The sequence below is a fragment of the Duganella sp. genome, from assembly GCF_039595735.1.
Taxonomy (GTDB): Bacteria; Pseudomonadota; Gammaproteobacteria; order Burkholderiales; family Burkholderiaceae_D; genus Rugamonas.
The window spans coordinates 54,878-165,096 of sequence record NZ_JBCNLB010000010.1; the positions used below are offsets into that span (position 1 = coordinate 54,878).

The 110,219-nt window shown below is 64.2% G+C and carries 116 protein-coding genes (2 of these 116 running past the window's edge); 68 read left to right on the forward strand and 48 right to left on the reverse strand.

What is annotated here, in order from left to right:
* From ABDW57_RS17455 to ABDW57_RS17485, 7 genes are all read left to right on the forward strand, one after another.
* Positions 1-77, forward strand: partial view of a hypothetical protein gene (locus ABDW57_RS17455; protein WP_343731443.1) — the end only. It extends 136 nt beyond the left edge of the window; the window shows 77 of its 213 coding nt (coding positions 137-213); its start codon lies off the left edge, out of view; the stop codon is at positions 75-77.
* Between the two features lie 216 nt (positions 78-293).
* The gene (locus ABDW57_RS17460; protein WP_343731444.1) at positions 294-971 is read left to right on the forward strand and encodes a glutamine amidotransferase; all 678 of its coding nucleotides are present in this window, start codon (positions 294-296) and stop codon (positions 969-971) included.
* Positions 968-1,633: an MOSC domain-containing protein gene (locus tag ABDW57_RS17465; protein WP_343731562.1), complete on the forward strand. Its 666-nt coding sequence runs from the start codon at positions 968-970 to the stop codon at positions 1,631-1,633. Before ABDW57_RS17460 ends, ABDW57_RS17465 begins: the two co-directional genes overlap by 4 nt.
* Positions 1,634-1,807: 174 nt before the next feature.
* Complete coding sequence (paoA, locus tag ABDW57_RS17470; RefSeq protein ID WP_343731445.1) at positions 1,808-2,431, forward strand: aldehyde dehydrogenase iron-sulfur subunit PaoA; 624 nt, start codon at positions 1,808-1,810, stop codon at positions 2,429-2,431.
* Positions 2,428-3,384, forward strand: a complete 957-nt coding sequence (locus tag ABDW57_RS17475) for a xanthine dehydrogenase family protein subunit M (RefSeq protein WP_343731446.1) — start codon at positions 2,428-2,430, stop codon at positions 3,382-3,384. Before paoA ends, ABDW57_RS17475 begins: the two co-directional genes overlap by 4 nt.
* A 1-nt stretch (position 3,385) precedes the next feature.
* On the forward strand, positions 3,386-5,569 hold the full coding sequence (gene paoC, locus ABDW57_RS17480) for an aldehyde oxidoreductase molybdenum-binding subunit PaoC (protein ID WP_343731447.1): 2,184 nt from the start codon (positions 3,386-3,388) through the stop codon (positions 5,567-5,569).
* A gap of 42 nt (positions 5,570-5,611) precedes the next feature.
* The gene (locus ABDW57_RS17485) at positions 5,612-5,827 is read left to right on the forward strand and encodes a hypothetical protein (protein ID WP_343731448.1); all 216 of its coding nucleotides are present in this window, start codon (positions 5,612-5,614) and stop codon (positions 5,825-5,827) included.
* 5 nt (positions 5,828-5,832) lie between these two features.
* Here ABDW57_RS17485 and ABDW57_RS17490 read toward each other — a convergent pair whose 3' ends face one another.
* Positions 5,833-7,026: a serine hydrolase domain-containing protein gene (locus tag ABDW57_RS17490; protein WP_343731449.1), complete on the reverse strand. Its 1,194-nt coding sequence runs from the start codon at positions 7,024-7,026 to the stop codon at positions 5,833-5,835.
* Positions 7,027-7,029: 3 nt separating this feature from the next.
* Entirely contained in the window at positions 7,030-8,169 is a 1,140-nt protein-coding gene (locus ABDW57_RS17495) for an aminotransferase class I/II-fold pyridoxal phosphate-dependent enzyme (RefSeq protein ID WP_343731450.1), read from the reverse strand.
* Between the two features lie 52 nt (positions 8,170-8,221).
* Here ABDW57_RS17495 and ABDW57_RS17500 point away from each other — a divergent pair, with 52 nt between their 5' ends.
* From ABDW57_RS17500 to ABDW57_RS17520, 5 genes are all read left to right on the forward strand, one after another.
* Entirely contained in the window at positions 8,222-11,596 is a 3,375-nt protein-coding gene (locus tag ABDW57_RS17500) for a DUF748 domain-containing protein (RefSeq protein ID WP_343731451.1), read from the forward strand.
* Between the two features lies 1 nt (position 11,597).
* Positions 11,598-12,452 (forward strand): EamA family transporter, encoded by an 855-nt coding sequence (locus tag ABDW57_RS17505; RefSeq protein WP_343731452.1) that lies wholly within the window; start codon positions 11,598-11,600, stop codon positions 12,450-12,452.
* Positions 12,453-12,578: 126 nt separating this feature from the next.
* Positions 12,579-12,896 carry a hypothetical protein gene (locus ABDW57_RS17510; RefSeq protein ID WP_343731453.1) on the forward strand — a complete coding sequence of 106 codons (318 nt, stop codon included), beginning with the start codon at positions 12,579-12,581 and terminating at the stop codon, positions 12,894-12,896.
* Positions 12,897-12,994: 98 nt separating this feature from the next.
* Positions 12,995-14,194 (forward strand): alanine transaminase, encoded by a 1,200-nt coding sequence (gene alaC / locus ABDW57_RS17515; RefSeq protein WP_343731454.1) that lies wholly within the window; start codon positions 12,995-12,997, stop codon positions 14,192-14,194.
* A gap of 88 nt (positions 14,195-14,282) precedes the next feature.
* Entirely contained in the window at positions 14,283-14,810 is a 528-nt protein-coding gene (locus ABDW57_RS17520; RefSeq protein ID WP_343731455.1) for a hypothetical protein, read from the forward strand.
* Here ABDW57_RS17520 and ABDW57_RS17525 read toward each other — a convergent pair whose 3' ends face one another.
* Positions 14,811-15,827 carry a zinc-binding alcohol dehydrogenase family protein gene (locus tag ABDW57_RS17525; RefSeq protein WP_343731456.1) on the reverse strand — a complete coding sequence of 339 codons (1,017 nt, stop codon included), beginning with the start codon at positions 15,825-15,827 and terminating at the stop codon, positions 14,811-14,813.
* Between the two features lie 99 nt (positions 15,828-15,926).
* On the opposite strand from ABDW57_RS17525, the gene ABDW57_RS17530 reads away from it, so the two are divergent.
* A complete protein-coding gene (locus tag ABDW57_RS17530; protein ID WP_343731457.1) occupies positions 15,927-16,826 on the forward strand; it encodes a LysR family transcriptional regulator in 900 nt (299 codons plus the stop codon).
* Between the two features lie 86 nt (positions 16,827-16,912).
* Complete coding sequence (locus ABDW57_RS17535) at positions 16,913-17,995, forward strand: AI-2E family transporter (RefSeq protein ID WP_343731458.1); 1,083 nt, start codon at positions 16,913-16,915, stop codon at positions 17,993-17,995.
* Positions 17,996-18,067: 72 nt separating this feature from the next.
* On the opposite strand, the gene ABDW57_RS17540 is transcribed toward ABDW57_RS17535, so the two are convergent.
* Complete coding sequence (locus ABDW57_RS17540; RefSeq protein WP_090192292.1) at positions 18,068-18,298, reverse strand: hypothetical protein; 231 nt, start codon at positions 18,296-18,298, stop codon at positions 18,068-18,070.
* Positions 18,299-18,474: 176 nt separating this feature from the next.
* Between ABDW57_RS17540 and ABDW57_RS17545 the strand changes: the two genes are divergently transcribed.
* From ABDW57_RS17545 to ABDW57_RS17555, 3 genes are read left to right on the forward strand one after another with little or no spacing between them, the layout of a single operon-like run.
* A complete protein-coding gene (locus ABDW57_RS17545; RefSeq protein WP_343731459.1) occupies positions 18,475-19,152 on the forward strand; it encodes a phosphatase PAP2 family protein in 678 nt (225 codons plus the stop codon).
* A 5-nt stretch (positions 19,153-19,157) separates the two neighbouring features.
* Positions 19,158-20,048: a diacylglycerol kinase family protein gene (locus ABDW57_RS17550; RefSeq protein WP_343731460.1), complete on the forward strand. Its 891-nt coding sequence runs from the start codon at positions 19,158-19,160 to the stop codon at positions 20,046-20,048.
* Between the two features lie 9 nt (positions 20,049-20,057).
* A complete protein-coding gene (locus tag ABDW57_RS17555) occupies positions 20,058-20,876 on the forward strand; it encodes a metallophosphoesterase family protein (RefSeq protein WP_343731461.1) in 819 nt (272 codons plus the stop codon).
* 8 nt (positions 20,877-20,884) lie between these two features.
* Here the strand turns inward: ABDW57_RS17555 and cls are convergent, their stop codons facing one another.
* Positions 20,885-22,276 carry a cardiolipin synthase gene (gene cls / locus ABDW57_RS17560; protein ID WP_343731462.1) on the reverse strand — a complete coding sequence of 464 codons (1,392 nt, stop codon included), beginning with the start codon at positions 22,274-22,276 and terminating at the stop codon, positions 20,885-20,887.
* Positions 22,273-24,276 (reverse strand): site-specific recombinase, encoded by a 2,004-nt coding sequence (locus ABDW57_RS17565; protein WP_343731463.1) that lies wholly within the window; start codon positions 24,274-24,276, stop codon positions 22,273-22,275. Before ABDW57_RS17565 ends, cls begins: the two co-directional genes overlap by 4 nt.
* Before the next feature lie 130 nt (positions 24,277-24,406).
* Between ABDW57_RS17565 and ABDW57_RS17570 the strand changes: the two genes are divergently transcribed.
* Complete coding sequence (locus ABDW57_RS17570) at positions 24,407-25,228, forward strand: porin (RefSeq protein WP_343731464.1); 822 nt, start codon at positions 24,407-24,409, stop codon at positions 25,226-25,228.
* On the opposite strand, the gene ABDW57_RS17575 is transcribed toward ABDW57_RS17570, so the two are convergent.
* From ABDW57_RS17575 to ABDW57_RS17585, 3 genes are all read right to left on the reverse strand, one after another.
* Positions 25,229-25,762 (reverse strand): DUF3617 domain-containing protein, encoded by a 534-nt coding sequence (locus ABDW57_RS17575; protein WP_343731465.1) that lies wholly within the window; start codon positions 25,760-25,762, stop codon positions 25,229-25,231.
* A gap of 84 nt (positions 25,763-25,846) precedes the next feature.
* Positions 25,847-25,993 (reverse strand): lmo0937 family membrane protein, encoded by a 147-nt coding sequence (locus tag ABDW57_RS17580; RefSeq protein WP_343731466.1) that lies wholly within the window; start codon positions 25,991-25,993, stop codon positions 25,847-25,849.
* Between the two features lie 79 nt (positions 25,994-26,072).
* Entirely contained in the window at positions 26,073-26,675 is a 603-nt protein-coding gene (locus ABDW57_RS17585) for a glycine zipper 2TM domain-containing protein (RefSeq protein ID WP_343731467.1), read from the reverse strand.
* 108 nt (positions 26,676-26,783) lie between these two features.
* Here ABDW57_RS17585 and ABDW57_RS17590 point away from each other — a divergent pair, with 108 nt between their 5' ends.
* Positions 26,784-27,503: a Crp/Fnr family transcriptional regulator gene (locus tag ABDW57_RS17590; protein ID WP_343731468.1), complete on the forward strand. Its 720-nt coding sequence runs from the start codon at positions 26,784-26,786 to the stop codon at positions 27,501-27,503.
* Between the two features lie 103 nt (positions 27,504-27,606).
* Here the strand turns inward: ABDW57_RS17590 and ABDW57_RS17595 are convergent, their stop codons facing one another.
* Together ABDW57_RS17595 and ABDW57_RS17600 are read right to left on the reverse strand one after the other, a co-directional pair.
* Positions 27,607-27,831, reverse strand: coding sequence for a glycine zipper 2TM domain-containing protein (locus tag ABDW57_RS17595; protein ID WP_343731469.1), 225 nt, complete (start codon positions 27,829-27,831; stop codon positions 27,607-27,609).
* 105 nt (positions 27,832-27,936) lie between these two features.
* Complete coding sequence (locus ABDW57_RS17600; RefSeq protein WP_343731470.1) at positions 27,937-29,916, reverse strand: AsmA family protein; 1,980 nt, start codon at positions 29,914-29,916, stop codon at positions 27,937-27,939.
* A gap of 139 nt (positions 29,917-30,055) precedes the next feature.
* Between ABDW57_RS17600 and ABDW57_RS17605 the strand changes: the two genes are divergently transcribed.
* The 6 genes from ABDW57_RS17605 to ABDW57_RS17630 are packed head-to-tail and all read left to right on the forward strand — an operon-like array spanning position 30,056 to position 33,063.
* Complete coding sequence (locus ABDW57_RS17605) at positions 30,056-30,436, forward strand: DUF4398 domain-containing protein (RefSeq protein WP_343731563.1); 381 nt, start codon at positions 30,056-30,058, stop codon at positions 30,434-30,436.
* A 17-nt stretch (positions 30,437-30,453) separates the two neighbouring features.
* Positions 30,454-31,368 (forward strand): OmpA family protein, encoded by a 915-nt coding sequence (locus ABDW57_RS17610; protein WP_343731471.1) that lies wholly within the window; start codon positions 30,454-30,456, stop codon positions 31,366-31,368.
* Positions 31,369-31,395: 27 nt separating this feature from the next.
* Positions 31,396-31,941 carry a ferritin-like domain-containing protein gene (locus ABDW57_RS17615; protein ID WP_343731472.1) on the forward strand — a complete coding sequence of 182 codons (546 nt, stop codon included), beginning with the start codon at positions 31,396-31,398 and terminating at the stop codon, positions 31,939-31,941.
* A 51-nt stretch (positions 31,942-31,992) separates the two neighbouring features.
* Entirely contained in the window at positions 31,993-32,295 is a 303-nt protein-coding gene (locus ABDW57_RS17620; protein ID WP_343731473.1) for a DUF883 family protein, read from the forward strand.
* A 6-nt stretch (positions 32,296-32,301) separates the two neighbouring features.
* On the forward strand, positions 32,302-32,685 hold the full coding sequence (locus ABDW57_RS17625) for a phage holin family protein (RefSeq protein ID WP_343731474.1): 384 nt from the start codon (positions 32,302-32,304) through the stop codon (positions 32,683-32,685).
* A gap of 9 nt (positions 32,686-32,694) precedes the next feature.
* Positions 32,695-33,063, forward strand: coding sequence for a hypothetical protein (locus ABDW57_RS17630; RefSeq protein ID WP_343731475.1), 369 nt, complete (start codon positions 32,695-32,697; stop codon positions 33,061-33,063).
* A 32-nt stretch (positions 33,064-33,095) separates the two neighbouring features.
* Here ABDW57_RS17630 and ABDW57_RS17635 read toward each other — a convergent pair whose 3' ends face one another.
* From ABDW57_RS17635 to ABDW57_RS17645, 3 genes are read right to left on the reverse strand one after another with little or no spacing between them, the layout of a single operon-like run.
* Positions 33,096-33,440 (reverse strand): hypothetical protein, encoded by a 345-nt coding sequence (locus ABDW57_RS17635; protein WP_343731476.1) that lies wholly within the window; start codon positions 33,438-33,440, stop codon positions 33,096-33,098.
* Positions 33,441-33,456: 16 nt separating this feature from the next.
* A complete protein-coding gene (locus ABDW57_RS17640) occupies positions 33,457-33,609 on the reverse strand; it encodes a DUF3309 domain-containing protein (protein ID WP_090192273.1) in 153 nt (50 codons plus the stop codon).
* A 24-nt stretch (positions 33,610-33,633) separates the two neighbouring features.
* Entirely contained in the window at positions 33,634-34,077 is a 444-nt protein-coding gene (locus ABDW57_RS17645) for a glycine zipper 2TM domain-containing protein (RefSeq protein ID WP_343731477.1), read from the reverse strand.
* A 214-nt stretch (positions 34,078-34,291) separates the two neighbouring features.
* Between ABDW57_RS17645 and ABDW57_RS17650 the strand changes: the two genes are divergently transcribed.
* Both ABDW57_RS17650 and ABDW57_RS17655 read left to right on the forward strand, forming a co-directional pair.
* The gene (locus ABDW57_RS17650; RefSeq protein ID WP_343731478.1) at positions 34,292-34,606 is read left to right on the forward strand and encodes a BON domain-containing protein; all 315 of its coding nucleotides are present in this window, start codon (positions 34,292-34,294) and stop codon (positions 34,604-34,606) included.
* A 69-nt stretch (positions 34,607-34,675) separates the two neighbouring features.
* Entirely contained in the window at positions 34,676-35,800 is a 1,125-nt protein-coding gene (locus tag ABDW57_RS17655; protein WP_343731479.1) for an AI-2E family transporter, read from the forward strand.
* Here the strand turns inward: ABDW57_RS17655 and ABDW57_RS17660 are convergent.
* A complete protein-coding gene (locus ABDW57_RS17660; protein WP_343731480.1) occupies positions 35,786-36,619 on the reverse strand; it encodes a YihY/virulence factor BrkB family protein in 834 nt (277 codons plus the stop codon). The genes ABDW57_RS17655 and ABDW57_RS17660 overlap by 15 nt on opposite strands.
* Before the next feature lie 15 nt (positions 36,620-36,634).
* The gene (locus ABDW57_RS17665; protein WP_343731481.1) at positions 36,635-37,675 is read right to left on the reverse strand and encodes an OmpA family protein; all 1,041 of its coding nucleotides are present in this window, start codon (positions 37,673-37,675) and stop codon (positions 36,635-36,637) included.
* Between the two features lie 290 nt (positions 37,676-37,965).
* On the opposite strand from ABDW57_RS17665, the gene ABDW57_RS17670 reads away from it, so the two are divergent.
* From ABDW57_RS17670 to ABDW57_RS17680, 3 genes are all read left to right on the forward strand, one after another.
* Positions 37,966-38,592 (forward strand): winged helix-turn-helix domain-containing protein, encoded by a 627-nt coding sequence (locus ABDW57_RS17670; protein ID WP_343731482.1) that lies wholly within the window; start codon positions 37,966-37,968, stop codon positions 38,590-38,592.
* A gap of 92 nt (positions 38,593-38,684) precedes the next feature.
* The gene (locus ABDW57_RS17675; protein ID WP_343731483.1) at positions 38,685-39,551 is read left to right on the forward strand and encodes a M90 family metallopeptidase; all 867 of its coding nucleotides are present in this window, start codon (positions 38,685-38,687) and stop codon (positions 39,549-39,551) included.
* Positions 39,552-39,624: 73 nt separating this feature from the next.
* Entirely contained in the window at positions 39,625-40,962 is a 1,338-nt protein-coding gene (locus ABDW57_RS17680; protein ID WP_343731484.1) for an ATP-binding protein, read from the forward strand.
* Here ABDW57_RS17680 and ABDW57_RS17685 read toward each other — a convergent pair.
* Genes ABDW57_RS17685 through ABDW57_RS17710 form a run of 6 tightly spaced genes read right to left on the reverse strand, consistent with a single transcriptional unit; the run spans position 40,959 to position 47,018 of the window.
* Entirely contained in the window at positions 40,959-41,438 is a 480-nt protein-coding gene (locus ABDW57_RS17685; protein WP_343731485.1) for a response regulator, read from the reverse strand. The genes ABDW57_RS17680 and ABDW57_RS17685 overlap by 4 nt on opposite strands.
* Positions 41,435-42,772 (reverse strand): HD domain-containing phosphohydrolase, encoded by a 1,338-nt coding sequence (locus ABDW57_RS17690; RefSeq protein ID WP_343731486.1) that lies wholly within the window; start codon positions 42,770-42,772, stop codon positions 41,435-41,437. Before ABDW57_RS17690 ends, ABDW57_RS17685 begins: the two co-directional genes overlap by 4 nt.
* Positions 42,769-44,214, reverse strand: coding sequence for an ATP-binding protein (locus ABDW57_RS17695; protein WP_343731487.1), 1,446 nt, complete (start codon positions 44,212-44,214; stop codon positions 42,769-42,771). Before ABDW57_RS17695 ends, ABDW57_RS17690 begins: the two co-directional genes overlap by 4 nt.
* Entirely contained in the window at positions 44,211-45,056 is an 846-nt protein-coding gene (locus ABDW57_RS17700; RefSeq protein ID WP_343731488.1) for an HDOD domain-containing protein, read from the reverse strand. Before ABDW57_RS17700 ends, ABDW57_RS17695 begins: the two co-directional genes overlap by 4 nt.
* Entirely contained in the window at positions 45,053-45,382 is a 330-nt protein-coding gene (locus tag ABDW57_RS17705; protein ID WP_343731489.1) for a hypothetical protein, read from the reverse strand. The genes ABDW57_RS17700 and ABDW57_RS17705 overlap by 4 nt, the downstream gene beginning before the upstream one ends.
* The gene (locus ABDW57_RS17710; RefSeq protein WP_343731490.1) at positions 45,375-47,018 is read right to left on the reverse strand and encodes an EAL domain-containing protein; all 1,644 of its coding nucleotides are present in this window, start codon (positions 47,016-47,018) and stop codon (positions 45,375-45,377) included. Before ABDW57_RS17710 ends, ABDW57_RS17705 begins: the two co-directional genes overlap by 8 nt.
* Before the next feature lie 175 nt (positions 47,019-47,193).
* On the opposite strand from ABDW57_RS17710, the gene ABDW57_RS17715 reads away from it, so the two are divergent.
* Both ABDW57_RS17715 and ABDW57_RS17720 read left to right on the forward strand, forming a co-directional pair.
* A complete protein-coding gene (locus ABDW57_RS17715; protein ID WP_343731491.1) occupies positions 47,194-47,745 on the forward strand; it encodes a glycine zipper domain-containing protein in 552 nt (183 codons plus the stop codon).
* Between the two features lie 127 nt (positions 47,746-47,872).
* The gene (locus tag ABDW57_RS17720) at positions 47,873-48,232 is read left to right on the forward strand and encodes a hypothetical protein (protein WP_343731492.1); all 360 of its coding nucleotides are present in this window, start codon (positions 47,873-47,875) and stop codon (positions 48,230-48,232) included.
* Between the two features lie 9 nt (positions 48,233-48,241).
* Here ABDW57_RS17720 and ABDW57_RS17725 read toward each other — a convergent pair whose 3' ends face one another.
* The 6 genes from ABDW57_RS17725 to ABDW57_RS17750 form a co-directional block, all read right to left on the reverse strand.
* Positions 48,242-48,616, reverse strand: a complete 375-nt coding sequence (locus tag ABDW57_RS17725) for a TraR/DksA family transcriptional regulator (protein ID WP_343731493.1) — start codon at positions 48,614-48,616, stop codon at positions 48,242-48,244.
* Between the two features lie 46 nt (positions 48,617-48,662).
* Positions 48,663-49,088: a hypothetical protein gene (locus ABDW57_RS17730; protein WP_343731494.1), complete on the reverse strand. Its 426-nt coding sequence runs from the start codon at positions 49,086-49,088 to the stop codon at positions 48,663-48,665.
* Positions 49,089-49,097: 9 nt separating this feature from the next.
* Positions 49,098-49,868, reverse strand: a complete 771-nt coding sequence (locus tag ABDW57_RS17735) for a hypothetical protein (protein ID WP_343731495.1) — start codon at positions 49,866-49,868, stop codon at positions 49,098-49,100.
* A 68-nt stretch (positions 49,869-49,936) separates the two neighbouring features.
* Entirely contained in the window at positions 49,937-50,716 is a 780-nt protein-coding gene (otnI, locus tag ABDW57_RS17740; RefSeq protein WP_343731496.1) for a 2-oxo-tetronate isomerase, read from the reverse strand.
* Positions 50,717-50,848: 132 nt separating this feature from the next.
* Positions 50,849-52,210 (reverse strand): DEAD/DEAH box helicase, encoded by a 1,362-nt coding sequence (locus ABDW57_RS17745; protein ID WP_343731497.1) that lies wholly within the window; start codon positions 52,208-52,210, stop codon positions 50,849-50,851.
* A 155-nt stretch (positions 52,211-52,365) separates the two neighbouring features.
* Positions 52,366-53,148, reverse strand: coding sequence for an inositol monophosphatase family protein (locus tag ABDW57_RS17750; RefSeq protein WP_343731564.1), 783 nt, complete (start codon positions 53,146-53,148; stop codon positions 52,366-52,368).
* Between the two features lie 162 nt (positions 53,149-53,310).
* Here ABDW57_RS17750 and ABDW57_RS17755 point away from each other — a divergent pair, with 162 nt between their 5' ends.
* From ABDW57_RS17755 to ABDW57_RS17815, 13 genes are all read left to right on the forward strand, one after another.
* A complete protein-coding gene (locus ABDW57_RS17755) occupies positions 53,311-54,108 on the forward strand; it encodes an RNA methyltransferase (protein ID WP_343731498.1) in 798 nt (265 codons plus the stop codon).
* Complete coding sequence (locus tag ABDW57_RS17760; protein ID WP_343731499.1) at positions 54,105-54,536, forward strand: thioesterase family protein; 432 nt, start codon at positions 54,105-54,107, stop codon at positions 54,534-54,536. The genes ABDW57_RS17755 and ABDW57_RS17760 overlap by 4 nt, the downstream gene beginning before the upstream one ends.
* A 90-nt stretch (positions 54,537-54,626) precedes the next feature.
* Positions 54,627-55,151: a hypothetical protein gene (locus ABDW57_RS17765; protein WP_343731500.1), complete on the forward strand. Its 525-nt coding sequence runs from the start codon at positions 54,627-54,629 to the stop codon at positions 55,149-55,151.
* The gene (locus tag ABDW57_RS17770) at positions 55,148-56,767 is read left to right on the forward strand and encodes a GMC family oxidoreductase (RefSeq protein WP_343731501.1); all 1,620 of its coding nucleotides are present in this window, start codon (positions 55,148-55,150) and stop codon (positions 56,765-56,767) included. Before ABDW57_RS17765 ends, ABDW57_RS17770 begins: the two co-directional genes overlap by 4 nt.
* 28 nt (positions 56,768-56,795) lie before the next feature.
* A complete protein-coding gene (locus tag ABDW57_RS17775) occupies positions 56,796-57,740 on the forward strand; it encodes an alpha/beta fold hydrolase (protein ID WP_343731502.1) in 945 nt (314 codons plus the stop codon).
* A 60-nt stretch (positions 57,741-57,800) separates the two neighbouring features.
* A complete protein-coding gene (locus ABDW57_RS17780) occupies positions 57,801-59,285 on the forward strand; it encodes a PAS domain S-box protein (RefSeq protein WP_343731503.1) in 1,485 nt (494 codons plus the stop codon).
* Between the two features lie 16 nt (positions 59,286-59,301).
* Positions 59,302-62,949, forward strand: coding sequence for an EAL domain-containing protein (locus tag ABDW57_RS17785; RefSeq protein ID WP_343731504.1), 3,648 nt, complete (start codon positions 59,302-59,304; stop codon positions 62,947-62,949).
* Between the two features lie 139 nt (positions 62,950-63,088).
* Positions 63,089-63,283, forward strand: coding sequence for a hypothetical protein (locus ABDW57_RS17790; RefSeq protein ID WP_343731505.1), 195 nt, complete (start codon positions 63,089-63,091; stop codon positions 63,281-63,283).
* Positions 63,284-63,333: 50 nt separating this feature from the next.
* A complete protein-coding gene (locus ABDW57_RS17795) occupies positions 63,334-63,675 on the forward strand; it encodes a phasin family protein (RefSeq protein ID WP_343731506.1) in 342 nt (113 codons plus the stop codon).
* A 102-nt stretch (positions 63,676-63,777) separates the two neighbouring features.
* A complete protein-coding gene (locus ABDW57_RS17800) occupies positions 63,778-64,443 on the forward strand; it encodes a TetR/AcrR family transcriptional regulator (protein WP_008446927.1) in 666 nt (221 codons plus the stop codon).
* A gap of 12 nt (positions 64,444-64,455) precedes the next feature.
* Complete coding sequence (locus tag ABDW57_RS17805) at positions 64,456-65,244, forward strand: hypothetical protein (RefSeq protein ID WP_343731507.1); 789 nt, start codon at positions 64,456-64,458, stop codon at positions 65,242-65,244.
* Positions 65,237-65,773: a TIGR00730 family Rossman fold protein gene (locus ABDW57_RS17810; RefSeq protein WP_343731508.1), complete on the forward strand. Its 537-nt coding sequence runs from the start codon at positions 65,237-65,239 to the stop codon at positions 65,771-65,773. The genes ABDW57_RS17805 and ABDW57_RS17810 overlap by 8 nt, the downstream gene beginning before the upstream one ends.
* Before the next feature lie 133 nt (positions 65,774-65,906).
* Complete coding sequence (locus ABDW57_RS17815; RefSeq protein WP_343731509.1) at positions 65,907-66,551, forward strand: FxDxF family PEP-CTERM protein; 645 nt, start codon at positions 65,907-65,909, stop codon at positions 66,549-66,551.
* 1 nt (position 66,552) lies between these two features.
* Here the strand turns inward: ABDW57_RS17815 and ABDW57_RS17820 are convergent, their stop codons facing one another.
* A complete protein-coding gene (locus ABDW57_RS17820; protein ID WP_343731510.1) occupies positions 66,553-67,062 on the reverse strand; it encodes a M48 family metallopeptidase in 510 nt (169 codons plus the stop codon).
* Positions 67,063-67,164: 102 nt separating this feature from the next.
* Between ABDW57_RS17820 and modA the strand changes: the two genes are divergently transcribed.
* The 4 genes from modA to ABDW57_RS17840 are packed head-to-tail and all read left to right on the forward strand — an operon-like array spanning position 67,165 to position 70,063.
* On the forward strand, positions 67,165-67,908 hold the full coding sequence (gene modA / locus ABDW57_RS17825; protein ID WP_343731511.1) for a molybdate ABC transporter substrate-binding protein: 744 nt from the start codon (positions 67,165-67,167) through the stop codon (positions 67,906-67,908).
* Positions 67,909-68,589 carry a molybdate ABC transporter permease subunit gene (gene modB / locus ABDW57_RS17830; protein WP_343731512.1) on the forward strand — a complete coding sequence of 227 codons (681 nt, stop codon included), beginning with the start codon at positions 67,909-67,911 and terminating at the stop codon, positions 68,587-68,589.
* Between the two features lie 2 nt (positions 68,590-68,591).
* Positions 68,592-69,269, forward strand: coding sequence for an ATP-binding cassette domain-containing protein (locus tag ABDW57_RS17835; RefSeq protein ID WP_343731513.1), 678 nt, complete (start codon positions 68,592-68,594; stop codon positions 69,267-69,269).
* A gap of 2 nt (positions 69,270-69,271) precedes the next feature.
* Positions 69,272-70,063, forward strand: a complete 792-nt coding sequence (locus ABDW57_RS17840; protein WP_343731565.1) for a TOBE domain-containing protein — start codon at positions 69,272-69,274, stop codon at positions 70,061-70,063.
* Here ABDW57_RS17840 and ABDW57_RS17845 read toward each other — a convergent pair.
* The 4 genes from ABDW57_RS17845 to ABDW57_RS17860 form a co-directional block, all read right to left on the reverse strand.
* Positions 70,060-70,887 carry an oxidoreductase gene (locus tag ABDW57_RS17845; RefSeq protein WP_343731514.1) on the reverse strand — a complete coding sequence of 276 codons (828 nt, stop codon included), beginning with the start codon at positions 70,885-70,887 and terminating at the stop codon, positions 70,060-70,062. The genes ABDW57_RS17840 and ABDW57_RS17845 overlap by 4 nt on opposite strands.
* A gap of 118 nt (positions 70,888-71,005) precedes the next feature.
* The gene (locus ABDW57_RS17850) at positions 71,006-71,335 is read right to left on the reverse strand and encodes a KGG domain-containing protein (RefSeq protein ID WP_343731515.1); all 330 of its coding nucleotides are present in this window, start codon (positions 71,333-71,335) and stop codon (positions 71,006-71,008) included.
* 87 nt (positions 71,336-71,422) lie between these two features.
* Positions 71,423-71,680, reverse strand: coding sequence for a phasin family protein (locus tag ABDW57_RS17855; protein WP_343731516.1), 258 nt, complete (start codon positions 71,678-71,680; stop codon positions 71,423-71,425).
* A gap of 65 nt (positions 71,681-71,745) precedes the next feature.
* A complete protein-coding gene (locus ABDW57_RS17860) occupies positions 71,746-72,765 on the reverse strand; it encodes an NADP-dependent oxidoreductase (protein ID WP_343731517.1) in 1,020 nt (339 codons plus the stop codon).
* A 120-nt stretch (positions 72,766-72,885) separates the two neighbouring features.
* On the opposite strand from ABDW57_RS17860, the gene purU reads away from it, so the two are divergent.
* The 3 genes from purU to ABDW57_RS17875 are packed head-to-tail and all read left to right on the forward strand — an operon-like array spanning position 72,886 to position 74,797.
* Entirely contained in the window at positions 72,886-73,755 is an 870-nt protein-coding gene (gene purU / locus ABDW57_RS17865; RefSeq protein WP_343731518.1) for a formyltetrahydrofolate deformylase, read from the forward strand.
* Positions 73,756-73,767: 12 nt separating this feature from the next.
* Positions 73,768-74,310, forward strand: a complete 543-nt coding sequence (locus tag ABDW57_RS17870; protein ID WP_343731519.1) for a YaeQ family protein — start codon at positions 73,768-73,770, stop codon at positions 74,308-74,310.
* A 19-nt stretch (positions 74,311-74,329) separates the two neighbouring features.
* Positions 74,330-74,797: a YcnI family protein gene (locus ABDW57_RS17875; protein ID WP_343731520.1), complete on the forward strand. Its 468-nt coding sequence runs from the start codon at positions 74,330-74,332 to the stop codon at positions 74,795-74,797.
* On the opposite strand, the gene ABDW57_RS17880 is transcribed toward ABDW57_RS17875, so the two are convergent.
* Positions 74,798-76,060 (reverse strand): amidohydrolase family protein, encoded by a 1,263-nt coding sequence (locus tag ABDW57_RS17880; RefSeq protein ID WP_343731521.1) that lies wholly within the window; start codon positions 76,058-76,060, stop codon positions 74,798-74,800.
* Positions 76,061-76,159: 99 nt separating this feature from the next.
* Here ABDW57_RS17880 and ABDW57_RS17885 point away from each other — a divergent pair, with 99 nt between their 5' ends.
* On the forward strand, positions 76,160-77,146 hold the full coding sequence (locus ABDW57_RS17885) for an Rpn family recombination-promoting nuclease/putative transposase (RefSeq protein ID WP_343731522.1): 987 nt from the start codon (positions 76,160-76,162) through the stop codon (positions 77,144-77,146).
* 6 nt (positions 77,147-77,152) lie between these two features.
* Here ABDW57_RS17885 and ABDW57_RS17890 read toward each other — a convergent pair whose 3' ends face one another.
* Together ABDW57_RS17890 and ABDW57_RS17895 are read right to left on the reverse strand one after the other, a co-directional pair.
* Positions 77,153-78,598, reverse strand: coding sequence for an NAD-dependent succinate-semialdehyde dehydrogenase (locus ABDW57_RS17890; RefSeq protein ID WP_343731523.1), 1,446 nt, complete (start codon positions 78,596-78,598; stop codon positions 77,153-77,155).
* 66 nt (positions 78,599-78,664) lie between these two features.
* On the reverse strand, positions 78,665-79,441 hold the full coding sequence (locus tag ABDW57_RS17895) for a head GIN domain-containing protein (protein WP_343731524.1): 777 nt from the start codon (positions 79,439-79,441) through the stop codon (positions 78,665-78,667).
* A 138-nt stretch (positions 79,442-79,579) separates the two neighbouring features.
* Between ABDW57_RS17895 and ABDW57_RS17900 the strand changes: the two genes are divergently transcribed.
* Both ABDW57_RS17900 and ABDW57_RS17905 read left to right on the forward strand, forming a co-directional pair.
* A complete protein-coding gene (locus tag ABDW57_RS17900; protein WP_343731525.1) occupies positions 79,580-80,224 on the forward strand; it encodes an SAM-dependent methyltransferase in 645 nt (214 codons plus the stop codon).
* A gap of 65 nt (positions 80,225-80,289) precedes the next feature.
* Positions 80,290-81,408: an ATPase, T2SS/T4P/T4SS family gene (locus ABDW57_RS17905; protein ID WP_343731526.1), complete on the forward strand. Its 1,119-nt coding sequence runs from the start codon at positions 80,290-80,292 to the stop codon at positions 81,406-81,408.
* 4 nt (positions 81,409-81,412) lie between these two features.
* Here the strand turns inward: ABDW57_RS17905 and ABDW57_RS17910 are convergent, their stop codons facing one another.
* The 4 genes from ABDW57_RS17910 to ABDW57_RS17925 all read right to left on the reverse strand — a co-directional run bounded on the left by ABDW57_RS17910 (position 81,413) and on the right by ABDW57_RS17925 (position 84,585).
* On the reverse strand, positions 81,413-82,687 hold the full coding sequence (locus ABDW57_RS17910; protein ID WP_343731527.1) for a cytochrome c: 1,275 nt from the start codon (positions 82,685-82,687) through the stop codon (positions 81,413-81,415).
* Positions 82,684-83,400 carry a cytochrome c4 gene (locus ABDW57_RS17915; RefSeq protein WP_343731528.1) on the reverse strand — a complete coding sequence of 239 codons (717 nt, stop codon included), beginning with the start codon at positions 83,398-83,400 and terminating at the stop codon, positions 82,684-82,686. Before ABDW57_RS17915 ends, ABDW57_RS17910 begins: the two co-directional genes overlap by 4 nt.
* Positions 83,401-83,438: 38 nt before the next feature.
* Complete coding sequence (locus ABDW57_RS17920) at positions 83,439-84,023, reverse strand: 3'-5' exonuclease (protein ID WP_343731566.1); 585 nt, start codon at positions 84,021-84,023, stop codon at positions 83,439-83,441.
* 82 nt (positions 84,024-84,105) lie between these two features.
* Positions 84,106-84,585, reverse strand: coding sequence for a ProQ/FinO family protein (locus tag ABDW57_RS17925; protein WP_343731529.1), 480 nt, complete (start codon positions 84,583-84,585; stop codon positions 84,106-84,108).
* A gap of 138 nt (positions 84,586-84,723) precedes the next feature.
* On the opposite strand from ABDW57_RS17925, the gene ABDW57_RS17930 reads away from it, so the two are divergent.
* The gene (locus tag ABDW57_RS17930) at positions 84,724-85,020 is read left to right on the forward strand and encodes a hypothetical protein (RefSeq protein ID WP_343731567.1); all 297 of its coding nucleotides are present in this window, start codon (positions 84,724-84,726) and stop codon (positions 85,018-85,020) included.
* Complete coding sequence (gene rpoD, locus ABDW57_RS17935; protein WP_343731530.1) at positions 84,917-87,373, forward strand: RNA polymerase sigma factor RpoD; 2,457 nt, start codon at positions 84,917-84,919, stop codon at positions 87,371-87,373. The genes ABDW57_RS17930 and rpoD overlap by 104 nt, the downstream gene beginning before the upstream one ends.
* Positions 87,374-87,406: 33 nt before the next feature.
* Here the strand turns inward: rpoD and ABDW57_RS17940 are convergent, their stop codons facing one another.
* The gene (locus tag ABDW57_RS17940) at positions 87,407-88,102 is read right to left on the reverse strand and encodes a DUF899 family protein (RefSeq protein ID WP_343731531.1); all 696 of its coding nucleotides are present in this window, start codon (positions 88,100-88,102) and stop codon (positions 87,407-87,409) included.
* Between the two features lie 91 nt (positions 88,103-88,193).
* On the opposite strand from ABDW57_RS17940, the gene ABDW57_RS17945 reads away from it, so the two are divergent.
* Positions 88,194-88,565, forward strand: coding sequence for a GFA family protein (locus ABDW57_RS17945; protein ID WP_343731532.1), 372 nt, complete (start codon positions 88,194-88,196; stop codon positions 88,563-88,565).
* Here ABDW57_RS17945 and ABDW57_RS17950 read toward each other — a convergent pair.
* Both ABDW57_RS17950 and ppc read right to left on the reverse strand, forming a co-directional pair.
* Positions 88,558-89,565 carry a PAS domain-containing protein gene (locus ABDW57_RS17950; protein ID WP_343731533.1) on the reverse strand — a complete coding sequence of 336 codons (1,008 nt, stop codon included), beginning with the start codon at positions 89,563-89,565 and terminating at the stop codon, positions 88,558-88,560. The genes ABDW57_RS17945 and ABDW57_RS17950 overlap by 8 nt on opposite strands.
* 69 nt (positions 89,566-89,634) lie before the next feature.
* Positions 89,635-92,445, reverse strand: a complete 2,811-nt coding sequence (ppc, locus tag ABDW57_RS17955) for a phosphoenolpyruvate carboxylase (RefSeq protein ID WP_343731534.1) — start codon at positions 92,443-92,445, stop codon at positions 89,635-89,637.
* Between the two features lie 162 nt (positions 92,446-92,607).
* On the opposite strand from ppc, the gene hemC reads away from it, so the two are divergent.
* Genes hemC through ABDW57_RS17975 form a run of 4 tightly spaced genes read left to right on the forward strand, consistent with a single transcriptional unit; the run spans position 92,608 to position 96,842 of the window.
* Entirely contained in the window at positions 92,608-93,702 is a 1,095-nt protein-coding gene (gene hemC / locus ABDW57_RS17960; RefSeq protein ID WP_343731535.1) for a hydroxymethylbilane synthase, read from the forward strand.
* 7 nt (positions 93,703-93,709) lie between these two features.
* Positions 93,710-94,489, forward strand: coding sequence for a uroporphyrinogen-III synthase (locus ABDW57_RS17965; RefSeq protein WP_343731536.1), 780 nt, complete (start codon positions 93,710-93,712; stop codon positions 94,487-94,489).
* Positions 94,486-95,643: a uroporphyrinogen-III C-methyltransferase gene (locus ABDW57_RS17970; RefSeq protein WP_343731537.1), complete on the forward strand. Its 1,158-nt coding sequence runs from the start codon at positions 94,486-94,488 to the stop codon at positions 95,641-95,643. The genes ABDW57_RS17965 and ABDW57_RS17970 overlap by 4 nt, the downstream gene beginning before the upstream one ends.
* Before the next feature lie 2 nt (positions 95,644-95,645).
* Positions 95,646-96,842 (forward strand): heme biosynthesis protein HemY, encoded by a 1,197-nt coding sequence (locus tag ABDW57_RS17975; RefSeq protein ID WP_343731538.1) that lies wholly within the window; start codon positions 95,646-95,648, stop codon positions 96,840-96,842.
* Between the two features lie 139 nt (positions 96,843-96,981).
* Here the strand turns inward: ABDW57_RS17975 and ABDW57_RS17980 are convergent, their stop codons facing one another.
* Both ABDW57_RS17980 and ABDW57_RS17985 read right to left on the reverse strand, forming a co-directional pair.
* Positions 96,982-97,350 carry a hypothetical protein gene (locus ABDW57_RS17980; protein ID WP_343731539.1) on the reverse strand — a complete coding sequence of 123 codons (369 nt, stop codon included), beginning with the start codon at positions 97,348-97,350 and terminating at the stop codon, positions 96,982-96,984.
* Between the two features lie 96 nt (positions 97,351-97,446).
* Positions 97,447-98,508 (reverse strand): MBL fold metallo-hydrolase, encoded by a 1,062-nt coding sequence (locus ABDW57_RS17985; RefSeq protein WP_343731540.1) that lies wholly within the window; start codon positions 98,506-98,508, stop codon positions 97,447-97,449.
* A 124-nt stretch (positions 98,509-98,632) separates the two neighbouring features.
* Between ABDW57_RS17985 and ppa the strand changes: the two genes are divergently transcribed.
* Positions 98,633-99,172, forward strand: a complete 540-nt coding sequence (gene ppa, locus ABDW57_RS17990) for an inorganic diphosphatase (RefSeq protein ID WP_343731541.1) — start codon at positions 98,633-98,635, stop codon at positions 99,170-99,172.
* A gap of 125 nt (positions 99,173-99,297) precedes the next feature.
* Here ppa and ABDW57_RS17995 read toward each other — a convergent pair whose 3' ends face one another.
* Together ABDW57_RS17995 and ABDW57_RS18000 are read right to left on the reverse strand one after the other, a co-directional pair.
* Complete coding sequence (locus ABDW57_RS17995; protein ID WP_343731542.1) at positions 99,298-99,876, reverse strand: Crp/Fnr family transcriptional regulator; 579 nt, start codon at positions 99,874-99,876, stop codon at positions 99,298-99,300.
* 123 nt (positions 99,877-99,999) lie between these two features.
* Entirely contained in the window at positions 100,000-101,124 is a 1,125-nt protein-coding gene (locus tag ABDW57_RS18000; RefSeq protein ID WP_343731543.1) for a GNAT family N-acetyltransferase, read from the reverse strand.
* 92 nt (positions 101,125-101,216) lie between these two features.
* On the opposite strand from ABDW57_RS18000, the gene ABDW57_RS18005 reads away from it, so the two are divergent.
* The 5 genes from ABDW57_RS18005 (at position 101,217) to ABDW57_RS18025 (ending at position 109,178) form a co-directional block, all read left to right on the forward strand.
* On the forward strand, positions 101,217-103,271 hold the full coding sequence (locus tag ABDW57_RS18005; RefSeq protein ID WP_343731544.1) for an NAD(+) synthase: 2,055 nt from the start codon (positions 101,217-101,219) through the stop codon (positions 103,269-103,271).
* A 69-nt stretch (positions 103,272-103,340) separates the two neighbouring features.
* Positions 103,341-103,679: a P-II family nitrogen regulator gene (locus tag ABDW57_RS18010; RefSeq protein ID WP_008447011.1), complete on the forward strand. Its 339-nt coding sequence runs from the start codon at positions 103,341-103,343 to the stop codon at positions 103,677-103,679.
* A 159-nt stretch (positions 103,680-103,838) separates the two neighbouring features.
* Entirely contained in the window at positions 103,839-105,254 is a 1,416-nt protein-coding gene (locus ABDW57_RS18015; RefSeq protein WP_343731545.1) for an aryl-sulfate sulfotransferase, read from the forward strand.
* 79 nt (positions 105,255-105,333) lie between these two features.
* Entirely contained in the window at positions 105,334-107,748 is a 2,415-nt protein-coding gene (locus ABDW57_RS18020; protein WP_343731546.1) for a TonB-dependent receptor, read from the forward strand.
* A gap of 14 nt (positions 107,749-107,762) precedes the next feature.
* Positions 107,763-109,178, forward strand: a complete 1,416-nt coding sequence (locus ABDW57_RS18025; protein ID WP_343731547.1) for a sulfatase-like hydrolase/transferase — start codon at positions 107,763-107,765, stop codon at positions 109,176-109,178.
* A 51-nt stretch (positions 109,179-109,229) separates the two neighbouring features.
* On the opposite strand, the gene ABDW57_RS18030 is transcribed toward ABDW57_RS18025, so the two are convergent.
* A protein-coding gene (locus ABDW57_RS18030; RefSeq protein WP_343731548.1) for a PLP-dependent aminotransferase family protein crosses the window boundary here: on the reverse strand, positions 109,230-110,219 show its 3' portion. Its footprint extends 405 nt past the window's final position; the window shows 990 of its 1,395 coding nt (coding positions 406-1,395); its start codon lies beyond the right edge, outside the window; its stop codon occupies positions 109,230-109,232.

Sequence of the window (110,219 nt, forward strand, 5' to 3'; positions counted from 1 at the left end):
ATGCCATTGTCGCTTTCCCGAAGACCTATGCCGAAACCATCATCGCCGCGCTTCAGGCGGAATCGAACAAGTCGTAATTAGAGCGAGGGAGCCAGGGGCGCCGGCGGATCACGGCTGGCAATTTGGCATTGATGCAGTGTTTTTCGATTGGCGCGTCCATCGTTGGATGGCCGGCTCGCCCCCTCGCGGCTGTCAATCATATTTCGTAAAGGAGTGCCATGACATGCGCTCAGCAACGGCGCCGAATTTGAGGTATGATGTAATTAATTAGGACTCCTATTTTATGGTGATTTATGAACTGTATCGCGCTTTATCATGTTGGGTTTGAGGATCTGGGGACGTTTGCCGCGCCGCTGGAGGCGCGCGGATATCGGATCAGTTATCAGCATGCCGGTATGCCGCTGACCGAGGCGCAATGGCGTGAGACGGACCTGATTGTCGTGCTGGGCGGGCCCATCGGCGTGAATGATATCGGCCTGTATCCGTGGCTGGCCGATGAAATTGCCGGCATCAGGCTGCGCCTGCAGTTGAAGAAGCCCACGCTGGGCATCTGTCTCGGTGCGCAGTTGATGGCGGTGGCGCTGGGCGGCGAAGTCGGCAGTCGGGCGGCCGGCAAGGAGATCGGCTGGGCGCCGGTGGATGTGTGCCAGCACGCCGGGCCGCTGTCGCATCTGCGTGGTGTGCCGGTGTTGCACTGGCATGGCGACAATATCCGTCTGCCGGAAGGCGTGCCGTCGATTGCGTGGACCACGGGGACCCCGTGCCAGGCTTTCCTGGTGGGCGATCATGCGCTGGGCATTCAGTTCCATGCCGAGTTTGATCCGGCCGCGCTGGAGCAGTGGCTGACGGGACATGCGGTGGAATTGCAGCATGCCGGTGTGGATCTGCACCAGCTGCGCGAGGATACGCAGCGTTACGGCGCCGGGCTGGCGCGCGCTGGCCGCGCGATGATCGATGCGTGGTTGAAATGAGCGTGATCGAGACGCTGTTCGCCGGCAAGGCACAGCCGCTGTTGCGCGATGGGCATGCGGCGGTGTCGAGCGGCATCGTCAAGATGCCGCAGCAGGGCAAGGTGTGGCTGTCGTTCAATGGCTTGCTGGGCGACGAGCAAGGCGACCGCGTCTATCACGGCGGACCGGAAAAGGCCTTGCACCATTATGCTGCCGAGAATTACGCGCACTGGCAGCCGCTCACGCCAGGTACGTTTGGCGAGAATATTTCCACCTTCGGCATGACGGAGCAGAACGTCCACATCGGGGATATTTATCAGGTGGGATCGGCGGTGGTGCAAGTGTCGCAGGGACGCCAGCCGTGCTGGCGATTGAACCGCCGCTTGCAGCGCGAGGATGCCGCGCTGAAGATGCAAACCTCGGGCGCCACCGGCTGGTACTACCGCGTGTTGTGCGAAGGCTGGATCGCGCCCGGCAATCAGTTTGAACTGATCCAGCGGCCGCAGCCAGACTGGCCAATGCGGCGCCTGATTACAGCGCTATTCTCGACACGTCTTTTGCGGGATGAGTGGCAGCAAGCCGCGCAGATTGGTCAATTATCATCCAGCTGGCGCACCACCTTTGCCCGCCGCCTGCAATCGGGCCAGATAGAAGACTGGACGCGCCGCTTGCGCGAGAGTTGAGCGGCGCTGCCTCCTTGCGCGACAAATTCAGGAGTAAAACCGAGGTCACCGTCACGGATATGGCAGTCAATGCGGCCATGCTGCCAACAGAACAGCTTTGGTCAATCGTGTTTAACCTAAAGCCGCATCGCATTTACTATTGGTCCAAACCCAACGGTTGGAGGATGCGACGAGATGAATGATCTTTGCGACGTTAGTCTTTCCCGGCGTAATTTGCTGATTGCAGGCGCGCTGTCCGCGACGTCCACGGCCGTGCCGCTGACGGCCGAGGCGCAGCCTGCCACGCCGCCGCCCAGCTCGGCCAAATTCTCGCTGCAGGTCAATGGCAAGCAACAGACGCTGGAAGTGGATACGCGCACTACCTTGCTGGATGCCCTGCGTGAACATTTGCATCTCACCGGCACCAAGAAGGGCTGCGATCACGGCCAGTGCGGCGCCTGCACAGTAATCGTGAACGGCCGTCGCATCAATTCCTGCCTGTCGCTTGCGGTCATGCACGATGGCGACAAGGTCACCACCATTGAAGGCCTCGGCACGCCGGACAAGCTGCATCCGATGCAAGCCGCCTTCATCAAGCACGACGGCTATCAGTGCGGTTACTGTACCCCCGGTCAGATCTGTTCCGCGGTGGCCGTGCTGGATGAAATCAAGCAAGGCATTCCCAGCCACGTCACTGCCGATCTCAACGCCAAACCGCTGCTCAATGCAGCCGAGCTGCGCGAGCGCATGAGCGGCAATATCTGCCGCTGCGGCGCCTATTCCAACATCATCGACGCCATGACCGAGGTGGGAGCATGAGGGCCTTCACCTATCAGCGCGCGCAATCGCCGGCCGAGGCGGCCGCTGCCGCCGCCCGCACCCCCGGCGCCCGTTTCATCGCCGGCGGCACCAATCTGCTGGACCTGATGAAGCTGGAGATTGAAAGCCCCCAGCATCTGATCGACGTCAACGGTCTCGCGCTCGACAAGATCGAGGCCACGCCCGGCGGCGGTCTGCGCATCGGCGCACTGGTGCGCAATACCGATCTGGCTGCCGACGCGCGCGTGCGCAGGGACTACACCGTGCTGTCGCGGGCCTTGCTGGCCGGCGCCTCGGCGCAGCTGCGCAACAAGGCCACCACCGCCGGCAATCTGCTGCAACGCACGCGCTGCCCGTACTTCTACGATACCAACCAGCCCTGCAACAAGCGCGAGCCCGGCAGCGGCTGTTCTGCGATCGGCGGCTACAGCCGCAATCACGCGATTCTGGGCGCCAGCGATGCCTGCATCGCCACCCACCCCAGCGATATGGCGGTGGCCATGGCCTTGCTCGACGCCACCGTGGAAACCGTCAGGCCGGACGGCGCCACGCGCACCATTCCGATTGCCGACTTCCACCGGTTGCCCGGCACTACGCCGCACATCGAGCATGCGTTGACGCCGGGTGAGTTGATCACCGGCGTAACGTTGCCCAAGCCCGCCGGCGGCGTGCACATCTATCGCAAGGTGCGTGACCGCGCCTCATATGCGTTTGCGCTGATTTCGGTGGCCGCGATCGTGCTGCCGGACGGCACTGGCCGCGTGGCTCTGGGCGGCGTGGCGCACAAACCGTGGCGCCGGCCTGCGGCGGACGCCAGCATGCGGCAAGGCGCGCAAGCGGTGGCCGAACGTCTGCTGGATGGCGCCAAGCCAAGCGCGGAAAGCGCGTACAAGGTGCCGCTGGTGCAGCGCACGCTGGCGGCCGCGCTGGCCGATGCAAAGAAAGGCGGCTGACATGAAATTCCTCACTCCCGCTACCACCAATCCCATCGATCAGCTGAAGATCATCGGCCACCCCACGGACCGCATCGACGGCCCCTATAAAACCACCGGCACCGCACCGTACGCGTATGAGCGCGAAGCGGCGTATGGCTATGTGGTCGGGGCCGGCATCGCCAAGGGCCGCATCACGTCCATCGATGTGAGCGAGGCGCGGCGCGCGCCGGGCGTGCTGGCGGTCGTCACCGCCGATAGCGCGGGCAAGCTGGGCAAGGGCAAGTTCAACACCGCCAGGCTGCTGGGCGGGCCGGAGATCCAGCATTATCACCAGGCGATTGCGCTGGTGGTGGCGGAGACCTTCGAGCAGGCCCGGGCAGCGGCCCAGTTGGTCAAGGTCAGGTACAGCAAGCAGCCGGGCGCCTACGATCTGGCCAAGGCCAGGGATGGCGCCAAACAGCACGAGGACAAGGAAAACCAGGACAAGAAGGTGGGCGACTTCAACACGGCATTCAACGCCGCGCCGGTGCGGCTGGACGCCACCTACACCACGCCCGATCAGTCGCACGCGATGATGGAGCCGCATGCCTCGGTGGCGTCATGGCAGGGTGACAAGCTGACGCTGTGGACTGCCAACCAGATGATCAACTGGGGCAAAGGCGACATGGCCAGGACGCTGGGCATCCCGGAAGACAACGTACGGCTGATTTCGCCGTACATCGGCGGCGGTTTCGGCGGCAAGCTGTTCCTGCGCGCGGAGTCGGTGCTGGCCGCGCTGGGCGCCAAGGCGGCGGGCCGGCCGGTGAAGGTGGCCCTGCAGCGGCCGCTGATGATGAACAACACCACGCACCGTCCCGCCACCATCCAGCGCATCCGTATCGGCGCCACGCGCGAGGGCAAGATCAGCGCCATCGCGCATGAAAGCTGGTCGGGCGATCTGCCGGACGGCAAGCCCGAAACCGCCGTGCAACAAACGCAGCTGCTGTATGCCGGCCCCAACCGGCTGACCAAAATGCGCCTGGCCGTGCTCGATCTGCCGGAGGGCAACGCCATGCGCGCACCCGGCGAGGCGCCCGGCATGATGGCGCTGGAAATCGCCATCGATGAAATGGCGGAAAAGCTGAAAATGGACCCGATCACCTTCCGCATCATCAACGACACCACGGTCGATCCGGCCAAGCGCGATCGCAAGTTTTCGACGCGCCGTTTTGTCGATTGCCTGCGCCTGGGCGCGCAGCGTTTCGGCTGGGACAAGCGCAATCCGCAGCCGGGCAAGATGCGCGATGGCCGCTGGCTGGTCGGCATCGGCATGGCTTCGGCGTTTCGCAACAATCTGGTGCAGAAATCGGCCGCGCGCGTGCGCCTGGCCAGCAACGGCACGGTGACGGTGGAAACCGACATGACCGATATCGGCACCGGCAGCTACACCATCATCGCGCAGACGGCGGCCGAGATGATGGGCGTGCCGCTGAAGCAGGTGGTGGTCAAGCTGGGCGATTCGGACTTTCCTGTTTCCGCCGGCTCGGGCGGACAGTGGGGCGGCAACAGCTCGACGGCGGGCGTGTATGCGGCCTGCGTCAAGCTGCGCGAGCTGGCGGCGCAAAAGCTGGGTCTGGATCCGACATTGGCCGAGTTCGTGCACGGCGAGGTGCGGGCCGACGGCCGCTCGTTCCCGCTGATCCAGGCCGCTGCCAACGGCGAGCTGGTGGGCGAGGACGCCATGGAATATGGCGACCTCGACAAGAAGTTCCAGCAATCGACCTTTGGCGCCCATTTTGTCGAGGTGGGGGTGGATGCGGCCACCGGCGAAACGCGGGTGCGGCGCATGCTGGCCGTGTGCGCGGCCGGGCGTATCCTGAATCCCAAGTCGGCGCGCAGCCAGGTGATAGGCGCCATGACCATGGGCGTGGGGGCGGCGCTGATGGAGCATCTGGTGATCGACCATCGGGCCGGGTTCTTCGTCAACCACGACCTGGCCGGTTATGAAGTGCCGGTGCATGCCGACATTCCACACCAGGAAGTGATTTTCCTGGATGAAACCGATCCAGTGTCTTCACCGATGAAAGCCAAGGGCGTGGGCGAGCTGGGCATTTGTGGCGTGGGCGCGGCGGTAGCCAACGCCATCTACAACGCCACCGGCGTGCGGGTGCGCGACTATCCGGTCACGCTCGATAAGCTGATCGCGAAAATGCCGGAGATATGAGTTAGTGCTATCCTAGGAACACGCTTTGAACAAGGAGGATATATGCCTGCCTCTCACGATACCTACACGCGCAGCCAGGGTTTGAAAAAAACCTACGATGTGGAATACACGGCGCTGCGCTACAAGATCTCTCTCGGCAATAAAGTGCTCAAGGAAATCCAGCTTGGGCTGCAATCGGCACCGGTCTACGATCCGGAAATCGCCTGGCGGCACGCGGTGGCCGATATCGAAAACTTGCGCGGCATGACCGAGCAGTAGCCGGCTCAGCGGCCGCATCCGGCGCTGAGCACCGGATGGGTGCGTGCCTGCGCCGTCATCAGCTCGGGCCTGTCGTAGGGGATGTAATTCATCCAGAACCATGGCAGGCAGGTCTTGCCGTAGACATACTCCACGGCGGGCAGGAACATGGCTTGCGCATTCGAGCTGTTGCTGAGCAGGACGATGCCGTTGCGCTGGCGCGTGAAGCCCAGCGCGAAGTTGTTGGTGCCGTCGTCATTGCCTTCCTTGAAGAACGCCGGCCCCAGCGGCGATTGGTAGAGCGGCCAGCCCAGGCCGATCGACAGGTCGATGCTGCGCCACAGATCCGTGTCGCCCGGCCAGTGCGAGGGGAATTGCTGCAGCGAGACGATGGCCATCTGCGGCGACAGCATTTCGCGGTAGGCCGCGGGCGATAAGCCTTCGCCGCGCAGCACACCGGCCATGAAGGCGGCGTAATCGCTGATGGTGGTGTCCATCGAACCGGCCGCGCGCGCATCGCTGCGGCGCTTGTGGGGAATGACGGCGCCGTCCTTGGCGTAATGCGTGGTTTCGCGGCCGTCCCACTCCTTGCGCCAGACCATGCTGCTGTCGCGCATGCCAAAGCGGTCGAACACGCGCTGCTGCATCAGCGTTTGCAAGGGCAGGCCGGTGCGCTCCTCAACCACCACCTGCAGGATGTTCAGACCTTCGCCGGAATACACATAGCGGGTGCCGGGCGGGTATTTGAAGTCGAGCTTGTTGTTTTCGTTGATGAAGCGCCAGTTGAGCAGGCCGCTGGTGTGGGACAGCAGCATGCGCGGCGTCAGTTGTTGCCAGCGCGGATCGTCTTTCAGATCGGCATACTTGGGATAGTCTGGCAGCGGCTTGTTCAGCAGTGCGGGCAGGGGCGTATCCAGCGCGAGCACGCCTTCGTCCACCAGTTGCATCACCATGTAGGCGAAGGCTGCCTTGGTCAGCGAGGCGCCGTACATGATGGTGTCGGTGCGCAAGGGCTGCCGCTTTTCCAGGTTGGCGTAGCCGTAGGCGCGGCTTTGCGTGACCTGGCCGTTCTCGATGATGGCCACGGCAAAACCGGGAACGTGGGCCGCGGCCATCAGACGCTGCATTTCCGTATCCAGCCGGGCCGGCGGCGGCCAGGCGCATCCTCCAAGCATCACGGCGGCGATCAGTGCGGCGCGGCGGAGCAGGGAGGCGGGCATCGCTCAGTTCCTTCTGGTTTGCGCCGCGAACCACGGCTTCATGCGGCGGATGGCTTCTTCGATCTCCGCCGTCGAGACGGCAAAGCTGAAGCGGATGAAATGCTTGCCGTCGACCGGATCGAAGTCGATGCCGGGCGCGCTGGCGATGCCGGTGTCTTGCAGCAGGCGCTTGCAGAAGCCCAGACTGTCGTCGGTCAGATGGGCAATGCTGGCGTAGATGTAGAACGCGCCATCGGGCGGCGCCACCGTGGTCAGGCCCAGTTCCGGCAGTGCGGCCAGCAGCAGGCGGCGGTTCTCGCGGTACGCATTCAGGTGGCCGTCCAGTTCCTCCAGCGCGTCAAAGGCGGCCAGGCCGGCATGCTGGCTCAGCGATGGTGCGGTCAGGAACAGATTGCCGCAATAGGCTTGCGCACGCTCGACATGATCCGGCGGCGCCAGCAGCCAGCCGAGACGCCATCCTGCCATGCTGAAATACTTGGAGAAGCTGCTGACCACCTGCGCCTGCGGTTCATAGGCGAGGATGGTTTGGGCCGGCGCCACGTAGCTCAGGCCGTGGTAGATCTCGTCCGAAATGATGCGGATGCCGCGCTCGCGGCACACGGTCACGATGGCTTGCAATTCATCAGCCTTGATCAGGGTGCCGGTTGGATTGGCCGGGCTGGCGATGATCACGCCCTGCGGCGCTGGTTCCACCGCGGCCAGGGCGGCGGCGGTCAGCTGGAAGCCGACGTCGGCGCCGCAGGCGATTTCCACCGGCGTCATGTGCAGCGCCTTCAGCGTATTGCGGTAAGCGACGTAGCCGGGCCGCGCCATGGCGATGCGGTCGCCCGGTGCGAACATTGAGCTCAATGCCAGCACCAGCGCCGGCGAAGCGCCGCAGGTCAGCACGAACTGGTCGGCCGACACCTGCACGCCATAGCGCTCCGCGTAGAACTGCGCCAGCCGCTGCTTCAACGGCGCGCTTTCCCAATAACCCATGCTTTCCGCGTCCAGCACGGCATGCGCCTTGGCGATGGCGGTTTTCGGCGCGCCGGTGGCGGGCTGGCCAAATTCCATGTGGATGATCGATCGGCCCTGGGCTTTCAGGGCATGCGCCAGCTTGCTGATGGCAATGGCGTGGAAGGGTTCAAGTTGCGCATTCATCCTTCGATTATACTGTTGCCTGTAACATAAAAAAAGCAAAGGTTGGCTGGGTATGACGATACGATGGAAGCGGTGGGCGATCGGCGCGGCAAGCGCGGTCGGGGTGTATGCGGTGGCGGGCTTCTGGCTGGTGCCGAGTGTCATCAAGAGCCAGCTTCCGAAGTACGCCGCGACTGAGCTGGAGCGCAAGGCCAGCATCGGCGGACTCACGTTCAATCCGTTCACGCTGCGGCTGGAGGCGCAGGATGTGCGCCTGACCGAGGCCAACGACGCGCCGCTGTTGGCGGTAGGTGGGCTGGCGGTGGAGATGCAGTGGCGTTCGCTGTTCCGCCGCGCGTACAGCTTTGCCGACATTCGCATCACCGAGCCGTCGGTGCAGCTGGCGATTGCCAAGGATGGCAAGTTCAATATCGCGGAATTTCTGGCCACGCTCGATAAGCATAAGAAGGACGAACCGGACAGCGGCATGCCGCGCCTGGTGATCGAGCACTTTGCACTGGATGGCGGCAAGGTGGCGATGCAGGATCAGCATGCCGGCTATAACGAGACCTTCGCCCCGATCACGTTTGCGCTGAATAATCTGAGCACGCTGCCGGATGAGAACGGCGATTACACCCTGAGCGCGGATGCCGGCCTCGGCGGCAAGTTGCGCTGGAAGGGCGTGGCGGCGGTCAATCCGATCAGCGGCAGCGGTTTGCTGACCCTGGAGAATGTCGCGTTGCCGGGCATGGCGGCGTATCTGAAGTCGTTCTCGCGGATTGTGGTGGGCGATGGCAAGTTGTCGGCGCAACTGCCGTACAAGTTCGCTTACAACGATGGGCGGCTGGATGCGAGCCTGGCTGGCGCCGGCCTGAGCTTGACCGATTTGTCGCTCAAGCGCGGGATTGATGCGCCGTTTGTGAAGTTCAGGCAGTTGGCGGTCACGGATGTAGGCGTGGATTTGCTGAAGCGTTCGGTTCAGGTGGGCGGCTTGCAACTGAACGGCGGCGCCTTGGCAGTGCGGCGCGATGCACGCGGCGAGCTGGACGTGGCCGGTCTGATGCTGCCGACGCCGCCTGCCGCCGCGGCCAAACCGGCGCCGGCGCCGGCCGCGAAGGAGGATGGCTGGAAAGTGCAGTTCAAGCAGATCGGCCTGGCGTCGGTGGCGCTGAGTTATGTCGATGAGACGGTTAGCCCGGTGCTCAAGGTCAGCGCCGACAAGGCGCAGTTGAAGCTGGGCTTGCTGCTCGATGGCTCGAAGCTGACCCTGGATGGCGGCGCGTTCTCGATGGAAAATGTGTCGATGAACAGCGGATCGCTGGTGCCGCTCAGGTTGTCGCGCATAGGCTTTGATGAGGCGTCGCTCGATCTGGCGGCGCGCAAAGCCAGCGTCGGGCGCTTGTATGCGGACGGCGGCCAGCTGGATCTGTCGCGCGATGCCAAGGGACAGTTCCTGTTCCTGTCGGCCTTGCCCGGGGCGGGCAGCGGCAAGCCAGCCGCGCCGGCCGCTCCGGCGCCGCGCGAAGCGGCCTGGGTTGCGGAGGTGAAGTCGGTCGAGCTGAACAAGTTCGGCGCGCGCTATGACGACGCCAGCACCGGCATCAAGGTCAACCTGCAAGACGTCAACCTGAAAGTTCGCGACGCCGGCACCGATCTGCAAAAGCCACTGGCTTTCGATGGCAGCGTTGCGCTGCGTGAAGGCGGTCAACTGGTCGCCAAGGGCAAAGTCGTGCCATCCACCGGCGCTGTCGATACGGATCTGAAACTGAGCAAGCTGGCGCTGGCGCCAGTGCAGCCGCTGCTGGCCAAATACGTCAAGCTGAAAATTGCCGATGGCGCCATCAACGCGCAGGGCCGCCTGCGCACCGGTGCCGGCGGCAGCAAGGCCGATCCCGTCTTGCGCTATGACGGTTCGTTTGAGGTGGCCGAACTGTCGCTCAACGAAGAGGACAATGACCGCTTCGCCCACTGGAAATCGGTGCGTGCCGATACCCTGGCGCTCAGCCTCAAGCCAGACCTGCTGGACGTGGCCGAGCTGCGCGTGGTGGAACCCAATGCGATCCTGATCATCGAGAACGACCGCAGCTTCAATGCGCAACGCCTGCTGGTGCAGCAGCAGGCGCCGGCGGCTGCACCAGCGGCAGCGCCGGCCGCGGCCAGCGAACCGTTCCCGATCCGCATGCGCCGCGTGCGCGTGCAAAACGCCAAGCTGGATTTCACCGACCTGAGCCTGCGCCCGCAATTCGCCGCCAAGATTTATGAGCTGAATGGCGTCATCACCGGCCTGTCGTCCAGGCGCGATGCGCGCAGTCAGATCGAACTGGATGGCCGCGTGGACGACTACGGCATGGCGCGCGTGCGCGGCCAGCTGAATCCTTTCATCCCGGCCGACAACACCGATCTCAGCGTGATCTTCAAGAACGTCGATATGGTATCGGCATCGCCATACAGCATGAAGTTTGCCGGCTACAAGATCGCGGAAGGCAAGATCTCGCTGGACCTGCAATACAAGGTGCGCAACAACCAGCTGGAGGGCAACAACCAGGTGGTGCTGGACAACCTGACGCTGGGTGAACGCATCGACAGTCCGGACGCGCTCAAGCTGCCGCTGGAACTGGCGCTGGCCATCCTCAAGGACAGCAATGGCCGCATTGATCTGGGCATTCCGGTCTCGGGCAATATGAACGACCCCAGCTTCAGCTATGGCGCGGTGGTGTGGAAAGCGCTGGGCAACATCATGAGCAAGATTGTGACCTCGCCGTTCCGCGCGCTGGGCAAGCTGTTTGGCGTCAGCGGCGACAAGCTGGAAGCGGTGGACTTCGACGCCGGCAGCGATGTGGTGCTGCCGCCGGAACGCGAGAAGCTGCAGCAGGTGGCCAAGATCCTGGCCAGGAAGCCGGAATTGAAGCTGTCCGTGCCAGGCATCTACAACGAGGCCAGCGACAGCGCCGCCTTGCGCGCCCAGGCGCTGCGCCGCGCGGTGCTGGCGCGTGCCGGCATCAAGCTGGGTGCGGACGAGCAACCGGGGCCGCTGGACATCGGCCAGCGCAAGGTGCGCACCGCGCTGCGCGACCTGTATGCGGAACGTTTTGGTGCCGCCGAACTGGACAAGCAGAAGAAGGCCGCAGAGGGCGCCGGCGGCGCCGAGGCCGCCGAATCGAAGAAGAAACTGCCGGTGCTGCAGCGCCTCGGCAAGATGGTGCAGGGTGAGCCGCAAGTGGCGGATGCGAGCGAGTTCTATGACAAGCTGCAGGAGCGCCTTGAACAAAACCAGCCGCTGGCCAAGGATGCCTTGCCGCAGCTGGGCACGCGCCGCGCGGCCGCCATCATGGCGGTGCTGAAAGAGGCCGGCGTCAGTCCCGCAGCCGCCACGGCCGCGGCGCCCGCCAGCACCACTGGCGACGCCGGCAAGCAGGTGGCGCTGAAGCTGGAACTGTCGGCGAAATAGCATGGGCCAGGAACAGCTGCCGGCCGCCGGCAATCCCTGGCTGGCCGGCCTGGCGCTGCTGTGCAGCCAGCTGTCGCTCAATGTGGGCGCGGCGATCGCCAAGCATCTGTTTCCCAAGGTCGGCGTCGAGGGCGTGACGGCTTACCGCGTCGGCATCTCGGCGCTGGTGATGCTGCTGATGTTCCGTCCCTGGCGCACGCCGCTGACGTGGAAGCAGGCCGCCAACGTGGCCATCTACGGCTCCGTGATCGGCTTGATGAATCTGCTGATTTACCGCGCCTTCAGCCGCATCCCGATGGGCATTGCGGTGGCGATCGAGGTGGCGGGGCCGCTGACGGTGGCGGTGCTGGCCTCGCACCGGCCGCGTGATTTCGTGGCGGTGTGCCTGGCGGTGGTGGGCTTGTATTTCCTGCTGCCGATTCACGGCCATGTGGATCAGCTTGACCCGGCGGGCGTGGCGTATGCAGCCGGCGCGGCGGTGTGCTGGGCCTTGTACATCGTGTACGGAAAACGGGTGTCGGCCATGTCGGGCGGGCGGTCGGTGGCGTGGGGCATGCTGGCGGCGTCGCTGTTTATTGTGCCGATCGGCGTGCGGCATAGCGGGGAGGCCTTGCTGACGCCGGCTTACCTGATGGTCGGCGCGGCGATTGCGATCATGTCGAGCGCGTTGCCGTACACGCTGGAGATGCTGTCGATGCGCACCTTGTCAGCGCGCACCTTCAGCATGTTCAGCAGCGCCGCGCCGGCGCTCAGCGCACTGGCTGGCATGGTGGTGCTGGGCGAGCATCTGACGCTGACGCAGTGGGCGGCGATCACGGCCATCGTGCTGGCCTCCGCGCTCACCTCCTTGCGCTAGATCAAATCTGCTCAGCTTGCCTGAACCGGCTGTGGCGGCCTACGATGAATCTACGATGGATATCGATGCCTTGTTGATTTTGTAAGCAGATCGTGGCAGCATAGCCTCTTCATTAGAGGAGAAGCCATGCAAGTCGATCGCGCCCAACAACCCATTGCCGCCGCCGCTGTGACGCTGGTGTTGTGGATACTGGCCGTCGCGTCCTTCCTGCCGCCGCTGTTCAAGTACACCAGCCAGTCCGTACTGCTGATTATCGCCGCCGGCATCGCCATTTTCGTGTGCCTGGTGCTGCACCTGATCTTCATCGGCATCGCCGCCAAGCGCCTGGGCCGCTCGCCGGTACTGTGGGTGATCATGACCCTGTGCACCATGCCGCTGTTGTCCATCATCGGCCTGATCCTGTTCGAGTGGTTCAGCGAACACGACAAACCGGCCGCGGTGTAAAGCACTTGCCAGACATGGACGGGATCGTCTAGTATCGATCCCGATGCAATCTGCATCGACGTCGCTCGGACGGATCCGGGCGCTTACGTGGACAATTCATGACTGACACTTCAACGCCGCGCAGCTTTGCGCGCATCGATCGCTTACCCCCTTACGTTTTCAATGTCACCGCCGAGCTCAAGCTGGCGGCACGCCGTCGCGGCGAGGATATCATCGACATGTCGATGGGCAATCCGGATGGCGCGACGCCGCCGCACATCGTCAGCAAGCTGGTCGACACCGTGCAGCGGCCTGACACGCACGGCTACTCGGCCTCCAAAGGCATTCCGCGCCTGCGCCGCGCCATCGCCAAGTGGTACAAGACGCGCTACGAGGTCGACTTCGATCCGGACTCGGAAGCCATCGTCACCATCGGCTCCAAGGAAGGCCTGGCGCACCTGATGCTGGCGACGCTGGATCAGGGCGACACCGTGCTGGTGCCGAACCCCAGCTACCCGATCCACATCTGGGGCGCGGTGATCGCCGGCGCCAATATCCGCTCGGTGCGCATGACGCCCGGCGTCGATTTCTTCGACGAACTGGAACGCGCGGTGCGCGAAAGCTATCCGAAACCGAAGATGATGATCCTCGGCTTCCCTTCGAATCCGACCGCGCAATGCGTGGAGCTGGAGTTCTTCGAGCGCGTGGTGGCGCTGGCCAGACAGCACAACATCCTGGTGGTGCACGACCTGGCCTACGCCGACATTGTGTTCGACGGCTGGAAAGCGCCGTCCATCATGCAGGTGCCAGGCGCGCGCGAAGTGGCGGTGGAATTCTTCACCCTGTCCAAGAGCTACAACATGGCGGGCTGGCGGGTCGGCTTCATGGTCGGCAACAAGGAACTGGTGGCGGCGCTGGCGCGCATCAAGAGTTACCACGATTACGGCAGCTTCACGCCGGTGCAGGTGGCGGCGATCGCGGCGCTGGAGGGCGATCAGCGCTGCGTGAGCGAGATCTGCGCGCAGTACCAGAGCCGGCGCGACGTGCTGCACAAAGGCTTGTGCGAGGCGGGCTGGCCGGTCGACAAGCCGAAGGCCTCGATGTACATCTGGGCGCGCATCCCGGCAGCGTACCGCCATCTCGGTTCGCTGGAGTTTTCCAAGCTGCTGCTGGCCGAGGCCAAGGTTTGCGTTTCCCCCGGCATTGGCTTCGGAGAGTACGGTGACGAGTACGTGCGCTTCGCGCTGATCGAGAACGAAGCCCGTATCCGCCAGGGCCTGCGCGGCATCAAAGCCATGCTGCGCAAGACTTCCGCGTAAAATCCGCACGAAGTTTAAGCCGCATCAAACCGTGTGTTTGATGCGGCGGCTACCGTAGCTCTCTGGATCTATCCACGGAGCTGACATCATGTCCCACTTCTCTACCGGAGCCAGCGCGCGGCGTCTGGTTGCCGCTGTCCAAAAACTCGAACGTAACCTGACCACGGCCGGACTGCCGCGTTTCATGGCGCGCCTGCCGGTGTGGTGGCTGTGCTGGCACTACTGCCGCCTGCTGGATCAGAAAATCATTACGATGCGCCGCATCGCCGGCAAGTTTGAGCGGTGGGGGCCGGCCATCCGTGAGGCGTCGCCGGTGGCGCATGAAAAACTGGAGATGCTGGATCTGGATCACAGCATGCGCACCGATATCGAGTTCACCAAGAGTTCCATGATGGACCTGCGCGATTACTGCGCCGATATCGGCCGCATGTTTGATGATCTGGGCTACCAGTCGGCTGGCCTGAAGCGCCGGCAGGCGGCGCTGATCCAGGTGCTGGAGGATTCCTGCGCCGCGGCCGGCCGCATGCAGGATGCCCTGACGCGCCATGACGACGCGGTGCTGGCGCGGCTGCGGGCGGAAGCGGATGCCGCCGCCGCCGCAGCGGCCAGAGCCTAGTTAAAAGCCTTCCAGGACGATCTTGCCCTTGGCCGTGTTGCTCTCGATCAGGGCGTGCGCGCGCTTGAGGTTGGCGGCATTGATCTTGCCGTAGCGCTCGGCCAGCGTGGTTTTCACCGCGCCGGACTCCACCAGCCTGGCCACATCGTTCAGCAACTGGTGCTGCTTCTGGATGTCGGCGGTCTGAAACATCGAGCGGGTGTACATGAACTCCCAGTGCAGCGACACGCTCTTGCGTTTCAGCGTGCGCACGTCAATGGCGGCCGGGTCGTCGATCAGCGCGACCTTGCCTTGCGGCGCCACCAGCTCGCTGATGGCAGCCCAGTGGTGGTCGGTCTGGTTCAGCGCGGCGACGTAAGTCACCGGCGGCAGGCCGAGGCGGGTGATCTCTTCGTTCAGCGGCTTGCTGTGGTCAATCACATGGTGCGCGCCCAGTTGCTTGATCCACTCGCCGGTTTCCGGACGCGAGGCGGTGCCGATGATGGTCAGGCCGGTTAGTTGACGCGCCAGCTGCACCAGGATGGAACCCACGCCGCCGGCCGCGCCGATCACCAGCAGCGACTTGCCGTGGGTGGCGCCGGCGTCGCGGCTCACCTCCAGTCGGTCAAACAACAATTCCCAGGCGGTGATGGTGGTCAGCGGCAGCGCGGCGGCCTGTGCGAAGTCGATATTCTTAGGCTTGTGGCCGACGATGCGTTCGTCCACCAGATGCAGCTCGCTGTTGGTGCCGGCGCGGGTCAGGTCGCCGGCATACCAGACTTCGTCGCCCGGTTTGAACAGGGTGACGTCCGGACCGACCGCTTTCACCACGCCGGCGGCGTCCCAGCCGATCACCTTGGCCTGGCCTTCGGCCGGAGCGACATTGCGGCGGATCTTGGTGTCCACCGGATTGACCGAAATGGCGCGCACTTCGACCAGCAGGTCACGGCCGGTGGCTTGCGGGGTGGGCAGTTCGAGGTCGATCAGCGCGTCGGCATGGTCGATCGGGAGGGACTGGCGATAAGCGATGGCTTTCATTCAAATTCTCCGAAAAAGTGAGGATGGGCGTATCATCATTTATTTCGTGGCGCTGAAAAAGTGGCGGTGCGCCGAAACACTTTCAAAAAATTGAAGAAAATGCTGCGTCTGGATGATTTGACCGTCTTTGTCCGTACCGCCGACCGGGGCAGCCTGTCGGCCGCGGCGCGCGAACTGGAGATTTCGCCGGCGCTGGCCAGTGCCGCCGTCAAGCGGCTGGAAGGGGAATTGAAGCTGCGCCTGTTCGTCCGCACCACCCGTTCGCTGCGCCTGACGGAGGAGGGCGTAACCTATCTGCGCCACGCGCGCGAGGCACTGCGGCTGCTGCAGGAAGGGCATGACGCCTTGAAGCAGGGGCAGGAAGCGCTGGGCGGCACGCTGAAGATCTCCATGCCGTCCGACCTCGGGCGCAATATGGTGGTGGGCTGGCTGGACGAATTCCAGGCCCTGTATCCCAAGGTCAGTTTCCAGCTTACCATCAGCGACCGCGTGTCGGATATGTACCGGCAGCCGGTCGACATCGCCATCCGCTACGGTGTGCAGGAAGACTCCAGCCTGATTGCCTTTCCGCTGGCGCCGGAAAACCGCCGCGTGCTGGTGGCGTCGCCGGAGTACATCAAGCAGCACGGCAAGCTGAGCGCACTGGAAGACCTGTCGCGTCACAACTGTCTGCGTTTCATGCTGGACGACGTGATCCACGACCGCTGGAGTTTTTACCGCGATGCCGAGGCCGAGCCGGAAATCATCCACGTCAACGGCAACCGCAGTGTGGACGATGCCGACGTGGTGCGGCGCTGGGCGGTGGCAGGCCTGGGTATCGCCTACAAATCGCGGCTGGACCTGAGCGCAGACATCCGCGCCGGGCGGCTGCAAGTGCTGTTGCCCGACGTGCTGGGTGAACGCACCGCGCTCAATATGCTGTGCATGCACCGCTCGCAGGTCACGCCGACCGTGCTGCAACTGCGTGATTTCCTGCGCGCCCAGTGTGAAAAAGCTTAAGGACGCCTGAAATCCCTCTTTGGTGTGGTGGCGCTGCCACGAAATGCGCTTACCATAGCGGCAATAAGAACCTTCGGGAGAGAGCAATGACCGAAACCCAGCGCGACTTGTTGAGCGCCGGCTTTTCGCTGACGCTGATTGCACTGGCCGCCTTCGTCACGCACCGTTTCTTCCTGCCGCTGATCTGGGCCGGGATTTTGTGCGTGGCCACCTGGCCGTTGTATGTGCGCATGCGCCAGCGCTTTGGCCGGCATGACCTCATCGCCGCGGCGGTGTTGACCTTGCTGATGGCGGCGGTGTTTATCGTGCCGGTGCTGCTGGGCGTGACGCAGGCTGCGCAGCAGGCGCCGGAACTGGCCAATTACGTGGTGACCGCCAATACCGACGGCATACCCGTGCCCGTTTTCATTCACCATCTGCCGGTGATTGGCGAGGCCATCACCGACTGGTGGCAAGCCACGCTGAGCCAGCCCCATGGCCTGGCGCACCTGATGTCCGAACGCCAGATCAACGGCTTCCATTCAGCCAGCGACATGCTCAAGGTGGCCGGCGTTGGCTTCATGCACCGGCTGGTGGATTTCGGCCTGGCCTTCCTGTGCCTGTTCTTCTTCTACAAGGATGGCGAAGTGCTGAACCGCCAGATCAGCGCCCTCGGCAGCCACTGGCTTAGCCCCCAGCGCTGGCAGCACTATGCGGAAAAGATTCCAACCGCGATACGCGCCACCGTCAACGGGCTGGTGCTGGTCGGCCTGGCGGAAGGCGTGTTGATCGGCATCGGCTACGCGCTGGCCGGCTTGTCTTCGCCGGCGCTGTGGGCTGCCGCAACCGGCATTCTGGCCATCATTCCTTTCGGGGCGCCGCTGGCGTTCCTGAGCGCGGCCGGCGTGCTGGCCTTCAACGGCGCGCTGCCCGCGGCGATTGCGGTGGTGGTGTGGGGCAGCATCGTGCTATTCGTTGCGGATCACTTTGTACGGCCAGGCATCATTGGCAATGCCACGCGGCTGCCATTCCTGGCCGTACTGTTCGGCATACTTGGCGGCGTTGAAACGCTGGGCCTGGTGGGACTGTTTATCGGTCCGGTGGTGATGGTTCTGTTTGTAACGCTGTGGCATGAGGCGCATCCGGCGAACACGCAGGATGTCGGCTCGCCAGTTGCCAAACCCAGGTGAGGAGCGCTAGCGAGGCAGCGGCGTTGGCCGGCCTGTCATGCGACTGGGTAGGGCAACTGGCACCGGCAACCATTAGTGAGCCTTCGATTTCGACAGGATCAGCAGCCAGCGGCGGAACAGCAGCACTTCAAGGTGGCCTGCCTGTACGCCGGTGTCGCATTCCATGATCGGGTTCACTGCGTAGAAACGCTTGCGGAAGTCACGGCACACCATCATTTCGCGTTTGCCCATGCGAACCATGAAAGAGGTAGGCAGGTATTCCAGACCGAAGCGGGAACCATAGCTGCTGTTCAGAGTGCTCATGTGAATTCCTTTTTGTTGGTGATGTGTTTAACGAGGAGTTCAGAATAGCACAACTACTGTATGAATAAACAGGTACTGTGCAAATAAACAGTAAATTCGTTGTTTCGTGGTTTTTACGCCAACTTCATCGGCTGACCAAGCGGGAGGACCAAATTTCTAACAAATTGCTTAGTTTCGTGGAGGCAAGACTGTCTCCGGGCGGCGAATTCGGCCTGCACCTGACGGTCGGTATGGCATTGCTGCTGGCGTCGGGCTATGTGTTTCATGAACTGGCCGAGGCGGTGATGGGGCAGCAAGCCATTACCGTCCTCGACCAGCAGGTGGCGCACTGGTTCAACGCCCATGCGTTTGAGCCGCTGACCGGCTTCATGATCGGGATTTCGCTGGCGCACTCGGTGGCCGGCATGACGCTGCTGTTTGGCGTGTTTGCCTGGCATTTGTGGCGGGCGCAGGCGCGCTACTGGCTGCTGGCGCTGGCGTTCGCGGTGCCGGGCGGGATGCTGCTGAATGTCGCCCTCAAACATGTGTTCCAGCGCGCGCGGCCGGTATTCGAGGAACCGCTGGTGACGCTGGCCACCTACAGCTTCCCCAGCGGCCACACCACGGCGGCCACCTGCTTCTATGGCTTGCTGGTCAGCTATCTGGTGCTTGCCCGTCCGGCATGGAATGTGCGCTTGGGAACGGTGGCGTTCTGCCTGGCGATGATATTGTTGGTGGCATTGAGCCGCGTCTATCTGGGCGCGCATTATGTCAGCGATGTGCTGGCCGCCATGGCGGGAAGCGTGGCGTGGCTGGCCGTCTGCATCACCGCCATTTCCACGCTGCGGCGCCGGCGTGAAGCAAAAACAAGCTAAACCGTATGGATAATATCGTCGTCATTGTGAATGCGGGTGCGGGTCTGGGCTACTGCGGAGGCTGGACTGCCGCGCTGGCCGAAAAGTTCCGCGCGCAGGGTGTGGAGGCGGATATCACGCTGGCGAAAAGCGGCGCGGAAATGATCGCGCGGGCCAGGCGCGCGCTGGAAGAAGGCGCTGCGGTGGTGGTGGCCGGCGGCGGCGACGGCACCATCAATGCCGTGGCCTCGGTGCTGGCCGGCACGCAGACGCGGCTGGGCGTGCTGCCGCTCGGCACACTGAATCACTTCGCCAAGGATTTGAAGATTCCGCTGGATCTGGATGAGGCAGTGGCCAATGCCGTGCATGGCGTCGCCAGCAAAGTGGATGTGGGCGAAGTCAACGGCCGCATTTTCCTCAACAACTCCAGCCTCGGCATCTATCCCGACATCGTGCGCGACCGCGAGCAGCAGCAACGCCATCTGGGCCGCGGCAAATGGCCGGCGTTTGGCTGGGCGCTGTTTGCCGCGTTGCGGCGCTTTCCTTTCCTCAGCGTGCGGCTCAAGATCAATGGCGAGGAGCATCTGCGGCGCACGCCCTTTGTCTTCATCGGTAATAACGAATACCTGCAAGGCTTGACGCTGGGCGCGCGCGAGCGGCTGGACAGCGGCAAGCTGTGCCTGTACGTGGCGCAGAAGCCGACCCGGCTGGGCCTGCTGCGCTACGCCTTGCACGCGTTGTTTGGCAAGCTGCAGGAGGCGCGCGATTTTGACGTCCTGTCGTCGCAGGAGCTGACGATCGAGACCCGCCACCAGCGCCTGCGCGTGGCCACCGATGGCGAGGTTACGCTGATGAGCCCGCCATTGTGCTATCGTTCCAGGGCATCGGCGCTGCACGTGATCGTGCCGGCCGCCTAGGAGGGGAGCATGCGCACCATCGTCCATTTATCCGATCTGCATTTTGGCCGCGTCGATCAGGACTTGCTGCGGCCCTTGCAGGCACTGGTGACCAGGCTGGCGCCGGACGTGGTGGTGGTGTCGGGCGATCTGACTCAGCGCGCCAAAACCGAAGAATTCAAGGCCGCGCGTGCGTGGCTGGATACCTTGCCGGGACCGCAGATCGTGGTGCCCGGCAATCACGACATCCCGCTGTACAACGTCGCCAGCCGCTTTCTGACGCCGCTGCGCAAATACACACGTTATGTCACGCTGGATCTGGCGCCGGAGTATGTGGACGAGGAGATCGCGGTCCTCGGCATCAACACCGCGCGTTCGCTGACCTTCAAAGACGGCCGCGTCAACAAGGAACAGTTGGCGCAGATGCGCCAGCGCATGCAGGCGGTGGGGCCGGATCACACACGCATCATCGTCACCCATCATCCGTTTGATTTGCCGGATAACTTCGACAACGATGATCTGGTCGACCGCGCGCCCATGGCAATGCAGGCGTTTGCCGAGTGTGGCGTGGATCTGCTGCTGGCCGGCCATCTGCATTCCAGCCACGCGGGCAACAGCGCGCATCGCTACAAGATCAGCGGCTACGCGGCGCTGGTGGTGCAGGCCGGCACCGCCACCTCCACCCGCGGGCGCGGCGAGTCCAACTCCTTCAACGTGCTGCGCATCGATCCGGATGATGTGCAGGTTGATCGCTACAGCTGGATTGAAGGCACGGCCAGCTTTGAGCCGGTCCACACCGAATGCTTCCGCCGCAGCGGCGATGTGTGGTCGCTGGCGGCGGAGGCGTGATCCGCCGGTCAGAGCCAGTAATTCATAAAGCGCGCCGCCCATTCCTTCATGCGGTTGACCAGCGGCCGGTCGCGCCATTGTTCCAGCGTGATGACGTTGGAATCCTTGATGTCTTCCTGGAACGCCTTCTCCATCTCCATCCCGAACGCCTCGCCCATGACGATGACGTTGATTTCGCTGTTGTGCAGGAAGCTGCGGGTGTCGATATTGGTCGAGCCGACGGTCGACCAGGCGCCATCGATGACGGCGGTCTTGGCGTGCAGCACGGCCAGCTTGAGCTGGTAGATCTTCACGCCGGCCGACAGCAGATCGTCATAGAAGGCATGGCCGGCATAGAACACCAGCCCGCTGTCGGATACGCCGGGCAGTACGATCTTGACGTCCACGCCGCGCCTGGCTGCCGCAATCAGCGCATCCACGGTCTGGCGGTCCGGCACGAAGTATGCTGAAGTGATGTGGATGGACTTCCGGGCTTCCTGAATCGCCAGCGCGTAGGCCTTGTAGATTTCAAACTTGCCGCCCGGCTCGCTGCCCAGCACGCGCACCACCTTGTCGCCGGCAATCACCGGCTTGGGGAAGTAGTCGGCGTCGGGCAAATCATCCTTGTCCTGCGACGCCCACTGGCGCACGAACAGCCACTGGAAAGCCTGCACCGCCGGTCCTTCCACCTTGATATGGGTATCGCGCCAGCCCACCTGCGACTTGTCGGTCGGCTTGGAAGCCGAGCGGAACAGCGAGCTCTTGGCATAGGTGGCGCTGATATTGATGCCGCCGGTGAACGCCACCTTGCCATCGACGATCAGCACCTTGCGGTGGTCGCGGTTGTTGATCTTCCAGCCTTCGCCGCTGACCTTGGCCGGATTCACCGGATTGAATTCGATCAAATGGATGCCGGCCTTGCGCATGCGCGCGAAAAACTCGGCCGGCACGCCAATGGTGCCGACGCTGTCGTACAAAATATTCACCGTCACGCCTTGCTGCTGCTTCTCGATCAGCGCATCGGCAAACTTCAGGCCCAGCTCGTCCTGATCGAAGATATAGGTTTCCAGGTTGATGTGGTTGCGGGCGGCGGCAATCGCCTTCAGCATTTCCGACATGGTCTGCGGGCCGTCGAACAGCAGCGTGCACTTGTTGCCGGCGATGAGGGGCACGCCGGTGGCGGCTTCTTCCAGCGCCGCCTGCTGCTGCAAGTCCAGCGTGCCCCTGGACCAGCGCTTTGCCAGCAGCGCCTTGGTGCGCGCATCGCTCAATTCGCCGTTCGGTCCCTTGACGGTGGGCGCGGCCGGCGGATCGATTTTTTCGTTGAGCCCGGTCACATTCGGCAAGGAGGCACAGGCGCCCAGCAAACCCCAGCACATCAAGACGACAGGGAGCCAGAAGCGCATGTGCAGCGGTTTCATTTTTCGACCTTTTCGATGAGTTGATGATCTTCTTTCGGGCCAAAGAAGAAGGTGATCGGCCCTTGCCGGAACTGGCGGCCCAGCGCCTTCAGCAGCAGCCAGCCATGCTTGAAGTGCACATTGCGCGAACGCAGCGCCACCCACAGGGCGAGGCCAAAGCTGACCAGCAGATTCACTGTCCCAATGGAAAGGAAACCTGCCACGGAAGTCACAACCAGTTCCCAGCTGACATTGTGATCGAGTCCAACAATTGCTGTCGCAAAGTTGGCCGACGAGAACGTCACGTGCCGGATGTCCAGCGGAATGCCCAGCACGAAGCCGATAAACGGCATCACGCCCAGCAGGATGCCGAAGAAGAAGTTCCCCATCAGGCCGCCCAGATTGTTTTCCAGGTAGACGCCCAGGCGGTCCAGCCGTTCCTGGCCCAGCAGCCAGCGCAGACCGCGCAGCTGCGCGATGCGTTGCGCCCAGCGCGTGTACAGCGCCTTGTTGTCGTAGTAGCCCGAGATCAGGCCGGCCACGAACAGGCAGACCCCGGCAATCGCCGCATAGATCAGCGTCGGCGCGTGGATCGGGTCAATGTCGTGCAGCAGGTGCATGGCTTTTTCCGGCGACACCAGATGGTGGCCGGTCAGCAGCGGCCACGCCATGGCAATCGCATACGCGGTCGGGATGGCCACCGCCAGATTGCCCAGCACCGCCATGTTTTGCGTGCGGATCACCTTGGCGCACAGTTCGGCCATGCTGTCGATGTCGATGTTGCGGCCGTCGCGCGAATGCAGGCCGGCGGCGATGCGCGAGGCGGTCATGGCCGGCTGCTTGGTGGCCACCGTAAAGTGCAGCAGGTGGATGAACATGAAGCCCAGCGAGTAGTTCATGCTGAACAGGAAGGCTTCCACCAGTGGTGCCGCGCGCAGGTAGGACACCAGGATCTTGAACAGCGCCATGAAGCCGATCACCAGCCCGGCGCCGGCCGAGGACACGAACATGCTGCGCAGTTCCTTGCGGCTGTCGGCCACGTAGTGCTCGCCGGTGTGGCTGGCGTTTTCGGTGACGTTGCGCGCCAGCAGGTCGACATTGTCGCGCAGCAGGTCGCGCACCATGTACTTGTTGTTGTGCGCCTCCACCAGCTCCAGGCCCAGCGCCACGGCGGCGCCGCGGCGGTCGCTGTCTTGCTCGCGGTCGACCAGGAACAGCAGCTTGCGCATGCGGGCCAGGCTTTGCGTCAGCGACACCAGCAGGTAGGTCAGGGCGATGCTGGTGCCCTGGCTCAGCGCTTTCTTGCGGATTTTGGCGATCACGCTGTCGCACTGATCCAGCATCACCAGCAGATGACGGCTGTCTTCCAGCGCGATGTCTTCGCCGGCCAGCTTGCGCTGGTAAGTGTCGAGATAGGCGTTGACCTCGAAGTTCTGCACCATGAACGGCGACTCGTAGGTTTCCATCTCGGTGTGGAAATTGGTCAGACGCGGCTCCAGGCCGATGGCGCACACGCGGTAGGACAGGGTGCGGATGGCGTCCAGCAGGCCGGGCAGCATCAGGTTGGCCTCGCGCGGCGCATCGGCGCGCTGCTCGGCATTGCAGATCACGTCAAACAGGGCCAGCCAGTCCTCGGCCGGCACCGCGCCCATCCAGATGTAATCGGTGCGCTTGTAGATGATCTGGTCCAGCGCTTCGCTCAGGTAGTCGTTGCCCAGGGCGGGCGGCAGGATGCGGTAGGCAATCCGCGTGCGCAGCTCGGAGAAGAAGCCGTCGTTCGACAGCACGCCGATTTCGGTGTACAGGCTGGGATGGCGGCGCGCGGCAATCAGCGTGCGCGCGTAGCTGCGCAGCGCCACCGCGTGGGCCGGATTGCCTTTCAACAGCTGGCACAAGGTGCGGACGTTGGCGGTGGCGCGCGCGCCATCACTGGCGCGTTGGGGGCGGAGGGTGTCGAACAGCGCGACCATCAGGCCGATATCGCTGCTTTCCGCATCGATTTTTTCCAGGATTTCTAGCATGCGGCCAGTATAGCCAGCACCACCTGCCTTGTATGTACGCTGGCGAACATAGATTTCTGCGATGCAATCTCGCACGAGCGTGATCATGCGCACAGAATGAGCAGTGGCGGCGGCCTACACTGAAGCCATCATGAAAACCGCACTCGTCACCCTTGCCCTGATTGCACCCCTGGCTGCGATAGCGCAGACCGAGGTGTACCGTGCACTCGATCCCAAGGCGCAGGACAGCCAGCCGCTGGATCGCCAGACGCTGGACATGCTCGACAGCCCGTTCGGCATGGTGACCACCGGGCGGCAATACAACCTGGTGGACGACAGCCAGGTCGGTTTCAACAAGCGCTACGACAGCTCCCTCAAGTTCAAGTCGCCGCGCTCGCGCAGCGGCTTCGTGGGGGCGATGACGTACAGCGTGGGCGAGGCGCCGTTCAACAACTGGGTCAACCGCGCCTACAGCGCCACGCTCGGTTATGAAAAGGGCCGCGTCAGTCTCAGCATCACCCACCAACGCAAGGAAAACATGCTGGACGCCACCGGCACCACGCCGCCGGTCGATCAGTCGGCGCGCAACTCGCTGGTGGCGGCCAATGTCGACTTCGGCCGCTTTGTCGGTTACGCCGCCTACGGCCACAGCCGGGGTGACGCCGGCATGCAGTGGGATGAGAGCAATCCGTATGGCGCTGTGGCGCTGCGCTATCCGTCCACCAACAGCCGCGACGTGCTGTTCGGCGTGGCGGTGCCGATGGGCGCCACCACTTTCCTGGCTTCCTACATCAAGAAAGATGACCGCGGCCTGGCTGACCGTGACGCCAACCAGTTCGCGCTGGGCGCCAGCTATGCCTTCTCGCGCCGCACCAATGTCTACGCCTCGTTTGCCACCATCCAGCATCGCGCCGGCCCCATGGGCGGCGGCAGTGATCGCGCCCTCAACGTCGGCTTCAAGCACGCTTTCTGATTACTTCGGCCTGGCCGGGCAGCTGTCGCTCAGCCAGCGTCCGGTCGATTCCACCGTGGCGTTTTGCGGGCCGGCGCCGCTGTGGTTGGTGACGTTCATGGTCATGGTGTAGGCCTTGTCGCCGTTGAAGCGGATCTGGCCGCTGCCGCTGGAGGCCGGGTCGGTGCAGGTGAAGGAGACGTTGATGCCGCCCGCCACCGGTTCCTGGGTCGAGCTGCACTTGCCTTGCTGATTGAGCGGCAGTTCCTTGCGCGCCGCCATTTCGGGCGTGACGCAGGCGGTCAGCGTGAGGCCGCCGTCGCCGGCCGCCTTGGGCATGGAAATGCCGTTCTGCGCCATCATCGCTTCCATCTGCGCGCGCTGGGCCGGCGGCAGTGCCGCCAGTTGCGCCAGCGCCGCGGTCACGGCCTGGTCGGTCTGGGCATTGCCGGTCTTGACCTTGTTATTCAATTCCCACAAGCCCGGCTTGACGGACTGCTGGGCCGAAGCATGCGTGGCCGCCAGCACGGCCAGTGTCAGCAAAAGACGTTTCATAAGTCCAGTTCTCCCGAAAACAATCAGCATAAACGAAAACGGCGCCGGGAAATCCAGGCGCCGTTTTTCCGGAGGCGGGGAAGGCTACACGCCGCGTCCGCTAATCAGGCGCAGCAGCACCATGATGATGGCGACCACCAGCAGGATGTGGATGAAGCCGCCGATGGTGTACGAAGTTACCAGGCCCAGCAGCCACAGGACGAGCAGCACTACAGCGATGGTGTAAAGCATGATTTATCTCCTCGGGTTGTGTTGGAATCATTATCTATGCTTGCCGGCGTGAATTCTGTACGCTGCCGTACCTTGGCCCTCAGTCCAGCGGACGCAGCTGGCCTTTCACCACGCGCACCGGGTCACCCGAGCGCCACGATGGCTGCGACGACTGGTGGAAGGTGCGCTTGTTGCCGTTATCCATGCGCACCACGATATCCCAGGTGTGGGTGGTTTTCATATTGCCTTCGATCTGGTTGCCGGCCACCGCGCCGCCGACCGCGCCCGCCACCGTGGCCAGCTGGCGGCCATGGCCGCTGCCGACCTGGTTGCCGAGCAGGCCGCCCAGCACCGCGCCGCCGACCGCGCCGACGCCGCTGCCTTGCGGACGGTGCTCGATCGCGCGCACCGATTCCACCACGCCGCAGTTGGCGCACGGCGCCTGGCGGCCCTCCTGTTCAGCTTGCTGGCCCGGGCCTTGCTGGGCCAGCGCCTGGGCTGGCGGCGGGGCGGTATCGGCCAAGGCGGTTTTCGGCGCCTGTTCCGGCGCTGGTGGCATGCCGCTGACTTTTTCCGGCACGCTGGCATTCGAGGTCGGCAGCCAGCCCAGGATGGCGGCGCTGCCGACGCCGCAGAACAGCACCACCGCCACGGCGGCAATCACCATGACCGGGTGGGTGGCGGGTTTGTTTGGGGTGTCCATGTGGGTGTCCTTTGTTATTTATCGAAACGGATATTTTCCTGCAGGACATGCAAGTCTTCCGTGCGTCACCGTACATACAGAGCAAATAATTGCCTTTACGCTGTTTCCATGCATACCACGACTTCCACCTCCACCGACGCCGACCGCGTGCAGCCGCGGCTGGCCAATAACCGTCTGCTGGCCAGCCTGCCGGACGACGACCAGTTGCAGCTGGCGGAACGGTGCGAGACGGTGCGGGTGGAAAATGGGCAGCTGTTATCCGAGCCCGGCAAGGAGATGCGCTATGTGTATTTCCCGATCGATTGCCTGATCTCGCTGCTGGGCGTGGCCGAGGGCCGCATGACCTTGGAGGTCGGTTCGCTGGGACGCGAGGGCATGCTGGGCGCCTCGGTGGTGCTGGGCCATGAACAGGCACAGGTGCGGGCAGTGGTGCAGCGTTCCGGCCGCGTGTACCGCATGGCGGCCGGCGATTTCGTCACCGAGTTCCACCGCATGGAGTCGCTGCAGCGTCTGCTGCACCGGTATACCGACACCATGCTGGCGCAGGCCATCCAGATTGCCGTGTGCAGCCGCTTCCACGTGCTGGAAGCGCGGTTGGCGCGTTCGCTGCTGATCACGCGCGACCGCCTGCAGTCGGACAAATTCCATTTGACCCACGAGTTCCTGGCCCATGCGCTGGGCGTGCGCCGCGTCGGCGTCACCAAGGCAGCCAGCGCGCTGCAGCAGCAGAAGCTGATCACCTACAGCCGCGGCAATATCGAGATCCTGGACGCTGCCGGCCTGGAATCCGTTTCCTGCCATTGCTACGATTTGTTCAAGGAGAAGTAAAAAAAAAGTCATTCCGGCGCAGGCCGGAATCCATACAACGCCGGCACGCTGGCGCGGCATGGATTCCGGCTTGCGCCGGAATGAGGTGGCAAGGGTGGGGGAATTAACGCGGTGGCTTTTGCACCTGGTTGCCGATCACGCCGCCCACGGCTGCGCCGCCGACCGTGCCGACTGCGCTGCCGCCGGTCAGGACCGAACCGGCCACGGCGCCCACGCCGGCGCCAATCGCGGTGTTCTTATCCTGGCCCGACATGTTGGCGCATGCGCTCAGACCCAGGGTGGCCGCCAGCACGGCGGCAGTTGCTGCGAGTCGCTTGATGTTGTTCATGATATTCTCCTCTGGCAGGCAAGGCGCGGTATGCGCCTTCACCGATGCCTCCAGCTTAGCCAAAGCGCACTTGCGCTTCCGTTCGGCACCACACACTGGCGCCAATCAGGGCGGCGGCGGGGCGCTGGCCTTGCCGCCGCCCTGCGCCATCAGGGCCTGGCAGCCGCTGGTCTCGCCGGGACCGGTGCTGACCAGCGGCACGATGGCCGCCACCGGCGCCACCACCGCCAGCGCCAGGGCACCGCCGGCGCGCAGGGCCAGCGTGCCCTTGTCGACGCTGATGTCGGGTTGCTTGAAGGTGCCGCGCACATAAATCGGCGCGCGCAGCGAGATCACGCGCATGCTCTTGGCGTCCGGGCGCAGGGTCAGGTCCAGCTTCTCGTTGCCGAGGTTGACGGTGCCGCCGATGTCGATGCGGGCGTCGGAAGTATCCACCACAAACAGGCGCGACTTCATCAGGCCATTGGTGACGGCAAAATCGGTCACCATGCAGTTGAGCCTGACCTGCTTGTCACCCACCAGCTTGGTCAGCACCACGCTGCCGATGTTCAGGCCCATGGCCTCCAGCAGCAGCTTGCTGACGCTGCCTTCGTTGACCACGCCCTTGAGTTCGCCATTGGACGAGCCCAGCAGGCTGGCCACGGAATTGCCGGTGGCCGACAGCGACACGTCGGCGTTGACCTCGCCCACGGTGGCCTGCATGCCCTCGATCGACGGGAACAGCTGCTTGAGCTGCAGGTGGCGGGCGCCGGCCTTCAGCTCGGCGCGGATGGCGTGCGGATTGATCTTGCCGCTGCCGTCCAGCATCACGGTGGAGTTGAAGTTGCCGCCGGCAATGTCGAAGTTGAGCGGCGTCAGCGCCAGCACACCATCTTTCATGTGGATTTGCGTGTCCAGGTTGTGGATCGGCAGGTCCTGGTTGCGCGTGATGCGCGCGGCCTTGAAGTTGACGTCGGCATCGATGGCAGTCCAGCGTTCGGTGCGGAAGGTTTCCACCGGCAGCACCTTGTTGCCGGGCTGGACTGTCTCGGCGCCGCGCGCTTCCTTGCTGGCGCTGGAGTCGGCGCCGATCAGCGGCCCCAGGTCGGACACCTGCAGCAGTCTCGATTGCACATTGCCGCTCAGCAGCGGGCGCGGCTGGCCGGTCTTGAATTCCAGCTTGCCGCCGATATCGCTCTGGCCGACCTTGCCGGTGAACTGATCATAAGTCCAGTGGCTGCTGTCGGCGCCCAGCTTGCCGCTCAGGTGGCCCTCGGTGGCAAACGGCGGCGTTTCCGGCAGCAGCACGCCGGTCAGGCCGTACAGGCGCGCCATGCTGGGGCCGGACAGCTTGAGGCGCACGTCCAGCGCCGCCAGCGCGGCCGGCTTGGTCAGCGCGCCTTCAAAGCTGATGCTGGTACCGCCGACGTTGAGGCTGGCCGCCAGCGGATAGGGCGCGGTCTGCTGCTGCAGCGACAGCACGGCGCCGGCCTTGCCGCTGCCGCTCACCTCCTGCTGATTCCACTTGCCGCGCAATTGCCAGGCCACGCCGTAGCGCGGGTCGGCTATGGTGTCGATCTGCGCGCTGGCGTCAACGTGGGTCATGGCGTCGATGTAGCGCACCGTGCCTTTGGAGAACACCACGCGCTGCACCTCCAGCGTCCAGGCCGAGGGCTGGTCATCGCGCTTGAAGGTCCAGTTGTTGCTGCCGTCGGCCTCGCGCTGCAGCAGCAGGGCCGGGTTGTCGAAACGCAGTTCGGGGATGGTGATGCGCTGGCGCAGCAGCGGCAGCAGTTCGATGGCAAACGCGAACTGGTCGACGCTGACCATCTCGGCCGGCGCATGCATGCCGCGCGGATGACCGACATGCACGTCTTGCGCCACCAGGTGCGGCAGCGGCAGCCAGCGGCCTTGCTGGCGCCACGCCAGCGCCACCGCGCCGCGGATGGCAAACGGACGGTCGATGGCCGCGCTGATCTTGTCGTTGAGCCACGGCCGCGCCCGGTTCCAGTCGTAATTGGCCAGCGCCACGGCGGCAACAACCGGCACGGCCAGCGCGGCGGCGCTGACGGCAAGGGCAAGACGGGCACGGCGGGGCAGGGACATGAGGCGCGCAATGGTATGTGAACAGTTGCATCATTCTACACATTCCGTTTTTGTGCGTCACCGTACTGATGCCGGATGAGCGGCGGCTTATAAATACGGTCATCCCAGACATTTTTTGAGGAGAACAATAATGATGACCATGAATACTCAATGGCAGATGTTGTGCGGCATGGCCGTGCTGTTTACCCTGGGCGGCTGCGCCAGCGACAAAGCCCCGGCCACCGCCGATGTGGCGGTCTCGCGCGCCGCCGTGGCGTCCGCCACCAGCGCCGGCGCCGCCGACCTGGCGCCAGCTGAAATGCAGTCGGCCCGTGAAAAACTGATGCGCGCCAACCAGGCGCTGGCCGCGCGTGATTACAAGACCGCGCAGGATCTGGCCACCCAGGCCTCGGCCGACGCCCAACTGGCACAAAGCAAGGCCAACTCGGCCAAGGCGACCACCGCCGCCGATGAGCTGCAACAAAACATCCGCCTGCTGCGCGAAGAGCTGCAGCGCGCCAACGCCACCAGCCAACAATAAGATCGACGGAGCCCATCATGAAAAAACTCATCCTGCTGCCAACCGCGTTTGCCGTGTCGGTGATGTTCGCTGCCTGCAGCACCACGCCCACCACCACCAGCCAGCTGGACCAGGCGCGCAGCGACTTCATCGCCGCCCAGGGCAACCCTTCGGTGGCGGCCAACGCGCCGCTGGAATTCAAGGCCGCTGCCGATGCACTGGACCGCGCCAATGCCGCCGCCGCCAAGAAGGAAAGCCTGAACGAGATCGACAAGCTGGCCTATATCGCCAAGCAGAAGATCGCCACCGCGCAGGAGGTGGCCAAAGCCAAGCAGGCTGAGGCCGATGTGGCCAACGCCGCCCGCCAGCGCGACGAGATCCGCCTGCAGGCGCGCACCGCCGAGGCCAACCAGGCCCGCGTGAGCGCTGAACGCGCCAAGTCGCAGGCCGAACAGGCCAAGGCCGATGCCGACGCCGCCCGCGCGCAAGCGGAAGCGGCCGCCAATTCGGCGCGCGATGAAGCGGCCAAGAACGCCGCCCTGCAACAGCAGCTGGCCGACCTGCAAGCCAAGCAGACCGAGCGCGGCATTGTGATCACCCTGAGCGACGTGCTGTTCAATGTCGACCGCGCCGAACTGAGCGCCGAGGGCATGCGCACCGCGCAAAAGGTGGCTGACGTGCTGATGCAGGAACCCCAAAGCGTGGTGCTGGTCGAAGGCTTTACCGACAGTACCGGCACCGCTTCGCACAACCTGGAACTGTCGCAGCGCCGCGCGGAATCGGTGCGCAGCGCCCTGATCGGCCTGGGTGTGCCACCCGGCAAGATCGGCACGCGCGGCTACGGTGAAGCGTATCCGGTGGCCAGCAATGCCGACGCCGGCAGCCGCCAGTTGAACCGCCGGGTGGAGATCGTGCTGTCGCAAAACGGCGCGCCGATCGCCAACCGCCGCTAATTTTCATCAACAAGGAAGGAATACCCCATGGCTGAATCTACCCCCACCGGCATTGATGTCGAAGCCATCCGCGCCGCCGCCCGCAACCTGGAAGACGGGCCGGTGACGGCCGGCTACCAGGGCGACCGGCGCGCCGTGCTGCAAATGCTGAACGAAGCGCTGGCCACCGAGCTGGTCTGCATCATGCGCTACAAGCGGCACTATTACACCGTGTCCGGGCGCGAGAACGCCGGCATCAAGGCCGAGTTCCTGGAGCATGCGCAGGAAGAACAGGAACACGCCGACTGGCTGGCCGAGCGCATCGTCCAGCTGAACGGCGATCCCGATTTCAATCCGGCAACATTGCTCGCACGCAGCCATGCCGAGTATGATGCGTCAGAAGACGTACAATCGATGGTGCGCGCCAACCTGATTGCCGAGCGCGTGGCCATTGAGTCGTACCGGCAAATGATCGCCAAAATTGGCGACACCGATCCGACCACGCGCCAACTTTTGATCAAGATCATGGCGGTGGAAGAAGAACACGCCGACGATATGCGTGATCTGCTTGACGAACACGGAAAGGCAGCTTGACGCCATTTGCTGTACAGTTTTCACATCAACAACCACAACAGGAGCTTCATCATGCTGGAACAAAACATCAGTACCGTGAATAACGACGTGAAAACTCTGGTTAAAGATGCCCAGGCATTGTTCACCGCCGCCACCGCCCTGACCGGTGAAAAGGCGGAAGAGCTGCGCGGCCGCGGTATGCGCGCGCTGGACACCGCCCTGGCCAAGGCCCACGAAGCCCAGGTCAGCGCGGTGGCAGCCACCAAGGAAGCCGCCAAGCACGCCGACGAATACGTCAAGGAAAACCCTTGGCGTTCGATCGCACTGGCAGCCGGCGTCGGCCTGCTGGTCGGCGTCATCATCGGCCGCAAGTAAGCCGCCGTGACGCACGAGGAAGGTAATCGCCCGCCGGGCCTGATCGCGTCGCTGGGCCTGGTGGCCCGGAACGCGATCGGCCTGCTGCTCAACCGGCTGGAACTGGCCGCGCTGGAGCTGGCGGGGGTACGCGACCACCTGCTCAAGCTGGTGCTGGTGTTTGCGCTGGCCGTGCTGCTGGGCGGCTTTGCGCTGGTATATGCCACGGTCACCGTGGTCTACCTGGCGTGGGCCGCGATCGGCTGGCTGATCCTGCCCATCATCACCGCGGTGTTCCTGCTGGTGGCGATCGGCCTGATCCTGTATGCGCGCGCCATGCTGAAGAGCGGGCAGTTGTCGCTGCCGGCCACCATGGCCGAGCTCAAGTCCGACCGCGACATGTTGGTGTAAGGAGAGGCCATGAGCAAGCAGGAAGACGCGGCCGCGCTGGCGGCCGAAAAGCAAAGACTGATACGCGAAGGCGAGCTGTACCGCATCAAGGTGGTGCATTCCAAGGCGCTGGTGGTACAGGCCCTGCATCCGGACGCCTTGCTGCACGGCGCGGTCGACCACGCGGTCGGCCTGGCGCAGGCACGCCTGGGCGGCTTGCTGCAGCCGGGCGGCCTGAGCGGCTTGAACTTCAAATCGCTGATGCCGTATGCGCTGACAGTCGGTTCGTTCATCGCGCGCAAGCGCCTGATCAAGCCGGCATTGGCGCTGGCTGTGGTGGCCGGGGCCGGGGTAGCCTGGCTATTACGGCGCAAGAGCGCGCCGCTGCAGGGCGAGTAAAAAGAAGGCCGCTGACAAAGCGGCCTTGTTGTTTATTGGGCTGGTGCAGTGGTCTGCGGGCTCTGCGCCAGCAGTTGCGGCAGATTGGCCATGTCGTGCTGGTAGGTGGCCTGGGCGTCCTTCAGGCAGGCGCTGCGCTCGTTGGCCGGGCCCTTGTGGCAGGCCTGCCGGGCTTCCGCCAGGGCGGCGCCGATTTCCTTGCGCAGCGTGCGTGCGCGCGCGGCCGGGGTGCTGTCGGGCTGCGACCAGCGGGCCGGCTCGCCCTTGGCGATTTCCTGCTGTTGTTGCTGGACGTTTTGCGGCGGCGTGGTGTCCTGCGCGTGCGCGGCCAGGGTCGCGCACGCCATCATCACGCCAGTGACGATGTGACGAAGCATGATGTTCTCCTTGTTGTTATAGCCTGCCAGTGAGCAGCATAATCAGCAGTATGACGACGATCAGACCGGTGATGCCGCTTGGCGCATAGCCCCAGTTGCGGCTGTGCGGCCAGGTCGGCAGCGCCCCGATCAGGGCCAGAACCAAGATGATCAGAATTATGGTGCCCATGGCTTTCTCCTTTGTTGGTAGTTGTTAGTAGCGGTACAGACGGCCGTCAATCAGGCGCACGCGGTTGCCCACGCGCAGGTCGTAAATGCTGTCTTGCTGGACGATGCGGTAGTCGCCGTTGTCCATGCGTACACTGATCTGGTATTCCTGCTTGCCGGCGTTGCGGTTGTTCTCGACATTGTTGCCGACCACGGCGCCGCCCACCGCGCCGGCCACGGTGGCTGCGGTGCGGCCGCCGCCGGAGCCGACCTGGTTGCCCAGCAGGCCGCCGATCAGGCCGCCAGTGATGGCGCCGGCGCCGGAGCTGCCGCGCGCCTGCATCACCTGGATGGAATCGATGGTGCCGTAAGTGGAAGAGTCATTGCTGATATAGCCGATCTGTTGCGGCTGCTGGCTGGTGCTGGCGCAGCCGCTCAAGACGGCCACGCCGGCGAAGAGGGCGGCGGCAAGCGTAGTTGAGCGTTTCATATTGTCCTCCTGGAAAAGTGTGATGCCAGCATAGACAGTCCGTGCGGCAGGGTCTGTGCGATTACGCACGATGTGGCGCGTGGCGATTTTTGTTCGCTACCGAACAGAGAAGCGCGGAGAAGCAGCGTTTAATGGCGACATCGGTAGCGCAGAGACGCAAGACGTCCCGCTGGCTGACAAACTCATTGTTTCCATTACTCCAAGGAGAATCGCCATGAAAATCGCACATAAAATCGCTACTGCCCTGTTCACGGTGTCGCTGCTGGGCGCCATGACCGGCTGCGCATCGACCTCGACCAAGGAAGGCACCGGCGAATATGTCGACGATTCCGTCATCACCACCAAGGTCAAAGCCAGCATCTTCAATGAGCCTAGCCTGAAGTCGACCGAAATCAACGTCGAGACCTTCAAGGGCACGGTGCAACTGAGCGGCTTCGTGGCCCAGCCTGAAGACATCGCCAAGGCCGGTGAAATTGCCCGCGGCGTGAAAGGCGTGACTGCCGTCAAGAACGACATCCACGTCAAGTAATCAAGTAATCGATCTTCCCCGCAGCCCCGCCGGCGCACCTGGACGCGCCGGCAATTCTTGTGAGCCATCATGAACCAGCCCGCAGAGGATCTGGACGCTCCTCGTATTCCCTTGCATGTCCACGCGCGCGGTCTGGCGCTGGGCGTGATTGCCACGGTAGCCTTCCTGTACGCGCTGCAGTGGTCACGCAATTTCCTGGTGCCGCTGGTGCTGGGCATCCTCATCACTTACACCCTGAGTCCGCTGGTGTGCTGGCTGGAACGCCTGCGCATCCCGCGCCTGGTCGGCGCCACGCTGGTGACGGCCGCCATTCTGGGCGGTTCGGTGCTGGTGATCGATAAAGTGCAGGGTGAATTCCAATCGATTGTCGACGAATTGCCGACCGCCGGCCACAAGCTGTCGCGCCTGCTGTCGGAACGCCTGCACAGCGGCGGCCCCAGCGCCCTGCAGCGCATCCAGGACGTGGCGGCCGAGCTGCAGCAGGCCACTGCCGGCGCCCAGGAACGGCGTGCCGCGCGCCGCACGGCGCCGCCGCCGTCGGAAGCGTTCCCGGTGATGAACTGGATCTGGGCCGGCTCGATGGGCGTGGTGGGCTTTCTCAGCCAGGCCACCATGGTGATCTTCCTGGTGTTTTTCCTGCTGCTGTCGGGCGATACCTTCAAGCGCAAGCTGGTCAAGCTGACCGGGCCGTCGCTGACCAAGAAGCGCATCACCGTGCACATACTGGAAGACATCAACAGCTCAATCCAGAAATACATGCTGATGCTGCTGGTCACCAATGCCGCGCTGGCGCTGCTGATGTGGATTGCGCTGCGCTGGGTCGGGCTGGAGAATGCCGGCGCCTGGGCCATCGTGGCCGGCCTGCTGCACCTGATGCCGTACTTCGGCCCGCTGCTGATCATGGTGGCCACCGGCGTGGTGGCCTTCCTGCAATTCGAGTCCCTGCAAATGAGCTTGCTGGTGATGGGCGCCTCGCTGGCGATCGCCACCCTGATCGGCACCGTGGTGGCGACCTGGATGACCGGCCGCTTTGCCCGCATGAACGCGGCGGCGGTGTTTGTCAGCCTGCTGTTCTGGGGCTGGCTGTGGGGCGTGTGGGGCTTGCTGCTGGGCGTGCCCCTGATCGTGATCGTCAAGGTGGTGGCCGAGCGGGTCGAAGGAATGGAAGTGGTGGCCGAGTTACTTGGCGAGTGAGCCCAGCTGCAAGGCATACTGGCGCGCGAACTCAGCGCCGAGGAAGAAGATCTGCGCCGAGTAATACACCCACAGCAGCAGGGCGATCAGCGAGCCGGCCGCGCCAAAACTGCTGGCCACGCCGCTGTTGCCGATGTAGGCGCCAATCGCATATTTCCCCAGCGTGAACAGGGCGGCGGTGCCGAGCGCGCCGATGGTGACGTCATGCCAGGACAGCTTCACGCGCGGCAGCATTTTAAAGATCACGCCAAACAGGGCGGCAATCACGAAAAAGCTGATCACGGCGTTGATCACGGTCAGCACCAGGCTGGCCTCGCCCCAGATGCTGCCCCAGTATTTTTCCAACACCGTCAGCGCCGCGCTGACCACCAGCGAGACCATCAGCAGGAAAGCCAGCACCAGGATCATGCCGAACGACAGCAGACGGGTGCGCAGCACGTCCCAGAAAGTGCCGTGGGTGAGGGGCGGGACTTGCCAGATGGCGTCGAGACTATCCTTGAGTTCGGCAAACACGGTGGTGGCGCCAAACAGCAGAAGGCCGCCGGCGATCCATGTCGCCAGGCGGCCTTCTTCCTTGTTGCGTGCGCCGGCCAGCACCAGCTGGATGGCTTCCGCGCCCTGCGGACCGACCAGGCTGCGCAGCTGGGCGAACAATTCGCCCTGCGCCGCCTGCGGCCCGTAGAACCAGCCGGCAATCGCCAGCACCAATACCAGGATCGGCGCCAGCGAGAACAGGGTATAAAACGCCAGCGCCGCCCCCATGCTGCCGCCGCGGTGCTCGAACCATTCAGAGACCGTGCATTTCAGCACCGGGAACATGGCTGGCGTCCTTGCTTACTGCACCCGGCGTTCGATGGTGATCTGCTCCACCTCGACGCGGCGGTTCGGCTCCAGGCACTTGATCAGGTCGGCGCGTTTCTTGTCGTTGCACTCGACCACCGGATTCGCTTCGCCCTTGCCTTCGGCGCGCAGACGGCTGGCCGCCACGCCTTTGCTGACCAGGTAATCCTTGACCGCGTTGGCGCGGCGTTCGGACAGTTTCTGGTTGTACTTCTCGCTGCCCAGGCGGTCGGCGTAGCCGCTGATGACCACGTCATTGATGCCGGTGTTGTTGTTCAGCACGTTGGCGATGTCATCCAGCTTGGGCTGGTTCGGATTCAGCTTGGCGCTGTCAAACGAGAACAGCTCGGTGGCCGACATGGTCACTTTCTCGAAGCGCGCTGGCGGTGGCGGCGGCGGCGCTGGCGGTGCTGGTGGTGGTGGCGGCGGTTCGGCAACCGGTGGTGCTGGCGGTGGTGCCGGTGGCGCCGGGCGTGGTGGCGCGTTGAACGCGATGTTCAGGCCCACGGTTGCGTAGTAGTTATTGCTCTTGCTGTTAGGGAATTCATCGCCACGGATGAAGCCGTGCACATTGCGGATGTCGGCCTGCAACGCCACGCGTTCGCTCAGGTCGGCCTGGAAGCCGATACCGGCGCTGACATACGGCGAGGTTTTCTTGCGTTCCACATTGCCGAGCAGGTTGGCCTTGTCGCGCTCGGCGCCGATGCCCAGCAGGATGAACGGACGGAAGCTCTTGCGCGAGAACAGATACAGACCGTCCACGCCCAGCGTTTCCTGCTGGTAGCGCTGGTTGTTTTCACGCGAGCGGGCATAGGTGTAGCCGGTCTGGATATCCCAGTTTTCGTTGACGGCTTTGCCGAACTTCAGGCCGGCGCCATAGCCGCGCTTGTCCACGCCAAAGTCAGAGTCAGGCTTGACGCCGTTGACGCTGGGCTGGATGTACCACGATGGATTGATGACCGGATCTTGGGCCATGGCGGAGAACGACGCACACAGGGCTGCGGCGGCGAGGGCAATCTTCTTGGATTTATTCACAGGTGAGCTCCCGATTATTAATGAAATGTTTCATTGCCAGCAATGTTGTTGCATCGCTGTTGGACCGAAGATTAGGGAAGTTGGTGCGGGCTCACCGTTCGCTACCGCACCTAACTTTGCGCTGTATCAAATTGGTCACATTTCCTGAAACTTAATCGCAGGGCGTTTGTCCCAGCATAAAGCCATAGATGCCCCAATAATGTTCGTTGCCGCACAGACTGGGGCGGGGCAAACAGGCATTCTTGGGCCTAACGCACACCATATCAGGCATCAATTTAAGGAGTGATCCCATGCACGCAGTCAGCAAACAACAAACCATGGTCCAGAACGAGATGAAAGCCTCGCCGGAAATGCAAGCCACCACGGCCCGCTTGACGCTGATGGACCGTTCGACCCCGGCGCCCCTGGACCGCAAGCCCGGTTTGTCGATGGCGTCGATCGAGCGCGTGCGTTCCACCTCGGCCACCCTGCGCCGCATTGAAAACATGCAAAAGCTGATCGCCGAGCTGACCCAGCACGAAATGCTGGCCGATGAAATCGCCTGGTTCCTGAAGTTTTCGCCGTCCGGCGCCCGCAAATACATCCGCGACCTGCGCGAAGCCGGTGTGATCGAACTGGCGCGCTACGTCGAGGGCACCGCCACCTATCTGGGCAAGGCGGTGTACCAGCTGACGCCCGACCCGGAGCGCATTGCCGCCTTCCTGGCCGCCATCGCCCAGCCGAAGCGCGAAGGCGCGCCGCCACGCAAGGAACGCCCAGGCCTGCGCGAGCAAGCCATGGCAGGCAGCGGCCGCCACTTCCACATTCTGGCCGACGACACCCATTACGCGATCCGCGTCAACCGCGGCCCGGTGATGCGCGACCCGCTGGTGGCCGCCCTGTTTGGCAGCCCGGAGTCGCAGCAAAAAGCCGAATAAGCCGTCGCGCCGCCGGGGTATGATGTTTGCGTATTGAAATGCAAACATGCAACCCCAACTATTCCGTCAACACATGACACGGACGGCGGCACATGGAAGCTTTGATCTGGATAAGCCTGACGGCGCTGCTGATTGCAGCGCCTTTTCTGTATCCGCGCTGGCGCTTGCGGCGCGTGCTGGCCCGGCCCTTGCCGCCGGCGGCGGAAGCCATCCTGCAACGGAATATCCCCGTCTACAAACGCATGAGCCCGGACCTGCAGCAGCAGTTGCGGCGCATGGTGGTGCAGTTCCTGCACCAGAAGAAATTCATCGGCTGCGAAGGGCTGGAAGTGAGCGACGAAATGGCGCTCACCATCGCCGGCCAGGCCTGTCTGCTGCTGCTCAACCGTCCCAGCAAGGTGTATCCGGCCCTGCACACCATCCTGGTCTATCCGAGCGAATTCGTGGCGCAGCGCGCCGAGGTGGGACCGGGCGGCGTGGTCACGCCGGGCCGCCAGAGCATGCTGGGCGAATCGTGGGACGATGGCCGCGTGGTGCTGGCGTGGGATAACGTGCGGCGCGGCGCGGCCGACTGGACCGACGGCCACAATGTGGTGCTGCACGAGTTTGCCCACCAGCTGGACAGCGAATCGGGCCGCGCCAACGGCGCACCCTACCTGGGCAACCCGGCCAGCTACCGCGAGTGGTCGGAAGTGCTGTCGCGCGACTACCAGAACCTGCGGATGCACGCCATGTACCGCCAGCACACGGTGATGGACCCGTACGGCGCCACCAATCCGGCCGAATTCTTTGCCGTGGCCACCGAGACTTTCTTTGAGAAGCCGTACCAGATGGCCGAGCATCATGCCGAGCTGTACGCGGAATTCCTCAAGTATTACCGGGTCGACCCGCGCGACTGGATGGCGCCGCCGCCACCGCCGCCGGAGCCGCCGTCCTACGCCTACGCGGCCGGCTGGTAAGCGTGCACAGCGGGCGCTGCATCAGGGCAAACTAGGGCATAATCGGTGCAGCAGCCACTGCGAGGCTATCGACATGCAATTCGAAGAGTTCGATTCTCTGTCCGCCGACAGCGCCGGCGCGGCGTCCACGCCGGCCACGGCCAATGCCGCGTCGCCCCTGGTGCGCCTGCAGTACCTGGTCGACAACACCCCCGCCATCATCTATTGCACCGTGCCCAGCGGCGACTTCAAGATGACCTTTGTCAGCAACAATGCCTACAACGTGCTGGGCTACCGGCCCGAGCAGATGGTGGCCGACCCCAACTTCTGGTTCGACCACATCCACCCCGAGGATGCGCCGAACATCTTTTCCAGCCTGGCGCTGGTGTTCACCGAGGGCCAGCGCGCCTATGAATACCGCTTCCGCATCCATGACGGTAGCTATCTGTGGATGCACGACACGCTGCGCCTGATCCGCGACGAGCATGGCGCGCCGCTGGAGGTGATCGGCTCGCTGACCGACATCACCGCGCGCAAGCAGATGGAGGAGGCGCTGCAGGCCAAGGGCGAGGAACAGCAAAAGCTGATCGGCGAACTGCGCAACGCCCACGAGCAGCTGCTGCAATCGGAAAAGATGGCCTCGATCGGCCAGCTGGCGGCCGGCATCGCGCACGAGATCAACAACCCGGTCGGCTTCGTCAATTCCAACATGGGCGCGCTGCAAAAGTATGTCGGCACGCTGCTGGGCGTGATCGAGCAGTACGAGCAGGCGGCCGCGCCGCACCCGCCGCTGGCGGCGCAGCTGGCGGCGCTGCGCCAGCAGGCCGACCTGGAATTCCTCAAGGAAGATGTGACCGACCTGGTGCGCGAGTCGATGGACGGCCTCAAGCGCGTCAAGGACATTGTGCAGGCGCTCAAGGATTTCTCGCACGTGGGCGAGACCGAATGGCAGGTGGCCGACCTGCACCGCGGGCTGGACAGCACCCTCAACATCGTCAGCAACGAGATCAAATACAAGGCCCGGGTCGACAAGCAGTATGGCGTGCTGCCGCCGGTGACCTGCCTGGCGTCGCAGCTGAACCAGGTGTTCATGAACCTGCTGGTAAACGCGGCCCATGCGCTGCGCGAGCAGGGCGTGATCACCATCCGCACCGGCCTGGAGGCCGGTCCCGGCGGTCCGCGCGACCATTGGGTGTGGGTGGAAATCGGCGACAACGGCGTCGGCATCGCGCCGGAAAACCTGAACCGCATCTTCGAGCCATTTTTCACCACCAAGCCGGTCGGCAGCGGCACCGGCCTGGGGTTGTCGCTGTCGTACGGCATCGTCAACCGCCATGGCGGCCGCATCGAGGTGGCCTCGGTGGTGGGGCAGGGCACGCGCTTTACCGTGCACCTGCCGGTGCTGCCGCCGGGCGCCGGCCAGCCGGCCTAAAGGATGACCGAGCCGTCGGCGTCGCGCCGCACCTGCAACAGGCCAGGTTCCTCCGCCTCCAGCCGCTGGGCTTCCTGTTCCTGCGGCGTCACCAGGGTGGCGCGCAGGGCCAGCGCCTGGCGCACATTGTCTTCCAGCTCGGCGGCGTCCCAGGGCTTGCTCATGAAGCGGAACGCCGCCGCCTGGTTGATGGCGCTGACCACCGTGCCATACTCGGTGGACGCGCTCAGCATGATGCGCACGGTGCGCGGCGCCACGTCCTTGAGCACCTGCAGCAGTTCGCCGCCGGACATTTGCGGCATCATGTAATCGCAGATCACCAGGTCGAACTCGTGGGCACAGATGCGCTCCAGCGCCTTGAACGGATCGGTGTAGCCCTCGATCTGGGGCGCCTCGCCGCGGAAGATCTGCAGCAGCGCGCGCTGCAGCGCCGCCAGCACGTGGGCGTCGTCGTCGATCAGCAGGATGTGGTTCATGCGCCCTCCCTGGGATTGCGCACCCAGATCGCCAGCCGGCCGCCGCTCTTGGTTTCAAAGTCCTGCACCTGCTGGATCATGCGCGCGTCCAGCACGTGGTCGACCGCCAGCAGCATCAGGCCGTCGCGGCTGATCAGGTCGCGCGCCAGCACCATGCCGGGCAGCAGTTCGCCGGACAGCATTTCGACCCCGGCGCCGCTGTCGATGGCGTGGCCGTCGATCACCTGGCGGAACGCCGCCACTACGTTGGGGTCGTAGCGCTTGCCGCCGGCGTCCAGGATCAGCGACTTGGCCTCGTCGGCGCGCAGGTGGCGCTGCACCATGGCGCCTTGTTGCAGGTTGTAGTAATCGGCGGCCAGCGCCAGGATGCGCGCGCCCAGCGGAATGGCCAGCCCGGCCAGCCCGTCCGGGAAGCCGTTGCCGTCAAAGCGCTCCAGCTGGCTGCGCAGGATGGCGGCGCTGCCGCGCATGTCTTCCAGCGGCATCAGCAGTTCCTCGGCGCGCAGCGGGTGCTTGCGGAACTGCGCCAGGGCGTCGCCGCGCAGCATGGTGAGCGGCGTCATCAGCAGCTCGTCGCTGAAGCCGATCTTGCCGATGTCGTGCAGCAGGGCGGCAATGAACACGTCCTGCGCCTCGCGCCCCTCCAGTCCGAGGCGGGCGGCCAGCTTGCGCGCCAGCTCGGCCACCAGGCGCGCGTGGCCCGGCTGGTTGTGGGCGCGCAGCTCGATCATGCTGGAGAAAATCTTGATGGTGGTGACGAAGTTTTGTTTGAGCTTGGCGTTGGCGGCCACGGTGGCTTCGTGCTCGGTCTTGAGCTGGCGCGTGCGCGCCTCGACCTTGGCTTCCAGCGACTGGTTCAGGGCCTTGAGCTCGGCGTTCTGGCGCTGGGTCAGCGCTTCCAGCCGCTGCTTGTCCTGTTCCAACTGGCGCCGTTCCAGCGCGTGGCGCACCACCAGCAGGATGTCGCCGTCTTCCCACGGCTTGGTGATGTAGCGGTAAATTTCGCCGCAGTTGATGGCGTCCTGGATCGACTGGATGTCGGAGTAGCCGGTCAGCAGCAGGCGCACGGTGTCGGGCCAGCGTTGGCGCACCTGGGCCAGGAACTGGGCGCCGTTCATTTCCGGCATGCGCATGTCGGAAATCACCAGGTCGACCGGCTCGCGCGCCAGCACTTCCAGCCCGGCGGCGCCGCTCTCGGCCAGCAGCACCCGGTAGCCGGCCGGGCGGAACAGGCGGCGCAACGCGCTCAGGATGTTGGGCTCGTCGTCCACGCACAGCACGGTGGCAGTGGCGGCCGGGACGGCGGCCAGCGAGGGATCCAGCGCGGTATTCATGGGGCCTCCGGAGCGGGGGTATCGGGCTGGTGGACCGGCAGGTAGACGCGGAAGCGGCTGCCGACGCCGGGCGTGCTGTCGACCTCGATGCGGCCGCCATGCTTGCGCACGATGCCGTAGGCCAGCGACAGGCCCAGGCCGGTGCCCTGGCCGACCGCCTTGGTGGTGAAGAAGGGGTCGAAGATGCGCGCCAGCGTGTCGGGCGCGATGCCGCAGCCGTTGTCGGCCACCTCCAGCCAGACCTGGTCGGCGCCCTGGCAGCCGGTGCGCACGGTGATGCGGCCGCGCTGCGCGCCGATGGCGTGGGCGGCGTTCACCACCAGATTCATCACCACCTGGTTGATCTGCAGCGGCAGGCACTGGATGTCGGGCAGCTGGCCATATTCCTTGACCACGTCGGCCTTGTACTTGACCTCGTTGCTGACGATGTTGAGCGTGGAGTCGATGCCGCGGTGCAGATTGGCCCACACCCATTCCTGGTTGCTGTCGACCCGGGAAAAATCCTTCAGGTCCTGGACGATGTGGCGCACCCGCACGATGCCTTCGCGCGATTCGGCCATCAGCGCCGGCACGTCCTGGCGCAGGAAGTCGAGGTCGATCTGTTGGCGTTGCGCGCGCAGCGCGGCGGCGGCGGCCGGCGCCAGCATGGGCTCGGCCTGCTGGTAGGCGTCCAGCATCTCGAACAGCTGCTCCAGGTAGCCCTGCAAGGTGCTGAAGTTGGAAAAGATGTAGCCGACCGGGTTGTTGATTTCATGCGCCACGCCGGCCGCCAGCTGGCCGATCGAGGCCAGCTTGTCGGCCTGTACCAGTTGTTGCTGGGCGCGCGAGAGCTTGTCGTTGAGGTCGGTCAGTTCAAGGTTGCTGCGGCGCAGTTCGGCCTCGGCCTGGTGACGCTGGCGGATATCTTCCTGCAGCTGCTGGTTCATCTCGGCCAGCTGGGCGGTGCGTTTCTCGATCACCTGCTCCAGGTTGTCGTAGGCGCGGCGCAGGGCGTTTTCCGCCACCCGCCGCTCGGTGACATCGCGCAGGGTTTCAATCGCCCCCACCAGGCGACCGCGGCTGTCGCGCAGCGGTGCGGCGGTGAAGTGCAGCCAGTGGCCGCTGGCGCCCAGGTTGGGGAAGAAGTCCTCGGCCTCGTAGGCGCCGGGAATCAGCGCGCACGGGCGGTACTTGTCGCCGTAGTGCAGGCCCAGCTGGTCGATCTGGCCGGTGACGATCAGGTCGGCCAGCAGCGGCCGCGGGCGCGGGTAGAACGCCTGCCAGTGCTGGTCGGTGCCGATCATCTCTTCCTTGCTCCAGCCCAGCAGGTGCTCGCAGGCGCGGTTCCAGTGGGTCACCACGTGCTGGGCGTCGATGGCAAAGGTGGCCACCGGGTGGCCGTCGAAAAACTCGGACAGCGCCACTTCGCTGTGGAACGGGACGGAGGCGGAGGTGGCAGTCATGGCGTCAGCATCTGGCACATATCGTTGTAGAGTTGCTCGGTGTCATGGAACACGCGCGTGCAGGCCACGGTGCTCAGGTCCAGCGCCTGCCACGCGTCCAGCGACAGCGGCGGCGCCTGATCGTCTTCCTGCCCGGTCAGGTCCAGTGCATGCGCCAGTGCGTTGGCCAGGTGGATCAGCGTGGCCAGCGGCAGCGGCGTGCCGGGCGGGGCCGGCGGCGGCAGTTCATGGTGCCCGGCCACGGCGGTCTGGATCGCCACCGGGAATTTCCAGTGCGCGGCCAGCGCGCTGCCGACCGCCGCGTGGTCGGTGCCGAACACGGCGCGCTGGGCAATCACGCTCAGGCAGTCGTGCTGGCGCTGGTAGTCGACCACTTCGCGGTACTGCAGCGGGAAGCGGGTGGCCAGCACCAGCGTGCCGAGGTCGTGCAGCAGGCCGGCGGTGAAGGCGGTGTCCGGATTGAGACGGCAGTAGGGCGCCAGCACGCGCGCGCAGACGGCGCTGGCCACGGCATGGCGCCAGAACGCCGGAAAGTCCAGCCCGCTGGCCGGGGCGGCCGGAAAGCTGCCCGTCACCGCGCAGGCCGTGACCAGGGTGCGGATGCTGTGGAAGCCCAGCACCGACACGGCCTGGTGGATGGTGTTGACCTTGGACGGCATGCCATAGAACGAGGAATTGGCCAGCCGCAGGGTCTTGGCGGTGAGCGCCTGGTCGAGCGTGATCTTGTTGGCCAGCGCGTGGCTGTCAAGGTCTTCCTGGTCGATGCTGGCCAGCAGCTCGCTGACCACGGCCGGCAGCGAGGGCAGGTCGCGCACCGCCTTGATGACGTCGTCGGCGGTCATGGCTGCTCCTGGCGGTAGGTGCGCAGTTGGGCCAGCAGGGCCTGGCTGCCGGGCAGGTCGGCGCAGTGGCGGAACAGGTGCTCCAGCCGCTGCAGCCGCAGGGCGCGCTGGCGCGCCAGTTGTTCCGGATCGGGGGCCTCTTCCTCGGCCCACACGACGCAGCGGTCGATGCCGCGCCGGCGCAGCGCCGCCAGCACCGAGGCGGTCAGCGCCGCATCCTGCGGCAGCAGGACGCTGCCATTGGTGTCCAGCAGGGCAGTAGCCAGGGTCATGCCTTCGGCCGCCTGTTCCAGTCCGATTTCGCTGGTCTTGCCCGCGCTATGCATGGTGGGTCTCCAGGTTGCTGAGGGTAATCAGGCTGCCGCGTGAGCTTGATGCTTCGCCCATCGGGTGGCAATGCACGGCGTAGCGCTGCGGTCCGATCTGCACCACGTGCAGCCCGGACGGCGGCGTGCCATCGGCGGTAAACAGTTCCGGCAGCACGCTGCCGGCCTCGCTGCCGAGCAGGCTGCCGTGCTCGCGGAACAGGGCGGCAGCGGCGGCGTTGATGAAGGCAATCATGCCGGCGTCGTCGAGGCCGATCACCGGCAGCGGCAGGTGCTGCAGGATTTCGCGCGCCACATTCAGGCTGATCTCGTCGCGGCTGATCTGGCGCTGCTTTTCCCGCAGCAGCTGCTCCATGCGGCGGTTGGCGGCGGCCAGCTCCTGGTTGGCGGTGCGCACCTCCAGGTGCAGGCGCTGGTTGTCGTCGGCGCTTTCCTTGACGCGGAAGGCTTCGGCGATGTGGCCGCGCAACTGCTCGTCGTCCCACGGCTTGGTGAGGAATTTGTAGATGGCGCCCTCGTTGACGGCATCGGTCACCGACTGCAGCTCGGTGTAGCCGGACAGCATGATGCGGATCGAGTCCGGCGCCAGCTCGCGCGCCTTGCGCAGGAAGTCGGCGCCCAGCATGCCCGGCATGCGCTGGTCGGAGACGATCACGTCCACCGGCTGGCGCGCCAGCACCTCCAGCCCCTGCGGACCGTCGTTGGCGGTGTAGATCTGGTACTGCTCGCTGCGCAGCAGGCGCTTGAGCGCGGCCACGATGTTGGGCTCGTCGTCCACCAGCAGCAGCCGGCGCGGCGGCCGGTGCATGCGCAGCAGGTGCGGCGGCAGCGCCGGGGCGTCGGCCAGCCAGTGTTGCAGGGCGGCCGCGGCCATCGGCGGCGCAAAGAAATAGCCCTGGATCTGGTCGCACATATTGCGCCGCAGGAAGTCGCATTGGCCTTCGGTTTCCACGCCCTCGGCCACCACTTTCATGCCCAGGTGGTGCGCCATGTCGATGATGCTGCGCGACATGGAGGCGTCGCTGGTGCTGCTGACCACGTCGCGGATGAAGCTGGGATCGATCTTGATGGCGTCGAATGGATAGCGCTTCAGGCTGCTGAGCGAGGCGTGGCCGGTGCCAAAGTCGTCCAGCGTCAGGCACAGGCCGCGCTGCTTGAAACCGGCCAGCAGCGGGTCGCAGCGCGCGCCGGCGCAGGTCAGGGCGGTCTCGGTGATCTCCAGGCTGAGCGCGTCCGGCGCGATGGCGTACTCGTCCAACGTGGCCGCCACCTCGGCGCCGAAGTCGGGATCGAGGAACTGGCTGGTGTCGACATTGATGGCCACCTTGAGATGCGGGCGGCCGCTCTGGCGCCAGCTGTGCAGGTCGCCGCAGGCGCGGCGCAGCACCCAATCGCCAATGGCGGCGGTGTGGCCGGCCGCCTGCGGCATGAAGTCGTGCGCGGTCAGCAGCCCGCGCTCCGGATGTTGCCAGCGCACCAACGCTTCCAGGCTGACCACCGCGCCGCTTTGCAAGTCCACCAGCGGCTGATACTGGAGTTGCAATTGGTCATGCGCCAGCGCCAGCGCGAGGCCGGCCTCGCATTGCAAGCCGGTCAGTGGCGGTTGCATCTCGGGCTGCTCTGGCATGGGGTTCATCGGCGCTCCTATCAAGAGACTAGCGACTGGCGGACAACGCGGCAAGCTAGACCGATTATAGAGCCGCGGGCGGTTGACTGGCACACCAATCAACATCGGACCGTCGTGCGTGAGCGCACGGAAAGCGCACGTGCAGAGGGAGATACTGGGATTTAATTCACGACAGGAGAAGACCATGAGCACGATTATTGCGGGCCATTTCCAGTTGCAAGATGAAATCGCCGACGCGCGCCTGGCCTTGCTGGACGCCGGTTTTGCCGCCACGCGCATCAGTTCGTTTTACGTCAATCCGCCCGGTCAGCACGATGTGTATGAGCTGGGCGGCGATCACGACAAATCCCCCGGTGCGAAGGAAAGCGACGAGGGCGTGGTCAAGGGCGGCGCCACCGGGGCGGTGGCCGGCGCGGTGGTGGGCGCGGCCACCATCCCGATCAGCGGGCCGGTGGGGCCGGTGGTGGGGGCGCTGGTCGGGGCCCACGTCGGTTCCCTGTACAGCCTGCACAAAATGAAGGAGGCCGGAGAGCCGGACAAGGATGGCAGCAACCAGCAGGCGCCGCGCAAGTCCGGCATGCTGATTGCCGTGGCGGTGGACGATGCGGCGCAGGAGCAGCGCGCGCTGGAGGTGCTGCGCCTGCGCGGCGCGCGCGACATCGAACGGGCCGAGGGCAGCATCAGCGGCGGCGACTGGCGCGATTTCGATCCCAATTCGCTGCCGGTGTTGCTGTAGGCCGAGGCAAGAGTGTCGGTCAGGCGTCCCCCTGATGGATGGCGCTGTTGCGTAACGGCGACGATGGCTGCGCAGCGGGCAATTTTCGGTATGATAGTCGCCAGACACCCTACAGCGGGAGGCGGCAATGACACAGGCATGGCTGGTGCTCACGCGTCCGGACGGACGCGACGTGAGCGCGCCGTCCGAGGCGCAGATGGCGGCCGCGCTGGCGGACGTGTATGGCGGCAAGGTGCTGGGCGCCGACGGCGTCCCCGGCAGCGCCGTGCTGCGGTTTGGCTATGACGACGGCCTGATGTACGAGATGGAAGTGTCCAGCGGCGGCGCGGTGCGCTTTGCCGAATGGTCGGACCGCGATTGCGAGATCGCGCTGGCCGCGCCGCGCACCATGACCGTGGCGCGCCAGGCCGACGCCCTGCAGCTGTGGCGCCTGATGGCGCAGCGCCAGGTGGCCAAGATCCGCAGCCAGCCGTGGCGCGATGACTGAGCGCGGCCGCTAACGCCGGCGCTGCTCCAGCCGCGTCTGGCAATTGATGCAGAAGCGCGCTTCCGGACGCGCGTCCAGCCGCGAGTAGCCGATGGCGCCGCCGCAGCTTTCACACAATCCATAACGCTGATCGTCAAACTTGGCCAGCGCGTGGCGCACGATGTCGAGCTGGCGCGCCGTGTGCGCGGCGGCCTCGTGCACGGCGGTGTGCAGGGTGCGCTGGCTGGCGTTGTCGGCTGGCGAGGCTTCCGCCACGTGCGGCAGCGGCTGGCGCAGATCGGTGCTGCGGTCGAGATCGTCGGCCAGCTGGCTGAGCAGGGCGGCGCGCGCCGCCTGCAGGCGCGCCTGCAGCTGCCGCCATTGTGGGTCGTCCAGTCCGTTCATGCCGTGCTCTCCTTACGGCATTGGACCGTGGCGGCGCGGATTCGTTCTACAGCGCGTCCAGATGGTGCTTGAGTTTTTCCAGCGGCGCCAGCAGCTTGTCCGGCTTGCCGGTGGCCACCGCCGCGCCCAGCGTCAGCAGTTCGGCGGCCAGGTCGACCAGGTCCTTGATGTGGTCGATGCGCTCGATTTTTTCCTGCGCCCGCGCGGTGAGTTCCAGCAACTGCTGCTGATGCGCGCCGAGGCCGCTGGCCGCCAGCACGGCGGCGTCGAGGTAGAGGCCGTTGGCGCGCTGGCGCAGCGCCACCTCGTTTTCAAACAGCGCCTGCGCCACCGCGTGCGCAATGCCGGGGATGCCGCCGTCCGCCGCCGGCTTGCGGATGGCGCGCATCAGGCGCTGGTGGAGTGCGTCGGCGCAGGCCGACAGCTGATCGGCCAGCGTTTCCAGCGCGGCTTGTTTCTTGAGATCGGTCATGGCTGCTCCTTACGGTTGGGCGGGGATTTGCGCCACCAGCGCGCGGTGCTGCTGCTCGATCGCATCCAGATTCTTGCGCGCCAGCGTGTAGCGCAGGCCGATCAGGCGGAACTCGGCCTGTTTTTGCTGTTGCTGCGATCTGGCCAGGGCCAGCAGCAGCCGGTCGCGCTTGGGATCGAGGAAGGGGATCTCGCTTTCCAGCATGCCGATGACGGTTTTCTGTTCGTTGTCGCTGGTCTTATCGTACAGGCGCAACAGGGTGCGCATGGCGTCCAGCACCTCCTGCACCGGCTGCTGGCCGTCGCGCAGGATGTCGTTGACGGCGTTTTCCTGCAGCTGGCGCGTCAGGCCGCGCGAGATCAGCCGCGTCAGGCCGGCAAAGGCGTTGACGTGGCGGTCGTCGAGGCCGGAATCGGGCCAGGCCTTGATGCCGCCGCTGACATTTTTCACCTGGTCTTCCAGATCGTACTGATTATCGCCGGCCAGCTTGCCGAGGGTGTGCATATATGCCTGCAAGCCGTACTGCAGCTTGACGAAATCGTCGCAGGCTTGCTGGCGGCGGGCGTTGAGCTGCTGCTCGCGGGCGTCAGCCTCGGGCGACAGGAAAGGCTGCTCGCGCTGGTACGTGTTGCGGTAGCGTTCGGTGAGCTCGTGGTAAGCGCCCAGCTTGGGCGCCTCGGCGGCAAAGGCGCGCACCTCGGCCATGCGCGGGGTGCTGCTGGCGCAGCCGCTGAGGATGGCCAGCAAGCCAAGAATGAAAAACAGGCGAGACAGTTTCATGGGGCACTCCACGGTTGGTAAGACGATTGTTGCCGTTGGTGAACTTTCGCGTGTTGCGCGGGCGCAGACTACGTGGTCAGCGCCTGCCGCCAGCCGAGGCCGGCGTCGGTGCCGGCGACCGGGATGTATTCGCAGCCGAGCCAGCCGTCGTAGCCGAGCTGGTCGATGAAGGCAAACAGGTGGCGGTAATTGATCTCGCCGCTGCCGGGTTCGTGCCGGCCGGGCGTGTCGGCCACCTGCATGTGCCTGATCAGCTGCAGATGGGCGCGGATGGTGTTGGACAGCTCGCCCTCCATGCGCTGCATGTGGTAGATGTCGTATTGTAGAAACAGATTGGGGCAGGCGGCCGCGCGGATCAGCTCCAGCGCCTGGCTGCTGCGGTTGAGGAAGTAGCCGGGCATGTCGTAGTGGTTGATCGGTTCGATCAGCAAGTCGATGCCGGCCGGCTGCAGTTGCTGGGCGGCGTAGCGCAGGTTGGCCAGATAGGTGGTGCGCGCCTGTTGCGGATCGAGGTCGGGCGGCACCTTGCCGGCCATGCAGTGCAAGCGCGGCACGCCCAGCGCCTGGGCGTAGCGCAAGGCGGTGGCGACGCCGGCGCGGAACTCCCCGACGCGGTCCGGCAGGCAGGCCATGCCGCGTTCGCCGGCATCCCAGTCGCCTGGCGGCAGGTTGAACAGGACCAGCTGCAGCTGATGCAGGCGCAGCTGGGCGGCGATCTGTTCGGGCGGATAAGCGTAGGGGAAGAGGAATTCGACGGCCTCAAAGCCGGCCTGGCGGGCCAGGGCGAAGCGCTCTAGAAAAGGCGCTTCGGTGTACAGCATGGACAGGTTGGCAGCGAACTTGGGCATGGAGGATAGCGGTCGGTGGTCGAGCCGCTATCCTAATCCAAAATCCGGGGTCAGGTCCGCCAATTGAACACGGCCTCGGCCGTAGTCGTGCTACGGCCGAGGCCGTGTAGAAATGGCGGACCTGACCCCGGATTAGCGGCCGCGGCCGCCGGTGCGGTGTTGCGCGGCGTTGTTGCCGCTGCGTGGCGCGCTGCCACCGCCATTGCCGCCGGCTGCGCGCGGTTTGTTGCCGTTGCCGTTGCCGCCGCCCGGCTTGCGGGCGCCGCCGCCGTTGCGGCTCGGACCGTTGCGGTGGCCAGGGCCGCCGCTGCGCAGCTGGATCGGTTGCGGGCGCGCGGTCGGATCCGGTTCGAAGCCCGGGATGACGTCACGCGGCAGGGTCTGCTTGATGAGTTTTTCGATGTCTTTCAGCATCTGGTGCTCGTCCACGCACACCAGCGATACCGCTTCGCCGGTGGCGCCGGCACGGCCGGTGCGGCCAATGCGGTGCACATAGTCTTCCGGCACGTTCGGCAGGTCGTAGTTGACCACGTGCGGCAGCTGGTCAATGTCGATGCCGCGCGCGGCGATGTCGGTGGCCACCAGCACTTGCAGCTTGTTGTCCTTGAATTCGGACAGCGCCTTGGTGCGCGCCGACTGGCTCTTGTTGCCATGGATGGCCATGGCGCCGATGCCGTCTTTTTCCAGTTGCTCGACCAGCTTGTTGGCGCCGTGCTTGGTGCGGGTGAATACCAGCACCTGGTGCCAGTTGTTGGACTTGATCAGGTGCGCCAGCATCGGGTGTTTCTTGTCGCGGTCCACCGGGTGGATTTTCTGCGCGATGATTTCCACCGTCGAGTTGCGGCGCGCCACTTCAATGGTGGCCGGCTTGTCCAGCAGGCCATCGGCCAGCGCCTTGATCTCGTCCGAGAAGGTGGCCGAGAACAGCAGGTTCTGGCGCTTCGGCGGCAGGCCGGCCAGCACTTTGCGGATGTCGCGGATGAAGCCCATGTCGAGCATGCGGTCGGCTTCGTCCAGCACCAGGATTTCAATCTTCGACAGGTCCACCGTGCCCTGGTCCATGTGGTCCAGCAGGCGGCCCGGGGTGGCGACCAGGATGTCGACGCCGTGCTTGAGCTGCTTGATCTGCGGGTTGATGCCGACGCCGCCAAAGATCACGGCCGAGTTCAGGTGGGTGTACTTGCCGTACACGCGCACGCTTTCCTCGACCTGGGCCGCCAGTTCGCGGGTCGGGGTCAGGATCAGGGCACGAATCGCGCGCGGCGTCTTGTTGCCGGTTTGCTTGACGCCGACGGCGTCAGTCGATAAGCGGTGCAGCAGCGGCAGCGTGAAGCCAGCCGTCTTGCCGGTGCCGGTTTGCGCGCCTGCCAGCAGGTCGCCGCCATTCAGCACAGCAGGGATGGCCTGCTGCTGGATCGGCGTCGGCGTGGTGTAGCCGGTTTCGCTCACTGCGCGGACGAGGGCGTCGGACAAACCGAGGGTAGAGAATGACATATTAACTTTGCAAATTCAGTCGAGTATTCTTGGTTTGCGGCATCGGACTGAGCGGTGCCGCAACTTTCAGTATAGCATCTTGTTTCAGATAGGAAACAAAAACAGCAATAAAAAAGGGAGCAAACGCTCCCTATTTTGTAACAGCGTGTTGAAACTTATGCGTATGGGGTCAGCAAACCGACCATCTGGCCGAAGATTTTCGGGCTGCCGGCGATGACGTCACCCTTGTACAGGTAGTCGGATTCGCCGTTGAACTCGCCAACGATGCCGCCGGCCTCGGTCACCAGCAGGGCGCCGCCGGCGATATCCCACGGCTTCAGGCCTTTTTCGTAGAAGCCGTCCAGACGGCCGCAGGCCACGTAAGCGAGGTCCAGCGCGGCACTGCCGGCACGGCGCACGCCCTGGCAGCGCTCGGCCATGATGCCGTACATTTCCAGGTATTCTTTCAGCGCGGCCGGGCTGCCGGTCTGGTAGCCGGTGGCCAGCAGGGCGTTGGCAATGCGGTCCAGCTTGCCGACGCGGATGCGTTTTTCATTCAGATAGGCCCCGGCGCCCTTGGTGGCGGTGAACAGGTCGTTGCGCACCGGGTCGTAGACCACGGATTGCGTGATCACGCCGCGCTGCGACAAGGCGATCGAGATCGAGTATTGCGGGAAGCCGTGCATGAAGTTGGTGGTGCCATCGATAGGATCGATGATCCAGGTGTATTCTGCCTCGTCGTGCGCATTGGCGGATGCGCCGGATTCTTCGCCCAGGAAGGCGTGGTCAGGGTAGGCCTTGGACAGTACCTCGATGATGGCTTGCTCGGCAGCCTGGTCAACGTCGGTGACGAAGTCCTTGTGGTTCTTCTCGGTGACGATCAGGCGATCGAGGTCGAAGGAAGCGCGGTTGATGACGGCGGCGGCGCGGCGCGCGGCTTTCACGGCCGTATTGATCATTGGATGCATGGGCTTTTCCGTATAAAAATGCTAACGCCCACCGGGGGAATTCCAGCCCGGCGGCACGACAGGGAGACAAAATGACAAAGAGCAGGGCGGTGCCGACAGGGTAAAATTCTGGCTGAATTTCCGTATCGATACCGCGCGATTGCGCTATTTTAAATGAACCTGCCCGAAATCAACACGAATCTTTTCAAACATCTGCGATTTATTCTGGTCGAGACCAGCCGCGCGGGCAATATCGGGGCGGTGGCGCGGGCCATGAAAACCATGGGCTACAGCGATCTGGTGCTGGTGACCCCGCGCTTTGAGAACGCGCTGCAAGACCCGGAGGCGATCGCCTTTGCCAGCGGGGCGCAGGACATTTTAAGCAGCGCGCGGGTGGTGGGCAGCATGGCCGAGGCACTGGAGGGGATCAACTTTGCCGCTGCCGTGTCGGCAAGATTGCGCGAATTTTCGCCGCCGGTGCTGTCGCCGCGCCAGCTGGCCGGGCAATTGGTGGCCCAGCCCGAACTGCGCACGGCCCTGATCTTTGGCAACGAGCGCTTCGGTCTGCCCAACGAACTGGTCGAGAAATGTAATGTTTTGATTAACATTCCCGCCAACCCGGACTATTCCTCGCTCAACCTGTCGCAGGCGGCCCAGGTGCTGGCCTACGAGTGCCGCATGGCGGTGCTGGACGGCGCCGGCGTGGCGCTGACGCCGCGCCTGCCGGTGGGCGATGCCAACCTGGTCGGCTTTCACGGCGAGGCCGCCAGCATCGAGCAGATCGATGGCATGTTCGCCCATCTGGAGCAGGCGCTGGTGGATATCGGCTTCCTCGACGCCAGCAATCCGCGCAAGCTGATGCCGCGCCTCAAGCGCCTGTTCGCGCGTGCCCAGCTGGAGAAGGAAGAGGTCAATATCCTGCGCGGCATCGCCCGCCACATGAGCGGCCGCCACGGCAAGGATGGCGCATGAACTGGGACCATCCGCAACCGCACGTGCTGGAACTGGCGCCGGCCGCCGGCGACATCGACGGGCTGGACCACACCAACAACGCCGTCTACGTGCAATGGTGCGAAAAGGCCGGCTGGGCGCACTCCGAAGCGCTGGGCCTGGGCCTGGCCGATTACCGCCGGCTGGACCGCGCCATGGCGATCCGCCGCTCGGAATACGATTACCTGCTGCCCACCACGGCCGGCGAACGGCTGCTGCTGGGCACCTGGCTGGTCGCCACCGATGGCAAGCTCAATATGGAGCGCCGCTTCCAGCTGCTGCGCGCCAGCGACGGCGCCACCGTGTTGCGCGGGCGCTGGGAACTGGTGTGCATCGAGATCAGCAGCGGCCGCGCGCGCCGCATGCCGGCTGAATTCTGCGACGTCTATCTGCCTGCCGTGGTGGCCTGAACGAAATAGACGCAGGCCTCTATTTTTGCCTGAGGGCAGGATTGCGCTTTCCATTACACTAGTCAAAACCATAAAAAATGGACGGAGACTATGCAGCAATCCCGCAGATCTTTTCTGAAGATCGGCGTGGCCGGCGCGTTAACCCTCGCTGCCGGCGGCGCCGTCTATCGCCTCGCGTATGCGCCGGGGTTCCACCGTTTTGCCCTGGAGGGCGGCGCCCAGGCGGTGCTGCTGGCCATCATCCCCGCCATGCTGGGGCCGGTCTTGCCGGCGGCGCCCGCCGCGCGCGCGGCCGCGCTGGCCGCCGCCAGCCAGCGCGTGTGCGACACGGTGCTGGGCCTGCCGCTGCCGATGCAAAAAGAGGTGCAGGATCTGTTCGGCCTGCTGGCACTGGGACCGGCGCGGCGCCTGCTGGCCGGCGTCGGCGGCAGCTGGGAGCAGGCCGATCCGCGCCAGGTGAGCGCGTTTCTGCAAAGCTGGCGCACCCACAGCCTGCACACGCTGCAAGTTGCCTACCAGGCTATGCATGACCTGATCATCGGCGCCTGGTATGCCGATCCGTCCAGCTGGGAGCGCATTGGTTATCCGGGACCGCTCAAGGAGCTGGCGGCATGAGCGTGATTCCCGACCCGATCCAGGCCGGCCTGGCCGCCGGCTGGCAAGTGACCGATTGCGCGCAACTGCAGGCCGACCAGACGCTGGAGGCCGACGTGGTGATTGTCGGCAGCGGCGCCGGCGGCGGCGTCAGCGCCGAGATCCTGGCGCTGTCCGGTCTCAAGGTGCTGATTGTGGAGGAGGGCGCGCTCAAGTCGTCCAGCGACTTCAAGATGCGCGAAGCCCAGGCCTATCCGGCGCTGTACCAGGAGGCGGCCGCGCGCAAGACCAAGGACAAGGGCATCGCCATCCTGCAGGGACGCACGGTGGGCGGCAGCACCACGGTCAACTGGACCAGCAGCTTCCGCACCCCCGACATCACGCTGCGCTACTGGCACCGGCGTTTCGGCCTGCAGGACTACACGCCGGAAGCGCTGGCGCCGTGGTTTGCCATGATGGAGGAACGTCTCCACATCACCGACTGGCCCACCCCGCCCAACGAGAACAATGACCTGCTGCGGCGTGGCGCCGCCCGGCTTGGCATACCGACCGGGCTGATCCGCCGCAACGTCAACGGTTGCTGGAACCTCGGCTACTGCGGCATGGGCTGCCCGACCAACGCCAAGCAGTCGATGCTGGTGACCACCATCCCCTCGGCGCTGCAGCACGGCGCGCGCCTGCTGACGCGGGCACGCGCGGACAAACTGATCATCAAGGGCGAGCGCGCCAGCGGCATCGAATGCGTGGCGCTGAGCGCCGATGGGCTCAGCCCGACCGGCCGCCGCCTGACCTTGCGCGCCAGGCACTTCGTGCTGTCCGGCGGCGCCATCAACACGCCGGCCCTGCTGCTGCGTTCGGCCGCGCCGGATCCGCATGGCTTGCTCGGCAAGCGCACCTTCCTGCATCCATCGGTGGCCTCGGTGGCCACCTGCCGCCAGCCGGTGGAAGCTTACGCCGGCGCGCCGCAGACGGTGTACTCCGACCACTTCCTGCACACCGAACGCATTGACGGCCCGATCGGTTACAAGCTGGAGGTGCCGCCGCTGCATCCGCTGCTGTTCTCCTCGATCATGACCGGCTTTGGCGCCCAGCACGCGGCGCTGATGCAGCAGTTCGCCCATCTGCATGTGGCGGTGGCGCTGCTGCGCGACGGCTTCCACGATGGCGCGCCGGGCGGCAGCGTGGAACTGGTGAACGGCGCGCCGGTGCTGGATTATCCGGTCGGCGATTTCGTGTGGGACGGCGCCCGCCGCGCGCTGCTGACCATGGCGGAAATCCAGTTTGCCGCCGGCGCCACCAGCGTGATGCCGGTGCATGAGCGGGCTCAGCCCTATACCAGCTGGACCCAGGCCAAAAGCGCCATCGCCGCGCTGCCGTACAAGCTGCTGCAAGCCAAGCTGGCGTCGGCGCATGTGATGGGCGGCTGCGCCATGTCGGACGACGCGCGGCAGGGCGTGACCAGCGCGCGCGGCCGCTACCATGGCCTGGCCAATCTGTCGGTGCACGACGGTTCGCTGTTCCCGACCTCGATCGGCGCCAATCCGCAGCTGTCGATTTATGGCATGGTGGCGCGCCTGGCCAGTGGTCTGGCACAGGAGCTGACCGGCCAGCCGGCGGCGCGGCCGGTACGCACGTGACGCGGCAGAAACGCGCTATCATGCGCCGATGATCAAACGACTGCTGCTCCTGCTCCTGTTGCTGCAGGCCGTGCTGGTTGGCCTGCTGGCGACCGGCCTCTACTACTGGTGGCGGCCGGCGTGGGAATCCACGCTCAGCGCGCCATCCACGGTGGCGGTGTACCTGGCGCTGGCCCTGCTGCTGGTGCTGCTGGTGCGGCTGGCCATCTCGGCCAACAACTTCTACCTGAGCTGGCGCGCCGGCAGCGTCACGCCGCCCGACCATGCGCTCAATCCGCTGCGCGCGGCGCGTCTGTTCTGGCATGAATTCCATTCCTCCATGCTGGCGTCGTCCTACTACATGCTGCGTCCGATCGGCCTGCAGCTGGTGCCGGGCGCGCGCGGCGTGCCTGTGCTGCTGATCCATGGCTATGCCTGCAACAGCGGCTACTGGCTACCGATGAGCAAGCTGCTGCGCGAGGCCGGCATCAGCCACTACGGCATCGATCTGGAACCGCCGGGCGCCTCGATCGATGATTACGTGCCGCAGGTGCAGGCGGCGGTGGAACGCTTGCGGTGCGAGACTGGCAGCCGGCAAGTCATCATTGTCGGCCACAGCATGGGCGGGCTGGTGGCGCGCGCCTATCTGCGCCAGCATGGCGGCGCCCAGCTGGCGCGCGTGATCACGCTGGGCACGCCGCACCACGGCACCGCGCTGGCCCATTTCGGCCCCGGCAGCAATGCCGCGCAAATGCGGCGCGACAGCGCCTGGCTGGCCGGGCTGGCTGCCTCTGAGGCAAATACGCAACGGACATTGATCAGTTCCATTTACTCTGTCCATGACAACATCATTGCGCCGCAAGACTCCAGCGCGCTGCCCGGCGCCCGCAATCTGGTGTTTGGCGCCATAGGCCACGTGGCGTTGGGGCGGCATCCGGAGATCCTGCGCTGCACGCTGCAGGAAATCCAGACCGCACAGTGTGATTTTGTGTGAGGATCTTCGTGCCGCCTTGCTGTATGGTTATTCCTGTACGCGTAGCAATAAGGCGAGGCGATGACGATCGATTTCGGCACCCTGATCCTGAACGAAACCCCGGATGCCGTCGTGTTGACCACACCGGACGGCGTGGTGGTGTGCTGGACCAACGGCGCACAGGCCGTGTTCGGCTACGACAGCGCCGAGGCGGTAGGCCGCCGCCTGGATGCGCTGATCGTGCCGCCGGCCTTGCAGGACGATGGCGCCGCGGTGCTGAAGCAAACCCTGGCGGACGGTGTGGCCAGCTATGAATCGATGCGCCGCGCCAAGGATGGCACGCTGGTCTACATCGACAGTTCCAGCAAGCTGGTGCGTGGCGACGATGGCCAGCCGGCGTATATTTTGTGGAGTAAAAAAGACGTCACCCAGCTCAAGGTGCTGCGCGACGCCAAGCTGGTGGCAGCGCGCTACGACGGCATCCTGGATTCCATGCCGGATGCCATCATCATGGCCAACGCGGCCGGCCGCATCGTGCTGGCCAACGGCCAGGCCGAGGCCTTGTTCGGCTATGCGCACGGCGCGCTGCGCGGCAAGCCGCTGGAGTGGCTGATGCCGGCGCGCTTCCGCGCCGGCCACCTGCAGCACCGCGCCGGCTACGCGGCGCAGCCGCAGGTGCGGCCGATGGGCAGCGGCCGCGACCTGTACGGCCTGCGCAGCGACGGCACTGAATTTCCGGTCGAGATCAGCCTGAGCCCGATCAGCACGGAAGAGGGACCGCTGGTGATGAGCGCGATCCGCGACATCAGCGAGCGCAAGCAGTTCGAGCAGACGCTGCAGGAGAAAAATGTCGAGCTGGCCAAGGCGGTGGCGGCCAAGGATCGCTTCCTGACCGGCATGTCGCATGAATTACGCACGCCGTTAAACGCGATCATCGGTTTTACGGGTACTATGCTGATGAAGTTGCCTGGACCCATTAATGATGAGCAGAACAAACAGTTGCGCATGGTGCAAAGCAGTGCGCGCCACCTGCTGTCGCTGATTAACGATTTGCTGGACCTGACCCGGATTGAATCGGGCAAGATCGAACTGGACGTGGCGCCGCTGCCGTGCCGGCCGCTGATCGGTGAAGTGCTGGATTCGTTCAAGCCGCAGGCGCGCAGCAAGGGCCTGGCGCTGGAATTCGAGGCGGCGGCGGAAGAGGTGACGGTCAGCAGCGACCGCCGGGCGGTACAGCAGATTTTGATGAACCTGGTCCACAACGCGATCAAGTTTACCAACAACGGCCGGGTGCTGGTGCGGCTGGCCAAGGGGATGGTCGGGGAGCGCCCGTGCGCCACCATCAGCGTCAGCGATACCGGCATTGGCATCGGCAGCGAGCAGCGCGACACCCTGTTCCAGGCCTTCTCGCAGCTGGACGCCGCCGCGCTGCGGCAGTTCGAGGGCACCGGCCTCGGCCTGCACCTGAGCCGCAAGCTGGCGTCCCTGCTGCAGGGGGAGATTTTATTTGATAGTGAGTACGGCGTGGGCAGTGTGTTCACGCTGGCTCTGCCGCTGGAAGAATAAGAAAAGGAGGGACCGCGTGTCAGCACGAATCCTGATTATTGAAGACAACGCCACCAACATGGAATTGATGGTGTACCTGCTGCGCGCCTTCGGCTACACGCCGCTGTCGGCCAGCGACGGCGAGGCCGGCGTGGCGGCCGCCAAACGCGAATTGCCGGACCTGATCATCTGCGACGTCCACCTGCCCAAGCTGGACGGCTACGGCGTGGTGGCCGCGCTCAAGGCCGACCCCGCGGTGCGCCACATCCCGGCGCTGGCAGTGACCGCGCTGGCCATGGTGGGCGACCGCGAAAAGCTGCTGGAAGCCGGCTTTGACGGCTACATCGGCAAGCCGATCGAACCCGACACCTTTGTCACGCAAATCGAGTCTTTTTTACAAGGGGCGATGTCGTCCCCGGCTAAAAACGACATGGCCACGATCTTGATCGTGGACGATCACGTACTCAACCGTGAATTCCTGATGACGCTGCTCAGCTACGGCGGCCATCGGCTGCTGGAAGCGTCGAATGGCGCGGAAGGCTTGAAAATGGTGCTGGCTGAAAAGCCGGACCTGGTGATCTCGGACATCCTGATGCCGAATATGGATGGCTACGAGTTCGTCACCCGCATGCACGAGCACCAGGAAACCGCCAACGTGCCGGTGATTTTCTACACCGCCACCTACCGCGAGCGCGAAGCCATGGCGGTGGCGCAGTCGTGCGGCGTGCGCTGGGTGCTGCCCAAGCCGTCCGATCCGGAAGTGATCCTGCAAACCGTGCAGGAAGCGCTGGGCCTGACCGAAAGCATGCCGCTGACCGAGGGCCTGCCGGCGTTTGCGCCGGAGCCGCCGCAGGAAGGGCGCTTCCACGACATCGACCACCAGGTGGCCGAGTATCTGGACGAACTGGAATCGAGCAGCCAGCTGATCACCCAGCTGGCCGGCGACCATGAGCAGGACTCGGCCGAGCACCTGTCGCGCATGACCCAGCGGCTGTCGCATTCGCTGTCCAGCCTGCAGGCGGTCAGCCTGCGCCTGACCGCGCTGATCGAACTGGGGATAGAACTGGGCGCCGAGCGCGATCCGGCTGCGCTGGTGGAAATCGGTTGCCGCGTGGCGCAGAATATCTGCGTCTCGAAGTACGCCTGCCTGGGCGTGCTGGAGCCGGGCGCGACCGAGCTGAGCTACTTTGCCAGCTGCGGCGCCGGCATGCCGGTGCGGCAGATTGCGCAAAGCCCGCGCGCCGGCGTGCTGCGCGGCCTGCTGGACCAGCGCCTGCCATGCCGCATCAACGACCTGAACGGCGACCCGGCCAGCGTCGGCCTGCCGCCCACCCATCCGCCGGTGCACTCCTTCCTGGGCGTGCCGATCACGTCGCGCGAGCGCACCCATGGCTGGCTGTACCTGGTCGACAAGCTGGGCGCGGACGGTTTCTCGGAAGTCGACGAACGGGTGGCCGGCACGGTGGCGGCGCAGGTGGCGGTGGCGTTTGAAAACCTGCTGCTGTACGAAGAAATCAAGCGCCACCATGCCCAGCTGACACTGGACATGAATGCCCGCATCCGCCTGGATGAAGACCTGCGCCGCTTCCGGCTGGCGATGGACGCCACCGCCGACGCCATCTTCCTGGTCGACCGCGCCGGCATGTGCTTTGTCGACGTCAACGCCACCGCCTGCCGCATGCTGGGCTTCGAGCGCGAAGACTTCCTCAAGGTCGGCCCCAACCGCTCGCTGGAAGGCGACCTGCACAAGCTGGAAGAACTGTACGACAAACTGCTGGCCGGCGACCAGAGCGGCGCCATGACCGAGCTGCTATTGCAATGCAAGGATGGCTCGGCGCTGGCGGTGGAAGTGCAGCGCCGCACCCTGCGCTCCGGCGCCAGCTGGATCCTGGTGGCGGTGGCGCGCGACATCACCGAGCGCAAGGAAGCCGAACAGCGCCTGCTCAAGCTGGCCCACTTCGACACCCTGACCGGGCTGCCCAACCGCAGCCAGTTCTACGATTCGCTGGCGCACTCGCTGCGCCAGGCGGAAGAGCACAAATGGTCGCTGGCGGTGCTGTTCCTGGACGTTGACCGCTTCAAGAACGTCAACGACACGCTGGGCCACACCATTGGCGACGAACTGCTGCGCCAGTTCTCCAGCCGCCTGGTGGATTGCCTGCGCGTGCGCGACACCATCGGCCGCTTTGGCGGCGACGAATTTGCCGCCATCCTGATGCTGCCCGAGGGGGCGCAAAACGCCATTGCCGTGGTTGACAAGATCCGCGACGCGCTGCGCCGGCCGTTCGACCTGAAGGGGCATGAAGTGACGGTCACGGCCAGCATTGGCATCGCGGTCTACCCGGATGACGGCGCCGAGCCGGACACCCTGATCCAGTACGCCGACACCGCCATGTACCGCGCCAAGGAAGCCGGGCGCGACGCCTTCCGCTTCTTCACCGCCGAAATGAACGCGCAATCGCTGGCGCGGCTGGATCTGGAAAACGCCCTGCGGCGCGCCATCGACAACCAGGAATTCGTGCTGTTCTTCCAGCCCAAGGTGCACATCGACAGCGGCCGCATCAGCGGCGCCGAGGTGCTGATCCGCTGGAAGCGGCCGGGGCACGGCATGGTTTCGCCGGCGCTGTTCATCCCGATCCTGGAAGAGACCGGTCTGATCGTGCGGGTCGGCACCTGGGTGATCCACGAAGCGTGCCGCAAAATCGCCCACTGGCACAAGACCAATGCCGGCGCGGTGCACTTGTCGGTCAACGTCTCAGGCATCCAGTTCTTTGTGGGCGGGCTGGAGGAAGAAGTGCTGAAAGCCATCCGCGAGCACGGCATCGCACCGGAACTGCTGGAGCTGGAGCTGACCGAAAGCTCACTGATGTCCAACGCCGAGGAAACCATCACCGTGCTGCAAAACCTGAAAGCACTGGGGATCCAGATCTCCATCGACGACTTCGGCACCGGCTACTCCTCGCTGGCCTACCTGAAGCGCTTCCCGATCGACAAGCTGAAAATCGACATCGCCTTCGTGCGCGAAGTAACCAGCAACCCGGACGACGCCGCCATCGTGCTGGCCATCATCAACATGGCGCACAGCCTCAAGCTGAACGTGATTGCCGAGGGGGTGGAAAAAGACGCGCAGCTGTCCTACTTGCGGCGCCACGGCTGCGACGAAATGCAGGGCTACTTCTTCAGCCGTCCGCTGCCGGAAGACGAATTTGAAGCGCTGCTGCGCGAAGGCCGGCGCATGCAGGCGCCGCCGAACGAAGACGTGGTCGACCAGCAGACCCTGTTGATCGTCGACGACGACGCCTTCATGCTGGACGTGCTGACCGATTTCCTGTCGCAGGACGGCTACCGCATCCTGACGGCGCAGACGGCGGCCGAGGGCTTCGACCTCCTGGCGCGGCACCGGGTGCAAGTGATTTTGTGCGACCAGTGCATGCCCTTAATGAGCGGCACCGAATTCATGGAGCGGGTCAAGAACCTGTGTCCCGACACCTTCCGCATCATGCTGTCGGCGTATGCCGACCTGACGCCGATCATGGCCGCCATCAACCACGGCGCCATCGACCGCTTCTACACCAAACCGTGGAAAGGCGCCGTCCTGCGCGAAAACATCCGCGAAGGCTTCCGCCTGCAAGCGCAAATGCACGGCGCCAGCTCCCCGCGCGAGGCAGCCAAAGCCGCCAACTGACGTAATTCGTAATTCGGGGTCAGCTCTGACATTCGGACACGCGCGCACAAAATTTGAGGAATCTCAAGACAGTCAGTGAATTTGTCTTGATGTATTGTCGGAGGCATGAACCTTACAGGCCGGCTACCAGGCTGGCGACGTGGCGGTGGCATTCCGGCTTGACCTGGTCGGGGTTTATTTTGCCTTTTCCCGCGGCACGGCCGCCACCATCCACGCCGAGGACAGCGCGCTGCGCGAAATGAAGCGTGATGGCAGCTTCCTGCAAATCTACCGCAAGCGGATGGCGCCCCATCCCGTCCGACGTCCCCTTGCCGCATTAGTAACCATTCTCTAGACCTGCTCGGCTAGAATAAAATATCGGCAAACAGCACGCATGGGATGGACATGGCTAAAAAGTTGAAGAAGAACGACGATCAGCAGCTGGACGCGGTCCGCATGTCGTCGCAGGAAATCTGGCAGGCTGGCCTGGCCGCTTTCGCCAAGGCGCAGGAAGATGAGGGCAAGTTCTTTTCGATGCAGCTGTTCGAGGAGCGCGTGCTGCGCGCCCTCAGCTCCATTGGCGTGCCGACCCGAGAGGAAATTGATGCGCTCAACCAGCGCATCGACGAACTGACCAAGCAGGTCGCCGCCCTGTCCGGCAAGTCCGTTGTTAAAAAAGCAGCCGCCAAGAAAGCACCGGCGAAGAAAACCCCCGCCAGGAAATCAGCCGCGAAAAAGGCTAAATAACGGCATCTTCGCGCTAAGTGCGCGCAAAAGCATGTACCGGTGTTCCTCTGTGGCGAGCATCAGTGTTATGCTTGCACCAGAAAAAACAGAGGTTTCCCCGCCATGCTACAAAAAGCCCCCCGTCGTACCCGCGAACGCATTTTAGAGCTGTCCTTGCGCTTGTTTAACGAGTTCGGCGAGCCCAATATCACCACCACGGTGATCGCCGAGGAGATGAATATCTCGCCGGGGAATCTGTACTACCATTTCCGTAACAAGGACGATATCGTCAACTCGATCTTCGTCCAGTTCGAGGCCGAAATCGAGCGCATCCTGACTGTGCCGAACGGCCGCCGCTCCAACATCGAGGACGTGTGGCTGTACCTGCACCTGATGTTTGAACTGATCTGGCGCTACCGCTTCTTCTACCGTGACCTGAATGACCTGCTGTCACGCAACCGCAAGCTGGAGCTGCACTTCAAGCAGATCCTGGCGCACAAGATCAAGGTCGCCAAGCAGCTGTGCGAAGACTTGCGCAGCGAAAAGTCGCTGGAAGCGTCCGATACCGCCATCGACGCCATGGCCACCAATATGGTGGTGGTGGCGACGTATTGGCTGTCCTACGAGTACGTGCGCAATCCGCGCAAGTACAGCGAGCAGCAGTCCATGGCCGATGCGCTGGCGCGCGGCTGTTACCAGGTGCTGTCGCAGATCGGTCCTTATCTGCGCAATGAAACCAGCCTGCTGTTCCAGAAACTGTCCGAAGAATACCTGAAGAAGTTGAAGTAGACCGGAGGCCTCATGGCGTGGACCCCTTTTCCGTATCCCGATCCTGCATACCGCTACACGCCGGAGACCTTGCAAGCCGCCTGGCCGCAGCTGCATGCCGGCGACCGTGAGCAATTCCCCACCCATCCGGCCTTGCGGCAGGCGTGGATCGCCTTCCACGCCGGCGAGTTCGAGCGCGCCGCGCGACTGGGGCTGGACGTGGGCGTCAACGGTTACGCGGTGGCGCACAAAGCCATCTGCATGCACACCAATTACCTGGAACCGAATCTGAAGAAGCGCCTGGCCACCTTTGAATGCGTGGCCGAGCGCTGCGAACGCCAGCAGCTGGAGCAGCCGGATAATCCGGCCGGCTACTACTGGCACGCCTATGCGCTGGGCCAGTACTCGCAAGGAATTTCGATTGTGAAGGCACTGGCGCAGGGACTGGGGGCGAAGGTCAAGCGCAGTCTCGATATGGCAATCAAGCTGGCGCCGCAGCGCGCCGATGCGCACACGGCAATGGGCGTGTATCACGCCGAGATTCTGGACAAGGTGGGGGCAGTGCTGGCCGGCCTGACCTACGGCGTGAAAAAGGAAGAAGCCTGGCGTCAGTTTGACGAGGCGCTCAGGCTGAATCCCGATTCGGCCATCGTCCGCATCCAGTACGCGCGCGCACTGCTGATGTTGGAAGGTAAAAAGAGGGCGGCGCAAGCCATGGAGTTGTACCAGCAAGCCGCTTGCTGCAACGTGCGCGACGCTACCGAGCGGCTGGACCAGGCGGCGGCGCAAAAAGAACTGGAAGAGGAAAAATTAGGTGGTTAAGTCGATTTGTGTGTATTGCGGCGCCAATCCCGGCGCGTCCCCGCGCTTTGCGGAAGAGGCGCGCGCACTGGCGCAGGCGCTGGTGGAGCGCAATCTGTCGCTGGTCTACGGCGGCGGCAAGGTTGGTCTGATGGGCGTGATAGCCGACGAAGTGCTGCGGCTGGGCGGTGAAGTCACCGGCGTAATTCCCACCGCGCTAGTCGAGCGTGAAGTCGGGCATACCGGTCTGACGCGCCAGTTCATTGTCAAGGACATGCACGAACGCAAAGCCATGATGGCGCAGCTGTCGGACGGCTTTATCGCCATGCCGGGCGGCCTCGGCACGCTGGAAGAATTGTTCGAGATGCTGACCTGGGCGCAACTGGGCATCCACTCCAAGCCGATCGGCCTGCTGAACGTGGACGGCTATTACGATGGCCTGGTCAGCTTCGTGCGTCATGCCACCGAGCAGGAACTGGTGCGTCCGCAGCACGCCGCGTTGATGATGGTGGAGCGCGAGGGTGAAGCGCTGCTGCGCCGCATGCTCTGAAGTTGCGCACATAAAGTGTGGCAGCGATGCTACGTATAATTTCCACCAGGCATGTCAAATTAAAAACTATTGTGTCATAAAAGCATGATTAGTGCTTTAATGCTAAGACTCAATCACACATGGGAGACACGCCTTGAAAACCTCAACAATGTTGCAGGCATCCGTCGCCGCAGCCCTGCTGTCCGCTGCCGCCGCCCACGCTGCCGTCATCGACTTCGATGCGACTTCGGTTAGCCAGCTGGCCTACGGCAGCCTGCCGTTTCCACTGAGCCTGGTGAATGTCTACCATGGCACCAGTTACACCGAAGACGGGTTCACGCTGACCAGCTCGCATGGTGGGCTGCTGAACTCCCTGTTCGTGCCGGATGCCAACAACATCCTGTATCGCCCGGCCGCCGACAGCCTGGCGATGTCGGCCACCGCGCGTGACACCATCACGCTGACCGCCGCCGGCCACAGCGCCTTCAGCGCGACTTCGATCGACCTGTCCAAATTGCTGCTGGCTGGCGGTTCGGTCACCTTCTACGGCGCCAAGGCCGACCATTCGGCCACCGTGCAGCAGACCTTCACCTACACGGGAACCTGGACCACCTTCAACTTCAATGCCGCGTTCAGCGGCCTGTCCTCGCTGACCTGGCAGCAGGGGCCGACGGTGGGCGGGAAGTTTGAATTCGACAATATCCACGTCACCGCCGTGCCGGAACCGGAAACCTATGCCATGCTCCTGGCAGGCCTGGGCATGGTTGGCTGGGCCCGCCGTCGCAAGCAGGCGCGCTAAGCTAGCTCCACAACTTACGGCCTTCGGTCTCCAGCTGGGTCAGGTAGAGACGAAGGTCGAATTCATACTGGTGATAGTTGGGCTCCATATAGGTGCACAGCTTGTAGAACGCCTTGTCGTGCTGCTTTTCCTTGATGTGCGCGAGCTCATGCACGGCAATCATGCGCAGGAATTCCAGCGGCACTTCCTTGAACAGGGTGGCCACCCGGATCTCATGCTTGGCCTTGAGCTTGCCGCCCTGTACCCGTGAAATCGACGTGTGCAGCCCCAGCGCGTGATTGATCACGTGGATCTTGCTGTCGTACTCGACCTTGTTGACCGGCTCGGCATTGCGCAGAAACTCCGCCTTCAACTCCTGCACGTACTGGTACAGCGCACGGTCGGTGCGCAGATCGTGCGGCTTGCTGTAGCGTTTGAGCAAGATCTCGCCCAGCCGGTTCTGGGCTATCAGTTGCGACACTTGCTGCTGCGTTTGCTCGTTGTAGGCGCTCAGGTACTTCAGGTGGGACATGGCGTGCGGCGGAAAAAGGCGAAGCGCGACTCTACCACAAGGCAGGCTAGGCATTGCGCTATATAATCGAGTATATTGCGGTTTTACTGAGCGGGAGTCAGCATGTTGAAAGCGGGTGCGGCACTGGTGTTGGCGGCGTGGGCCGGTATGGCGGGCGCGGCGGAGATTACGGTATCGGCGGCGGCCAGCCTGACCAATGCCTTCAAGGAGATCGGCGCGGCTTATGAGAAAGAGCACGCCGGCGACAAGGTGCAATTCAATTTTGCCGCCGCCGATCCGCTGGTACAGCAGATTGCCAAGGGCGCGCCGGTGGATGTGTTTGCTTCCGCCGACCAGGATGCGATGGACAAGGCTGACAGCCTCAAGTTGCTGGCGGCCGGTACTCGCAAGAACTTCGCCAGCAACAGCCTGGTGCTGATCGCGCCACAGGGCGGCAAGGTGCCGCTGAAAGGCGTGGCTGATGTGGCCCAGGCCGGCGTGGCGCGCATTACGATGGGCAATCCAGCCAGCGTGCCGGTCGGGCGCTACACCAGGGCCGCGCTGGAGCGTGCCAGCCTGTGGAGCGCAGTTGAACCCAAGCTGATCCTCGGCACCTCGGTGCGCCAGTGCCTGGATTACGTGGCGCGCGGCGAGGTCGACGCCGGCTTCGTCTACGCCACCGATGCCGCCATCGTGAAGGATAAGGTCCATGTGGTGGCCACTGTGCCGACCGCAACCCCGGTCACCTATCCGATCGCCGTCATCGCTGCCGGTCCGCAAGCGGCGGCTGGCCGCAAATTTGCCGGTTACGTGCAATCGCCGGCGGGGCAGGCCATCCTGGCCAAATACGGTTTCGGTCGCCCGTAAGTGGACGCCTTCGATCCAGCCTGGGTGGCGCTGCGCTTGTCGCTGAAGGTGGCCCTGTGGGCCACGCTGATCGATCTGGTGCTGGGCGTGGCGATCGGCTATCTGCTGGCGCGCAAGCGTTTCCCCGGCCGCGAGCTGCTGGATGCGCTGCTGACGCTGCCGATGGTGATGCCGCCGACGGTGCTGGGCTACTACCTGCTGGTGGTGATCGGCCGCAACGGCGTGATCGGCGGCTGGCTGCAGCAGCATTTCGGCATCAACCTGATTTTCACCTGGCAAGCGGCGGTGATTGCGGCGGCGGTAGTGGCGTTTCCGCTGGTGCTGAAAGGCGCGCGCGCCGCGTTCGAAAGCATCGACACGCAACTGGAGCAGGCGGCGCAGGTGCTGGGCCTGTCGCCGCTGGCCGTGTTTCTGCGCGTGACCTTGCCGCTGGCCTGGCGCGGCGTGCTGGGCGGCACCTTGCTGGCCTTTGCCCGCTCGATGGGCGAGTTCGGCGCCACGCTGATGGTGGCCGGCAGCATTCCCGGCAAGACGCAGACGCTGTCGATTGCCGTGTACGAGGCTGTGCAGGCCGGGCAGGATGATCACGCCAACCTGCTGGTGATCATCACCTCGGTGGTTTGCATTGCCGTGCTGGTCGCGGCCAACAAGCTGACGCCCAACCGCAACCCGCTGGTGTGACCATGCAAATCTCTCTCGATATCAGCAAGACGCTGGGCGCCGGCGAGCGCGCATTCCAGCTTGAAGCGTGCTTTGCCTCGGCCGGTCCGCGCGTGGTGGTGTATGGCCCGTCCGGCGCCGGCAAGAGCCAGATGATGAAAGCGCTCGCGGGTCTGGTGACGCCGGACCGCGGCCGCATCGAACTGGGCGGCCGTTGCCTGTATGATGGACAGGCCGGCATCAACGTGCCGGCACGGGAGCGCAACGTGGCCTATCTGTTCCAGGACTATGCGCTGTTTCCGCATTTGAATGTGCGGCAGAACATCGGCTTCGGTCTGCAGCGCGGCTGGCGCAATCCGCGCGCCGCGGTGGACGGCGAGACGATACGCTACTGGCTGCAGGCGTTTGAACTGGACCATGTGGCGCATCAGTTCCCGCATCAATTGTCCGGCGGCCAGCGGCAGCGGGTGGCCCTGGCGCGCGCGCTGGCGCCGCAGCCGTCGGCGTTGTTGCTGGACGAGCCGTTTGCCGCGCTCGATCCGGGCCTGCGCGAGCGCATGCGTGCCGAGCTCGATGCCTTGCAGCGCCGGCTGGCCATTCCCATGCTGATCATCACGCACGACCCTGAAGATGTGCGCGTGCTCGGCGGGCACGTGCTGCGCATGGAGGCCGGCCGCATCATTGAGGAGCAGCAGCCATGACCATGGAATTGCAGGGCAATGTGTGGCTGACCATCGATGGCCAGAAGCTGGGCGGGCAGGACCGCGTGGCGCTGCTGGCGGCGGTCGCTTCCGAAGGCTCGATCACGGCCGCTGCCAAGGCGGTCGGCATGAGCTACAAGGGCGCGTGGGATGCCATCGAGGCCATGAACAATCTGGCGGGCGAGCCGCTGGTCGAACGGCTGGCCGGCGGCAAGGGCGGCGGCGGCACGCGGCTGACCCGGCGCGGCGCGCAACTGGTGGACAACTTCCGCAAGGTCGACGCGGCGCACCGCGAGTTTGTCGCCCACCTGAGCGCGCAGTCGCACGCGCTGGCCGACGATTTTTTACTGCTGCAAAGGATGAAGATGAACACCAGCGCGCGCAATCAGTTCAGCGGCAAGGTGGTGGCTCTGAAACAGGGGGCGGTCAACGATGAAGTGGTGCTGGAAATCGTCGGCGGCCAGCGCATCGTGGCCACCATCACCCGTGACAGCAGCCACAGCCTCGGACTGCAGGTGGGCGTGGAGGCCTTCGCCCTGATCAAGGCATCGTCGATCATCGTCGCCACAGAGTTGGGCGACGTCAGGCTATCGGCGCGCAACCAGCTGACGGGCAAGGTTAGCCGCGTGCTGCCGGGCGCGGTCAACACGGAAGTGAGCATTGCCTTGCCGGGCGGCGGCGCGATTGCCGCCATCGTCACGCGCGATAGCGGCGAGGCGCTGGGCCTGGAAGTCGGCGCCGAGGCCAGCGCCATCTTCAAGGCTTCCAGCGTCATCATCGGCACGCCGGTTTAACCGTCGGTGGAGCGCGTCAGTGCTTCCCAGTCGTTGATGTCGTGCGCCATTTGCGCCAGCTTGTCGCGCACCAGAGCGAGCGCATCGCTGCCCAGCAGCAGGTGTGCCGGTGGTTCCGGCGTTTCCACCAGGGTCAGGATGGCTTGCGCGGCTTTGTGCGGATCGCCCGGCTGCTTGCCGCTGCGCGCGGCGCGCTTGGCGCGGATGGGATCGAACAGGGCGTCATAGTCGGCGATGCTGCGCTCCGAGCGCACCATCGAGCGGCCCGCCCAGTCGGTGCGGAATGAGCCTGGCGCGACGGCGGTAACGTGAACGCCAAACTGGCGCGTCTCCTTGCCCAAGGTTTCGGAAATGCCTTCCAGCGCGAACTTGCTGCCGGCGTAATAAGCGATGCCGGGCATTGTAATGAAGCCGCCCATGGAGGTGATGTTGATGATGTGGCCGCGCCGGCGGGTGCGGAAGCCGGGCAGGAAGGCTTTCATCATCGCCACCGCGCCGAACACGTTGACGTCGAACTGGCGGCGCATCTGGTCCAGCGGGGATTCCTCCATGATGCCTTCATGGCCGTAGCCGGCGTTGTTGACCAGTACGTCGACCGGGCCGGCCGCGGATTCGGCTGGCGCGACTACGCTGGCAATCGCGTCGAAGTCGGTCACGTCCAGCACGCAGCCATGCGCGCGTTCCGGATGCAGTTGGGCGAAAGCCGCGCGCGCCTGCTCATTGCGCACGGTGCCGATGACGGTATGGCCCGCGGCCAGCGCCGCTTCCGACAAGGCGCGGCCAAAGCCGCTGCTGACGCCGGTGATGAAAAATGTTCTGGGCATGGTAAGTCCTTTCGTAAGGACATCCATGGTAGCGATGCATGCGCTGCCCGGCCATGCCGAAAACTCTGCATCGCTTGCCTGATTATCTGTGCTTCAGGCGCCGGCGAAGTACGCTGGCTTACTGCTTGTTGCCCCCCTTTGACGATTGCTCGGAACCGACGCTGCTGCGCGTGCCGTTTTTCTCGGCCGCCGCGCGCGCGGCCGATTGCCGGCTCTCGCCCCCCTTGCGGCCAATGGCGGCCATGTGCTCGCGGTCGCGGCTGACGGCTTCGCCGCCTTTCTGGCCGGCGCGGCGCGCTTCTTCCGAATCGAATTCGTGCGCCGTGCCTTTCTGATGCGCGGCTTGCCCGCCCTTGCTGGCGATGGCGCGCTGGGTGGCTTCGTCCATGGCGGCAAAGCCGCGCTTGGCCGTGCCCTTGGGTTTGTCGCTTGCTGAGTTGTTTGCCATTTAAACCTCCGTCTGGGATTGAGAGAAGGCAGCGGGCTGGCCCGCTGCTCTGTGTGGTTAGAGCTTCAACGTTGACGGAAGTTCCACTCAGTGGCGCAGCTGGCTGCCCGGCTGGTAGCGCGCCATTTGCGCGGCCAGGGTGGCGTTGAATTGCGACGCGTTTTTGCTGGACATCAGCTGCTGCATGTGAGCGCCGCTGTCGGCCATCAGGTCGCGCCCGAGTTGCAGATTGAGTTCACTCAGTTTCTGCATGGCTTGCAGCATGCGCAGGGAGACGTCGACATAAAAGTCAATCAGGACTTCGGCGTGGGGACGGAAGGCGGGGGAAGGCAGTTGTGGGAACATAATGGGTCCTCGGCGTGTTGGCGGTATTTGCATAGACGCCGAGGTGAACGGAAGGTTCCGTTTTTTTACGGCGCGGCCACCTGCAGTACCAGCTTGCCGAAGTTCTTCCCTTCAAACAGCATGTTCAGCGCGGCAGGGAAGTTCTCGATGCCTTGCACGATGTCTTCCTTACTCTTGATCTTGCCCTCCTTGAGCCAGCCCGCCAGCGCGGCCACACCGACGTGGTAACGCTCGGCGTAATCGAACACCACGATGCCTTCCATGCGCGCGCGGTTGACCAGCAGCGACAGGTAGTTCGACGGCCCCTTCACCGGTGTGGTGTTGTTGTATTGCGAGATGGCGCCGCAGATGACGATGCGCGCTTTCAGGTTGATGCGGGTGAGCACGGTGTCGAGGATCTCGCCGCCGACGTTGTCGAAGTAGACGTCCACGCCTTGCGGGCAGTGCTGCTTGAGGCCGTCCTTGACCGACTCGTTCTTGTAGTCGATGCAGGCGTCGAAGCCCAGTTGCCTGACCACGAAGTCGCACTTGTCCTGGCCGCCGGCGATGCCGACCACCCGGCAGCCCAGCTGTCTGGCAACCTGGCCCACGGTCTGGCCGACCGCGCCGGCCGCGCCCGACACCACCACGGTTTCGCCGGCTTTCGGCTGGCCCGATTCGAGCAGGCCGAAGTAGGCGGTCATGCCCGGCATGCCCAGCGTGTTGAGGTAGGTGGTCAGCGGCGCCAGCCTGGGATCGATCTTGAAGAAGGCGCCACTCTTGTCATCCGCCGCGCCGGTCCAGTAGCGCTGCACGCCGGTGCCGCCGGAAACATGGTCACCCACCGCAAACCTCGGCGACTTCGATTCAAGCACCACGCCAACGCCGCCGGCGCGCATCACTTCACCGATGGCCACCGGCCGGATATAGGATTTGCCTTCGTTCATCCAGCCGCGCATGGCCGGATCGAGCGACAGGTACAGCACTTTGACGCGGATTTCACCATCGGCCAGCGGGCGCAGCGGTTCTTCGGCCTGTTGCCAGTCGCTGTCCTTGACCATGCCGACCGGGCGTGCGGCCAGGCGGAATTGCAGATTTGTCTCCATGTAGCCTCCTTATGTGGGGTGGGAATGACTATATCTCAATTTGCACGATCGTGCTATTTTTGTCGTCAAAGGCAAGGCATGCGACAATAGATATCTTTTTGTCCAACCTACCACGGTTTTATGAGCAATCCCGAATACATTTTGACACTGTCTTGCCTGGACCAGCGCGGAATCGTGCATCGCGTTTCGGGCTTCCTGGCTGATCACGGCTGCAACATCATCGATTCGGCCCAGTTTGGCGACAGCGAATCGAAGCTGTTCTTCATGCGCGTGCACTTCTCGCTGGAAGACAACAACATCAACGACGACCTGCTGCGCGCCGACTTCGGCCTGCTGGCGGCCGACATGCAGCTGGAATGGGAACTGCGCGATGCGCACTACAAGCCGCGCGTGATGCTGATGGTGTCGAAGATCGGCCATTGCCTCAACGACCTGCTGTTCCGCTACAAGAGCGGCCTGCTGCCGGTGGAAATTCCGGCGATCGTGTCCAACCACATGGACTTCTACCAGCTGGCGGCCAGCTACAACATTCCGTTCCACCACCTGCCGCTGGCGACCGGCGCGCCGCTGGAGGACAAGCTGGCGCAGGAAGCCAGGATCATCGAACTGATCAACAACCACAAGATCGATCTGGTGGTGCTGGCGCGCTACATGCAGATCCTGTCGCCAGGCCTGTGCACGGCGCTGAAAGGCAAGGCGATCAATATTCACCACTCGTTCCTGCCAAGCTTCAAAGGCGCCAAGCCCTATGCGCAGGCGCATCACCGCGGCGTCAAGCTGATCGGCGCGACCGCGCACTTCGTCACCGGCGATCTGGATGAAGGCCCGATCATCGAGCAGGACGTCGAGCGCGTCGACCACTCGATGGATGCCGAAACCCTGTCGGCGATCGGCCGCGACGTCGAATGCGTGGTGCTGGCGCGTGCCGTCAAGTGGTTTGTCGAACACCGCGTGCTGCAGAACGGCGCGAAAACCGTGGTATTCAAGTAAGAGATTTTTTAGATGGCCCTCAAAGCAACAATTTACAAAGCAGAACTGTCGATTGCGGACATGGACCGCAATTACTACGAGACGCATCAGCTGACCCTGGCGCGCCATCCGTCCGAGACCGACGAGCGCATGATGGTGCGCTTGATTGCCTTCGCCATCCACGCCAATGAAGCGCTGACCTTCACCAAGGGCCTGTTTGACGTCGAGGAGCCGGACCTGTGGCAGAAAGACCTGACCGGCGCCATCGAGCTGTCGATCCAGGTCGGCCAGCCGGATGAGAAGGTGATCCTGAAGGCCTGCGGCCGTTCCGGGCACGTGGTGGTGTACAGCTACGCCGCCACCAGCCACATCTGGTGGAAAGGCCTGGCCAACAAGGTCGAGCGCTGCAAGAATCTGACCGTGGTTGACCTGCCGGCCGATGCCACCGAGCAGTTGGGCAAGATGGCCCAGCGCACCATGCAGCTGCAGTGCACCATCCAGGACGGCCAGATCTGGCTGACCGACGGCACCACCACGGTGGAAGTCGGCCGCGAGGTATTGAAGTCCGAGCGTTAATCTTTCAAGGGAGGCTGCGATGAAGAAGTGCTTCACCCTGTTGGCCATGCTGGGCGCCACGGCCGCACAGGCGCACGTTACGCTGGATCAGGCGACAGCGTATGCCGGCACCTATCAGAAGCTGGCCTTCCGCGTCGGTCACGGTTGCGATGGCAAGGCCACTACCGGCCTCACCGTCACGCTGCCGGAAGGCGCGTCGCACGCCAAGCCGATGCCCAAGGCCGGCTGGAAAATCAGCGTCACCGACAGCGGTGCGCTGCGCGAAATCAGCTGGAAAGGTGGTTCGCTGCCGGATGCCTACTTTGATGAGTTCGTGGTGCAGGTCAAACTGTCGCCTGAGCCGGGCAAGCTGTACTTCCGTGTTGTGCAGGAGTGCGGCAAGGTCAGCGTGGCGTGGGATGAAATCGCTGGCGAGAAGATGAAGGCGCCGGCGCCCGTGCTGGAACTCTTGCCGGCACCGGCCGGTACGCCGCATCACGCGCACTGACTACTTCACCACTGCGCCGCCTTTCATCACCCACGGGACTTGTTCCAGTGCCTTCACATCTCTCAGCGGTTCGCCCTCCACGGCGATGAGGTCGGCGTACTTGCCGGCCTCGATGCTGCCCACCTTGTCACTCCAGCCCAGCAGGTCGGCCGCGTTGACGGTGGCGGTGCGGATCGCCTGCGCCGGCGTCATGCCCAGCTTGACCAGCACGCTGAATTCGCGCGCGTTCAGGCCGTGCGGGTAGACCGCGGCGTCGGTGCCAAACGCGATCGGCACGCCGGCCTTGATGGCCTTGCCGATGTTGACGCGCGCGGTCGGCAGCACCACCCTGGCCTTTTCCAGCAGCGGCTTGGGCAGCTTGATGGCTTCAGCATTTTCAATCAGCCAATCGCCCAGGTAGAGCGTGGGCACCAGATAGGTTTTGTGTTCCTTCATCAGCTTGATGCCTTCTTCGTCGATGTAGGAGCCGTGCTCGATTGAATCGACGCCAGCCAGTACCGACAGCTTGATGCCGTCGCCGCCATGGGCGTGGGCGGCGGTCTTGCGGCCCAGGCGGTGGGCGTCGCTGATGATGGCTTTCAATTCTTCCAGCGTGTATTGCGAGGTGCGCGGATCGTCGCCAAACGACAGCACGCCGCCGGTGGCGCAGATCTTGATCACGTCGGCGCCGTACTTGATGTTGCGGCGGGTGACTTTGAGCGCCTCGTCCTGGCCGTCGGCCACGCCCAGCGCGGTGAGCTTGTACTCGGGGGCGTGCATGGTTTCATCGCAGTGGCCGCCGGTGATGCTCAGGGGCGGGCCGGAGGCGAGGATGCGCGGGCCGGGCACGTCGCCGTCGTTGATGGCGTCGCGCAGGCCGATGTCGGTGTAGGCGTCGGCGCCGACGTCGCGGATGGTGGTGAAGCCGGCGCGCAGCGTGACCAGGGCATTGCGCGCGCCGCTGAGCGTGATGCGCGGCACCGACTTGGCGATCAGGCTGTAGCCGGCGTCTTCCGGATTGCCGGTGATGTGGGTGTGGGCATCGATCAGGCCCGGCAGCAGGGTTTTGTTGCCAAGGTCGATGACCTGGGCGCCGGCCGGGATGGCCAGCTTGCTGCCGGCGGCGGTGATGCGTTCGCCGCTGATCAGCACCACGGCGTTGTCGACCAGGGTACCGTTGCGCACATCAACCATGTGGGCGGCCTTGACGGCAATGGTGGCAGGCTCTGCCGCGCAAGCGGCGGCGCAGGCCAGCATCAGGATAGACGAGGTGATCGCTTTCAAGTAATTCTCCCGTTTAGTTGGTATCTGTTTGAGGAGAGCCAAACCAAGCTCGTTACCTAGCGTACCCGGCAACGCTAGCGAACGCTAGAATATTCTTTCATGACCGCCACCGCCGACGCCCTCTACAAGCAGTTGTTCTCCCACCCGGAAATCGTGCGCGATCTGGTGGCTGGCTTTCTGCCAGCGGAGTGGGCGCAGCAGCTGGAGGTGGGCGCGTTCGAACGCGTCAACGCCAGCTACGCCAGCGATGAAGGCAAGGCGCGCCATGAGGATGTGGTGTGGCGGGCGCGAATCGATGGCGAGTGGGTGTATGTCTACATCCTGCTGGAGTTCCAGTCGCGGCCGGACAAATGGATGGCGCTGCGCATGCAGGTGTACATTGGTTTGCTGTATCAGGATCTGGTGGCGCAGCACAAGCTGAGCAAGCACGGCAAGTTGCCGCCGGTGTTGCCAATTGTGTTTTATCACGGCCACCGCCCCTGGCGTGCCGCTACTGAGCTAGCCGAACTGATGCTGCCACCGCCTGAGGGGCTGGAGCAGTTTCAGGCCAGCCAACGCTATGTGCTGATCGACCAGCATCATGACTGGGCGCGAGGAGATATCGTGCCACTATTGTTTCGTTTGTTGCGCTCGCGCACCGAGACTGAAAGGGCAGCCGCGCTCAACATGCTCCTGGCGCGCCTTATGTTGCCAGACTTGGCACCCATACGTGCAAGCCTTCAGCACTGGCTGCTGCTCACCTTGCGTGACGCTGGGGGCAGCACTAACATTGAGTGGGAGGAGGGCTTGGTTATGAACGCCAAAAGACAACCCCGTTTCAACGAACTCATCACGGAAGACTTCATCCGGCGACTGGTGCAACCTCAAGAGGAGGCATTGCAGGAGGGCGTGCAACAGGGCATGCAGCAAGGAATGCAGCAAGGAGAGTTGCTGGCGCTGCAGGGCGTCTTGAGGGATTTGCTGGCGGGCGACGTGACTGTCGAGGCTGCAGGGAAGATCGCGCAGGCTGATGTTGGCCAGCTGCGCGCATGGATCAAGTCTTTGTTTGCTGGCGCCAGCCCCCGGCAATTGTTTGCCGAGGGCTGAACAGGCTTACACGCCCAGCAGCGATACCGCCTTGGTGTTGAGATAAGCCTCCAGCGCTTCCGGACCGCCTTCCGAACCGTAGCCGGAATCCTTGATGCCGCCAAACGGCATTTCGGCGCTCGGCGTGGCCGGCTGGTTCAGCCACAGCATCCCCACTTCGACATTGTGCATCAGTTGATGCGCATTCTTGATCGAGCGGGTGAAGGCATAGCCCGCCAGACCGAAGGGCAAACGGTTAGCCTCGGCAATCGCCTCATCCAGGCTGTCGAAACCGCGAATCGCCGCCACCGGACCGAACGGCTCGTCATTGAACACACTGGCATCCAGCGGCACGTCGGCCAGGATGGTCGGTGCGAAGAAGTTGCCCTCGGTGCCCACGCGTTCACCGCCGGTCGCGATTTTAGCGCCCTTGGCGCGCGCATCGGCCACCACACTGCTCATGGCCGCCACGCGGCGTTCGTTGGCCAGCGGCCCCAGCGTCGTGCCTTCCACCAGGCCATTGCCCAGTTGCAGACGCTCGGCATGCGCCACCAGCGCGCGCGTGAATTCATCCTTGATGCTGTTGTGAACCAGGAAGCGGGTTGGCGAAATGCACACCTGACCGGCATTGCGGAACTTGGCGCCGCCAGTTGCTTCCACGGCCAGCGTCACGTCGGCGTCATCGGCCACGATCACCGGTGCATGGCCGCCCAGCTCCATGGTGACTCGCTTCATGTGCGCGCCGGCCAGCGCGGCCAGCTGCTTGCCGACCGGGGTCGAGCCGGTGAAGGTGACCTTGCGGATGACCGGATGCGGAATCAGGTAGTTGGAAATCTCGGCCGGATTGCCGAACACCAGGCCCACCACGCCGGCCGGCACGCCAGCATCCACGAAGCACTGGAACAGCGCGGCAGGGGAGGCCGGGGTCTCTTCCGGCGCCTTGCACAGGAAAGAGCAGCCGGTGGCCAGCGCCGCTGCCAGCTTGCGAACGACTTGATTGATCGGGAAGTTCCATGGCGTGAACGCCGCCACCGGACCGACCGGCTCTTTCAGCACCAGCTGCTGCGCCGCTGGATTACGCGATGGCACGATGCGGCCATACACGCGCATGCCTTCGGCGGCAAACCAGTCGATGATGTCGGCACCGGCCAGTGCCTCGCCGCGCGCCTGCACCAGCGGCTTGCCCTGTTCCTGCGTCAGCAGGCGGCCGATCTCGTCGGCACGCTCGCGCAGCAGGCTGGCGGCGCGGCGCATGATGGCGGCGCGTTCGAACGCCGGCACCTTGCGCCAGGCTTCAAAACCTTTCTGCGCCGCAGCCAGTGCGCGGTCAAGGTCGGCAATGCTGGCGTGCGCCACCGTACCGATGGGCTTGCCGGTGGCCGGATTCAGCACGGGGATGGTCTTGCCGTCGGTGGCGTCGCTCCACTCGTTGGCGATCAGGAGGCGGGTATCTGGGTAGCTGGTGGTAGTCATGGGGCAATCTCCGTTCAGTAACATCCGCTACTTTGCCAGAAAATCGCCCATCGCGTATGGCCGGGCTCAGTTTTGCGGCGTGCCGCCGAGGCGCTTGATGCTGCCCGAACCCATGATGCTCTTGCTGACCTGCGGATCGCCGTAGTAGTTGATGTCGCCGGAACCAGCCACGCTCAGGTTGAGTGATTTCCTGGCCCACACCGTGGCCTGGCCGGAGCCGCCGATGCTGACCACGGCGTCGCGCGCCTGCAGCTGGCCGGCCTGAACCCGGCCCGAGCCGCCGATCGAAATTTGCAGGCGCTCGGTATTGCCAGCCGCCTTCAGGCTGCCGCTGCCGCCCAGCGCAATCGCTGCCGACTCGGCTTCCAGCTGGCCGATGGTGATCGAACCCGAGCCGCCAACGTCTATGGTCAGGTTTTCGCCGCTCAGCCGGTCGGCGCTGACATTGCCGGAGCCGCCGATCGACAGCTTGTCCAGCGTACGTGCCTGCACGATGATTTTCATGTTGCGGGTGTCAAGTTTGAGCTGGTTCTTGACCGGACGCACGCGCAGGGTACCGTTTTCCACCACCGTTTCAATCAGCGGCTGCAGGTTGTCATCGGTTTCCACACTCACGCCCTCGTTGTTGCCGAGGCGGATTTCAACGTCGCCGTTGACGCCCACCGTCAAGGCATGGAAATGCCCGACTTCGCGGTTTTGCCTGACGATTTTGCCGCTGCCTTGCACCCGCTCGCCACCGCTCAGCCAGCTCAGAGGGCCGGCCTGGACGGTCGTCAGCGGGGCAGTGGCGGCCAGCAGGCCAGCCGACAGGAACAGGGCGGAAACGGTGCGACGAGTGGTCATGATGCTCTCCTTGGTTATCTTGAGAGGCATCGTAAAGATTCCGCCCGCCGGCTGGAACCGCGCTGCGACGGATTGCAGCCTGCGCGGCCCAGAATGCGTTCTGCCGGGAATGGGCGGCGCATGAGGTATGATGCGTCCATGCTGACTATAACCATCAAACAGGGCAAGGAAAAACGCCTGCTGTCCGGCGATATCCTGATTTACGCCACCGCCATCGAGCGCGTCGACGGCCGCCCGCAAGAAAAGAACAAGCCCGGCGCCACCGCCATCGTCCAGACCTCGTCGCGCCAGTTTCTGGCGCGGGCGGCCTACAACCCGCACTCCGAGGTGCGGGCCCGTGTCTGGAGCTACAAGGAAGACGAACCGGTCGATCACGCCATGATGAAGCGTCGCGTGCGCGCCGCCATCGCCAAACGCGCCGCCGCCGTGCGCGCCGCCGCGCCGACCGATCTGGTGGCGGTGATCCGCGGCGACGAGGATGGCTTGCCCGGCCTGCTGGTCGACAGCTATGGCGGCACTGCCGGCTACCTGATCTGCCAGTTCCAGTCGGCCGGCGTCGATGCCTGGAAAGTGCCGATCGTGCAGGCGCTGCTGGCCGACTCCGGCTGCCCGAATGTGTATGAACGCTGCGACGAATTGCTCCGCAAGGCCGAGGGCTTGCCGGTGTTTTATCGTCCGCTGGCCGGCGAAGAGCCGCCTGAACATGTGCTGGTCACGGAAAACGGCAGCCGCTTCAGCATGGATTTGCGGACCGGCTTCAGATACCCCAAACTGCGCAGCTAAAAAGTTTCGACTCTGCAAGTTTTTCTCTTATAATCGTTCGGGACCCACCGGAGACCTGAACAGAGATGGAACACTACCAGTCGTCGCAAATCCGCACCCTCAGCTACATTGAGAACGAAGACCACCCGGTCTTCGGCACCCTTGTCGAGCAGATCCTGCACCTGCTGAACTCCAAGCTGATTTTCAGCGATATTCTCATCCATCAAAACAGTCCCCTGATGCTGCGCCAGCCGAAAGGGCTGGTGGCGGTCACTGATTCGCCCATCACGCGCGAGGAACTGCAGGAATTCTTTGAGGTGGTCGAGCCGAACTGGGCCGAGCGCATCCAGGACCGCGCCTTTGACCGCGCAGTGGATCTGCATACGGCGCGCATCCGCGCCAACTGCTTCAGCTTCCAGGGCCGCAAGCGGCTCGGTTGCGTGATCCGCCGCTTCCCGAAAGAGCCGATGCCGCTGGCCAATCTGGGCCTGGGCAAGCACGAACAGCAGTTCGCCAAGCTGACCAGCGGGCTGGTGTTGATTATTGGCGACACTTGCCAGGGCAAGTCGACCACCATCGCCTCCATGCTGGACGATATCAACAAGCATCGCTCGGGCCACATCATCACGATTGAAGATCCGGTGGAAACCCTGATTCCGCAGCGCCAGTGCGTGATCACCCAGCGCGAGGTGGGCTTCGACGGCGACGTGGAAAGTTTCTACCTCGGCGCGCTGGATGCGCTGCGCGAGCGTCCGGACGTGATCTGCATCGGTGAGATCCGCGATGCGCAAACCGCGCAGGAAGCGCTGGCGCTGGCGGAAGCCGGGCCGCTGGTGCTGGCCTCGCTGCACGCGCGCTCGACCGAGCTGGGCCTGCAAAAGATGATGCGCCTGCTGGGCAATACCGAGCCGCAGGCGCAAGCGCTGGCGCATGCCTTGCGCGGCGTGCTGTGCCAGGCGCTGCTGCCGGCGGTGAAGGGCGAGCGCTACTACCTTGCCACCGAGTGCCTGACCAATAATCCCGAAGTGACCGAAATGATTGCGGACGGCCAGATTGCCAATCTGCGCATCTGGATGGAAGACAAGCCGGGCGAAGGCTGTCACACCATGAATACCTCGCTGCACGCGCTGCTGGCCGAGGGCAAGATCTCGGTGCAGGACGCGCGCAACGCGACCACCGATCGCATCGGTTTCGTCGAACCCTGAGCCTCTAGTCCAGCGGGATCGCGCGGTAGCGATTGACGTCGGTGCCGTTTACCGGCGGCGCGTTGTTGCCCCAGGCGCTGCGCAGGTAAGACACCAGTTGCGCCACTTCCGTGTCATTCAATAGATGCCCGAACGGCGGCATGCTGTACGGGCGCGGATTGCCGGCCGTCGCCGGCGCAAAGCCGCCGTTCAGCACGATGCGGATCGGATTGACCGCGTTGTCCATGGTCAGCGACTGGTTGCCGGCCAGCGGCGGATAACCGGGCGTCATGCCGGCGCCGCTGGCGCCATGGCAATCCACACAATGCTTTTCGTACAGCCTGGCGCCGGCCGCGAGGAAGGCCACGGCTTCAGTGCTGCTGTCGCGCTCGAAGGTGGGCGGCGGCCTGTCGGGCGGCAGCGATTGCAGGTAGATGGCGATGGCCTTGATGTCGCTGTCGTTCAGGTATTGCAGGCTTTGCTGCACCACCTCGGCCATCGGGCCGAACACGGTGGCGCGCGGCGCGGTGCCGGTTTTCAACAGCGCCGTGAGGTGGTCCTGCTGCCAGTCGCCGCGCGCGTTCAGCGACGGCGCGTACCAGCCTTGCGCCTGGATCATGCCGCCCGACAGGCTTTCGCCGTCCTGCGCGCCCAGCGGATTGCGCGCGCTGTGGCAGGCGCTGCAATGGCCCAGGCCCTGCACCAGGTAGGCGCCACGATTCCATTCCACCGATTGCCTGCGGTCCGCAGCGAAGGCTTCGGGCTTGAAATACAGCACGCGCCAGGCTGCCAGGGCGATTTGCAGATTGAACGGGAAGCGCAACTGATGCGGCTGGCTGGGCTGGTGCACGGCCGGCACGGTCTGCAGGTAGGCGTACAGGGCGTCCGCATCGTCACGCGTGATGCGGGTGTAGTTGGGGTAGGGGAAGGCCGGGTAGAGCAGGCGGCCGTCACGTGATTTGCCGTGGTGCAGGGCGCGCCAGAAGTCGTCCGCGGTCCAGGCGCCGATGCCGGTCTGGCGGTCGGCGCTGATGTTGGGGGCGATTACGCTGCCAAACGGCGTCTGCAGCGCGCGGCCGCCGGCGTAGGGCTGGCCGCCACGCGTGGTGTGGCAGGCCATGCAGTCGCCGGCCTTGGCCAGGTAGGCGCCACGGGCGACGCGTTCGGCTGGCGCCAGGGCGGCGCTGGCGGCGCCCGGCGGGCCGGCATCGCTGGTCAGGAATTGTTGGGCCAGCAGTGCGCCGGCGATCAGTACGGCGGCCAGCAGGAGGGCGGTAACGGTATAAACGATTTTCTTCATTTCGCGCTTCCCGGTGTGCCGCCGGCGGCCGCGGCTGGCGCACTGCCGCAGGCGATCGGCAAGGGCGCGGGCAGGCTGGCGGCGGGGCGGGCGTTGGCGTCGGGCGGCTGCTTGCTCAGCCAGGCTGAAACGGACGCCACGTCGGCTTCGCTCAGGCGGGCGGCGATGTCGGCCATGCAGTCGGGCGCGGCGGCGCGGCGCGTCTTGTTTTTCCAGTTGCCGAACTGGGCGTTGATGTAGTCGCTGGGCAGGCCGAGCAGGCCGGGCGTGGCGGGTTCGACGCCGGTCAGCGCCGTGCCGTGGCAGGCCACGCAGGCGGGAATCTGTTTGGCCGGGTCGCCCTGGCGGACCAGCGCTTCGCCGCGCGCCAGCTGGGTGGCGTCGGCGTGGCTGCCGCTGCCGGCGGCGGCTTCAGCGTAGGGCGGGTGCTGGGCGGCGAAGTAGTCGGCAATCTCGCGCAGATACGCGTCCGGCAGATGGGCCACCATATAGGTCATCATCGGATAATGGCGGCGGCCGTCGCGGAAATTGCGCAGCTGGTTGTACAGGTAGCCGGCCGGCTTGCCGGCAATGCGCGGGAAGTAGGCGTCGCCGCGCGGTTTCACGCTGTGGCAGGCCAGGCAGGCGGCCACCCGTTGTTCCAGCGTATCCGGTGCGGCGGCAGGGGCCGCCGCCAGCGCGGCGGCGAGACTGAAAGCGGCAAAAGTCGGCATACTCCTCCTGGTTCAGGCGGCGCATGGCGGCCGCCTGACTAGGATAACCCGGTTTTGGGCGGTTTCGGCAGTTTGAACGGTTTCAGCGGCGGCAACTTGTTGCCAAGCGCGATCCAGTGGCGGTACACGCGCAGCGCCACCTGGGCGTCGTCGGCCGCGTACAGGATCTGCTTTTCGTTCAGGCGCGGCAAGGCCCAGTTGGTGGTGGAAATCTTCTTGGACTTCTGCAGCTTGAGGCCAAAGAACTTGGCCACTGCCGTCTTGGCGCCAAGGTCGTTGCGCTGGCCTGGCGCACGCAGCACCACCGACATGTCGACAATGCCGGCCGCGCGGATATCGAGCTTGGCGTGCAGGCGTTTGACGTCGTCCGACAGCCCGAAGCCGATCTTCAGCGGCAGCGGCGACTCCAGGATGGCCAGCAGCATGGCGCGGATATGCGGCTCGGTGCTGGCGCCGATCTGGAGCAGATAAGCCTTGTTGTCGGTCGAGAATTGAATCAGGTGCGGACCGGTTGAGGTCTCGCCCTTGGTGAAGGTCGGCTTGGATTCGGTATCGAAACCGATGGCGTCGCACACCCGCAGCGCGTCGCGCGCGGCGGCGGCCTGCTCAGGCGTGACCACCATCTGCACATCGGCCAGGCGGATGCCCACGTAGGGCGGCAGATCGTCGTCCGCCGCCACGGCCACCACCACTGGGCTATCCAACTCAGCCCTTTTTGGAGAACTTCGCGGCCAGCTGGTTCAGCTTGTCGGCGCGCACGCGCGCGGCTTCCTCGGCGGCCTTGGCTTCGCGCTCGGCTTTTTTGCGCTCGGCTTCTTTCTTGTAGCGTTCCTGCAGCACCTGGGTGGCGTGGGCACGGTGGGTGTCGGTCACCTCGGCGCCCGGCTTGCCGTCGAGGTCATGGCGCACCTTGGCTTTTTCCATGACTTTCAGGTAGCGCAGCGAACCGGTGTGGATACCCAGCGCGGTGCGCATGGTCTTGCGGTCCAGGTCCGGCATAACGGCCAGCAACTGCTTGTCGATGCCTATCGACAGCGGCAGGAAGTCGCGGAAGGCCGGGAATTGGGTTTGCAATTGTTTCAGCAGGCTGCGCGGGGAAAGCGCTGCCGGCGCCGGAGTGGAGGCAGCAGGGGCTGGCTCTGCGACCGGTGGCTGTGGGGTGAGGCTAGTGTTCATCGACTTCATAGGTTAAGCAACAGCCGTCAGCATATCATGCGGACCACGGGAATGCAGTGCCTTTTCGACCATTGTATCAAAATGCTCATGCTTAGGATGGACTTAGGCGCGCGCGCCGGCGTGCTTTTGCGGCCCAAAACGTGTATAATGCTCGACGCACTAACGCAATACCGTGCGATCTTCCCTGAAAAGGAAACAAGCCCGTGGCTGGAAGCGGGCTTTTTTTATTCCGCAGATAATCGTCAGCTAAATTACAACATTTCCACCCAGGCGCACCTTCGTGGTCGGCGCGGGGCGCGCTTTTTTGTAATTTTCGGCGTGTACGCATTGAGAGATTTTAATGACAAAACCGAAAACTTTAACGTTGTCCGTCAAGAAGCCTACCCGCGCCAGCGCTGCTCCGTTGGTGGTGCCAAAGACGACTCTATCTTATGTGATCGATAATGAAGAGGCAGCGAGCAAAGTTACGGTAGTCAAAAAGAAAACCCGCCTGAGCGCCGCTGCCGATGCCGCCGCCCAGGTGGATGCGCCGGCCGTGGAGGCCGCCGACGAACCGGTCAAGGCCGCCAAGGTGACGCGCAAGAGCGCGGCCGCCGCGGCCGACGGCGAAGGCGAGGCGGTGGTCAAGGCCGCGCCGAAGTCCAAGCTGGTCAAAGCCAAGGCCGAGCCGGCGCCGGTGGTCAGCGCCACCGCCGCCCCGGCCGTCAACCAGGTGACCGATGCGGCCACGCTGGCCTCGATCGATACTTCCGGCTACCAGCTGCCAGGCGTCAAGGTGCCAGGCCGCCGCGGCCGCAAGCCATCCGAGTTCACCCCGGAGAACGACGAGATCGCCGCGCTGAACGCGGTGGAGCGCGCCGAACTGAAGGCCGTGTCCAAAGCCCGCGAACGCAAGGCCAAGGGTGGCGACCTGCTGGGCATCGATCCGAAAGCCTCGGCCGAGGAGCTGGAAAAGCGCCGCGCCCAGATCAAGAACCTGATCAACATGGGCAAGGAGCGCGGCTTCCTGACTTATGCCGAGATCAACGACCAGCTGCCGGAAAACATCATCGATCCGGAAGCGATCGAAGGCATCATCGCCACCTTCAACGACATGGGCATCGCCATCTACGAGCGCGCCCCGGATGCGGAAGCGCTGCTGCTGAGCGATAACGTGGCCACCGTGACCTCAGACGACGAGGTGGAAGCGGCTGCCGCCACCGCGCTGTCGACCGTGGATTCCGACTTCGGCCGCACCACCGACCCGGTCCGCATGTACATGCGCGAAATGGGCGCCGTGGCGCTGCTGACCCGCGAAGGCGAGATCGAGATCGCCAAGCGTATCGAAGAAGGCCTGAAGGACATGATCCAGGCGATTTCCGCCTGCCCGACCACCATCGCGGAAATCATCGCGCTGGCCAAAAAGATCGAGACCGACGAGCTGAAAGTGGACGATGTGGTGGACGGCTTTGTCGACCCCAACGAAGCCGCCCCGGCGCCGGCCGTGGTCAGCGCCGCTGCGGATGACGAGGAGGAGGACGTCGAGGACGTCGAAGAAGAAGACGGCGACGTCGGCGGCGGTGCGGCCGGCTATTCGACCGAGCAACTGGCGCAGCTGAAAACCGCCGCGCTGGAAAAATTCGACTTCATCGCCACCCAGTACGAGAAAATGCGCAAGGCCAGCGGCGGTTACGCCTCCAAGGCCTATGTGGCGGCGCAGGAAGCCATTTCGGCCGAGCTGCTGGGCATTCGTTTCACCGCCAAAGTGGTCGAGAAGCTGTGCGACACCCTGCGCGGCCAGATGGAAGAAGTGCGTTCGATCGAGCGCGCCGTGCTGGACCTGTGCGTGAACCGCTGCGGCATGCCGCGCGCCCACTTCATCAAGGTGTTCCCGGGCAATGAAACCGATCTGGACTGGGTGGACGGCGAAGTGGACGCCGGCTATCCGTACAGCACCGTGCTGGGCCGTAATGTGCCGGCCGTGAAAGAGCTGCAGCGCAAGATGATCGACCTGCAGGCGCGCGTGGCGCTGCCGCTGGCCGACCTGCGCAAGATCAACAAGCAGATGGCAGCCGGCGAGAAGCGCGCCCGCCAGGCCAAGCGCGAAATGACCGTGGCCAACTTGCGTCTGGTGATTTCGATCGCCAAGAAGTACATCAACCGCGGCCTGCAATTCCTGGATCTGATCCAGGAGGGCAACATCGGTCTGCTGAAGGCGGTGGACAAGTTTGAATACCGTCGCGGCTACAAGTTCTCGACCTACGCCACCTGGTGGATTCGTCAGGCGATTACCCGTTCGATCGCGGACATGGCCCGTACCATCCGCGTGCCGGTGCACATGATCGAGACCATCAACAAGATGAACCGCATTTCGCGCCAGATCATGCAGGAAACCGGCAGCGAGCCGGATCTGGCCACGCTGGCGGTGAAGATGGAAATGCCGGAGAACAAAGTCCGCGAAATCATGAAGATTGCCAAAGAGCCGATCTCGATGGAAACGCCGATGGGCGAGGACGGCGATTCGCAGCTGGGCGACTTCATCGAAGACAACACCACGCTGGCGCCGCTGGATGCCGCGTTGCACGCCTCGATGCGCAACGTCATCAAGGAAGTGCTGGATTCGCTGACCCCGCGCGAAGCCAAGGTGCTGCGCATGCGCTACGGCGTGGAAATGTCGAACGACCACACGCTGGAAGAAGTGGGCAAGCAGTTCGACGTGACCCGCGAGCGTATCCGCCAGATCGAAGCCAAGGCAATGAGCAAGCTGCGCCAGCCATCGCGTTCGGACAAGCTGAAAACGTTCCTGACGCAGAACTAAACTCAAACAAGGAGGCCTCGGCCTCCTTTTTCTTTAGCTATATTCCAGCTTCGGATACCAGTCGGTGCCGCGCCCGCCGGGCGTGAGGTCGAGGATATTCCACAGCGGCATGGGATCGGGCGCGCCGCGCGGGTCCTGCCCGGGATCTTGTGTGCCGCCCAGCTCGCTGGCCCAGAAGTGGTGCACCTGGTCACCGTCTTTGACCCAGACATCCAGCGCCGGCCATTCGCTGCCGTCCGGCGCCAGGCCGCGGTAGTCGCGCGGAAAATCATCCCCCACACATTGGAAGAACTTCAGGTTGCGCCAGCCGCGCTCGCGGGCGAAGGCCAACTGGCGTGACACCGGCGAGCGGCCGATGACGGCCACCGCAATGCGCTGCGCCAGATCGCGCGCGGGCGCGTCGAAGGCGCCGAGGAATGCCGTGCACATGGGGCAGGGACGCTCACGCTGCGGGCCGTACATCCAGAAATACGTGACCAGCGTGCCGTGCTGGCCGAATATATCTCCCAGTTTGACGGTCTTGCCGTCCTCATCAATGAAATCGTAGTCGGGCGCGATGCCGCCCGGTGGCAGCGCGCGCCGCTGCGCTGCCACCCGTTCGATGTGGCGCCGCAGTTCGATTTCTTCCGTCAGCAAGGCGACGCGGGCCGCGCGGTATTCCGGGCTATCATTGGGATATGGATGGCTATTGCTTGCGGCCAGCTCGGCTGCCGGAGTCAGTGTGCTCATGATGTCCTCGCGGAGGGAGTCAAGGCTGCGATTACAGTCCCGCCGCGCCGTCGCGTCTATGCGCTGGCGTACATAAAACAGGGAGGAGCAGATGGAAGATTTACACGGTAGTTGCTTGTGCGGCGGCGTGCGTTATCGGGCGGCGTTGCCGGTCGCACATGCCAGCCATTGCTACTGCACCATGTGCCAGAAACAGCACGGCGCGGCGGCCGGCAGTTACGCCAATGTGGCCAGCGCCGGCCTGACGATCGAGCAGGGCGCTGATCTGATTGCCGAATACGCCTCGTCCGAACACGGCCGCAGGGACTTTTGCCGCGTGTGCGGCTCCACGCTGTTCTGGCGCAGTACCGAATCGCCGGACCGGGTTGCCATCACGCTGGGCACGCTGGAGCCGGCATACCCGGGCAAGGTGGAGCGAGAACTGTTTGTCGAGAACAAGCCGGCGTGGCTGCCGCTCAGGTAGCCACGCTGATGTGCAGGCTGCGCGGCGTGATGTGCAGCACGCCGCCGAGGGCGCCCAGGCGTTCCTGCATGGCTTGCAGCGGCAGCGCTTCTTCAGCGCTGGGCGCGCGCGCGGGGCGGTCGCTGTGGAGCACGATCGCCAGCTGCTGGCGCTGCAGGCTGAGTTCGACCAGCACGGTGTGGGCCGCGCTGCATATGTAACGCAGGCCTGAACGCACCACATGGAACAGCGCCGACGCGAACTGCGGGCTGAGCTCCGCGCTGTCATGGCGCACTACCAGCCGGCAATCCAGTCCCTGGCGTTTTTCGATCTGCTGCAGCTGCCACTCGATGGCCGCGGACAAGCCCAGTTCCAGCGTGGCCGGATGAAGTTGATTGATGATCTCGCGCACGGCAGCGATGCTGTCGTTGAGGGTGGACAGCGCTTGCGCCGCCCGCGCGTGCAGCAGCGGGTGATGTGTGCCGGTGCGCGCATGCAGCGTGGCGATGTCCAGCTTGAGCGCGGCCAGGTTTTGCGCCAGGTTGTCCTGCGCATCCAGTGCCAGCCGGCGGCGGTGGCGCTCCATGTCGCTGAACTGGTGGCCATTGATTTCGCGCGTCTGCTGCAGGGCGCTTTCCAGTTCCGCTTCCTTGCGCTTGCGTGCGGTGATGTCGGTGCAGCTGCCGATCAGCAGATAGGGCTTGCCTTCGGTGTCGTACAGCGCCCGCTTGTGGGTCAGCAGCCAGCGCGTTTCATTCAGGCTGGCGGGCGTGCAAGGCTCTTCCTCCACCACCACTTCGCCGGTCTCGAAGGCGCGGCGGTCGCGCGCCCGGTAGGCCTGCAGTTCCTCGGGCCGTACCTGGCCGCCGCAGTCGGTGCCGGCCACGTCTTCAAAGCGCACTCCCCACAGCACCTCGCAGGCCGCGTTCATCATGACGATGCGGGAATGCGCATCCTTGACGAATACCGCCTGTGGCATCGAGGCCAGTAAGTCGCTGAGATCGGGGAAATGATGGTTCATGGCACTATTTTGCCATAAAAATAACAACGCCCCGGCGAGCGGGGCGTTGCGGGGCGGCGCGGTTGACGCTTAGCCGGTGTTGCGCAGGCCGGCGGCCACACCGTTGATCGACAGGTGAATGCCGCGGTGGACGCGCTCGTCGGCCTTGCTTTCGCTCGACAGCGCGCGGTGGCGCTTGATCAGCTCGACCTGCAAGTGGTTGAGCGGGTCGAGGTAGGCAAAGCGGTTCTGGATCGAACGCGCCAGCAGCGGGTTGCCGGCCAGACGCTCGGTGGCGCCGGTGATGCTTTGCAGGATCTCCAGCGTGTTCGCGTGCTCTTCGGTGATGCGCTTGAAGATGCGCTCGCGCAGTTCCTTGTCCTGCACCAGCTCGGCGTAACGCGAAGCGATCGCCAGGTCAGTCTTGGCCAGCACCATGTCCATATTCGACAGCAGGGTGGCAAACAGCGGCCAGTGCTGGAACATGGTTTGCAGCTGCGCCAGGCGCTCGGCCTTGTCGCCGTCGGCAATCCAGCCGCCGATGGCGCTGGCGAAACCGTACCAGCCCGGCAGCAGCAGGCGGCACTGGCCCCACGAGAAGCCCCATGGAATCGCGCGCAAGTCTTCGATGCGCTTGGTCGATTTGCGCGAGGCTGGACGCGAACCGAGGTTCAGCTCAGCGATTTCGGCAATCGGGGTGGCGGTGAAGAAGTAGTCGGTGAAGCCCGGGGTCTCATAGACCAGGTTGCGGTAGGCCTTGTACGCGCGGTCCGAAATCTCCGCCATGATGGCCTCGAACTGGCGCAGCTGCTTCTGGTGCGCTTCGTCTTCCGACTGCGGCATCAGGCTGGCTTCCAGGGTGGCGGCCACCAGCAGTTCCAGGTTGCGGCGGCCGATGTCCTTGTTGGAGAACTTGGAGGCGATGATCTCGCCCTGTTCGGTCAGGCGGATCTGGCCGTTGACGGTGCCGTGCGGCTGCGCCAGGATGGCGTCGTACGACGGACCGCCGCCGCGGCCGACCGTGCCGCCGCGGCCGTGGAACAGGCGCAGCTTGACGCCGGCTTTCTCGAACACTTTGACCAGATTGGTCTCGGCCTTGTACAGCTCCCAGTTGGAGGTCAGGAAACCGCCATCCTTGTTGGAGTCCGAGTAGCCCAGCATGACTTCCTGGATCTGGCCCTGCCTGGCGATCAGTTGTTGAACGAGCGGGATGGCCATCACGGCTTCCATGATGCCGGCCGCGCGCTGCAGGTCGGGGATGGTTTCGAACAGCGGGATCACCATCAGGTCCAGCTCTTTTTCGGCGATGCGCAGCAGGCCCAGTTCTTTTTGCAGCAGCAGCACTTCCAGCAGGTCGGACACGGTCTCGGTGTGCGAGATGATGTAGTTGCGGATGGCGCGGGCGCCGTAGCGGGCGCGGATCTCGCGGGCAGCACGCAGCACGCCCAGTTCTGAGACGGTCTCGGCGGAGTAGCTCACGTAGGGCGAGTTCAGCAGGCGCGGCTGCGCCAGTTCGCTCAGCAGCAGCTTGACCTTGGCGTCCTCGTCCAGCGCGGCGTAGTCGGCCTGCACGCCGGACTTGGCGAACAGCTCGGCCAGCACGCGCTCGTGGATGTCAGACGACTGGCGCATGTCCAGCGAAGCCAGGTGGAAGCCGAAGATATCGGCGGCGCGCTTCAGGGTCGACAGGCGCGGCTGCACCAGCATGCCGCCGTGGTTGGCGTTGAGCGAGTCGATCAGCACTTGCAGGTCGGCCGAGAAGGCGGCCGCATCGGCGTACGGCTCGGCGTGGCCGACTTCCTTGCGCAGGATGTTGGTCGCGCCCAGGGTGCGCGCGGTCGAAGCCAGGCGGGCGTAGATGCCGATCAGGGCGCGGCGGTATGGCTCGTCGGCGCGGTGGTCGGAGGTGTCCGGCGACTGGTCGGCCAGGGCTTGCAGTTCCGGCGAGCAGGCGATCATCAGGGTCGAGATCGACAGTTCGGCGCCCAGCGTGTGCGCTTCTTCCAGGTAGAAGTCGAGGATGGTGGTGGCCTGGCGCGTCAGCGCGTGCGACATGGTGTTGCCGTTGACATTCGGATTGCCGTCGCGGTCGCCGCCGATCCAGCTGCCCATCTGCACGTAAGGCGCGGTGATTGGCGCGCTGTCGCCGTAGTGGTGGGCGATGTCCTGCTCGATGTCATCGTACAACCCTGGCAGTTCGCGCAGGAAGGTGATGCGGTAGTAGGACAGGGCGTTTTCAATCTCGTCGGCCACGGTCAGCTTGGAGTAGCGCAGCATGCGGGTCTGCCACAGGGTGGCGATGCGCGCGCGCAGCAGGTGCAGGTTGGCGGCCCGTTCCTTCGGCGTCAGCGGCAGGTCGCGCTCGGCCAACAGGCGCGCGATATCGTGCTCGGCATCGAGGATGGATTTGCGCTGCACCTCGGTCGGGTGGGCGGTCAGCACTGGCGAAATCAGGGCTTCCTTGAAGAAGGTCGCGACGGTGTCTTGCTGGACGCCGGCTTCTTTCAGCTTGCACAGCGCGAAATTGACGCTGCCTTGCTGCGGATGCGAGCCGGCCAGCAGGTGAGCGCGGCGGCGGCGAATGTGGTGCTGGTCTTCGGCAATATTGGCCAGGTGCGAGAAATACGAAAATGCCCGCACCACGGAAATGGTCTGTTCCTTGGTGAGGATTTTCAGCATGCCGTCCAATTCCTTGGCGGCGCCGGCGTCGGCTTCGCGGCGGAAGCGCACGGCGGTTTGCCGGATGGTTTCGACCACGGCGTACACTTCCTCGCCTTCCTGGTCGCGCAGTACGTCGCCCAGCAGGCGACCTAATAAGCGAATGTCTTCTTTGAGTGGTGCGTCCTTGTCTACGCCCGGTTGTTCAGCAGTGAGATGCGTTGCACTAGATTGGTTTGCCATGTGTTAAGCCACAAAGAGATAAATGTCGGTGCATGGGCTTGTGACCCGGTTCTGCGAGAAGGTGAGCATGCTAAAATTTGTGATCTTAAACACGCGCGTGGTACTGGCTTGCGCCGGTTAGCGTCAGCTACAGCGAAAGAACTGGTTTTGAAAACATCCGAATTGGTACAAACTCCCCCGTCCAGATTGGTGATCGCGTCGCGCGAGTCGCGGCTGGCCATGTGGCAAGCCGAACACGTGCGCGATCGCTTGGCAATATTATATCCTCAGTGTGATGTCAAAATTGTTGGAATGACGACCCGCGGCGATCAAATTCTGGATCGCACGCTGTCCAAAGTCGGTGGAAAAGGCCTGTTTGTTAAAGAACTTGAAGTGGCCATGGCCGAGGGCCGCGCCGACCTGGCCGTGCATTCGCTCAAGGATGTGCCGATGGAATTGCCGCAGGGTTTTGCGCTGGCGGCTGTACTGGAGCGGGAAGATCCGCGCGACGCGTTTGTTTCCAACGATTATGGCTCGCTGGCGGAGCTGCCGGCGGGGGCGGTGGTGGGCACCAGCAGCCTGCGCCGTCAGGCCTTGATTGCGGCGCGTTACCCGCATCTGCTTATTAAGCCGCTGCGTGGTAATCTGGATACACGTTTGGCCAAACTGGATCGTGGCGACTATGCCGCGATCATTCTGGCTGCCGCCGGTCTCAAGCGTCTGGGCCTGCCGCAACGCATCCGCGCCTTGCTGGACCCGGCCGACAGTCTGCCGGCCGCAGGGCAGGGCGCGATGGCGATCGAGATTGCCGAGCGCAATGACGGCATCGACCTGATGGCTATTTTGGCGCCGCTGAATCACCTGTCGACCGCGCAGGCGGTGACGGCGGAGCGGAAGGTGTCCAAGGTGTTTGGCGGCAGCTGCCAGGTGCCGCTGGCGGCGTTTGCCACCGTGGACGGTGCGGACCTGCATCTGCGTGCGATGGTGGCCACGCCGGACGGCCAGCGCATCGCCAGCGCTGAAGTGCGCGGCGCCGCCGCCGACGCCGAGGCGCTGGGCGCGCAGGTGGCTGAACTGCTGCGGGCGCAGGACGCCGAAGACATCCTGGCCTCCTGCCTGAGCGAAGCGGCCCAGGTGGAAGCCGACGCCCGCTCAGCCACGCTGGCCGCTGACGCCGCCGGCGCTGGCTCCCACGCCCCGACCGCCGCCGGTGCCGCTGCTCCCGCGCACGCTGGCGCCGCGCCCACCGCCGCCACGCCCGCCAAGCCAGGCGCTTGATCCGAGGATGACCGGCGCCGTCGTCATCACCCGTCCGCTGGCGCAAGCCGCATCGCTGGCGGCCCGCGTGACTGCGCTGGGCCGCGCCGTGGAAGTGCTGCCGTTGCTGGAAATTTCCGCGCTGCCAGACCAGACCGCCCTGAAAGCCGCCCTGGCGCGGCTGGACCGCTACGCACTGGTGGCCTTCGTCTCACCCAACGCCATCGACGCCGCCTTCGTCCACATTCCGCGCTGGCCGGCCGCCGTCACCGCCGCCGTGGTCGGCGCAGGCAGCCGCGCCGCGCTGGCCGCCCATGGCGTGCCGCACATCGTCAGCCCGGGCGACGCTGCCCAGAGCGACTCCGAGCACTTGCTGCAAACCCTCGATCTGTCAGCGCTGAAAGGCCGGCCCGTCCTCATCATCCGCGGTGAAAGCGGGCGCGAACTGATGGCCGACGGCCTGCGCGCGGCCGGTGCCCTGGTCGACGTGGTGCCGGCCTACCGCCGCGCCGTCCCCGCCCTGACGCCGGCACTGGCCGCCACCCTGAAACGTTTGCTGGCGCAGCAAAACGACTGGATCATCACCAGCTCCGAAGCCCTGCGCGGCCTGATCGGCCTGCTGGCCGAAATGGACTTGCGCCACCCTGACGCGATGCAGCACAATAGCGTTGTAGCGATGCAACAACAGCATCTGATTGTGCCCCATGCCCGAATTGCCGAAACGGCAAATAAATTAGGATTTTCCAAGCTGACGCTCACAGGATCAGGCGACGAACGCCTGCTGGCCGCGTTACAATCATGCCTATGAACGATTTGCCTACCTTACCTGATCCAGCGGTCTCGTCCGCGAAAGCCGCCGAGACTCCGCCGCCCGCGGCCACGCCGCCGTCGCAGCCTGAACCGAGTCTGCTCGAAACCCTGCAACAGCCGCAAATGTTGTTGGTGGGCATCGTCGTGCTGACCATTTTGCTGGCCGGCCAGACCTGGTCGTCGCACGCGCGCGTCAACAAGCTGCGCGAGGAAATGGCGCTGCGCCTGCAAAAAGGCGATGCCTCCAATGCCGAAACCGGCAACCTGGTGCGCAACGTGCAGGAGAGCACCAAGGAACTGCAGGCCAAAGTCGCGCTGTTGGAAAGCAAGCAGCAGGAAGCGCAGAGCCAGCAACTGGCGCTGGAACAGCTGTACCAGGATCTGTCCAAGAATCGCGACGAGTGGGCGCTGACCGAAATCGAGCAAGTGCTGTCGACCGCGTCGCAGCAGCTGCAATTGGCCGGCAACGTGCCGGGCGCGCTGATCGCGCTGCAAAATGCCGACCGCAGCCTGTCGCGTTCCGACAAGCCGCAATTCATCACCATCCGCCGCGCCATTGCGCGCGACACCGACAAGCTGAAAGCGCTGCCTAGCGTGGATTCGGTTGGCGTGGCGCTGCGCCTCGACAACGCCATCGCGCAAATCGACCTGCTGCCGATGCTGTCGGACGAAAAGCCGACGCTGCCGGCGCCGCCGGAAAAGAAAGCCAGGACCAAGGTCGTGCACGGCAAGGATGGCAAGCCGGTCAAGGTGGAAGAAACCACCAGCCCCTGGCTGCAGGCGCTGCAGGATGGCTGGAATGGCTGGAGCACCGAGATGTGGACCGACGTGCGTCAGTTGATCCGGGTGCGCAATGTCGACACGCCGGACGCGCTGATGCTGTCGCCAACCCAGGCTTACTTCCTGCGCGAAAACCTGAAACTGCGTCTGCTGAATGCGCGCATGGCGCTGCTGTCGCGTAACGAAGGCGCCTTCCGTGCCGACCTGATCGCGGCGCAGGAAGCGCTGGTCAAGTACTTCGACACCCGCGCCCGCTCCACCCAGACCGTGCAGGCGCTGCTGCGCCAGGTGCAGAGCAGCAACCTGGCGATCGAGATGCCGACCCTGTCCGACAGCCTGAACGCTGTGCGCAACTACAAAGCGAAGCCATAGTCATGCGTTTATTTCTCTGGTTAGTCGCCATGATGGCCGCCGCCATCGGCATTGCCGTGACGGCGCGCTTCAATCCCGGCAATGTGGTGCTGTTCTACCCGCCGCACCGCATCGATCTGTCGCTGAACTTCTTCGTGGTGCTGGAAGTGGCGCTGTTCGCCTTCCTGTACATCCTGATCCGCGCCTTCCGCGCCACCATCAAGATGCCGGGCAAGGTGGCTGCCTACCGCCAGCACAAGCGCGAGCGCGATGGCAACAAGGGTTTGCGCGAAGCCTTGAAAGCCCTGTTTGAAGGGCGCTTCGGCCATGCCGAGAAGGCAGCCTTGCGCGCTTCCGAACTGCCGGAAAATGCCGGCGTGGCCGCGCTGATCGGCGCCCGGGCCGCGCACCGCATGCGCCAGTCGCAGCGCCGCGATCAGTGGCTGAACAAGCTGGTGGGCGACAACAGCATGAAGACCGCGCGCCTGATGACCATGACCGAACTGCTGGTTGATGATCACCAGCCGGAGCAGGCGCTGGAAGCGGTGCGCGAACTGAATGCCAGCGGCACGCGCCACATCCATGCCTTGCAGATGTCCCTGAAAGCGCAGCAGCAGGCCAAGAACTGGCCGGAAGTGCTGCGCCTGGTGCGTTCGCTGGACAAGCACCGCGCGCTGCATCCGGCCTTGTCCTCGCGCCTGCGCGAACTGGCGTATGACGATTTGCTGTCGGACGCCAGCCACGATGCCGAATCGCTGCTGCGCGTCTGGTCGACCGTGCCGAATGCCGACCGCATCAAGCCGTATGTGGCCTGCCGCGCCGCGACCGCGCTGAACGCGCGCGGCCTGCACGACGAAGCGCGGGTGGTGGCGGAAGAATCGCTGAACGCCGACTGGGACGACCGCGTGGTGCGCGCTTACCGCGAAGCCGCCGCCCCGGCCGGCTCGCAAGCGCTGTTGCTGCAGATCGAGCATTGCGAGAACTGGGCCAACGCCCGCCCGACCGACGCCGAGCTGGCACTGACCCTGGGCGCGCTGTGCCTGAAACAGAAACTGTGGGGCAAAGCCCAGCGCTACCTGGAGCAAGCACTGTCGGACGCCAGCGATCCGCGCATGGTGCGCGAATCCCACCTCAAACTGGCGCAAATGCACGAAGCGCTGGGGCAGGAAGAAGAAGCCGCCAACCACTACCGCCAGTGCGCGCTGGCCACCATCCTCTAATTAACAGGCCGGTCTTCACCGGCTTGTTTTTTTTTCGGAGGATGCTTCTTGATGTAGCGCCTAAGCAGGAATATGCCCACCACAAAAGTGGTCCAATAAACGATACCGACGATCCAAACATAAATGTCCAGAGGTTTCATTATTGCCTTTGTTTTGTAATTTGCGAAATTATCAGGCCAAATGCGGTCGAGCCAACGCAGAGGGTGGCGCTGATCGTTAGGACAAACGGAACGTCAATTAGTTCCGTATTGCGCTCACTAAGAATGACGAGCGTGTACAGCACGCCGTAGCAGGTAATGAACAAAGTAGATAGCGTGTTTAATAGCATCCGTGCCGCTTGTTCGAGTGTCAGTAAGTGAAAGACTAATCCCAGCGTAACGAGATCGGAAGCGGCAAATGGATGAACCTGGTCGGCGGTGGTGGCTGCCCACATCAACAGCCGATCGAGTACAGGGATCAGGCCGACCAGCAGGGCGTTGATCAGCCATTTGTTGTTGGGGGCAATCATGAACGGCCTCGGCGCGTAGCGCTAAGGCCGCAGTGTAGGCTGTGCGCTACGCAGCGTCGTTGAGGCTGCTCAGCTTCGTGCCACGCTTGCTGTGTTTCATGCGGGGTCGGATTCGACCGGGTAGCCTTCGATTTTCCAGCGCAGCATGCCGCCGGCCAGGTTGGCGACTTTGCTGAAGCCGGCTTTGGTCAGCAGCACGCTGGCTTGCGCCGAGCGCACGCCGGAGCGGCACACGGCCACGATCGCTTGCTCTTTATCGAACTCGCCCATGCGCTCGGTCAGCTGCGACAGCGGCACCAGGGTGGCGCCCTGGATATGGCCGAGGCGGTCGATGAATTCCGGCGCCTCGCGCACGTCAACAATCTGTACTTGCTTCAGCTGCTCCAGCAGGCCCATCGGCTCGATTTCCCACACGCCGCTGAAGCGCAGGGTCAGCGGCGCCCACGATGGCGTATCGGTCGGCGCATCGCCTTCCGGTTTGCCGCAGCGCAGGTTGGCCGGCACCGCCACCGCGATCAGCTTGGGGTGCGGCAGGTTGAGGTTATTCATATGGCCGGTGAAATCGCCCACGTCCACATCGCCGCCGAGGCGCGGGTTGTAGCGCCGTTCCTCGGCCACGCTGGTGACAGTGATGCCGCGATAATCATGCGCGGGGTAGAGCAGGCACTCGGGCGGCAGGCTCAGAATCTGATCATGCACCGAGGCGAACAACTGCTGCGGACTGCCTTGCTGGAAATCGGTGCGGCCGCAGCCGCGGATCAGCAGGCTGTCGCCGGTGAAGGCCATGCTCTGATCGTCCAGCACATAGGTCAGGCAGCCGCTGGTGTGGCCCGGCGTGGCGCGCACGTGCAGGGCGCGGCCGCCAAAGCGGATCTGGTCGCCATGCCGCAGCGGGCGGTCGACGCCGGCCGCACCGGCCACTTCGGACAGCGCGATCGCACTGCCGCAACGCTGGTGCAGGCGCCACGCGCCGGTCACATGGTCGGCGTGGACGTGGGTGTCCAGCGTCGCCAGCAGCTTCAAGCCCAGCTCCTGCAGCAGCGCCAGGTCGCGCGGCACCTGTTCGTAGACCGGGTCGATCAGCACCGCTTCGCCGCCATCGCCCAGCAAATAAGTGTAGGTGGAGGAGGTGGGATCGAACAGTTGGCGGAAGATCATATTCATATTCCAAATAAGGGCAGGCCCCATCATAACAAATGTTCAAGGGTGCTGCGCCGCACAAGCGGCCTGTACTTCGCTATAATGTCGCGGTTAAACACAGCCCGCTAACTGAGGAAAATCCATGAGCTTGAACAAAGTATCTTCCGGTAAAGACCTGCCGAACGATTTCAACGTGATCATCGAAATCCCGATGAACGCCGATCCGATCAAATACGAAGTAGACAAGGAATCGGGCGCGATCTTTGTTGACCGCTTCATGGGCACCGCCATGCACTACCCATGCAACTATGGTTACGTGCCGAACACCCTGTCGCTGGACGGTGATCCGGTCGACGTGCTGGTGATCACCCCGTTCCCGCTGATCCCGGGCGTGGTGGTGCGCTGCCGTCCGATCGGCGTGCTGAAAATGACCGACGAATCTGGTGAAGACGCCAAAGTGCTGGCCGTACCGGTCGACAAAGTGCTGTCGATCTACAGCCACTGGCAGAAGCCGGAAGACCTGAACGAACTGCGCCTGCGCCAGATCCAGCACTTCTTCGAGCACTACAAAGACCTGGAAAAAGGCAAATGGGTCAAGATCGACGGCTGGTATGGTCCGGAAGAAGCCAAACAGGAAATCCTGGACGGCGTCGCCAACTACCAGAAAGAAGCATCGAAGTAATACCGAGAAAGCCCCGCCAGGGGCTTTTTACTCCGGGGTCAGGTCCGCCATTTCTACACGACCTCAGCCGTAGCGTCGCTACGGCTGAGGTCGTGTAGAAATGGCGGACCTGACCCCGGAGTTTTTCATGCGACGCGGGGTTCGCCGGACGCCAGTTCGGCTTCGCGGCGCAGGCGCGACATGTATTGCGGCGTGATGCCGAGGTAGGACGCAATCGCGCGCTGCGAGATGCGCGCTTCCAGCCCCGGATATTCTTCACGGAATGCCGCCAGCCGCTCTTGCGCCGAAGTCTCGCCACTGCTGTAGGCGCGCTGCGCCAGCGCTTGCAGGCCATGCATGGCGATGCTCAGGTGATATTGCTGCATGCCTTCATCCTTTGCACGCAGTTCCGATGCCAGCTTCCAGTCCAGCGTGAAGCCGTGGATCGGCGTTTCCGCAATCAGGAACTGCACCGCCGGTTGGCCGGTCTCGCCGTTGATCAGGTCGGTCAGGGTGGTGGCCGATTCGCCCTCGCGGTAGAAGCGCAGCGTCACTTCCAGGCCTTCCCGGTTGAAGAAGCCACTGCGCGCCACGCCGCTGGCCAGCCAGTGCACCTGCGTGGCCGGCACGCCGGCGCGTTGCAGGTATTCGCCCTTGCGCACGTGGAAGGGCTTGGCGATGGTGGCCAGGATATTGGTGACGTTGTTGTAAGACTCTTCGCTCACATCGATCCGCTTCATCGTGGCGGATTTGAAACGGTTACGCTGTTTTATAAAATCTGCATTCATGCTGTTTTGCCACGTTACTAAGGAAACTTCCCTATTGTAACCCCATACGGGTTTCCCTTATTAATTTTTGAATGGAATATGCTCAGCCAATTCGTCGATATAGTCGTCCATCGCGGCGGTTTCTTGCGCTAAAAAGTCTGCAATGGCGTCGGCAAAGCGTGGATCGGCAACCCAGTGGGCGGACCAGGTCGGCGTCGGCACCAGGCCGCGCGACATTTTGTGTACCCCTTGCGCGCCGCCCTCAAAACGGGCGATGCCGTGGCGGATGCAGTAATCAATCGACTGCACGTAGCAGGTCTCGAAATGCAGGCCGGAGATGAATTCGCGCGTGCCCCAGTAGCGGCCGTACATGATGTTGCCCCCCACCAGATTCAGCGCCACCGCCACCGGCGCGTCGCCGCGCCTGGCCAGCACGATCATCAGGCTGTCCGGCGTCTCGGCCAGCAGGCGCTGGAAGAAGGCCAGCGACAGATACGGCCGGGAGTAGTGCGCTTCGTAGGTCGAGACGTAGCATTGGTAGAAGAAACGCAGTACCTCGTCGGTGATCGCGCTGCCAGCCAGATGCTCGAAATGAATGCCGGCTTCCTGCACGCGCTTGCGGTCCTGGCGCAGCTTCTTGCGCTTTTCCATCTTCATGCTGGCGAGGAAGGCGTCGAAATCCGCGTAATCCTGGTTCTCCCAGTGGAATTGCACGCCTTCGCGCAGCATGTAGCCGGCATCGACCAGCGCCTGCTTGTCTTGCGCTTCGGGGAACAGGATGTGCAGCGAGGACGTGCCCAGCTGCTGCGCCACCTGCAGGGCGGCTTGCGCCAGCAGGGCGCGGTCGCCGGCATTGCGCGCCAGCAGGCGGCTGCCGGTCACCGGCGTGAACGGCACCGCCGACAGCAGCTTGGGATAGTAGGGAATGCCGTTGCGGTGAAACGCGTCGGCCCATGCATGGTCAAACACATACTCGCCGCGGCTGTGGTCTTTCAGGTAGAGCGGCATGGCCGCCTGCAGCACGCCGTCCCGGTGCAGCACCAGATAGCGCGGCGACCAGCCGGTGCGCGGCGCGGCGCACGCGGTTTCATGCAGCGCGTGCAGGAAGCTGTAGCTGAGCGTGGGATTGTCGCCGGCCAGCGCCTGCCACTGCGCCGGGTCGATGTCCGCCAATGAGTCGATGATCGATAACTCTGCTTCTGCCACACTGCCTCCTACGTAAAGTTGTGCCAGTCTAGCGCATGCGGGCGCGCTTTGCCCGTGCGATAATTTGATTTTGCATGCCCGAAAGAGCTGACATGGCTTCGAATTTCTTCAATCTGTACACCCATGACTTCGCCCGCGTGGCCATTGCCGCGCCGGTGTGCCGCATTGCCGATCCGGCCTACAACGCCGAGCAGACCATCTTGCTGGCCGAACAGGCCGCCGCCCAGGGCGCGGCGCTGGTGGCGTTTCCCGAGCTGGGCCTGTCGGCCTACACCTGCGACGACCTGTTCCATCAGCGTGCCTTGCTGGACGGCGTGCTGGACGGCCTGGCCGCGATTCTTGACGCCTCGCTGCAATGGAAGATGGCGCTCGTGGTCGGGGCGCCGCTGCGCGTGGATCATCAGTTGTACAACTGCGCGGTGGTGATCGCCAATGGCCAGATCCAGGGCGTGGTGCCGAAGAGTTATCTGCCGAATTACGGCGAGTTCTACGAAGCGCGCCAGTTCAGCAGCGGCGATTACGCCATCGCCACCGAAATCGATCTGCTTGGCGAGCGCGTGCAATTCGGTTCGGGCCTGCTGTTCGAAGTGGGCGATATGCCGCTGTTCAAATTCCACGTCGAGATTTGCGAAGACGTGTGGGTGCCGATTCCGCCGTCCTCGTATGCGGCGCTGGCCGGCGCCACGGTGCTGGTCAATCTGTCGGCCTCAAACGCGCTGGTGGGCAAGGCCAATTACCGCAACCAGCTGGTGGGCCAGCAATCGGCGCGCTGCATCGCCGCCTATCTGTACACCTCGGCCGGCGGCGGCGAGTCCAGCACCGACATGGCGTGGGACGGCCAGGGCGTGATTTACGAAAACGGCGAGCTGCTGGCCGAGCCCAAGCGCTTCATCGACGAGCCGACCCTGACCTTTGCCGATATCGACCTGGAGCGCCTGTCGCGCGAGCGCATGCGCATGAACACCTTCGCGCAATCGGTGCAGCGTCACGCGGCCGAAGTGGGCAAGTTCCGCACCGTGTTCTTCCACCTTGAAATCGGGCGCGACCAGCCGCTGGCGCTGAAACGCTGCATCGAACGCTTCCCTTACGTGCCGGCCGATGCGCGCCGCCGCGACGACCGCTGCAACGAGGTGTACAACATCCAGGTGCAGGCGCTGGCGCAGCGCCTGACCAACAGCGGCCTGAAGAAAGTGGTGATCGGCGTGTCCGGCGGCCTGGATTCGACCCATGCGCTGCTGGTGTGCGCGCGCGTGATGGACAAGCTCAAGCTGCCGCGCACCAATATCCTGGCCTACACCATGCCGGGCTTCGCCACCAGCGGGCGCACCCTCAAGCAAGCGCACGCTTTGATGAAGCTGGTCGGCTGCAGCGCGCAGGAAATCGATATCCGCCCAAGCTGCCTCCAGATGCTGAAAGACCTCGGCCACCCGTATGCGGAAGGCCAGGCGCAATACGACATCACGTTTGAAAACGTGCAGGCCGGCGAGCGCACCAATCATCTGTTCCGCCTGGCGAACCACCACGGCGCGCTGGTGGTGGGCACCGGCGATCTGAGCGAACTGGCGCTGGGCTGGTGCACCTACGGCGTCGGCGATCACATGTCGCACTACAACGTCAACGCCAGCGTGCCGAAGACGCTGATCTCGCACCTGGTGCGCTGGGTGGCCGAGTCCGGCGTGATCGGCCGCAGCGATGCGCAGGTGCTGCTGGATATTCTCGGCACCGAGATCAGCCCCGAGCTGGTGCCCGGCATGGCCGATGGCCAGCCGGAGCAGCGCACCGAAAGCACCATCGGCCCGTACGAGCTGCAGGACTTTAATCTGTACTACGTGCTGCGCTTCGGCTTCAACCCGTCGAAAGTGGCGTTCCTGTCGCACACCGCCTGGAAGGACAGGGAGCAGGGCCGCTGGCCGGATGGCGACCACGTCACGCGCAATCAGTATGACCTGAAGGCGATCAAGAAAAACCTCGGCATCTTCCTTGACCGCTTCTTCCGCACCAGCCAGTTCAAGCGCAGTTGCGTGCCGAACGCGCCCAAGGTGGGCAGCGGCGGTTCGCTGTCGCCGCGCGGCGACTGGCGTGCACCGAGCGACGCCCAAAGCGTTGTATGGATGGAGGAATTGCGATCGATTCCGGTGCAAGAGTAAAGAATAAGCTTATGCGGATGGACAGGCCGCGCCTAACGATTACAATAAACCTTTAGATAAGGAGAAGTCATGAAACAGATTACCGCTGTGATCAAGCCGTTCAAGCTGGACGAAGTGCGTGAAGCACTGGCAGAAGTCAACGTCACTGGCCTGACCGTTACCGAAGTTAAAGGCTTCGGCCGCCAGAAAGGCCATACCGAGCTGTATCGCGGCGCTGAATACGTCGTCGACTTCCTGCCGAAAGTCAAAGTGGAAGTGGTGGTGGATGACGGCGTGGCCGAGCAAGTGGTGGACGCCATCATCAAGGCCGCGCGCACCGGCAAGATCGGCGACGGCAAAATCTTCGTGCAGAACGTCGAGCAGGTGATCCGTATCCGCACCGGCGAGACCGGCGCCGACGCGGTGTAAGCAGCTTCAGCCTTATTCGGAATGCCGGCCTCGCCGGCATTTTTTTTGTCCGCCAGCGATTAAGGCATTTTTTGCATATTCTTGATTGCTTATATTAGTTCGGTCTTTCTGGGTGGATTAGTAATATAGACGTATTGTCTATCTCCAAGAGCCCGCTTCATGACCAAACATACTTATAACATCGTCGCACTGTCCCTGCTGTCCGTCGCCGCCAGTCTGAGCGCTGCGCCCAGCGTTTATCCTACCGGCGTCACCCGTTACGACACCGCCACTGCCTACAACAGCTACGTCATCTTCAGCGGGCAGGACAAGAAAACCCATTTGATCGACATGAACGGCAATGAGGTGCACAGCTGGAATGCCGAAGGCTTCCCGCCGGTACTGATCGATCCGGCCTTGACCGGCGGCCAGCGCGGCAATGTGCTGGTGCAGCTGGCCAGCGCGCCGGGCACGTCCAACGAAGGCAATGGCCTGCGCAATCAGGCGATTGGTGAACTGGACTGGAACGGCAATGTGCTGTGGCAGTGGGGCGCGGCGGCCAGCGCGCAGGATGCCTATGCCGCACCGGTGGAAGGCAAGGCCCATGCGCAGGTGCCTGGCGGCAGCGCCAAGCAGCATCACGACTGGCGCCGTCTGCCGAACGGCAATACGCTGGTGCTGGCCAACCTGGTGCATCCGGTGCAAGGCTTTGCCGCGCCACAGGTGCTGGACGATGTGATTTATGAGGTTAACAAGCAGGGCGACGTGGTGTGGAAATGGGTGGCGTCCGAGCACCTGAACGAATTCGGCTTTACGCCGGCCTCGCTCAAGCTGGTGAAGGCGGGCTTGTCGCCGCGCGGCAAGAACGTGCCGTTCGACTATCTGCACGTGAATAACATGTCGGTGCTGGGACCGAACAAGTGGTTCGATGCCGGCGACCAGCGCTTCAACCCGGACAACATCCTGATCGATTCGCGCGAGGCCAACTTCATCGTCATCATCGATAAGCAGACCGGCAAGGTGGTGTGGAATCTGGGACCGGACTATCCGGCACAGGTGCGCGGCCCGCGTGTGCTGCCGCGTCCGGTGGATCAGATCATCGGCCAGCACGACGCGCACCTGATTGAGCCAGGCCTGCCGGGCGCCGGCAATCTGCTGGTGTTCGATAACCAGGGCGAAGCGGGCTATCCGCGCGTCAGCGTCGGTGTGCAGCCGCGTTCGCGCGTGCTGGAAATCGATCCGGTCAAAAAACAGATCGTGTGGGAATACACCGGCGGCGATTCGAATGGCCCGGACTGGGGCTTCTACAGCTCCTTCATCAGCAGTGCGCGCCGCCTGCCGAACGGGAATACCCTGATCGATGAAGGCATGAACGGCCGCATCTTCCAGGTCACCAACAAGGGCGACATCGCCTGGGAATACATCAGCCCTTACTTTGCACCGACGCCGGTGGCCGGCGCCGGCAAGCCCGTGCTGAGCAACTGGTTGTATCGCGCCCAACCGGTGCCGTACAACTGGGTGCCTGAAGGCACGCCACGCTCCGAGAACGCGGTGATCCCGCCGGAACCGGGCAAGTTCCGCGTAGCCACGAACTAAATTACACCGCCTGAAACCACAACACGCGCCGGCCGCCATGCCGGCGTGTGGGATCTCTTACACTTTTTTCGGACCAATCATGCAACAGAAAAAACTGGCCGTGGCCATTGCCGCGGCTTATGGACTCGCCTTGGCTCACGCGCCGTCTGCCCAGGCGCAAAACGCTGCCGCGCTGGCCGTCGCAGCGATCTCGGATACTGCCGTGTCGGCCAGCGCCGCGGCGCCGGCTGTCGCCGTGGCCAGTGTGGCGGCAGCCGGCGACGCGGCGGAGGCTGCGCAAGAGGGGGCAGGCTCGGCCGCTGCGGGCGCGGATCTCGCGCAAGTCATTGCCAGCGTCACTGTTTCGACCCGCCGCCGCAACGAGACGTCGCAAACTGTGCCGACCAGCATGAGCGTGCTGGACGATAAAGCGCTGGAAAACAACCGCGTTTACCGCGTGCAGGATCTGCAGCAACTGCTGCCCAGCACCACCGTCAACTTCGTGCACGCGCGTCAGCTGAGTTTTGCCGTGCGCGGCCTCGGCAACAACACCGCCAGCGACGGCCTGGAAGGCAGTGTCGGCCTGTATCTGGACAATGTCTACCTGGCCCGCCCCGGCATGGCGGCGTTCGATGCGCTGGACGTGCAGCAACTGGAACTGCTGCGCGGCCCGCAAGGTACGCTGTTCGGAAAGAACACCACCGCCGGCGTGCTGAACATCACCACCAAACAGCCAACCTTCCGCAGCGAGAACACGGCTTCGCTCTCGGCCGGGCAGGACAAATACGCGCAGGGCAAAGCCAGCATTTCCGGCGCGTTCTCGGACACCCTGGCTGGCCGCCTGTCAGTCTACCAAACGCATGAAGGCGGCTACATCAAGAACATCTACAACGGCAAGGAGGTGCAGGGCGGCGACCGCCGGGGCGTGCGCGCGCAACTGCTGTGGGAGCCGGACAACAAGTTCAGCGCCCGCCTGATCGCTGACTACAACGAGGAAGATTCCAACAACGGCACCATGGTGTTCTTCAGTGCCGGTCCGAGCGGCCGCTGGCTGACCCAGGCCGCCGCCGTTGGCGGGCATCCGGTCACCAACCCCGCAGCCTATCAGGTGAATCTGGACAGCGGCTCGCACGTCAGCGTGCATCAGGGCGGGCTGTCGGCGGAAGCCAATTGGAAGCTGGACAACGACTACAAGTTCACTTCGATCAGCGCTTTCCGCTTCTGGAACTTCACCCCGCGCAATGACGACGGGCTTGATGTGCCGATCACGCTGAACGTCGGCGCGCTGGCGCGCCACCGCCAGTTCACGCAAGAGTTGCGGCTGGCCACGCCGCAAGGCCGCGAGGTGGAATCGGTGGTTGGGGCGTATTACTACTACCAGAATCTCGACAACACCAACTTCACCGTCAACGGCCCGCTGGCCGACAAGTTCAACGGCACGCCAGCCGGCGCCTGGTCCAACCTGACCAGCTTTGCCGACGGCCACTTGCGCGTCAACAGCTACGCGCTGTTCGGCCAGTCGATCTGGCACATCGATCCGAAGTGGGACCTGACCGCCGGCCTGCGCGCCACCTATGAGGACAAGCGTGCCTTTGAAATCCGCTACGCCCCGACCGGCGGCGCGGCGGTGACCGGGGCGGCGCTGGCATCGCGCAACGCCCGTTATGGCGCGTTCAATTCGGGCGAGATCACGCTGAACAACCTGAGCCCGTCCGGCCTGCTGACGCTGGCCTACAAGATCGACACCGACGTGCTTGGTTATGCCACGCTGTCGCACGGCGAAAAATCGGGCGGCATCAACCTCGCCGTGCCAGGTGCGGCCGGCATCGCCTCGCTGAAGATCGATAACGAGAAGGCCAACAACGCCGAGCTTGGCATCAAGAGCAACTTCTGGGAGCGCCGCGCCCAGGTCAACGCCAGCGTGTTTGCCAACATCGTGCGCGGCTACCAGAACAATGCCTATGATCCATCGACACTGTCGTCCTACATCACCAACGCCGGCGATGTGCGCAGCCGTGGCGCCGAGCTGGAAACGACCTTCCTGGTCGCGCGCGGCTTCACGCTGGGCGCCAACGCCGCCTTCAATGACGTGAAATACCTGAAGTACACCAATGCGCCATGCCCGCCTGAAATCACGGCGACCTCGTGCAACCTGTCCGGCCGCGCCGCGCTGGTCAATGCGCCACGCTGGACCAGCAGTCTGAATGCGCAGTTCGCGCACGCCGTGGCGGAAGGTGTGGAAGGCTACTTGAATGCCAACACCTCGTACCGCACCGAAGTGTTTGGCACGCTGGACGCGTCGCAATACGCCAGGATTCCGGCCTACGCCCTGACCAACTTGTCGGCCGGCGTGCGTTTCAAGGCTGGCGGCGCCAGGTGGGACGTGTCGCTGTGGGCCAAGAACGCCTTCGACAAGCTGTACTACACCAGCTTGTGGAACACCAGCTTTGGCGCCTACAACGCGGTACTGGGCACGCCGCGCACACTGGGGCTGACCGCCCGCGCAGATTTCTAAACAGGAGATAAAGCATGACCAATCACACTCGCCGCCGCATTCTGCAGTCGCTTCCCGCGCTGGCGCTGGCCAACTATCTGCCGCCCGCGCTGGCGGCCGGCAAGGAGCAGCCGAACATCATCTTCATTCTGGCCGATGACCTGGGCCACGCCGACCTCGGCGTGTACGGCCAGACCGACTTCAAAACGCCGCACCTGGACAAGCTGGCGGCCGACGGCATCCGCTTCAACCAGGCTTACGCCAACTCGGCGGTGTGCTCGGCCACGCGCTTTGCGCTGATCACGGGGCGTTACCAGTACCGTCTGCGCGGCGGGCTGGAGGAACCGATTGCCGGCGCTTCCGACACCATCGGCCTGCCGCCGTCGCATCCGACCCTGCCGTCGCTGCTGAAAAAGCAGGGGTATGGCACGGCGCTGATCGGCAAGTGGCACCTGGGCTACCTGCCGACGTTTGGCCCGCTGAAAAGCGGCTACGACAGCTTCTTTGGCAACTATGGCGGCGCCATCGATTACTTCACCCATAAGCCGGGGGTAGGCCCGAACGTGAAGGAAGACCTGTACGAAGGCGAGGTGCCGGTGCAGCAGATCGGCTACTACACCGATCTGCTGGGCGCGCGCGCGGTCGATTTCGTCAACAGGCAGCAAGCCGGCAAGCCCTTCCTGCTGTCGCTGCACTACACTGCGCCGCACTGGCCGTGGGAAGGGCCGGGCGACGAGGAAATCTCGCGCAACATCGACAACATCTTCCACTACGATGGCGGCGACCTGGCCACCTACGGCCGCATGGTCGAATCGCTGGATGCGTCGATCGGCCGCGTGCTGGCGGCGCTGGAGAAAAAGGGCCTGGCGGAAAACACCATCGTCATCTTCACCAGTGACAACGGCGGCGAGCGCTTCTCGAAAACCTGGCCGCTGAGCGGTCAGAAAACCGAGCTGCTGGAAGGCGGCATCCGCGTGCCGGCCATCGTGCGCTGGCCAGCCCGGGTGAAGGCGGGGCAGGTGAGCGATCAGGTGGCGATTTCGATGGACTGGCTGCCGACCCTGCTGGCCGCGGCCGGCGGCGCGCCCGATCCGAAGTATCCGACCGACGGCCAGAACCTGCTGCCCATCCTCACTGGCCAGGCGCAGAACAATGAGCGCACGCTGCTGTGGCGCTACAAGGCCAACGCCCAGCGCGCCATCCGCTCGGGCAACTGGAAATACCTGAAGATCGGCAAGAACGAATTCCTGTTCGATGTGGTGAAGGATCAGCGCGAACGCGCCAACCTGGCCAGGCGCCATCCGGACGTGTTCGCCAGGCTGAAGGCGCAGTGGGAGACCTGGGACAAGGAGATGCTGCCGATCACCGCCGACGTCCGTACTCACGGCGTCAGCGGCGCGGTGCAGGCGGATCGCTACGGCGTTCCGGCCGCCGGCACCGTGGCTGATTAAACCATCCGGGAGCAATCATTTGGTTGCTCTTTTCTGGCAACCAAATCAGGATTAAACCACCGCGGCGTAGAACGTGTCGGGCCGCCGCGCAAGCAGATGAGACAGCCGCTGGAGGCCGGCCTGCAAGCGTCCGCGGTCCTTGATGCTGCCCAGGGAGATCCGAATCGCATTCACGGCCCCGCCGCCAGTTGCGAATGCCTCCGCCGGCGTGACCGCGACGCCCTCGCTGTCGGCCGCACGCGCAAGCTGCGAGGGGTTCCAATAGGCGGGGAGCTCAAGCCATACATGCAGGCCGTCGCCGGCGCCGCTGTAGCGGCCCGCCAGGATATCGCGCGCCATGCGGTGGCGCAGGCGCGCCTCGTTGCGCACGCCTTCCAGCAATAGGTCAGCCGAACCGTCGAGTATCCATTGCGTGGCCAGTGCGGCCATCAGCGGCGCGGTCATCAGCGCAAAGGATCTTAGCGCGGCCAGGAAGCGCTCGCGTTGGTCGGCGTCGTGCATCAGCACGAAGGCGACACGCAAACCGGGCGTCAGGCATTTCGACAGGGTGGAGATGTAGTACACCTGTTCCGGCGCAAAGGTGGCGATCGGCGGCGGCGGGGCTTCGGCCAGCAGCCAGTAGGGATCGTCCTCGATGATGCGCACATTGCAGCGCCGCGCGATGCTGGCGAGTTCCCTGCGCCGGTGTTCCGGCATGGTGATGGCGGTGGGATTCTGCAAGGTCGGATTGAGGTAGACCAGCCCGGGCTTGTGCTGGCGGCACGCCTGCTCAAGCATATCGGGCAGCATTCCGTGCTGGTCGGCCTGGACGGCAATGATGGGCCGGCCGAATTGGGCCGCCGCCGCGCGCAAGCCGGGATAAGTGGTTGGCTCTGCCAGGATAATGTCGCCGGGCTCCGTCAGCGCAAGGATCAACGCGGCGATCGCTGCTTGCGCCCCCGGACAGACCACTACCTGCCGGGAGTCCGGATGCCCCAGCATCGGTTGCAGCCAGCGGGCGCCCGCCTTGCGGCCGGAGTCGCTTCCTCCGGCCAGGTGGTA

Coding starts and splice junctions, on each gene's coding strand:
- paoA (WP_343731445.1), top strand. CDS start 1,808: ATGAATGATCTTTGCGACGTTAGTCTTTCCCGGCGTAATTTGCTGATT.
- ABDW57_RS17465 (WP_343731562.1), top strand. CDS start 968: ATGAGCGTGATCGAGACGCTGTTCGCCGGCAAGGCACAGCCGCTGTTG.
- ABDW57_RS17485 (WP_343731448.1), top strand. CDS start 5,612: ATGCCTGCCTCTCACGATACCTACACGCGCAGCCAGGGTTTGAAAAAA.
- ABDW57_RS17525 (WP_343731456.1), bottom strand. CDS start 15,827: ATGAAAGCCATCGCTTATCGCCAGTCCCTCCCGATCGACCATGCCGAC.
- rpoD (WP_343731530.1), top strand. CDS start 84,917: ATGACAAAACCGAAAACTTTAACGTTGTCCGTCAAGAAGCCTACCCGC.
- ABDW57_RS17675 (WP_343731483.1), top strand. CDS start 38,685: ATGGAAGCTTTGATCTGGATAAGCCTGACGGCGCTGCTGATTGCAGCG.
- ABDW57_RS17725 (WP_343731493.1), bottom strand. CDS start 48,616: ATGAACGGACTGGACGACCCACAATGGCGGCAGCTGCAGGCGCGCCTG.
- ABDW57_RS17845 (WP_343731514.1), bottom strand. CDS start 70,887: ATGCCCAGAACATTTTTCATCACCGGCGTCAGCAGCGGCTTTGGCCGC.
- ABDW57_RS17860 (WP_343731517.1), bottom strand. CDS start 72,765: ATGGAGACAAATCTGCAATTCCGCCTGGCCGCACGCCCGGTCGGCATG.
- ABDW57_RS17950 (WP_343731533.1), bottom strand. CDS start 89,565: ATGAACCATCATTTCCCCGATCTCAGCGACTTACTGGCCTCGATGCCA.
- ABDW57_RS18010 (WP_008447011.1), top strand. CDS start 103,341: ATGAAACAGATTACCGCTGTGATCAAGCCGTTCAAGCTGGACGAAGTG.
- ppc (WP_343731534.1), bottom strand. CDS start 92,445: ATGGCAAACCAATCTAGTGCAACGCATCTCACTGCTGAACAACCGGGC.
- ABDW57_RS17775 (WP_343731502.1), top strand. CDS start 56,796: ATGATCAAACGACTGCTGCTCCTGCTCCTGTTGCTGCAGGCCGTGCTG.
- ABDW57_RS17690 (WP_343731486.1), bottom strand. CDS start 42,772: ATGAATACCGCGCTGGATCCCTCGCTGGCCGCCGTCCCGGCCGCCACT.
- ABDW57_RS17890 (WP_343731523.1), bottom strand. CDS start 78,598: ATGACTACCACCAGCTACCCAGATACCCGCCTCCTGATCGCCAACGAG.
- ABDW57_RS17920 (WP_343731566.1), bottom strand. CDS start 84,023: ATGGTGGTCACGCCTGAGCAGGCCGCCGCCGCGCGCGACGCGCTGCGG.
- otnI (WP_343731496.1), bottom strand. CDS start 50,716: ATGCCCAAGTTCGCTGCCAACCTGTCCATGCTGTACACCGAAGCGCCT.
- ABDW57_RS17620 (WP_343731473.1), top strand. CDS start 31,993: ATGCTGGAACAAAACATCAGTACCGTGAATAACGACGTGAAAACTCTG.
- ABDW57_RS17575 (WP_343731465.1), bottom strand. CDS start 25,762: ATGAAACGTCTTTTGCTGACACTGGCCGTGCTGGCGGCCACGCATGCT.
- ABDW57_RS17660 (WP_343731480.1), bottom strand. CDS start 36,619: ATGTTCCCGGTGCTGAAATGCACGGTCTCTGAATGGTTCGAGCACCGC.
- ABDW57_RS17760 (WP_343731499.1), top strand. CDS start 54,105: ATGAACTGGGACCATCCGCAACCGCACGTGCTGGAACTGGCGCCGGCC.
- ABDW57_RS17490 (WP_343731449.1), bottom strand. CDS start 7,026: ATGCCCGCCTCCCTGCTCCGCCGCGCCGCACTGATCGCCGCCGTGATG.
- ABDW57_RS17915 (WP_343731528.1), bottom strand. CDS start 83,400: ATGCCGACTTTTGCCGCTTTCAGTCTCGCCGCCGCGCTGGCGGCGGCC.
- ABDW57_RS17605 (WP_343731563.1), top strand. CDS start 30,056: ATGAATACTCAATGGCAGATGTTGTGCGGCATGGCCGTGCTGTTTACC.
- ABDW57_RS17795 (WP_343731506.1), top strand. CDS start 63,334: ATGGCTAAAAAGTTGAAGAAGAACGACGATCAGCAGCTGGACGCGGTC.
- ABDW57_RS17945 (WP_343731532.1), top strand. CDS start 88,194: ATGGAAGATTTACACGGTAGTTGCTTGTGCGGCGGCGTGCGTTATCGG.
- ABDW57_RS17600 (WP_343731470.1), bottom strand. CDS start 29,916: ATGTCCCTGCCCCGCCGTGCCCGTCTTGCCCTTGCCGTCAGCGCCGCC.
- ABDW57_RS17570 (WP_343731464.1), top strand. CDS start 24,407: ATGAAAACCGCACTCGTCACCCTTGCCCTGATTGCACCCCTGGCTGCG.
- ABDW57_RS17745 (WP_343731497.1), bottom strand. CDS start 52,210: ATGTCATTCTCTACCCTCGGTTTGTCCGACGCCCTCGTCCGCGCAGTG.
- ABDW57_RS17705 (WP_343731489.1), bottom strand. CDS start 45,382: ATGCATAGCGCGGGCAAGACCAGCGAAATCGGACTGGAACAGGCGGCC.
- ABDW57_RS17910 (WP_343731527.1), bottom strand. CDS start 82,687: ATGAAGAAAATCGTTTATACCGTTACCGCCCTCCTGCTGGCCGCCGTA.
- modA (WP_343731511.1), top strand. CDS start 67,165: ATGTTGAAAGCGGGTGCGGCACTGGTGTTGGCGGCGTGGGCCGGTATG.
- ABDW57_RS17635 (WP_343731476.1), bottom strand. CDS start 33,440: ATGCTTCGTCACATCGTCACTGGCGTGATGATGGCGTGCGCGACCCTG.
- ABDW57_RS17585 (WP_343731467.1), bottom strand. CDS start 26,675: ATGGACACCCCAAACAAACCCGCCACCCACCCGGTCATGGTGATTGCC.
- ABDW57_RS17475 (WP_343731446.1), top strand. CDS start 2,428: ATGAGGGCCTTCACCTATCAGCGCGCGCAATCGCCGGCCGAGGCGGCC.
- ABDW57_RS17885 (WP_343731522.1), top strand. CDS start 76,160: ATGACCGCCACCGCCGACGCCCTCTACAAGCAGTTGTTCTCCCACCCG.
- ABDW57_RS17685 (WP_343731485.1), bottom strand. CDS start 41,438: ATGAACCACATCCTGCTGATCGACGACGACGCCCACGTGCTGGCGGCG.
- ABDW57_RS17985 (WP_343731540.1), bottom strand. CDS start 98,508: ATGATCTTCCGCCAACTGTTCGATCCCACCTCCTCCACCTACACTTAT.
- paoC (WP_343731447.1), top strand. CDS start 3,386: ATGAAATTCCTCACTCCCGCTACCACCAATCCCATCGATCAGCTGAAG.
- ABDW57_RS17925 (WP_343731529.1), bottom strand. CDS start 84,585: ATGAAGTCGATGAACACTAGCCTCACCCCACAGCCACCGGTCGCAGAG.
- ABDW57_RS17855 (WP_343731516.1), bottom strand. CDS start 71,680: ATGTTCCCACAACTGCCTTCCCCCGCCTTCCGTCCCCACGCCGAAGTC.
- ABDW57_RS18020 (WP_343731546.1), top strand. CDS start 105,334: ATGCAACAGAAAAAACTGGCCGTGGCCATTGCCGCGGCTTATGGACTC.
- ABDW57_RS17975 (WP_343731538.1), top strand. CDS start 95,646: ATGCGTTTATTTCTCTGGTTAGTCGCCATGATGGCCGCCGCCATCGGC.
- ABDW57_RS17870 (WP_343731519.1), top strand. CDS start 73,768: ATGGCCCTCAAAGCAACAATTTACAAAGCAGAACTGTCGATTGCGGAC.
- ABDW57_RS17565 (WP_343731463.1), bottom strand. CDS start 24,276: ATGCTAGAAATCCTGGAAAAAATCGATGCGGAAAGCAGCGATATCGGC.
- ABDW57_RS17695 (WP_343731487.1), bottom strand. CDS start 44,214: ATGACTGCCACCTCCGCCTCCGTCCCGTTCCACAGCGAAGTGGCGCTG.
- ABDW57_RS17770 (WP_343731501.1), top strand. CDS start 55,148: ATGAGCGTGATTCCCGACCCGATCCAGGCCGGCCTGGCCGCCGGCTGG.
- ABDW57_RS17720 (WP_343731492.1), top strand. CDS start 47,873: ATGACACAGGCATGGCTGGTGCTCACGCGTCCGGACGGACGCGACGTG.
- ABDW57_RS18025 (WP_343731547.1), top strand. CDS start 107,763: ATGACCAATCACACTCGCCGCCGCATTCTGCAGTCGCTTCCCGCGCTG.
- ABDW57_RS17700 (WP_343731488.1), bottom strand. CDS start 45,056: ATGACCGCCGACGACGTCATCAAGGCGGTGCGCGACCTGCCCTCGCTG.
- ABDW57_RS17535 (WP_343731458.1), top strand. CDS start 16,913: ATGACCGAAACCCAGCGCGACTTGTTGAGCGCCGGCTTTTCGCTGACG.
- ABDW57_RS17715 (WP_343731491.1), top strand. CDS start 47,194: ATGAGCACGATTATTGCGGGCCATTTCCAGTTGCAAGATGAAATCGCC.
- ABDW57_RS17965 (WP_343731536.1), top strand. CDS start 93,710: ATGACCGGCGCCGTCGTCATCACCCGTCCGCTGGCGCAAGCCGCATCG.
- ABDW57_RS17840 (WP_343731565.1), top strand. CDS start 69,272: ATGGAATTGCAGGGCAATGTGTGGCTGACCATCGATGGCCAGAAGCTG.
- ABDW57_RS17580 (WP_343731466.1), bottom strand. CDS start 25,993: ATGCTTTACACCATCGCTGTAGTGCTGCTCGTCCTGTGGCTGCTGGGC.
- ABDW57_RS17765 (WP_343731500.1), top strand. CDS start 54,627: ATGCAGCAATCCCGCAGATCTTTTCTGAAGATCGGCGTGGCCGGCGCG.
- alaC (WP_343731454.1), top strand. CDS start 12,995: ATGACTGACACTTCAACGCCGCGCAGCTTTGCGCGCATCGATCGCTTA.
- ppa (WP_343731541.1), top strand. CDS start 98,633: ATGAGCTTGAACAAAGTATCTTCCGGTAAAGACCTGCCGAACGATTTC.
- ABDW57_RS17505 (WP_343731452.1), top strand. CDS start 11,598: ATGGGCCAGGAACAGCTGCCGGCCGCCGGCAATCCCTGGCTGGCCGGC.
- ABDW57_RS17595 (WP_343731469.1), bottom strand. CDS start 27,831: ATGAACAACATCAAGCGACTCGCAGCAACTGCCGCCGTGCTGGCGGCC.
- ABDW57_RS17590 (WP_343731468.1), top strand. CDS start 26,784: ATGCATACCACGACTTCCACCTCCACCGACGCCGACCGCGTGCAGCCG.
- ABDW57_RS17900 (WP_343731525.1), top strand. CDS start 79,580: ATGCTGACTATAACCATCAAACAGGGCAAGGAAAAACGCCTGCTGTCC.
- ABDW57_RS17940 (WP_343731531.1), bottom strand. CDS start 88,102: ATGAGCACACTGACTCCGGCAGCCGAGCTGGCCGCAAGCAATAGCCAT.
- ABDW57_RS17710 (WP_343731490.1), bottom strand. CDS start 47,018: ATGAACCCCATGCCAGAGCAGCCCGAGATGCAACCGCCACTGACCGGC.
- ABDW57_RS17460 (WP_343731444.1), top strand. CDS start 294: ATGAACTGTATCGCGCTTTATCATGTTGGGTTTGAGGATCTGGGGACG.
- ABDW57_RS17930 (WP_343731567.1), top strand. CDS start 84,724: ATGCTCGACGCACTAACGCAATACCGTGCGATCTTCCCTGAAAAGGAA.
- ABDW57_RS18005 (WP_343731544.1), top strand. CDS start 101,217: ATGGCTTCGAATTTCTTCAATCTGTACACCCATGACTTCGCCCGCGTG.
- cls (WP_343731462.1), bottom strand. CDS start 22,276: ATGAAACCGCTGCACATGCGCTTCTGGCTCCCTGTCGTCTTGATGTGC.
- ABDW57_RS17610 (WP_343731471.1), top strand. CDS start 30,454: ATGAAAAAACTCATCCTGCTGCCAACCGCGTTTGCCGTGTCGGTGATG.
- ABDW57_RS17820 (WP_343731510.1), bottom strand. CDS start 67,062: ATGTCCCACCTGAAGTACCTGAGCGCCTACAACGAGCAAACGCAGCAG.
- ABDW57_RS17655 (WP_343731479.1), top strand. CDS start 34,676: ATGAACCAGCCCGCAGAGGATCTGGACGCTCCTCGTATTCCCTTGCAT.
- ABDW57_RS17980 (WP_343731539.1), bottom strand. CDS start 97,350: ATGATTGCCCCCAACAACAAATGGCTGATCAACGCCCTGCTGGTCGGC.
- ABDW57_RS17970 (WP_343731537.1), top strand. CDS start 94,486: ATGAACGATTTGCCTACCTTACCTGATCCAGCGGTCTCGTCCGCGAAA.
- ABDW57_RS17800 (WP_008446927.1), top strand. CDS start 63,778: ATGCTACAAAAAGCCCCCCGTCGTACCCGCGAACGCATTTTAGAGCTG.
- ABDW57_RS17615 (WP_343731472.1), top strand. CDS start 31,396: ATGGCTGAATCTACCCCCACCGGCATTGATGTCGAAGCCATCCGCGCC.
- ABDW57_RS17540 (WP_090192292.1), bottom strand. CDS start 18,298: ATGAGCACTCTGAACAGCAGCTATGGTTCCCGCTTCGGTCTGGAATAC.
- ABDW57_RS17730 (WP_343731494.1), bottom strand. CDS start 49,088: ATGACCGATCTCAAGAAACAAGCCGCGCTGGAAACGCTGGCCGATCAG.
- ABDW57_RS17850 (WP_343731515.1), bottom strand. CDS start 71,335: ATGGCAAACAACTCAGCAAGCGACAAACCCAAGGGCACGGCCAAGCGC.
- ABDW57_RS17835 (WP_343731513.1), top strand. CDS start 68,592: ATGCAAATCTCTCTCGATATCAGCAAGACGCTGGGCGCCGGCGAGCGC.
- ABDW57_RS17680 (WP_343731484.1), top strand. CDS start 39,625: ATGCAATTCGAAGAGTTCGATTCTCTGTCCGCCGACAGCGCCGGCGCG.
- ABDW57_RS18015 (WP_343731545.1), top strand. CDS start 103,839: ATGACCAAACATACTTATAACATCGTCGCACTGTCCCTGCTGTCCGTC.
- ABDW57_RS17550 (WP_343731460.1), top strand. CDS start 19,158: ATGGATAATATCGTCGTCATTGTGAATGCGGGTGCGGGTCTGGGCTAC.
- ABDW57_RS17805 (WP_343731507.1), top strand. CDS start 64,456: ATGGCGTGGACCCCTTTTCCGTATCCCGATCCTGCATACCGCTACACG.
- ABDW57_RS17555 (WP_343731461.1), top strand. CDS start 20,058: ATGCGCACCATCGTCCATTTATCCGATCTGCATTTTGGCCGCGTCGAT.
- ABDW57_RS17630 (WP_343731475.1), top strand. CDS start 32,695: ATGAGCAAGCAGGAAGACGCGGCCGCGCTGGCGGCCGAAAAGCAAAGA.
- purU (WP_343731518.1), top strand. CDS start 72,886: ATGAGCAATCCCGAATACATTTTGACACTGTCTTGCCTGGACCAGCGC.
- ABDW57_RS17735 (WP_343731495.1), bottom strand. CDS start 49,868: ATGAAACTGTCTCGCCTGTTTTTCATTCTTGGCTTGCTGGCCATCCTC.
- ABDW57_RS17670 (WP_343731482.1), top strand. CDS start 37,966: ATGCACGCAGTCAGCAAACAACAAACCATGGTCCAGAACGAGATGAAA.
- ABDW57_RS17750 (WP_343731564.1), bottom strand. CDS start 53,148: ATGATCAATACGGCCGTGAAAGCCGCGCGCCGCGCCGCCGCCGTCATC.
- ABDW57_RS17895 (WP_343731524.1), bottom strand. CDS start 79,441: ATGACCACTCGTCGCACCGTTTCCGCCCTGTTCCTGTCGGCTGGCCTG.
- ABDW57_RS17780 (WP_343731503.1), top strand. CDS start 57,801: ATGACGATCGATTTCGGCACCCTGATCCTGAACGAAACCCCGGATGCC.
- ABDW57_RS17495 (WP_343731450.1), bottom strand. CDS start 8,169: ATGAATGCGCAACTTGAACCCTTCCACGCCATTGCCATCAGCAAGCTG.
- ABDW57_RS17905 (WP_343731526.1), top strand. CDS start 80,290: ATGGAACACTACCAGTCGTCGCAAATCCGCACCCTCAGCTACATTGAG.
- ABDW57_RS17645 (WP_343731477.1), bottom strand. CDS start 34,077: ATGAAACGCTCAACTACGCTTGCCGCCGCCCTCTTCGCCGGCGTGGCC.
- ABDW57_RS17530 (WP_343731457.1), top strand. CDS start 15,927: ATGCTGCGTCTGGATGATTTGACCGTCTTTGTCCGTACCGCCGACCGG.
- ABDW57_RS17875 (WP_343731520.1), top strand. CDS start 74,330: ATGAAGAAGTGCTTCACCCTGTTGGCCATGCTGGGCGCCACGGCCGCA.
- ABDW57_RS17640 (WP_090192273.1), bottom strand. CDS start 33,609: ATGGGCACCATAATTCTGATCATCTTGGTTCTGGCCCTGATCGGGGCG.
- ABDW57_RS17500 (WP_343731451.1), top strand. CDS start 8,222: ATGACGATACGATGGAAGCGGTGGGCGATCGGCGCGGCAAGCGCGGTC.
- ABDW57_RS17520 (WP_343731455.1), top strand. CDS start 14,283: ATGTCCCACTTCTCTACCGGAGCCAGCGCGCGGCGTCTGGTTGCCGCT.
- ABDW57_RS17510 (WP_343731453.1), top strand. CDS start 12,579: ATGCAAGTCGATCGCGCCCAACAACCCATTGCCGCCGCCGCTGTGACG.
- ABDW57_RS17755 (WP_343731498.1), top strand. CDS start 53,311: ATGAACCTGCCCGAAATCAACACGAATCTTTTCAAACATCTGCGATTT.
- ABDW57_RS17650 (WP_343731478.1), top strand. CDS start 34,292: ATGAAAATCGCACATAAAATCGCTACTGCCCTGTTCACGGTGTCGCTG.